Here is a 110,325-nt window from a genome sequence, read left to right as displayed (position 1 = left end):
GGGTCGCCCTGTGAGCTCCGTGCGACTCGTGGACCTGCGCGAGACCCCCCTCGACGTCACCGAGGTCGTCGCCGCCCTGGACGACGAGTCCTCGGGCGGACTGACCCTCTTCGTCGGTCGCGTGCGCGACCACGACGGCGGCAAGGGGGTCGACGGCCTGGACTACTCGGCCCACCCCAGCGCGCTGGAGAAGATGCGCGAGGTGTGCGAGCGGGTCGCGGCCGAGCACGCGGTCACCGGGGTGGCCGCGGTGCACCGGGTCGGGTCGCTGAGCATCGGCGACGTGGCGGTCGTCGTGGCCACCACCGCCGCGCACCGGGGGGTCGCCTTCGACGCCTCGCGCGCGCTGATCGACACCCTCAAGGCCGAGGTGCCGATCTGGAAGCACCAGCGGTTCGCCGACGGGTCCGACGAGTGGGTCGGCACGCCGTAGCCGGCCGTGGCCCCGCGCGTCGCGGGGGTTTTGCCCACGCGCGGACCTACGCTCGTCCTCGTGCAGGTCCTGCTCTGGTTGGTGCCGTCGGTCGTCGTGACGGTGCTCGCCATGCTGTGGGTGGCCTGGCTCGGCCGCGAGGGCCGGGGCGAGGTGGACCGTGAGGTCGCCGTACGCCGGCTCGCCAGCGCCCTGGAGCCCGACGCCCGCACCGCGCGGCGGCGTCGGCCCGCACCGGGCTACGCGGCCCCGCCGCCGGCCGCGGACCGGTCGACGGGGATCGCCGTGCGACCCTCCCGCCGGGTGTCCTGAGCACTCTTCAGCCCAGGCTCAGGGTTGGTTGGGAGTTGTTCAGGGTTGATCTGACAGGCTTGGCGCCATGACGCAGCGCACCGTGGCCGGCATCCTGGCCGTGCCGCTGCTCATCGGGCTGTGGGTCACCGCCGCGCTGGTGCCGCTCCCGTACGTCACCTACGAGCCGGGCCTGACCGTCAACGTGCTGGGCGACAACGACGCCGGCAAGCCGATCATCGAGATCGAGGGCAAGAAGTCCTACCCCGACGACGGCCAGCTGCGGATGACCACCGTCTACGTCTCCCAGCCCCGGCCCGAGGGCAAGAACAACCTCTTCGAGCTGATGCAGGACTGGGTCAGCGACGAGGACGCCGTCTACCCGTATGACGCGGTCTACCAGCAGGACGAGACCGTGGAGCAGAACAAGCAGGAGGGCGCCGCGCAGATGACCTCCTCGCAGGACGCCGCGACGGCGGTGGCGCTCGAGGAGCTCGGCTACGACGTGACCGACGTCGTCGTCGCCGACGTCAGCAAGGACGCACCGGCCGACGGCAACCTCGAGGTCGGCGACGTGATCCTCCGGGTGGACGGCGCACCGGTCTCGTCGTCGCAGGACGTCGTCGACGCGGTCACGGCCGCTCCGGAGGGCCAGCCGGTGACCTTCGTCGTGCGCCGCGACGACGAGCGCACGACGGTCGCGGTCACGCCCGACACGGTCGACGGCAAGCCCCAGGTCGGCATCCAGGTCGGCGGCCAGGTCACGACGGACCTGCCGGTCGACGTCTCGATCAACATCGGCGACGGCATCGGCGGCCCGAGCGCGGGGCTGATGTTCTCCCTCGGCATCTACGACACGCTCACGCCCGGCTCGCTGACCGACGGGAAGACGATCGCGGGCACCGGGACCATGGACGCCACCGGCGCGGTCGGACCGATCGGCGGCATCCAGCAGAAGATCGTCGGTGCCCGCGACGCCGGCGCCGAGCTGTTCCTGGTCCCGCCGGACAACTGCCAGGACGCGCTCGGGGCGCCGAACGGCGACATGCGGCTGGTCCGCGCCGACACCATGCACGACGCCCGGCTGGCGATCGAGGCGTGGGTGAAGGACCCCGACGCCGATCTTCCGAGCTGTGAGGGGGCGGGCACGTGACCGACTTCGACGCCGACCTCGACGTCGACCCCGCGCTCGCGGCGGCCGTCCTCGAGATCGAGAACCACGCCGCCGGCGAGGGCTGGGACCAGCCGGCCCGGCTCTACGCCCTGGTCGCGACGGCGACCCTGGTCGAGCGGGAGCCGGCACTGGCCGCCCTGATGGGGCTGGACGAGGCGTCCGCGGAGGGCTCGCTGACCCCGGTCGAGCAGGACCAGCTGGCGCCGGACCAGCCGCTCGAGGTCGCGCTGGAGTCGATCGTCTGGCCGCCCGGCGTCGCCGGGTGCGCGGCCGTCGTCGAGCGGCTGGTGCTGCCGCCGGACGCCGACTCCCAGATCCCCGAGGACCCACGCTCGGCCGAGGAGTTCGCGCGCGACCACCCGGACCGCCAGGAGGTCCGGATCGTGGCGGGTGCGACCCGCGCCGGCGCGACGTACTGTGCGCTGCGACTGCGCGCCCACGACGACGACCAGTCCGTGGTCGGCGGCGCCGATCTCGTGCCCGGGCTGCTCCACCTGCTCGGTGCCACGCTGGAAGACGAGAACGAGGAGTGAACCCCGCATGAGCGAGCTGTTCGACGAGGAGGCGCAGCCCGCCGGGCCGCCGCCGCGCTCCGGCTCCCGCCGCTCCCGAGCGCTGATCGTCACCGCCGTGGTCCTCGTGCTCCTGTTCCTCGGGCTGAGCACGTTCGCCGGTCTCTACACCGACCGGCTCTGGTACCAGGCCGGCGGCTACTCCGAGGTCTTCAGCACCCTGTTCTGGACCAAAACCCTGCTGTTCCTCGTCTTCGGCGCCCTGATGGCGCTGGTGGTCGGGCTGAACATCTACCTCGCCTACCGGTTCCGCCCGTTCTTCCGGCCGGGGTCGCCCGAGCAGAACGGCCTGGACCGCTACCGCGACGCGGTCACCCCGATCCGCACCTGGCTGCTGGTGGGGGTCTCGGTCGTCCTCGGTGCGTTCGCCGGCAGCTCGGCGATCGGGGAGTGGCGTAACTACCTGATGTGGCGCAACGGCGTCCCCTTCGGCCAGGAGGACACCTGGTTCCACAAGGACATCGGGTTCTACGTCTTCGACCTGCCGTGGCTGCACTACCTGGTCGACTTCACGATGGCGGCGCTGGTGATCGCGATCATCGCGGCCGCCGTCACCCACTACCTGTACGGCGGGATCCGGCTGCAGACGCCGCGTGACCGGTTCTCCGGCGCGGCCCAGGCGCAGCTCTCGCTGCTGCTGGGGCTGTTCGTCCTGGCCAAGGCCGCCGACTACTGGCTGGACCGCTTCGACCTGGTGAACAAGAGCGGGTCGCTGATCACCGGCATGAGCTACACCGGCGACCACGCCGTGCTGCCCGCGAAGAACATCCTGCTCGGCATCTCGGTCATCTGCGCGATCCTCTTCTTCGTCAACGTCTGGCGCCGCACCTGGCTGCTGCCCTCGGTCGGCCTCGCGCTGCTCGCGGTGTCCGCGATCCTGCTGGGCCTGATCTGGCCCGGCATCGTCCAGCAGTTCCAGGTCAAGCCGTCGGAGGCCGACAAGGAGCAGCGCTACATCACGGCCAACATCGAGGCCACGCGCGCGGCGTACGACATCGGGGACGTCGACACGACGAAGGTCGTCGACGGCACCATCACCGACGCCGACCTCCGCACCCTCGACGGCGCGACCGCCTCCGTCCCGCTCGTCGACCCGAAGCTGGTCAGCCCGACCTTCGAGCAGGTCCAGCAGGGGCGTGCCTACTACTCCGTGGCGGACGTCCTCGACGTCGACCACTACGACATCGAGGGCATCGACCGCGCCCTGGTGCTCGGCGTGCGCGAGCTCGACCAGTCCGGCATCCCCGACGGGGACCGCAACTGGTCCAACCTGCACACCGTCTACACCCACGGGTCGGGGATCATCGCGGCCTACGGCAACCAGCGCTCGACCGGCGACCAGGTGCCCGCGAGCACCTCGGACGACAAGACGCAGTGGGCGCAGGGCCGTGGCGCGGGCCAGGACGCCCTCGCGACGGCCACCGGTGGCTTCGAGCCGCGGGTGTACTTCGGCGAGAAGAGCCCCGACTACTCCATCGTCGGCACCCAGTCGGGCGCGAAGCCGGTCGAGCTGAGCCTCCCGACGACCGACGCCTCTGGCGAGTCCGACTCCGACAACGACACGACGACGACGTACGACGGCACCGGTGGCGTCGCCATCGGCAGCACGTTCCGGCAGCTGATGTACGCGGTGAAGTTCGGTGAGCCGAACTTCCTGCTCTCCGGGCGCGTGAACGACAGCAGCCAGATCCTGTACAACCGCGACCCGCACACGCGCGTCGAGAAGTTCGCCCCGTGGCTGACGGTCGACGGGGACGCCTACCCGGTGGTGGCCGACGGCCGGATCCTCTGGGTCCTCGACGGCTACACGACCACGGACCGCTACCCGGGCTCGGAGCGCGAGTCCTTCGACACCATGACCAACGACTCGCTGCAGACCAGCGACGCGCTGCGCACGGTGCCGACCGACGAGATCAACTACATGCGCAACGCCGTCAAGGCCACCGTGGACGCCTACGACGGGACCGTCCGCCTGTACGAGTGGGACGAGGACGACCCGATCCTGCAGACCTGGGAGAAGGTCTTCCCGGGCACCGTGCTGCCCAAGTCGGACATCCCGGAGGCGGTGACCGACCACCTGCGCTATCCCGAGGACCTGTTCAAGGTGCAGCGCTACCAGTACGCGCGGTACCACGTGCAGCCGAGCGACTTCTACCAGGGCAACAACCGCTGGGAGGTCCCGGTCGACCCGAACTCCGGCGGCAGCCTGCAGCCGCCGTACCGCCTGTTCGTCGACCAGCCGGTCGGCGCCGATGCCGCCCTCCAGCAGCAGGCGTTCTCGCTCACCTCGACGTTCGTGCCGTACAAGAAGAGCAACCTGGCGGCGTTCATGACGGTGACGTCGGACGCGAACTCCCCGGACTACGGCAAGATCCAGGTCCTCGAGCTCGACGACCAGAGCACGAAGGGTCCCGGGCAGGTCGCCAACGACTTCAACTCCGACGCCGACGTGGCCGACCAGCTGGCGACGTTCAACCGCAGCGGTGGGCAGGTGATCTACGGCAACCTGCTCACGCTGCCGGTCAAGGACGGCTTCATGTACGTCGAGCCGGTGTACGCCGTGCGCGCGGCGTCGTCGGTCAGCTATCCGAGCCTGGCCTACGTGCTGGTGTCCTACAACGGAGAGGTCGGCATCGGGACCTCCCTGCCGGCGGCGCTCGCCGACGCCCTCGACCAGTCGCTGCCGACGACCAACGGCGGGGACAACGGTGGGGACAACGGCGGCGACAACGGCGGGGACGGCAAGCCGACCGGGTCGCTCGTCAACCAGATCCGCACCCTGCTCGACCAGGCCCAGGCGAAGTTCGACCGAGCCGACCAGGCCCAGGCCGAGGGGGACAGCGTCACCTGGGCGCGTCTGATGGAGCAGGGCAAGGCGCTGGTGAAGCAGGCCTTCGACCTCGCCAGCCAGCTCCCCGAGGAGCAGAAGGGCGGCGGGTCCGGGTCGGCCTCGGAGTCACCGTCCGCCTCGCCGTCGGACTCGGCGTCGGGCTCCCCGAGCGCGTCGCCGTCGGACGGGTCGAGCAGCTCGCCCTCGGGGTGACCGGCCCCACGTCGGTCCGATTTGGGATGCCCGCCACGATCCACTAACGTGGGGTTCACCGACGCGGGGTGGAGCAGCTCGGTAGCTCGCTGGGCTCATAACCCAGAGGTCGCAGGTTCAAATCCTGCCCCCGCTACCAAGTGGAAGCGGCCCTCGCCAGAGATGGTGAGGGCCGCTTCTTTCTGTGCACCCGGGTGCGAGCGCCACTGGCGCGTCGGTGCGGAGCCGGGGACGTCATACGAGATGGCGGCCGGGACGACCGGAACGCATGACCTTCCGCGGGACGTCATCCGTTCCGGGCGTCGGAACCGCCAGCACGTATGACGTCCCGCGTCGACCCGGTCCAGCGATGCGGTCGGTCCGAGCGTGGGTCGCACGGGATCCGCCGCACCGGCACCGGTGCTGCCGTGGCACGGCGGGTCCGCGCCGGCCGCCGACGATGACGACGTGCTCCCGGCCCGGAGGCGGTTCCGGGAGTCGCGCAACGGGCTCCGTCCAGCCGTCGTCCCGTGCGCGTGGTGGGCGGTCACCAGAGCGCGGAGGCGGCGTGCTGCGCGGGCCACGCCCGGCTCAGCAGCAGCCGGATCCCGCCGTGGCGGGTACCGGGACGGCGGGTGCGCCGGCGGTCGCGGCGTCGACGGTCCCGTCGGCCGGGCGAGTGCAGCATCCGGCGGACCCGGCGGCTTCGCCGCTGTCGAGCTGCGCGAGGTCGGAGGACGTCCTGCCCTCGAGCTCGGGCTGGGCGTCCGCGAGGACGACGTAGTTCTCCCAGCGCTGTCCGTCGGGCCCGGTGACCCAGTGCTTGTCCTGACGGGCGTAGCAACACACGACGTCCCCCTCGACATCGAGGGTGAGGCCCGCGGCCTCGAGTCGGTCGGCCTCGGCCTGCACCTCCTCCATCGACGACCGCTCGACCCCGACGTGGTTCAGGGTGCCGGTCGCGTCCGGGTTCTCGAACAGCACCAGCTTCACCGGCGGGTTCTCGACGGCGAAGTTCGCGTAGCCGGGCCGGCGCTTGGTCGGCGCGGTGTCGAACAGGGTGGAGTAGAAGTCGACGGCGGCGTCGATGTCGTCGACGTTGAGGGCGAGCTGGATGCGGGACATGGATCCTCCTCTAATGCATCGATGGATGTCGATTGATTCGGTGACACGAACAGTAGCGAAGCATTGATGAAAGTCAATGGATTTGTCACCATGGCTGAGCTGTCGTCGCACGAGGAGGCGTCGTGGGGGTCAAGGAACTGCCGCTGGTCCAGGTCACGGGCGTCGAGTGCTGCGCGCCGTTGGCGCTCGAACCGTTGGCGGAGGCGGATGCCGAGGTGCTCTCCGAGAGGTTCGCGGCGCTCGGCGATCCCGTGCGGCTGCGGCTGGTCTCCCTGCTCGCGAACGCCGGGGCGGTCTGCGTCTGCGACCTGACCGAGCCGGTCGGTCGCTCCCAGGGGACGGTGAGCCACCACCTGAAGGTGCTCTCGAAGGCCGGGTTGGTGACGTCCGAGAAGCGTGGACGCAACATCTGGTACTCGATCGTCCCGTCGGCACTCGAGTCGCTGCGCGCCGCCCTCGTGACGCGGTGACTGCGGTCGCTCGCACCCCTCAGGACGGTCGGCTGTGGGAGCGCGCCAGCCGGACGCCGGTCGCCACCAGCCACACCAGCCAGGCGACGTAGCCGGGCATGCCCACGAACAGGAGTGCCGAGCCGTCCGCGATCGCGAGGTTCGCCGTCCCGGCGGCGACGAGCACGCTTCCTCCGGCGATGCCGAGCAGGCGCTGCCACGGCGGCGTCAGCCCGCTCGCGTGCGTCGCCAGCGCAGCGCCGACCAGGGTGGTGCCGAGCGCCGGCAGTGCTAGCGCGAAGGCTGCGGCATGCATCTGCCAGAGGAGCTCGAACACCGGGCTCGGCTCGCTGAGCTCGCTGGCGGACAGCACGACGCCGTTCCAGAGCACGGCGTAGAGCGCGAAGACCGCCGACAGGGTCGCGCCCGCGGCGATCGCGAGGCGCGACCAGTCGGCTCCCGCACTCCCGCGACGCTCGACGAGCCCGTGGAGGCCGGTCAGGAACCCGAGCAGCAGCGGCACGTTCAGCGCCTCCGAGCCGACCGCGATCGCGACCGCGTCCCGGTTCTCCGCGTGGAAGGCCAGCACCTCCTCGATCGGGTCCCCGTAGCCGGGCGCTCCGACCCAGACGAGGATCGCGTTCTGGACCACCAACGACGCCGCCAGCGCGATCGCCGTCGCACCCACGACTCGTTCGCGGAGCGCTCGGTCCGGGGTGGGCTCGGTCGGTGTCGCCGCGCTCTCGGGCAGGTGCTGGGACTTCGGCGCCTCGGCGCCGTTCTGCGGTGATCTCAACGGTCTTGCTCCTTGGTCGTGGTCGAGAGGTCGGGACGGGCGAGTCGGTGCGAGTTCGTCGGGTGGCGGTCCGGCACGGTCACCAGCCGCCCTCGAGGAACCCGAGGAGTCCCGGCTCGGGGTCCGCGGCGGTCGCCACGTTCGCAGCGCAGATGACACCGAACGCGATGGAGAGCAGCACGCACAGGGCCGCGACCGACCGCACCGTTCGCGTGCCACGTCTGTCGCGCCCCGCGCCGGTCATCCGCCTCCACAGCACGACAGCCACCACCAGGAAGCAGAGGGCCGTGGGCGCGGCCACCACCGCGTGGACCACGTGGAACCGGGCGTAGTCGTCGACCATCGCGTCCAGGGGTGGTCGAGGTGGTGCACCCGTGGACGTGGGTCGGTCCAGCTCCTGCCGTGCCTGCGCGAGCGTTGCGGAGAGAGCTCCGTTCGGGTTGCCCTCGCCGAGCAGCGGCAGGAGGGCGCCGAACGGAGCGGCGGCGCCCTGGATGCTGGCCGTCAGGTTCCAGACCGCGATCAGCGCGCATCCCCAGACGACGGCGCCAGCGGCAGCGACGGCCCGTCTCGTGACCGGGGCAGAGACGTCACCCCGGGAGGACGCTCGGCAGAGGACGAGGCCGAGGACGACGAGGGTGACGAGCAGGGCCGCGGTGATGACCGTCTCGATCACGCTGTAGCGCGTCCAGTAGTCGACCACGCGCGCCAGGTCCGGCGGGTACTCGCTCGTCCCCGACCGCCAGTAGGCGACGAACGCGTGCTGGAGGTCCTCGACGAGCACTCGCCGGTCGGCCAGGTCGCTGTCGCCTCGGGCGGCAAGCCGGGCGGGTGCCAGGACGAGCGCTCCCAGGAGAGCTGCGCTCAGGGCGGTGAGCCCCGCGACAGCGCGTCCCGGGAAGTCGGAGCGCACGGACGGCGACCTGGTGCCTGGCATCATCACTCCTCGCTCCCACGGCATCCGGGCGGGGCGGTGGAGGTGACGTCGCCGACGGTGGAGCCGGCGTGACTTCGGGTGAACGACTCAGCGGTGAGCACGGGCTCAACCCTCGCCGCACCGCGGCGTGCGCGCCTCGGTCCGACGGCCGGTCCTGGATCAGCCGAAAGGACGAGGCCGGGACCGTGCCTCCGGACGATCCCGGAACCTGCCGGCCGGGTCCGCCTCGGTCACGGGCAGCCGTCCCGCGGCACCGGGCGGACCGACCCGGGCTGATCGAGCCGCGGTCACACCCGCTTCGTGTCGTAGGCCCACATCGCGATCTCGACGCGGTTGCGGGCACCGAGCTTGGTCAGCAACGAGGCGACGTGGGTCTTCACGGTGCTCAGGCCGATGAAGAGCTCGGCGGCGATCTCGGCATTCGTCCGGCCGCGCGCCACGAGCGCCAGCACCTGCTCCTCGCGGTCGGTGAGCGGGTCGACGGGCTGGACGGGGACCGGCGGCGCCTGGTCGGCGAACGTCGTCAGCAGCCGACGCGTGACGTTGGGGGCGATCAGGGCGTCGCCGTCGGCCGCGGCGTGGATGGCCTGCACGAGGAGGTCCGGCCCGGCGTCCTTGAGCAGGAAGCCGCGGGCGCCGGCGCGCAGGGCGCCGAGGACGTACTCGTCGAGGTCGAAGGTGGTGATGACGACGACCGCCATCGGGTCGGCCACGCCCGGTCCGGCCAGGCGCCGCGTCACCTCGACCCCGTCGAGCCCGGGCATCCGGATGTCGACGAGGAGGACGTCGGGCCGCAGCCGGGTCGCCACGTCGAGCGCCGCGAGCCCGTCCGACGCCTCGCCCACGACCTGGAGGTCGGGTTGCGCGTCGAGGATCATCACCAGCCCGGTCCGGACCAGGTCCTGGTCGTCGGCCACGACCACGCGGATGCTCATGCGGACGGCCCCACCGGCAGCACGGCCTCGACCACCCAGCCGCCGCCGGGGCGCGGGCCCGCGGAGAACGATCCACCGAGGAGCTGGGCGCGCTCGGCCATGCCCTGCAGGCCGAACCCGGCATCGGGAACGGACCCCGCTGTGCTCCGTCCGTCGTCGACGACCCGCAGCCGCACGCCGTCGGCCTCCCGGCACACCTCGATCGCGACCCGAGTCACGCCCGGCGCATGCCGTACGGCGTTGGTCAGGGCCTCCTGGGCGAGCCGGTAGACCGCGGCGTCCACCGAAGGCGCCAGTCCGGCGACCGGACCGGTCAGCGTCACCTCGACGGTCGGCGTCGCGTCGGTCCGCGCCAGCGCGGGCAGGTCCGCGACTCCCAGCTGCGGGGCGTAGGCGGCCGACTCGTCCTCCCGCAGGACGCGGACCATCGCGCGCATCTCGGCCAGGGTGAGCGATGCCTCCGACTCGATCGCAGCGAGCACCTCGGCCGCCTTCTCGGGCCGGGCCCCGGCGACCACGCCACCGGCCTGCGCCTGGACCGCGATCGCCGAGACGTGGTGGGCCACGGTGTCGTGCAGCTCGCGCGCGATCGCCACCCGCTCCTGGTTGCGGATCTCGAGCTGCTCCCGGCGCCAGACGTCCGCCCGGTAGCGGAAGACCGCGCCGAGGGCGACGAAGAGCAGCAGGAAGACGGTGCCGCCGAAGACATCGGCCCAGCCGGTGGACGAGACGTACATCCCGATCGCGACGACGACCGCGACGAACGCCATCCCCAGGACGACCTCCCGTCCCGAGCCCCACCGCACCAGGGAGTACAGCAGGATGACGACGGCCATCATCGAGTAGAGGCCGAGCTCCCCGGTGTCCGCGGCCAGCTGGAGGACCGAGAGGAGCCCGGCGGCCCCGAACCCGATGAGGGCGGCGACCAGGGGGCGGCTGCGCCGCCAGAGCAGGGCCGGCACCATGGCGACCGTGAGCAGCGTGACGAGCGGTCGCCAGGTCACGTCCGGCCGGGCGACGGCCTCGACGAGCGCAGCGACCTCGAACCCGGCGACGAGCAGCCAGTCCAGGCGCCCGACGGGTGGGGCGTCGACAGGCCGCGGCTCGCGCCAGAGGGAGCGCCGGTCGGTGACCACGGACCCAGCCTAGGGATCCGGACGCCTCGGCGGACCCGCCTGGAGAACGAGCCCCGGCTCGGCCGGAAGGATGACCGACACCGGCCTCCACGCCGATCCGTCCGACCCCCTCCTCGCGCGACGGTGGAGACAGCCGGGCACGGAGCCCGCAGCAGTCCGAGCCGAGGAGGCTGCCATGTCACACATCCTGTACCGCTGGGGTCGCTGGGCGGCCGGTCACGCGTGGACGACCGTGGGGATCTGGGTGGTCCTCGCCGTCACCGTGGCGGGCCTGGCGAGCACGGCCGGGCACGCCCTCGACAACACCATGGAGGCGCCCGGCACCGACTCCGCGGCGGCCGCCGAGCTGCTCTCGCGCGCCGACACGGGGACGGGCGGGCTCACGGCGTACGTCGTGGCGACCCCGCGCAGCGAGGGCGAGACCTTCCTCGGCTCCCCCCAGGCGCGGCGTGACCTCGCCGCGGTGGAGCAGCAGCTGCGCGGCCTGGAGGACCAGCTCGGCGCGACCGATCCGGCCGGCGCGCTGGAGCGGGACCCGCAGGCCGCGGTGGCCGCGCAGATGGTGTCGCCCGACGGCCGGGTCGCCATCGTCCGGCTGCAGTACCCGGTGATCGAGAAGACCGACAAGTCCGCGCTCGCCGCGCTCACCGAGGCCCTTGCCCGGGCGCAGGCGGGCTCCGACCTGCGCCTCGAGGCTGGCGGCGACCTCTACTACACCTTCGCCGAGGCGCCGATGAGCCTCTACGAGGCCGCCGGCATCCTCGCCGCCCTCGTGATCCTGCTCCTCGCGTTCGGCTCGCTGGTCGCGGCCGGCCTGCCGGTCGTCATCGGGCTCTTCGGCCTGCTCGTGGGCACGAGCGCGCTCTCCCTGGTGGCCTACTGGGTCGACATCCCCGTCTGGGCGCCGGTCATGGCCTCGATGGTCGGGCTGGGCGCCGGCATCGACTACGCGCTGTTCCTGGTGACCCGCCACCGGGAGTTCCTCGCCCGCGGGCTCTCGGTCCCCGAGTCCGTCGGCCGCTCGCTCGCGACCTCGGGCCAGGCCATCCTCTTCGCCGGCGGCACCGTCGTCGTCGCCATCCTCGGCCTGACCTTCGCCGGGCTCCCGTTCGTGGCCGCCGGTGGCGTGGGCATGTCCCTGGTCGTGCTCGTGATGGTCCTCGCCGCCCTGACCCTGCTGCCCGCGCTGCTAGGCCTGGCCGGTCAGCGGATCACGCGGAGGCGGGCCCGTCGTACGTCGGGCGCCACGCAGCGCTGGACCCGGTGGGGCGCCCACGTCACCCGGCACCCCGTCGTCTACCTCGTCACCGGCACCGCGCTGCTGCTCGCGCTGGCCGCGCCCGTGATGGCGCTGCGCCTGGGCATGCCCGACGAGGGCAACTACCCCCAGGAGCGCACCGAGCGGCGCGCGTACGACCTGATCGCCGACGGGTTCGGGCCCGGTGCCATCAGCCCCCTCGTCATCGCCGTCGACCCCGCCGGTGACCGCAGCGCACCCCAGCGGGTCGCCGCCGCGGTGGCCGAGGACCCGGGCATCGCCACGGCCTCGGTGGTCAGCAGCGAGCCCGACCTGGGCATCGTCACCGCGCAGGCCACCTCCACCCCGCAGGACGAGCAGACGCAGGAGACCCTGCAGCGGCTGCGCTCCGACGTCCTGCCCGCCGCCCTGGACGGCAGCCCGGCCACGGCGCACGTGGGCGGCTACACCGCCACGATGACCGACATGAGCAGCCGGGTGCAGGACCGGCTCCCGGTCTTCCTGGTCGCCGTCGTGCTGCTGTCGTTCCTGCTCCTGGTCGTCGTGTTCCGCTCGATCGCGGTGCCGGCCAAGGCCGCAGTGCTGAACCTTCTCAGCGTCGGCGCGGCGTACGGCGTCCTGGTGATGGTCTTCCAGTGGGGCTGGGCCAAGGACCTGATCGGTCTGCACGCGACCGTGCCGATCATCTCCTTCATCCCGCTGTTCATGTTCGCCATCCTGTTCGGCCTGTCCATGGACTACGAGGTCTTCCTGCTGTCGCGGATCCGCGAGGAGTACCTGCGCACCGGTGACAACGACCACGCCATCGTCCACGGCGTCGGCGTCACGGCCCGCACCATCTCCGCGGGCGCCGCCATCATGGTCGCCGTCTTCGCCGGGTTCGTCGCCGGCAACGACCCGGTCGTCAAGATGCTCGGGCTGGGGCTGGCCACCGCCATCGTCGTCGACGCGACCGTCGTGCGGCTGGTGCTCGTCCCGGCCACCATGAAGCTGCTCGGCCGCCTCAACTGGTGGCTCCCCGCCTGGCTCGATCGGCTGCTGCCGCAGATGGACGGCCACCGGGAATACGGCGTGGACCACCCGACCTGGCAGCCGCAGCCGGGCCTCGAGCCGGTGCTCGAGCCGGCCCAGGACGGCTGACGCCGGCTGGTGTCCCGCAGGGCGGCTCGGCTCAGCCGGCCGTCCTGCGCGCGGGCACCGTGTCGGACTGGATGTGCTCGCCCCACCGGACGCCCTGCTCGTAGGCCAGCGGGTAGATGGTCCGGGCCCGGTCGGCGTCGAAGAGGGCCAGGGGCCGGACGCCGACGATCCGCGCCATCTCCCGGTTCGGGCGGACCATGTGGATGTCCGCCTCCGGGTGGCGCTGCTGCCAGCGGTCGAGCTCCCGGTCCAGCAGGGCGCCGGCGATCCGACCCATCGGACCCATCACCCGGCCCGCGAGCGGTGCCACCACGATGACCCGGTCGGCGTCCTCGGCGGCGTCGACCGACGTCGCCGACCACATCCCGCCGTCGACGTAGAGGCGCCCATCGATGCGGTGCGGCGGCAGCAGCCCGGGAACGGCGGAGGAGGCGGCCACCAGGTCCGCCAACGGGTAGGCGCCGCCGTCGAGGATGTGCCGGCGCCGGCCGCGGACGGTCACGGCCGAGACCGACACCAGGGGGTGGCTCGACTCGCCGAAGACCATGCGGGCGATGTCGGCGAGCACGCCGCTGCGGACCGCGGGCACCGAGGGCACCGGCAGCTCCGCGAGGTCGTCGTACGACATCCCGAGCGCCAGCGCCGAGGCAGTCCAGGACCCGGCCGAGGTGCCGAGCGCGGGCGCTCCAGCCACCGGGATGCCCGAGCTGGCCAGGCCGGCCGCGACCCCGGTGGTGTAGGCGATCCCGACGACGCCGCCGCCGCCGTAGACCATCGCCAGGGGGTGCCGGTTCTCGAGCAGGGCGGGGTGGCCGTCGACGTCGACGTTGCCGGCCCGCGAGTGACCTCGCGACTGAGCCTGTGCCATCACACCCTCCTCGGGTTGCCGTCACCGCCAGCGTGCAGTGACACGGGACGCCGGGTTCAGGGCCGTAGTCCCCGGCGGGAGGTCGCCATTGGTCCCGGGCCGTCTGGTCCGACGAGGCCCTCCGAGGGCGGTCCGCCGGTCCCGGTCACCCGAAGGGGGTGGCGCTTCGGCGGCCGGCCGGTGCTTGGATCGTGAACGTCGCTCCCGCCCGACGAGAGGCACCTGCATGTCGGAACCCCAGGCCGCCGGGCCCGCGTCACCGGCCGCGATCGACCACGTGGCGGTCCTCCGCTCCCGGGCCTACCTCTCGGCGCTCGTGCTGGCCGCGCTGCTGGGCGTCCCGATCTCGATCGCGGCGTACGGGTTCCTCGCCCTCACCTCCGAGCTGCAGGAGGCGATCTTCGAGGACCTGCCCGGGAGCATCTTCACGGGGACGACGCCGGCCTGGTGGCCGGTGCCCTGGCTGGTGCTGTGCGGGGTCCTGGTCGCGTCCGTCATCCGCTACCTGCCCGGGACCGGGGGGCACTCCCCGGCACTCGGGTTCGCGCTCGGCGGCGGACCGCCGGTCGACCGGGACCTGCCGGGGATCGTGCTCGCCGCCCTGGCCACCCTCAGCCTGGGCGCGGTGCTCGGTCCGGAGGGTCCGCTGATCGCGATCGGCGGTGGTCTGGCGGCGTTGACCGTGCGCCTGGTCCGGAAGGACGCACCGCCGATGGCGTTGACGATCATGGCCTCGGCCGGCGCCTTCGCCGCGGTGAGCACGCTGCTGGGCTCGCCGCTGCTCGGCGCGTTCCTCATCATGGAGGCGGCCGGGATCGGGGGCATCACGCTCAGCCTGGTCGCGCTGCCGGGCCTGCTGTCCTCCGGGATCGGGGCCCTGGTCTTCATCGGCCTCAACAGCTGGACCGGCCTCGGCACCTTCTCCCTGGCGCTCACGTCGGTGCCGCCCGCCACCAACCCGACCGTCACGACGATGCTGTGGGCGCTGGTGCTCGGTGCGGCGGCGGCGCCGATCGGCTGGGGGATCCGCTGGCTGGCGCTCGGGCTGCGGCCGGTGGTGCACCGGAGCCGGATCCCGGTCACTGCCGGGCTGGGGCTGCTCGTCGGGCTGGTCGCGATGACCTACCAGCTGATCTCCGACCGCAGCTTCACCCAGGTCCTGTTCTCCGGCGAGGCGGCGCTCCCGGAGCTGGTCGCGCACGCCGCCGACTACTCCGTGGCGACCCTGCTCCTGCTCGCGGTCTGCAAGGGCCTGGCCTACTCGCTCTCGCTGAGCGCCTTCCGCGGCGGCCCGGTCTTCCCAGCCATCCTGATCGGCGGCGCGCTCGGCATCGCGGCGTCCGGACTCCCGGGCCTCGATCTCGCCTCCGCGATCGCGGTCGGGATCGGTGCCATGTGCACGACCATGCTGCGGCTGCCGCTGACGTCGACCCTGCTGGCCGTCGTCCTCCTCGGGGCCGACGGCGTCGCCGTCACCCCGCCGGTGATCGCGGCCGTGGTCGTGGCGTTCGTGGTGAGCAACGTCCTCCCGGGCCCCCGCGACCCGGAGACGGCCTCGGGCGCTCCGGCCCCGGCGTGACCATCGGGCCGGCCCGCCGGTCAGGTTGATGGCAGATCGGAACCCGCAGGGTGGTCCGCATGACGACTGCGACACCGAGCCGTGCCCGGGTGATGCTCAACAAGGTCCCCGAGGTGACCATCTACTTCTGGGTCATCAAGATCCTCTGCACGACCGTGGGGGAGAGCTTCGCCGACTACGTCAACGAGACCCTGGGCTTCGGCCTGCGGAACACCACGCTGCTCTTCGGTGCCGGGCTGGCCATCGCCCTGGCGGGGCAGTTCTGGCTGCGACGCTACGTGCCGAGCGCCTACTGGCTCAGCGTCGTCCTGATCAGCGTGGTCGGCACCCTGCTCACCGACAACCTCACCGACGCCCGGGGCGTGCCGCTGTGGATCAGCACCACGGTCTTCGCGGTGCTGCTCGCGGTCGTCTTCTCGCTCTGGTACGCCCGGGAGCGCACGCTCTCGATCCACACGATCGTCACCACGCAGCGTGAGGCCTGGTACTGGCTGACGGTCCTGGTGACGTTCGCGCTCGGCACCGCCGCCGGCGACTGGACGCTGGAGCTGACCGGTTGGCCCCCGGGGAGGTCGGTGCTGCTGCCGGCCGCCCTCCTCCTGGCCGTGGTCGTCGCCTGGAGGCTCGGGATGGGTCCGGTGCTGTCCTTCTGGCTGGCCTACATCCTGACCCGGCCGCTCGGGGCGAACATCGGGGACTACCTGGCCTCCTCGCGCGACGAGGGCGGCCTCGGTCTGGGCACCCTCGGCACCAGCGTGCTGTTCCTGGGCACGATCCTGGCCGTGGTCGTCTACCTCACCGTCACCGACGCCGACCGAACCGAGCGGGTCCGGGTCGCGGACGCCGAGCACGACCGCGACGCGATCGGATCGGAGGAGTCCCGGTGAGCACCACGTCCGGCACCGGCGTCCACCGCGTCCTCGTGGTGACCGACGCCGCCGAGCCCAGCGCCACCCTGACCGACGCGATCCGCCGCCGCGCCGAGACCCACGACGCCCAATTCCGGCTGGTCGTGCTGAACCCGGCGGAGGCAGAGGTGCACCTCCTGCACCCGGACCGCCGCGACAAGGCACTGCGGGCAGAGGAGGTCCTGCGGGCGGCCCTGCCGGCCCTCGAGGACGCTGCCGGCGCGCCGGTGATCGGGTCGGTCTCGGTCCGCCACGACCCCATGGACGCGATCGAGGAGACGCTGTTCAGCGAGCCGGTCGACGAGATCATGGTCGACGTGCCCACGCACCGCCTGTCGTCGCTCCTCCACCAGGATCTCGAGCACCGGCTCGCCCACTTCGACGTCCCCGTGGTCGCCGTCCGTCACGAGCACGCCTGACCCCGCGGGCCGGGTGCGTCCACGCAGCGCCGCGTGCTCCGCGGTCGTCTCAACAGAATCTTCACCCTTCGGTGACAGGGCCTCACGAGGCGCCTGCGCATGCTGTTCCCGTCGCCGCTGAGGGCGGCCGGGAACAGGGGAGAGAGCGATGATGGGCTGGTACGACGGCCACTCCGGCTTCGGGCCGGGGATGTGGCTGTTCATGGTGGTGTTCTGGATCGCGCTGATCGCGCTGATCATCTTCCTCGTCCTCAAGCTGCTGCCGGGCGGCAGCGGCACCCCGGCCGCGCCGCCGGCCGCAGGCCGGCAGGAGTCGCCGGAGGAGATCCTCGACCGGATGTTCGCCCTGGGGGAGATCGACGAGCAGACCTACCGCTCGCGGCGATCGGCGCTGGCCGAGATGAGGCGGCCGTCATGACCAGGACTCGTGCGCCGTACGTGGTCGCCCTGGTGGCGGCGGTCCTCGCCCTCGTCGCCTCGGTCGGGATCGCGGCGGCGGTCGGGGTGTCCGACCACCACCCGGAGCCGACCGGCTGGGCCGTGCACCCGCGGGGGGACGACGACGCCATGATGGGTGGGCGGTCGATGATGGGGGACCGCTGGGACGACGACAGCGGCTCGACCGACGCGACGACACCTGACCAGGCGCGCGCCGACGCGCAGGCCTGGGTCGACGACCACCTGGCCGGCGCCCAGCTGGAGGACGGGGTGCCGATGCCGATGGGTTACCGGTTCCTGGTGGTCCGGGACGGCACACTGGTGGGCGTGGTCATGGTCGACGAGGACACCGGCTCCGTCTGGGGTCACCTGAGCGACGCGGCCGAGCACCGGTGACCGGCCCCGGGCCGGACGAGCCCCGGGGCGCCGCGACCGCCGGCGCCGTGCTGGCCCTCGTCGTCGACGACGAGCCGGCGATCCGCCGGGTGGTCGCGGCGTACCTGACGCAGGAGGGGTTCGCCGTCCTCGAGGCCGCCGACGGGACGGGGGCCCTCGACCTGGCGCGCACGCGTCGGCCCGACGTGGTCGTGCTCGACCTGATGCTGCCCGACCTGGACGGGATCGAGGTCTGCCGTCGGCTGCGGACCTTCACCGACGCGTACGTCGTGATGCTGACCGCTCGCGCCGAGGAGGTCGACACCCTGATCGGCCTGTCGGTGGGCGCCGACGACTACCTCACCAAGCCGTTCAGCCCTCGGGTCCTGGTCGCCCGGATCCGCACGCTGCTGCGGCGACCCCGGGTCGCGGGCGACCCGGCCGACGCCCCCGTGCGGGTCTTCGGCGACCTGCGGATCGACGTCGAGGGTCGCGAGGTGACCCTGGGAGGGGAGCGGGTGGACCTCACCCGCACCGAGTTCGACATCCTCGACACGCTCTCCGCCCGGCCCCGGCACGTGCACACCCGGCGCCAGCTCGTCGAGTCGGTCTGGGGACCCGGGTACGTCGGGGACGAGCGGCTCGCCGACGTCCACGTGTCGCACCTGCGCGCCAAGCTCGCCGAGGACGCCCGGTCGCCGCGCTACGTGGTGACCGTCCGCGGGGTCGGCTTCAAGATGGGGGAGGGCTGACCGTGCTCGGCCGGGCCTGGCGCCGGGCCGGCCTCGGCGCGCGGCTCTTCGTCGCGATCGGCCTGGTGATCCTCGCGGGTGCCGCCACGGCGCTGCTGGTGGCGGTGCTCGTGGCGCCGCCGGTGTTCCGGCACCACCTGGAGTCGGTCGGCGTGACCGCGGACTCGCCGGTGGCATCGCACATCGACCGCGGCTTCACGATTGCGCTGCTCACGGCCGTCGCCGCGGCGGTCGTCGCCGCGTCGGCGGTCGCGGCCCTCGTGGCCGTGGTCGTCGCCCGGCGGATCAGCCGGCCGGTCGGGACGGCGGCGGCCGCGGCAGGGCGGCTCGCCGACGGCGACTACAGCACGCGGGTGCAGCCGCGGGCGATGGGCCCGGAGCTCGACGAGCTGGCCCGGTCGGTCAACGCGCTCGCCGTCCGGCTGGAGTCCGCCGAGCGGCGCCGGCTCGACCTGATGACCGACCTCGCCCACGAGCTCCGCACGCCGCTCGCCACGCTCGAGGCCACCGTGGAGGCGCTCGTGGACGGCGTGCTGCCCCTCGACCGCACGACCCTGCAGACCCTCATCGACCAGACCGGCCGCCTCACCCGGCTGACCCACGACCTGCCCGCGGTCTCGCGCAGCGACGAGCACGCGTTCCGCCTCGACCGCCGCGACGCCGACCTCGGCGCCCTGGTCGCCACCGTGGTGGCGACGCACCGTGCCCGGTACGACGCCGCCGGTGTCACGCTCACCTCGGACGCGCCCGACCCGCTGGCCACCTGGGTCGACCCCGACCGGGTCCTCGAGGTCCTGGACCAGCTGCTCGACAACGCGTTGCGGCACACCGACGCCGGCGGTGCGGTCACCGTCTCGCTGCGACGCGACGGCGACCGCGCACTCGTCCGGGTCGCCGACTCCGGGGAGGGGTTCGACCCGGACGCCGCCGAGGCGGTCTTCGAGCGCTTCCAGCGGGGACCGGGGTCGGAGGGGACCGGGGTCGGGCTGACCATCGCGCGCTCCCTCGCCGAGGCCCACGGCGGCACGCTGACCGCCGCCAGCCCCGGCCCCGGGCGGGGCGCGGTCCTCACCCTCGTGCTGCCCGTCTCCCACCCGTCCGGCTCCCGCTGACCCTGGCGTCCGCCTCGGGACCCGGGCGTCCTAGAGTGCGAGGGCAGGGTGGGGACGGGGAGGTGAGGGCATGGACATGACGCCCGGCCTCCCGCCGCTCACCTGGGACGCCTTCTTCCACACCTGGCAGCTGAACCTCGGGTGGCTGCTGTTCTGCGTGGCCGCCGGCACCGGCTACCTCGTCGCCCTCGGGCGCGCCCGTCGGCGGGGCGGGATGCCCGTGCACCCGGTCCGGGTGGTGTCGTTCCTGCTGGGGCTGCTCCTGCTCGCCTGGTGCCTGAGCTCGGCGATCGACGGCTACGCGATGGCGCTGTTCTGGGTGCACATGGTCGAGCACCTGAGCCTGATCACCGTCGTGCCGGCGCTGCTCGTGCTCGGCTCGCCACTGACCGTGCTGCGCGCGGCCGGCGGCGAGCGCTGGCAGCCCGGGTTCGACCGGGTCGTGCAGCACGGCCCGGTCGCCCTGCTCACGCACCCGCTGGTCGGCCTGCTCGTGTACTCGTCGGTGATCTTCTACACCCACCTGACGCCGTTCATGGACCGGATGATGGTGCACCCCTGGCTGATGCCGGCCGAGCAGGTCGCGTACGTCGTCTCCGGCTGGATGCTGCTGGTCGGCACCATCGGGGACGAGCCGATCCGCTGGCACACGCCGTACCTGTTCCGGATCGTCATCCTGGTCGCGGCGATGATCCCGGACACGCTCGTCGGGCTCGCCCTGATGCAGGCGACCACCGTGCCGTTCCCCGAGTACATGATGATGCGGCCGTCGTGGGCCGCCGCACCGATGGACGACCTCGACACCGCGGGCTCGCTGATGTGGGTGGGCGGTGACGGGCTGATGATGGTGCTGGCCGTCGGCGTGGTCGTCGCGCTGCTCAGCGGGCACGGCCGCGACCAGTTCCTGGGCACCTGGCTGGAGTCCGTGCGCACCCAGAACTTCGACGAGCAGGTCGGTCGCAGCGGGGGCGATGCCGGGGCGCGGTCGACCGGCCGGACGATCGACGACGACGACGCGGCCCTGGACGCCTACAACGCGATGCTCCGCCGCCTGGACCGGTCGGACCCGGGTCCGGACCAGGGCCCGGACCAGGAACGCTGAGCGCCGGCACGCTCCGGGCGCTACCGTGAGCGCGATGTCCGTCACCGCCTCGCCCGTCGACCTCGAGAACGTCCACGGCGCGCACAACTACCACCCGCTCCCGGTCATGGTGTCCCACGGAGAGGGCGCCTGGGTGTGGGACGACGAGGGCACCCGGTACCTCGACTTCCTGGCGGCCTACTCCGCGCTCAACTTCGGGCACCGCCATCCCGAGCTGGTGCGGGCGGCGCACGAGCAGCTGGACCGGCTGACGCTCACCAGCCGCGCGTTCCACCACGACCTGCTCGGCCCGTTCTGCGCCGAGCTCGCCGCCCTCACCGGCAAGGGCATGGTGCTCCCGATGAACTCCGGCGCCGAGGCCGTCGAGACCGCGCTCAAGGTGGCCCGCCGGTGGGGCTACGAGGTCAAGGGCGTGCTCGACGAGCAGGCCACGGTGGTCGTCATGGGGGGCAACTTCCACGGCCGGACGATCAGCATCATCAGCTTCTCCGGCGACCCCGTCGCCCGGACGCACTACGGGCCGTACACCCCCGGCTTCCGCGCCGTGGAGTACGGCGACGCGGTTGCCCTGGAGGCCGCGATCGACGAGACCACGGTCGCCGTCCTGGTCGAGCCCGTGCAGGGCGAGGCGGGCGTGGTCCTGCCGCCCGACGGCTACCTGGCCGACGTGCGCCGGATCTGCACCCAGCGCCGGGTCCTCATGGTCGCCGACGAGGTGCAGTCCGGCCTCGGGCGGACGGGCGCGACGTTCGCCTGCGACCTCGAGGGCGTCGTCCCGGACGTCTACGTCCTCGGGAAGGCCCTGGGCGGTGGCATCCTGCCGCTGTCGGCGGTCGCCGCCGACGACGACGTGCTCGGGGTCCTCGACCCCGGGAGCCACGGGAGCACCTTCGGCGGCAACCCGCTCGCTGTGGCGGTGGGCCGCGCCGTGATCCGCCTGCTGGAGACCGGCGACCCGCAGCGGCGGGCGCGCGAGCTCGAGGCGCCGCTGCGCGAGGGGCTGGCGCCGCTGGTCGGGCACGGCGCGGTGGGGCTGCGCGTGCGCGGCCTCTGGGCCGGCCTCGACCTCGACCCGGCGCTCGGCACCGGGCGGGACCTGTGCGAGGAGCTGCTCGGGCGCGGCGTGCTCGTCAAGGACACCCACGGGTCGACCATCCGGATCTCGCCGCCGCTCACGATCGACCGCGCGGACCTGGAGTGGGGGCTCGCCCAGGTCCGCGACGCCGTCGCGAGCCTCGCGGCCGCTGCGGGGTCCTGACGCCGGGGCTCAGCCCCAGCCGGCCACCTCGCGAGCCGCCCGCAGCCCGGACAGGTAGGCGCCGTGCGCGGTCGCGGGGAAGCGTCGGTGCGTGGCCTCGCCGGCGAACGCCAGCCGCCGGCCGACGGGTGCCGCCAGCGCGTCGTGGTCGGCGGGTGACGAGCCGGGCGGCAGGTGGGAGTGGGACCCGTAGGACCAGCGGTCCCGACCCCAGCGGGTGACGATCACCCCTGTCGGGTCCGGAACCGACCGGCCGAAGACGGTGCGCAGCACCGACATCGCGTCGGCGACCACCTCGCGGTCGCTGAGCCGCTCGAGGTGCGTGGCGAAGTCGGTCGCCGAGAACCCGAGCAGCACCGGTTCCCCGACGACGCGCCGCACGTCGTACCACTCCGGCCACCGGCCGGTCCGGGCGCCGATGTGGCCGAACAGCTGGTACCGCTCGCCCCAGAAGGCGCGAGGGAAGCGTAGGTAGCACTTGTCGAGCAGGCCCATGCCCATCCGGTCGACGGCTCGCTGCTTGCGGGCCGGGAGCGCGGGGGTGAAGCGGACGTCGCCCTTCTGGAGGACACCGAGCGGGAGCGTCACGACCGCGGCGTCCGCGTCGTACGTCGAACGGGTGGTCCGGACCCGCACGCCCTGCGCGGACTGGCGGATCTCCCGCACGACCTCGCGCAGGCGGATGTCGAGCCCGGCCGCGAGCAGGTCGACGATCTGCACGTAGCCGCCGCGGAGCAGCAGGTCCGGCCGGGGAACGCGGAGTCGGCGTCGAACCACCACAGCGACAGATCGGCGGGGCTGCCGGCCCACTCGTGCTCGATCTCGGTGTTGACCGCGAAGCGCAGGTCGTGCGCGCGGGCCGCGCCCCAGCCCTGCTGCGCCAGGAACCGGTCGACGAACCGGGACAGCGGCTCGTCGGAGGGGCGACGGCGCTGGGCGTGGGCGATCGCCCGGTAGAGGCGGGCGAGGTCGTCGTACACCCGCGTCTCGCGGCGGCGGGTGATCGGCCGACCGTCGGCGCCGACGATGAGCTCGTCGTCGTAGTCGGTGGCCACGGTCGCGAAGCCGTGCTGCCGGGCGATCGGGGTGAACGGGTTGCCGCGCGAGCCGTGGATCCAGCTCGCCCCGAGGTCGAGCGGGACGCCGAGCGCGGTGGAGGTGTGGGTGCGCCCGCCGGTGCGGCCGCGGGCCTCGAGCACGGTCACCTGGTGGCCGGCCTGATGCAGCCAGGAGGCCGCGGCCAGCCCGGCCATGCCGGCCCCCACCACGACGACCCGGCGGGCGCGCGCGGCGGATGCCGTGCCGGCGCCGGCCGCGACCACGGCGGCGGCCGGGCCGGCCCGCAGCAGGGCGCGTCGGGACGTCACGGGACTCACGCCGTCCAGCATCGCGGGGTCGGCGGCGACCGGCCAGAGGGCCCGGCGGTCCCGGGACCTTTGGCCGCCCGACACCGGACCTCCCGCCCTCGGACCTGGACGAGAACACGTTCTAGCCTCGGCGCAGGCCCACCCGCCCGCCTGCTCCGAGGAGGGTGCGTCCGCCGCCGTCCCGGCCCGCGGACAGACCTCCGGCTGACCGAGCGCGGCACGGTCTCGAGCAAGGAGCGCCTGATGAGCACCACGCAGCAGCCACCGGCACCGAGGCGGAGCTCGCGCCTGATCGACCCCGGGACGCCGCCGACCCGGTTCGCCCGCGGTTGGCACTGCCTCGGCATGGCTGACACGTTCCGCGACGGAAAGCCGCACACGGTCGAGGCGTTCGGGACCAAGCTCGTGGCCTGGGCCGACCGGGAGGGCCGGCTCCAGGTCATCGACGGCTACTGCCGCCACCTCGGCGGCGACCTCGGCCAGGGAAGCATCAAGGGCGACGAGGTCGCCTGCCCGTTCCACGACTGGCGGTGGGGCGGGGACGGCCGCTGCCAGCAGATCCCCTACGCCAAGCGGATCCCGCTGCGTGCACAGACCCGCACCTGGCACGCGATGGAGCGCAACCACCAGCTCTTCGTGTGGCACGACACCGAGCTCAACCCGCCGATCGAGGAGCAGATGATCCCCGAGCTCCCCGAGATGGACGACGGGGAATGGAGCGCGATGACGTGGGAGGTCATCGACATCCCCGGCTCCCACTGTCGCGAGATCATCGACAACGTCGTCGACATGGCGCACTTCTTCTACATCCACGGCGGGGACCTACTTCCGCAACGTCTTCGAGGGCCACGTCGCCGCGCAGTACATGAACTCGCAGAGCCGGCCGGACATGACGCGGACGGCCGCCCCGTCCGAGCAGAGCGTGCTGCGCTCCGAGGCGGCGTACTACGGGCCGTCGTACATGATCAACCCGCTGACCACGAGCTATCGCGGCCTCGACATCGAGGTCATCCTGGTCAACTGCCACTACCCGGTGACCCGGAACGACTTCCGGCTGCAGTTCGGGCTGATGGTCAAGAAGATCGAGGGGCTCGACGACGCGACCTCCTTCGCCGTCGCGCAGAAGTTCACGACGATGTTCGCCGAGGGGTTCATGCAGGACGTCTGGATCTGGCGCAACAAGACGCCGATCCAGAACCCGCTGCTGTGCGAGGAGGACGGGCCCGTCTACCAGCTGCGGCGCTGGTACGAGCAGTTCTACGTCGACGTCGCGGACATCACCCCGGAGATGACCGACCGCTTCGAGTACGAGGTCGACACGTCGTACTCCCGGGTGAACTGGGAGCGCGAGGTCGCGGAGAACCTGGCGCGCCGGGCCACCGAGGAGCAGGAGGGTTCCGCCACCCCGGCCTGACCGGGCCCCGCCCCGTCCGTGGTCGCTCGCCGTGGGCAGGATGGGTCGCGTGGAGGCACGGACGACGACCATCGGGGGCGCGGACGCAGCTCTCGACCAGAGACTGAGCGACGAGCTCGACGAGCACAACGCCGCGGCCACGCCGGACGTCGCCCCGGCCCAGGAGCTGACCGTCCGGATCGAGGAGGGCGGCGACCTCGTCGCCGGCGCCTCCGGCTGGACCTGGGGATCGGCGGCCGGAATCGCGATGACATGGGTGCGCGAGGACCGGCGCGGCACCGGGGTCGGCTCGGCGCTCCTCACCGCCTTCGAGGACGAGGCCCGTCAGCGGGGCTGCACCCACGTCTTCGTCACGTCGTTCACCTTCCAGGCACCCGCCTTCTACGAGCGTCTGGGCTACCAGGAGATCTTCCGGTGGGCGTCGGTCCCGACGCCCGGGCGGGACGACGTGCACCTGCGCAAGGAGCTGTGACGCTGCGCCGCGGCGCAGCACCGGATGGCGACCGGCGGGCACGCGATGAGCGTCGACGCGTTCATCAGGTGTGGCCGCGCCGGGTGAGTCGTCTCCACCACGGAGGTGCGACCCCGTCCGGCGGCCGGAGGCTGCGCTCCCATTCCGACCGCGTCAGGAGCCTGCCTGCCGCGCGCTGCTCCGCGACGCACGCCGTGTGCGCGTGCCGACGTCGGTCGCGATCACCCTCCGGCGACAACAACGTGTTGGGGTTCATCGCGAACAGCCGCTGCCGGCACAAGGGACAGGTGTAGGTCTTCGGCTGCGTGCCCTGCGCCGGGCGGATGTCCCACCAGCTCACCTCGTCAGCCATGGCAGGAGCCTAGGCTCGCTCGGCGCCACGGCGGTCGATCAGCGTGGGACCCCGGGCGTCATGCGACGTGGCGGCCAGGACGACCGGGGTGCATGACGTCCCGCGGGGCGTCATGCACGTCGGTCGCTCGAACAGCCGGAACGCATGACGTCCTGGCTCGAGGCTGTCCGGCGCGGAAACCCGGTGGGCGCCGCGGCCTCCGTCGACGACCATGGGCCCGGTGAGCCCGCACCCCGAGTCGACCGACGTGGTCCCGGACCCTCAGGTCGTCACCCGCCTGCTCCGCCAGCAGGCCCCGCACCTCGCCGGCCTCCCCGTCCGGGTGAGCCCGGCATCCGGCAGCAGCAACTGGGTCTTCCGGCTCGGCGACGCCCTGGCCGTGCGGCTGCCCCGGACCGACGGGTATGTGACCGACCTGCTCAAGGAGATCCGTTGGCTGCCCCACGTCGCACCGCACGTCGCGACTCCCGTCCCCGAGGTGATCGCCACCGGTGAGGCAGGCGAGGCGTTCCCTCGCCCCTGGGCGGTCGTGTCCTGGCTGCCCGGCGAACCGCCGCCCCCGGTTCTCGACGAGGCGCAGCAGGCACGGTTCGCGACGTCCCTGGGCGCCTTCGTGCAGAGCCTCCATGCCGTCGACACCGCCGGGGCCCCTGGTGGTGCCGAGCACTGGGGGTACCGGTGCGGCGAGCCGGTCACCGACCAGATCGACGCGTGGGCGGACGAGGCGGCGACCGACCTGGCCGACCTCTTCGACCCGGCCCGCGTCCGCGAGGCCTGGCGGCGCGTGCGCAGCGTCCCCCCGGCCACGCACCCACCCTGCTGGGTGCACACCGACCTGTCCGCGGAGAACGTCCTCGCCCACCCGGACGGACGGCTGGCCGGGGTCATCGACTTCGGTGGTCTGGGAGTCGGCGACCGGTCCGTCGACCTGCTCTACGCCTGGAGCCTCCTCGACGCCCGGGCCCGCGACCTGCTGCGCGACGCCTCCGGGGCCGACGAGGGGACCTGGGCCCGGGCCCGGGCGTGGGCGTTCGTCGGGCCGGGACTGCTGACCGTCGCGGACTACCGCCACTCGATGCCCGCCAGGACCCGGCGCCTCACCGCCATGGTCGAGGCCGTCGCAGCCGAGGTCGGCGTCCGGCTGCGCTGACCCGCACCGAGTCCGTCGGCTGCCCCGCGCCTGGTAGAGCTCCGTTCCCTGGTCGGCCGACCGTGCGCGATCCTGGCAGCTCGACGACGGGGAGGTGGCGGACGTGGGACGACGGCTCCGGCGTGTGCTGACGGTCGTCGTCCTGGCCGTCGTGCTCTGCCTCGTCGTGGCGACGTCGTACGTCGCCCTCGTGGCCTGGCGCAGCCACCGGGTCGTGACGCTCCCGGCGCCGGGCGGCCGGTTCGCCGTCGGTCGGGTCGAGGACACCGGGACGGACGAGGTGCGCGACCGGGAGCTCGCGGTGTGGACGTGGTACCCCGCGGTCGCCGGCACCGGGACGCCCGCGACCTATGCGCCCGGCGCGTGGTCCGGCCTCGGCATCGGCCTGCCGGTCGGGGAGACCGCGATGGACCGGGTCCGCGACCCGGCGCTCGAGGCGGCGACACCCGCGCCGGGGCGCTTCCCGGTGGTCGTGCTCTCACCCGGCCTGGGCTTCGCAGCGCCGCAGTACGCCGCCCTCGCGGAGGACCTCGCCAGCCGGGGGTACGTCGTCGTCGGTGTCACGCCGACGGGCAGCGCCAACCTCACGGTGATCGGCGGCGACGCGGTCGGGCCGACCGACGACGGCAACCCGTCGGACTTCGCCGGTGGGCACACCGAGCACGACGAGGCGGTCGCCGCCCGCCTGCTGCCGACCTGGGTCGCGGACGCCCGATTCGCGTCCGCGACGGCCGGCCGGCTCGACCGGTCCCGCATCCTGGGCGGCCACGTGGACCCCGCGGACGTGTCCTACGTCGGCCACTCCTTCGGCGGGACGGCCTCGCTCGAGGCGTGCCACGAGGACCCGCGGTGCGCCGCGGCGGTCGATCTCGACGGGACGATCTACGGCGAGGTCGGCAGCACCGGTCTCGCCGTGCCGTCCCTGCTGGTCGGCCACGACGGCTCCTGCGTCACCGGCGAGTGCACGCCCGACGGCGCTGCCGACCGTGCCGACGTGGAGGCGGCCCGTCGGTACCGTTCGGCGAGTGCCGGGCAGGTACGGTCCGCCACGGTCGACGGCATCGGCCACCTGGCGTTCAGCGACGACGGCGTCCTCTACTGGGCCTGGCCCCTGCGCGCGTACCTCGGTCTCGGCGACCGGGCGGGGCCGGAGCCGCTGCGGGAGACGGCCGACCTGGTGACCGAGGTCCTGCCGGTGCGAGGCGCGTCAGCTGCCGCCTGAGTCGCTGTCGCCCTCGATGACGACGACGCGGTACTGCTCGTCCAGGCGCACGTCGACGGTGGTCCCGTCGGGCTTCGTCACCTCGACCTCGTACGTCGCGCCGTCCTCGCCGTCGGTCTCCACGCTGTTGGCGGTCCCACCGCCGGTGGCCTCGAGCGCGGCCCTGGTCGCGGCGTCGGCCTGCTCCTGGGTGTACCGGTGGCTGGCCGGCCCGTCGTCGCCGTTCGTCGCGACGGCGACCCCGCCGGCGGCGACGGCGAGTGCGACTCCTGCTCCTGCCGCGATCGCTGCTGCTCGTGCGCGCATCGTCTTCCTCTCCTCTGCCGGTCTGCGGTCCGATCCGTACCCGGTCCAGCCTGCGACGCGCGCGCTGAAGCCAGCCTGAAGCCGGGAGGGCCGGCAGCGGAGTCAGCGGAGGTTCAGCGCGCGTTCAGCGTCGGGCTGCGATCGTGGTGGGGTGCGGATCCTGGTGGTCGAGGACGACAAGCAGCTCGCGGCCGCGCTGCGCCGGGGGCTCGACGCGGAGGGCTACGCGGTCGACGTCGCGCTGACCGGCACGGACGGCGAGTGGTTCGCCACCGAGAACACGTACGACGCGATGGTGGTCGACGTGATGCTGCCCGGTCTCGACGGCGACGTGCTGTGCGCCCGTCGCCGCGAGAGCGGGGACTGGACCCCCATCCTCATGCTCACCGCCCGCAGCGGGCCGGAGCAGGAGGCACGCGCGCTGGACGCCGGCGCCGACGACTTCCTGGCCAAGCCGTTCTCGTTCATGGTGCTGACCGCCCGGCTGCGCGCGCTGCTGCGTCGCGGAGGGCGCGAGCGTCCGGCGGTCCTCGAGGTCGGGGACCTGCGCCTCGACCCGGCGACCCACCGGGTGTGGCGGGGCGACATGGCCGTCGACCTGACGCCCCGCCAGTTCTCGCTCCTCGAGCTCCTGATGCGGCACCCCGACGAGGTGCTCTCGAAGGCCACGATCCTCAAGCACGTCTGGGACTTCGCCTTCGACGGCCACCCGAACATCGTCGAGGTCTACGTGCGCCAGCTCCGGCAGCGCGTCGACGAGCCGTTCGGGCGCGCGTCGCTCCAGACGGTCCGGTTGGTCGGGTACCGGGTCGTCGACGACCGGCCGGACAGCGACCGGCCGGACAGCGACCGGCCGGACAGCGACCGGCCGGACAGCGACCGGCCGGACAGCGACCGGCCGGACAGCGAGCGGGTGGGCGGCGACCGAGCGGGCGAGGACCCGTGAGGACCCGGCTCAGCCTGCGCGTCCGGGCGACGCTGCTCGGCACCCTCGTCTTCGGGCTGCTGCTGACGCTCGGTTCGGTCCTCCTCGTCACGACGCTCGAGGACCAGCTGACCCACGCCTCCGACCGGCTGTCCCGGTCGCGGGTCGACGACCTGCTGGCGCTCGCGCAGGCCGGCGAGCTGCCGGGCGTGCTGCGGAACGTCGACGACAACGGCGTCGCCCAGGTCGTCACCGCCGACGGGGACGTCGTGGCCGCCTCGCCGAACATCGTCGGCGAGCCGCCCGTCGCCGACCTCGACGCCGGGCCACGCGCAGCGACCGGCACCTTCGAGGCGCCCGACGACGGCGAGACCGAGACCTACCGCTTCTGGTTCGCGTCCGGCCCGAGCCCGGACGGACCCGTGACGGTCTACGTCGGCGACAGCCTGGAGTCGGTGTCGGAGGCGTCGGCCGCGCTGCGGCACGCACTGTGGATCGGCGTGCCCGCGGTCGTCGTGCTGCTCGGCGTCGTCATCTGGCTGCTCCTGGGACGCACGCTCGGGCGCCTCGACCGGATCCGTGCCGAGGTCGACGACATCACGGAGGACAACCTGCACGCCCGGGTCGCCGGCGACGGCGTCGAGGACGAGGTGGGCCGTCTCGCCGCGACGATGAACGCGATGCTGGACCGGCTCGACGCTGCGGCGCAGCGCCAGCGGGAGCTCGTCGCCGACGTCTCCCACGACCTGCAGAGCCCACTGGCCGGCCAGCGGATCGCCCTCGAGCTCGCGCTGGCGCGGCCGGAGGCCGTCGACGTCGAACGGCTCCGGCGCGAGGTGCTCGGCGCGAACGACGAGATGGAGCGCCTCGTCGGCGACCTCCTGGTCCTCGCGGCGCTGGATGCGCGGACCACCTCCGAGCCCGCGCTCCTCGACCTCGACACCCTGGTGATCGAGGAGGCGGCGCGCGCCCGCACCGGCGCGGCCGTCGTCGTCGACACCGCCGGCGTGTCCGCCGCACCTGCGTGCGCCAACCCCGACGACGTACGGCGGATCGTGCGCAACCTGCTGGACAACGCGGTCGCCCACGCGCGGACCCGGGTGTCCCTCACGGTGGAGCTCGCCGAGGCACGAGGTGGGGACCGGTCCTGGGCGCAGCTGCTGGTCGCCGACGACGGACCCGGGGTGCCGATCGAGCACCGGGACCGGATCTTCGACCGGTTCTACCGTGCGGAGTCGGCCCGCTCCCGCGACGGCGGCAGCGGACTGGGGCTGGCGATCGCCCGGGGCCTGGCCGAGCGCAACCGCGGGCGGCTCGACCTGGTCGCCGCGGACGACGGCGCCACCCTGCGCCTGCGGCTGCCGGTGGCTGCGGCCGTGGGGCCCGGGGAGATCGGGTCCTTGGTCCCTACGTGACGCGACGTCTCCGCCCCTAGCCTCGCGAGACCGGGCGTGTCCGGTCCGACAGAGAGCGAGCGTCCCGTGCAGCTGCGTGACAACCCGATGGTGGCGATGGCCGACGAGGCCGAGCGGCCGACCCGGTGGTGGCTCGCCTGGCTGGTGGCCCTCCTGTTCGTCCTGGTCGGGCTCGTGCTCGGTGACTGGATCGGCGCGCTCGTCCTCGGGCACCCGGCCAAGGACCAGCCGAGGGCGCAGTTCCTCGAGCTCTTCATGTTCGGCACGATCGCGCTGCTCCTCTACCTGTGGATCCGGGTCAAGGAGCGTCGTGGGTTCTCGACCTTCGGGTTCCGCGGCTCGAAGCCGGTCGGCCGGCTCCTGCTCGGGCTGCTCCTCGGTGCAGCCCTGATGACGGTGGGCGTGCTCGTCCCGGTCGCCCTCGGGGACCTGGCGACCGGGCGCTCGGAGCACCACCTGAGCGGGACGGGCGCCCTCCTCATGCTCGTCCCGCTGCTCGTGGTGTTCGTGCTGCAGAGCTCGACCGAGGAGATGGTCTTCCGCGGCTACATGCTGCCGATGGGGCTGCGCCAGCTCCCGGGCTGGGTGGCGGTGCTCGGCACGTCGGTGATCTTCGCGGCCATCCACCCGGGTGCCAAGGTGGTCGGCACGCTCAACATCCTGCTGTACGCCGTCTTCGCCTGCCTCGTCGTCCTGCAGCAGGGCTCGCTGTGGCTGATCTGCGGCTTCCACGCCGGCTGGAACTTCTTCCAGGGCAACGTCTACGGCGTGCCGGTCAGCGGGAACCCGGAGCCGACCTCGCTCTTCACGTTCGGTCCGACCTCCGGGTCGCGCGACCTGCTCTCCGGTGGCGACTTCGGCATCGAGGCCAGCCTCGTCGGCACCGTCCTGCTCGTGCTCGCCGTCGCCGTCGCATGGGTCGCGCTGCGGCGCACCCGCGGGGGTGCGGCGGCGCCGGCCGAGGCTGCACCAGCGGACGCCGGCGCGGGGACCTAGTCGGCTGCACCGCACCCGACGGAGGCGAGCAGCGCTCCCAACGGCGGCGGTACCCGCCCGGGCTCGAGTGCCTCGACCAGGAGGCCGGCGTACCGCGCCTTCCGGCCCGACCGCGAGCCGAGGAAGCGTCGCAGGAGCGCCACGCGCGTCCACCCGCGCTGGGCGGGCATGCCGGCGAGCAGGCGCAGCGAGCGGGTCTCGCCGGCAGCCTCGATGACCCGCTCGACCCCGTCGGTGCCGTGGGCGCGGATCAGCTCGTCCTCCAGGTCGGCGTGGCACGCGAAGAACCCCAGGCCCGGCAGCGCGTCGGGGTCCAGCGCCTGGGGGAGCCCGGCGGCCGCGAGCCCACGGCAGACGCGGGCGACGTCCGGGGCGTCGTACAGCCCGGCGAGCCGCAGACCCAGCCCGCGGGGCCCGAGGTGCGAGGCGAACGCGCGGATGTTGGTGATCCCGCCCATCGGCACCACCTCGACGTCTGCGGCGACGAGGTCGAGCCCCTGGCGCCGGGCCAGCGCCTGGAGTGCCGTCCGGTCGCTGTCGCCCTCGACGAGCACGACCGTCCGCCGCGTCCCGTCCGGTGGTGGTCTCACCCCTCCATTGGTCGCTCGTCGCCGACGGTCGTCAACCGACTTCCCCGGGTCCGAGCGCTACAGCCAGCCGTTGCGCCGGGCGAGCAGCGCCGCCTCGGTCTTGTTGCGGGTGCCGGTCTTGCCGATCGCGTCGGAGAGGTAGTTGCGGACCGTGCTCGCCGAGAGGTGCAGCCGGGAGGCGATGTCGGCCACGGTGGACCCGTCCTCGGCCGCGGCCAGCACGTCGCGCTCGCGCAGGGTGAGCGGGCTGACGACGGCGCGCAGGGCCTGCCCGGCCAGCTGCGGGTCGACGACGGTCCCGCCGGCCACGACCTGCCGGATGGCGTCGGCGAGGCCCTCGATCGGGCCGTCCTTGACGAGGAACCCGACGGCGCCGGCGGCCATCGCGCGCTGGAGGTAGCCCGGTCGCCCGAAGGTCGTCACCATCACGACCCGGCACCCGGGCAGCTGCTGGGCGAGGTCGGCCGCCGCGTCGAGGCCGGAGCGCCCGGGCAGCTCGATGTCGAGCAGCGCGACGTCGGGCGAGCTGGCGAGCGCCGCCGGGACGATCTCGGTGCCGCTGCCGACCTGGGCGACGACCTCGAGGTCGTCCTCGAGGTCGAGGAGCACGGCCAGCGCACCGCGCATCATCACCTGGTCCTCGGCCAGCAGCACCCGGATCGTCACGCCGGGACCTCCGGCAGCACGGCCGTCAGACGGAACCCCTCGGACGACGGCTCCACCTGCAGCTCGCCGCCCGCGGCGGTGACGCGGTCGCGCAGCCCGTCGAGCCCGCCGAACCGGGTCGACGGCGCCCGCGGTGCGCCGACCCCGTCGTCGGCCACCACGAGCGCCAGCCGCCCCTCGCGCTCGTCGAGCTCGATGCGGCACGCCGAGGCGCCGGAGTGCCGGAGGACGTTGGTCGCCGCCTCGCGCACCACCCAGGCCAGCACCTCGCCGGCCGGTCCGTCCGCGGCCCGCTCCACGGCGCCGTCCGCGGTCACCGTGGTCGCGATCCCGGCCGCGGCCAGGGAGCGGCGCGCGTTGTCCAGCTCGTCGTCGAGGGTCGGCGCGCGCATCGCGTCGACGGCCCGGCGTACGTCGTCCAGGGCCTGCCGCCCGATCTGCTCGATGTCGGCGGCGTGGCCGGCCACCGCCTCCGGGTCCTGCCCGGCCAGCCGGCGCACCGCCTGCGCCTTGACGACGATCACCGACAGCGTGTGGCCGAGCAGGTCGTGCAGGTCGCGCGAGAACCGCTCCCGCTCCTCCGCGACCGCGACCCGGGCGAGCTCGGCCCGGGTCCGGCGCAGCTCCGCGACGGTGTCGATGAGGGCGATGAACGCCGCGCTCGCGCAGCCGGCCAGCAGGACCACGAACCCCTCGGACCAGACCCGGCTCCAGCGGAACGGGTCGACGACCGCCGCAGCACCCATCGACATCAGGGTGACGACCGGGACGGCGGCGACGAGGGACCGCCCGCGCAACACCGCCGGCAGCGTGTTGGCGAGCAGGATCCAGGTCGGCAGCCACTGGCTGCTCCCGTGCATCGACCCGGCGACGGTCGCGGCCACCAGCGTCGACAGGGCGACGTACGGCGCCGCGGCCCGCCACGGCGGTCCGCCGGTGACGGCCGCGACGACCGTCGTGCAGGCGATCACCAGGATGATGACGACCTGGAACACGACCTCGCCGGGGCTCCCGTGCAGGTCCAGGACCGGCCCGAGCAGCAGCAGCGGCATCCAGACCAGGGCCGACGCGTTGCGCCGCCACGCGCACCCGAGACGATCCCGCACGGCGTTCACGCTAGCGCTCGCCGGCGCAGCCCGATCACGACGACCCCGGCGACGACCGCGTGCATCGTCGCGAGCACCAGCCCGGCCGTGGCGGAGACCGCCGACAACGGCCCGAGCATCGACAACGCCAGCACGCCGAGCGCGACCACCGTCCACCACCGGCGCCGTTGGCGGCGCCGGCTCATGACGCGCAGCAGTGCCCCGGCGGTCAGGGTGACGACGACCGCCGTGACGACGACCGACACCACCCCGACCGACCGCGTGCCGGCGCCCTCCTGCACCTCGATCGCGACCCCCGCGGCCCGGCCTGCGACCCACACCAGGGCGGCCGATCCGGCAGCGACCGCCGCCACGGGCAGGTCGTCCCGCCAGGTCCTCCGCGGGCCGTCCACCAGCTCCACCCGGTCCGTCAGGTCCGTCATGCCTCTCCTCCGCTTCCCGTCTCGCCCGAGACGACGTGGACGACGCTAGGAGTGGTGAGCGCCGCCGGGCAGGGCCGGATGTGGACGGTGGACCACGACAAATGTCGGTGCCCCGTCCGCCGCGAGCCGAGGACGTCCACGCGGGCCTCCGGACGGATCCGCTGCCCGGGGGACGGCGGTCCTGAGCTGGTCGACCGGCGTCCTGACCCGCTGGCTCCGCCGCTCCCGCGGTGGGCGCACCAGGCGCGAAGGTGACGCAGGAGGGGTGACCTTCGGCACTGGCCCGGTGGCACGGCGTTGACGAGCGTGAGGGAGGAGCCGCCCGCACGGGTGCCGCTGAGAGTGAGAGAAGAGTGATCGCGTGACCGCAGAGACGACGCTGGAAGCCATGGGACCGGTCGACTACCTGGTCCTGGAGTTCCCCGCCGGAGCGCAGAACTTCCACGGTGAGGTGGCGGCCGAGCTGGCCCGCCTGTCCGAGGCGGGGACCATCCGGGTCCTCGACCTCCTGATCCTGATCAAGGACGCCGACGGGTCGGTCGACGCCATGGAGATCGACGACCTCGAGCAGCTGGACGAGATCCGCGCGCTCGAGACGGAGATCGCCGAGATCCTGGCCGCCGAGGACGTCGAGCTGCTGGCCGAGGCCATGCTGCCCGGCAGCGTCGCCGGCGTCGTGGTGTTCGAGAACACCTGGGCCGGCCCGTTCGGTGCGGCCGCGCGGCGTGCGGGGGCACAGCTGATCGCCAGTGGCCGGATCCCGATCCAGGCCATCGCCGCATCCGTCGAGGCCGAGCTGGCCGCAGAAGAAGAAGGGAACTGACATGCCTCTCCGTCCCGCACGTGCCGCCCGCCGCGGCGTCGTCGGCGCCCCGGTCGCCCGCACCGCCGCCACGGTCGGCACCGCAGCCGTGGTCGTCCACGGCGTGAACCGTCGCAGCGACCGGCGTGAGGACCGCCGCGACGACCGTCGCGACCGCCGCTGACCGACACCCGCCGTCCGCGCCCCGTCCCAGGAGCGGGTCTTTCGGCCCTCTCCGTCGTGCCTTGCTTGGCCCTAGCGTGCAGCCAGGCACGACGGAGAGAGGGCTGATGTGGGATGAGTGACTTCCCCTACGCCGGGCGGTTCCCGGTCAACCGCCGGCTGCCCGAGCGCGGCCGGCCACGGGAGGAGGTTCTCGCCGAGCTGCGCACGATGGCGGCCGAGGAGGACGCGACCTGGGAGACCGGCAAGTGCTCGGGGACGATGTACTCGGGGGACCACGACCACTACCGGTACCTCAACGAGGTGTTCGGGCTGTTCGCCCACGTCAACGTGCTCCAGCGCGACATGTGCCCCAGCGCGACGAAGTTCGAGGGCGAGGTCATCGCGATGGCCCTCGACCTCATGCACGCGGACGCCGTCGAGGGGACGACACCGGCGGGTCTGGTCACCAGCGGGGGGACCGACAGCATCCTGCACGCGATGCTCTCCTACCGCGAGCACGCCGCCCAGCACCGGGGCATCGACGGCTCGAGCGGCCGTCCCAACATCGTGAAGCCGGAGACCGCGCACCCGGCCTTCGACAAGGCCGCGCACCTGCTCGGGCTCGAGCTGCGCGTCGTCCCGGTCACCGAGGACACGACCGTCGACCCGGCGGCGGTCGCGGAGCGGATCGACGAGCGCACCATCGGCATCATCGGCTCGGCCTGCAACTACGGCTACGGCACCATCGACCCGATCGCCGACCTCGGGCGGCTGGCGCTCGAGCGCGACGTGCCGCTGCACGTCGACGGCTGCCTTGGCGGGTTCATCCTGCCGTTCGGCGAGCAGCTCGGGTACGACGTGCCGCCGTTCGACTTCCGCGTGCCCGGTGTCACGACGATCTCGGCGGACACCCACAAGTACGGCTACTCGTTCAAGGGCACCTCCACGCTGCTGTTCCGCGACAAGGCCTACCGCAACGCGCAGTACTTCCAGCTGGTCGGCTGGAGCGGCGGCAAGTACATGTCGCCCAGCATCGCCGGGTCCCGCTCCGGTGGCCTGCTCGCGGCCACGTGGGCGTCGATGGTCGAGTACGGACGCGAGGGCTACCTCGAGCACGCGCGGGCGATCTTCTCGACGGCGGAGCGGATGAAGGCCGCCGTGCGGTCGCACCCCGAGCTGCGGATCCTCGGCTCGCCGACGTTCTGCTTCAGCTTCACCTCCGACGAGTTCGACATCTACCACGTCGCCGACCTCATGCGGGAGCGTGGCTGGCGGTTCAACGGCCAGCAGTACCCGAACGCGATCCACATGGCCGTGACCGGCCCGCAGACCCGGCCGGGGGTCGTCGAGCAGTTCGAGGCAGACCTCGCCGAGGCCGTCCCGTACGCCGTCGCGAAGGCCGCCGCCGGCGAGGATGCCTTCAGCGGGGCGATCTACGGGGGCGTCGTCGGCGGGCTGACCGACGAGGTCGCGGACTTCGTGGGCGCGATCATGACCGACATGCTGGACACCCAGCAGTCCCTCCCGCCGGAGGAGGGGTGACCGAGCCGGCCGACCGGCTGGTGCTCGCGGTCGACCTGGGCACCGGGGGCCCCAAGGTCGGCCTGGTCACGACGCGCGGCGACGTCCTCTGGTGGCGGCACCGACGGGTCACGACCCACCTCGGCCCCGACGGCGCGGCCACCCAGGATGCCGAGGAGTGGTGGCGGCTGGTCGTCGAGGGCACCCGCGCCGGCCTCTTCGAGTCCGGTCTCGACGGGGACCGGGTGGTCGCCGTCGCCGTCACCGGCCAGTGGGCGAGCACGGTCCCCGTCGACGAGCACGGCGTCCCCGTCGGCGACTGCCTGATGTGGATGGACTCCCGCGGCCGCGAGCACTCCCGCGCGGTCGTCGCCGGCCCGGTGTCGGGCTACGACCCGCGGGCCCTGACGAGCTGGGTGCGGCGCACGGGCGGGATCCCGTCGACCAACGGTGACGACCCCGTCGGCCACCTGCTGTTCCTCGAGCGCGACCTGCCCGAGGTCGCGGCCCGCGCGCGGTGGTACCTCGAGCCCGTCGACCACCTCACGATGCGGTTCACGGGGCTGCCCGCCGCGTCCCACATGTCGATGACCGCGGCCTGGCTGACCGACAACCGGCACCTCGACGTGCTCGAGTACGACCCGGTGCTCGTCCGGCGCTCCGGCGTACCGGTCGAGAAGCTGCCGCCGCTGGTCCCGACCGGATCGGTCGTCGGGCGGGTGCAACCGGCGGTCGCCGAGCTGCTCGGCATCTCCGCGGACGCGGTCGTGGTCACCGGCCTGCCCGACCTGCACGGCGCGACGATGGGCTCCGGGTTCGTCGGCGCCTACGAGGCGCACGTCTCGATCGGGACGACCGGCTGGATCGGCTGCCCGCTGCCGGAGAAGAAGACCGACGTCGTGCGCCAGCTCGCGGCGGTCCCGGGCCTCGGGGCGTGGTCCGAGGTGCCCTACCTGCTCGGCAACAACCAGGAGACCGCCGGTCGGTGCCTGGAGTGGTTCCGGGACACGGTCGCGGGCGGGGTGACCGGCACAGCGACGTACGACGAGGTGGTCGCCGCCGCGGCGACCTCACCGCCGGGCGCGCGCGGGGTGGTGTTCACGCCCTGGCTGGCGGGGGAGCGGAGCCCCGTGGACGACCGGTCGGCGCGGGCCGGGTTCCACCACGTCTCGCTGACGACCTCGACCGCGGACCTCGCGCGCGCCGTGCTGGAGGGCGTCGCGTTCAACGCCCGCTGGCTGCTCGAGGCCGCCGAGCACTTCACCGGCCGTCGTCTGGATCCGCTGCGGATGGTCGGCGGCGGGGCGCAGTCCGACCTGTGGTGCCGGATCGTCGCGGACGTCTGCGACCGGACCGTCGAGCAGGTCGCCGAGCCGTTGCTGTGCGGGCTGCGCGGGGTCGCGCTGGCGGCCGGGCTCACCCTCGGCGACATCGAGCGGCACGAGCTCCGCGGCCTGGTCCCCGTGGCCGGGGTCTTCGTCCCCGACCCGGCCACCCGGGACGTCTACGACCGGCAGTTCGCGGAGTTCCCGCGGCTCTACAGGTCGCAGCGCCGGATGTCGCGTCGGCTCGGCGGTCAGGCGGTCGGGGGCGCGTAGGTCCCGCGCCCCGTCGGCAGCGGCAGGTCGAGCGTGGTGCGGATGCCCGGGGGAGCGGCGCGGACGTCCGGGATCGAGTTCACGATCCGGCCGCACGCCGCGACGATCGCCGCGTGGTTGTGGTCGCCGTGCTCGCTGCTGGGCACGATGTCGACGACGTAGCTGGGCTCGCCGGTGATCTCGACGCGGTAGGCGCCGCCGCCGGAGGTCGGGCGCGCCCAGTCGGGCCGGAGGTCGTCGCGGGTGCGGGTGACGTGCTCGACCACGATGGCCGGGTGTCCGGCCACCATCCCCGAGATCGAGAACTTCAGGGCCGCGATCGTGCCCTGCTCGATCCGCCCGGCCGCGATGTCGTAGGACTCCGGCGCCGGCTCGGCCTCCCAGTGCTCGAGCACCTCGTCGACCTCGATGCCGAGGCCGGCGGCGATCATCCGGATCGCCGTCCCCCACGCGAAGCCGAGGACGCCGGGCAGGAAGAGCAACGGCGTCTCGCCGAGCGGCTTGCCGAACCCCATCAGGTCGAACATCACCTCGGCCCCGTCGTACGTCGCGTAGTCGGCGAGCTCGTAGCAGCGGACCTGCTCGACGCGCTGGCAGGTGCTGGCCAGGGCCAGTGGGACCAGGTCGCTGGCGAACCCGGGGTCGACGCCGGTCAGGTAGACGGTTGCGCCGCCGGCGCGGGCGGACGCCTCCACCTTCTCGATGACGGCGTCCGGCAGCGTCCCCCAGGGGTACTGCAGGGTGCCCGGCGCGGAGCCGACGACGTCGATCCCGGCCTCGAGCAGCCGGCGGACGTCCTTCGTGGCCTCGACGGGGCGGGTGTCGCCCATCGCGCAGTAGACGGCGCACTCGGGCCGTGCCGCGATCAGCTCCTCGAGGCTGCCGACCGCGGTGATCCCGGTGGTGACGTCCAGGCCGGCGAGCTCGCCGGCGTCGCGGCCGACCTTGTCGGCGCTGGAGGTGCTGACGGCGACCAGGTCGAACCGCGGGTCGGTGATCAGCTGGCGCAGGGTGAGCCGGCCGGCGTTGCCGGTCGCGACCTGGGCGACGCGAACGGACACGGCCACCTCGTTTCTAGAACCTGTTCTAGTCGATGCTATCGTGCCGCGCATGGGTCGTGTCGAGGGCAAGGTCGCGCTCATCAGCGGCGGGGCGCGCAACATCGGCGGCGCGACGGCCCGGATGCTGGTGGCCGAGGGTGCCCGGGTCGTCATCGGCGACCTGCTCGACGACGAGGGGGAGGCGCTCGCGGCCGAGCTCCGCGAGACGGCCGGCGGTGACGCCGCCCGTTACGTCCACCTCGACGTCACCTCCGAGGACGACTGGACGGCCGCCGTCGCGCTGACGGTCGGCGAGCACGGACGGCTCGACGTCCTCTTCAACAACGCGGGGATCTTCAACGGCGGCCAGCTCCAGCGCTACCGGCGCGAGCAGTGGCAGGAGATGCTCGACGTCAACCTGACCGGCGCCTTCCTCGGGATGAAGGCCGCCGCCGACGCGATGATCGCCTCCGGGGGTGGCTCGATCGTCAACACCTCCTCGATCGAGGGGCTGCGCGGGACGCCGTGGGCACACGGGTACGTCGCCTCGAAGTGGGGCCTGCGCGGCCTGACCAAGTCGGCCGCCATGGAGCTCGCCCCGCACGGCGTCCGGGTCAACTCGGTGCACCCCGGTCGCATCTCGACCCCGGCGACCGACGCGATGCCGGAGGACCTGATCCCGATCCCGCTGGGACGCCCCGGACAGCCCGACGAGGTCGCCGCCGCGGTGCTGTTCCTCGCCAGCGACGAGTCGTCGTTCATCACCGGCACCGAGCTCGTCGTCGACGGCGGCACGGTCATGCACATCCCGACCAGGCTCTAGCCGCAGCCCCCTCGCCGCTGCCTGCTCGCCACAGCCCCTAGCCGCAGCGCGACCGACGCGGGACCATCGCCTCTAGGAGCGGGCCGGTGCCGCGAGCACAGTCGGCTCCGGGGGTGGGACGTCCTGCCCCCGGACGGGAGGCAGGACATGTGTCGTTGGCTGGCCTACTCGGGTGCTCCGGTGCGCCTGGAGGATCTGCTGTTCAAGCCGAAGAACTCGCTGGTCATGCAGAGCATGCACTCGAAGATGGGTGCGACCACGGTGAACGGCGACGGCTTCGGCGTCGGCTGGTACGCCGACGAGGGCCGGCCGGGTGTCTACCGCAGCACGGAGCCGGCGTGGAACGACAGCAACCTGCGTGAGCTCTCCGGCGTCACGCAGTCCCGCCGGGTGTTCGCGCACATCCGGGCGACCACGGGCACGGCCGTCCAGCAGACCAACTGCCACCCGTTCCGCCACGAGGACCGGCTCTGGATGCACAACGGGGTGCTCACCGACTTCCACCAGGTCAAGCGTGACCTGGCCCTCGCGGTCGACCCCGACCTGTTCGCCGACATCGAGGGCTCGACCGACTCCGAGATGTTCTTCTTCCTGGCACTGACCTTCGGCCTGCGTGACGACCCGCCGGCGGCCGTCGCCCGCGCGGTCGGGTTCATCGAGGAGACCGGCCGGCGGCACGGGATTGCCGAACCGATCCAGATGACCGTGGCGACCACGGACGGCGCGACCACCTGGGCGTTCCGCTACTCCAGCGCCCACCAGTCGCGGTCGCTGTTCCACAGCACCGACGTCTCGACGCTCCGCGCGCAGTACCCGGACAACCCGACGCTGCACGACCTGTCGGACGACGCCCGGCTGGTGGTCTCCGAGCCGCTGGGCGACCTGCAGGGCGCCTGGCGCGAGGTGCCGGAGTCGTCGTACGTCGTCGTGCACGGCGCGGGGGAGGACCTGCACCCGTTCGCGCCGGTGGCGCCGTAGGGCTGACCGTCAGGGTGGTGTCAGCTCCTCGTCACGCTGGGCCTCTTGCTCGCCGACGACGCCGTCCTCGACGGCCACGCCGTCGAAGTAGATGAAGCCCATGAGCAGTGCCAGGAACGGGCTGACGAGCGCGACCGCGACCCCGGGGATGAGGTTGACGACGAGGAACGGCATCTGGAACGCCAGGAGCAGGAGCGACCCGATCAGCCCGCCCGCGACCAGGGCGACGATCGAGCCGAAGGTCATCAGGAAGGTGACCTTGACCCACTGGTGCCGGACCAGCCGGATGCTCCGCCACAGGGCGCGCGGTCCCCAGGTCCGCTCGAGCAGGACGACCGGGATCATGGCGGTGCTGAAGATCACCAGCGCGAGGGCCAGCGGGACCAACCACACCGTCAGCACGAGCAGGAGCACCCCGACGGAGAGCACGACGAGCGTCCCGACCAGGGGCAGCGACCGTCGGAGCGCCAGGGCGTACGAACGACCCAGCGCCGCCCGGCCGTTCGCGTCGAGGTCGGCAAGGGTCTGGACGCTGGCGGCGTGGGAGATCAGCGTGACCACGGCGGCGAGCAGGGTCCCGGCGGTGACCAGGACTGCGCCCCATCCGTGCGGCTGCGGAGAGGTCTCGGCCAGCATCGGGGTGTTCGTGACGAGCTGCCGGGCGACCCCCTCGAGGACGTCGAGGGCGGCGACGACGGCGCTGATGCCGAGGAACAGGAGCGGCGCCCGCCGGTAGGCGAGCCAGACGCTCACCAGCGTCTCGCCGAACGTGCGGTGCTGGCGCGCGGGGAAGGCGCGGGCAGTCGACCAGGACGCGCGCCGGACCAGCCACACGACCGCGATCACGACGGCGGTCAGGACGGCCAGCACCGGCAGCGGGTTGGCGGTGTACTCGCGCAGCGTCACCGAGCCACGTCCGACAAGACCGCAGAAGAAGGTGGTGGTCTTGACGCCGACCACGCTGCCGCCCGGGACGGCGTAGCTGCGGTCGTTCACCTCCGCGGACCAGTCGAACGGCTTCGTCCAGGCGCCCTTCGCCTCGGGCCCGGTCGGGCCGTTGTAGAAGGAACGAGCCTCGGCCTGGCCCCAGCCGCCCTTGTAGAGCGTCCACGGGAACTCGCGGGCCGCGGCTGCGGGGTCGCTCGGGACGGACACCACCTGGGGACCCACGCCGGGGTCGGGGTCCAGCGTGGTGTCGCACCCCAGACCCTGGCTGCCCGAGCGCAGGAGGAAGAGCGCCGACTCGTAGTGGTTCGAGTGCGACCCGGCGGAGACGAAGACGGTCGGGTGGGTGCTGTCGACCAGCTGGAGCTTGGAGTCTCCCCAGATCGCCTGCTCCCGGCCTTCGTGGGCGCTGTACACGGTGCGGGTCGGGGTGGTGGTCAGGGCCTCCGCCGCGGTGTCGGCGTCGAACTCGACCTGGATCATCTCCCAGTCGCTCTCGTGCTTGTTGTTGAAGTCGTTGAACGGGTAGTAGAACCAGTACTGCAGCGCGAGCTTGCCGGGCACGTCGGGCTGGGTGACGACGTGGGAGTAGACCGTCGCCGGGGAGTCGGCCCAGACCCGGTCGAACCAGGTCTCGTAGCTGCACCCCGGCTTGAGGGGGTCGCCGGGGAAGTCGAGGGCGTATCCGTCGAGCGGGTGGGCGAGGTCCTCCGCGGACGGTGCGACCTCGATCAGGTCGTGGGTCGACCAGGGGCCGCGCAGGGCCACGCTCGGGTTGTCGAAGAGCGGGTCGACGTTGCTCGGCCGGAACGGTTCTCCGGGCCCGCAGTCGGTCGCCTGGTGCACCAGCCTGACCACCGGCGCGTACTTCTCGGCCAGCTGCTGCTCGGCGTCCGCGGTCGGCGCTGCGGCCGCCGCAGCGCCACCGGTGGTCGGAACGAGGACGAGGACGGCGAGAGCGACGAGGCCGGCCGCCACGCGCGCTGGGGCGGACCGGCGGTACCGGTGCTGGTCCCTCCGGCGTGACCGCGCTGCTGGTGCTGACACCGTCATGGTCGGGCGCTCCGCTGGTCCGTCGGATGGGTGCGCTCCCCACCCTCCGAGGCGCGGCCACTGGTCTGCAGGGCGCAAGGTCCCGTGCCGTCCGGGCCGAAGGTCATCCACCTCGGCGGAGCCCGGCTCGACCAACGGTGGATCGAGCGCGCGCGTCCGGGCGCGCCCGGTCGCTTGCTCACCGACGAGGTGGGAGGCCACGTGCTGGGTGCCAGAAGGCCCTGGGTCCGAGGACCAAGGTCCCTCCCTTCTCCCGGGGCGGCGCCCTACAACGGTAGGAAGCCGGACCCGTCGGCCCTGTTCTCGAGCGAGGAGCACCCATGAAGGTCCAGCCGCGGCCATCGGTCGGCGTCCTCGTCTTCGTCGCCTACCTCGCCGTCTTCTACGGGGTCTGGATCGCGACCGGCATCGAGTACAAGAACGTCGGCGACTCCGCCAGCACCCTGCTCAAGTGGTACGTCGCACCGCTCGCGGCCGGGACGGTGATGCTGGTCATCGCGGCCACGGCGCTCGGCTGGTGGCGCGCGGCCCTCGTCGAGGTCCGCAAGGCGCCGCGGTGGACGCTCATCACGCCGGCGCTGATGCTCCTGCTCGGGCTCGTCTCGCTGACGCAGAAGGACTACTCCGACACGACGAGCCGGATGTGGCTCTACCTGCTGGTCGGCAGCATCGGCGTCGGGTTCTGCGAGGAGCTCGCGACCCGCGGACTGCTCCTGGTCGGCCTGCGCGGCACGCTCAGCGAGCGCCAGGTGTGGCTCTGGAGCTCGCTGCTCTTCGGCCTGATGCACCTGCCGAACTGGGCCTTCGGAGGCGGACCCGGAGCGGTCGGCCAGGTCGGGCTGGCGTTCCTCTCGGGCACGACCTTCTACCTGCTCCGACGCGGGACCGGGATGCTGCTGTTCGCGATGGTGCTGCACGGGTTCTGGGACTGCGCGGCCTTCGTGGACAGCGGCGGTGCCATCGTGGCCTTCCTCAACATCCCGGTCGGCATCGCCTCCGTCGTCATCGCGCTCCGGCTGACCAAGCTCGACCGCGACGAGCCCACTCTGGCGCCGTACGCCGTCGCGCAGCAGCCCGTCGCGGCCTGAACGCTCACTCGTGCTCGCCGCTCTCCGCTCACGGCTGGTCCCCGAGCAGCAACGTCGTACTCTCGAGGAGCTGACGGACGACCTCGTCCTGCGGCAAGGGGACCGTCGGTCGAAGACCACGGCGTTCTGGACGATGCTCGTGCTGTCGTCGGTCATCGCCTCCGCAGGGATCCTCAACGACTCCACGGCGACGGTCATCGGCGCGATGATCATCGCCCCGCTCTCGACCCCGATCATGGGTCTCGCGCTGGCCGCGGTGAAGGGACGGCGCAACGGGTCGCTGTTCTACGTCGCGATCGGGGTGGTCCTGGTCGTCGGCGTCGGCGTGCTGTTCTCCCTGGTCCCAGCCACCGAGCCGCTCGCCGACAACAGCCAGATCACCTCCCGGGTCTCGCCCAACCTGGTGGACCTCGCGGCGGCCGTGGCGACCGGACTCGCGGGGGCGGTCGCCCTGGCACGCCGCGACGTCGCGGCCGTCCTTCCGGGCGTGGCGATCGCGATCTCCCTCGTGCCGCCCCTGGCGGTCGTCGGGGTCTGCCTGGGGGAGGGCGAGGTCGAGTGGGCGCTCGGTGCGTTCCTCCTGTTCTTCTCCAACTTCGTCGCGCTCGAGCTCGCAGGGGTGTTCGTGTTCGCCGTCCTGGGCTACGAGCTCACGCCGGTCGGCGGGCTCACCCCGGATCCCCGACGCTCGCGCATGAAGCTCGGGGCGCTCCTGCTCCTCGTGCTCGTGCCCCTCGGGCTCAACACCGCGGCGGCGTGGTTCATCGCCTCGTGGACGTCGACCGTCGACGACGTGGCCACCCAGTGGCTCGCCGACGATCCGGCCGCCCGCGTGACCGGGGTCGACCACACCGGTGTCACCGTCGTGATCCATGTCGAAGCGCCGGACGGGCTGCCGCCGTCGAGCCAGCTGCTCGACCAGCTGCACGGGCAGGTGCCGAGCGGGCTGGGGGTCCAGATCGACCTCACCCACGGCGAGACCATCGACGTCGGGACGGTGGAGTAGGCGTGGTTCGGGCCCGCCGGCGCCGCCGGGCCGTCATGCTGGGTGCCGCCTACCCCGCTGCACCTCGCGACCAGGAGCCCTGATGCCTCGCCCCGTCGGGACGGACCCCGAGCAGTCGGGCGGCTACCTGCCCGGGCTGGACGGCCTGCGTGCGCTGGCCGTGGTGGCGGTGCTGGGCTACCACCTCGGGGTGCCGTTGATGAGCGGCGGCCTCCTCGGCGTCGGGATGTTCTTCACGCTGAGCGGTTTCCTCATCACCCGGATCCTCGTCTCCAGCCACGACCGCACCGGGACGTTCCAGCTCCGGCGGTTCTGGGTGCACCGCGCCCGGCGGCTGCTGCCCGCGGTCGTGCTGGTGCTGGTCACCGTGCTCGCCGGGACGGCGCTGGTCGACCGAGCCGCGCTCGGCCGGCGCTGGGGCGAGTCCTGGGGCGCGCTCGCCTACGTGGCCAACTGGCACACCATCGCGCGCGGAGACACCTACTTCGACCGGTTCGCCGGCCCCGGGCCGCTGGACCACCTGTGGTCGCTCTCGGTCGAGGAGCAGTTCTACCTCGTGTGGCCGCTGCTGCTGATCGCGATGTTCCGGCTCCGGCTCACGAGGGCCCACATCATCGCGACCACAGCCGCCGCTGCGGTCGTGTCGTTCGCGCTGCTGTCCATCCTCGCTGTGCCGGGGTTCGACCACACCCGGGCCTACGAGGGCACCGACACCCGGGCCGGCGGGATCCTGGTCGGGGCCGTGCTCGCCCTGTGCTGGCCACAGGTGGTCGCGGCGGTGACCGGCAGCGCCACGGTCCGGAACGCCGTCCAGGCCGCCGGCGTCCTCGGCATCGTCGTGGCCGGGTGGCTGGTCGCCACCACCGACGACTACTCGCTGGGGCTCTACGACGGGGGCATCCTCGCCCTCTCGGTGGCCACCGCCGCGACGGTGGCAGCGGTCGCTGCACCCGACGGCGTACTGAACCGGGTGCTCGGCGTCGAGCCGCTGCGCTGGATCGGCGAGCGCTCCTACGGCATCTACCTGTGGCAGCTGCCGCTCGTCGTGGCGGTCGGCACGACCGCCGTCGCCGGCAGCTGGCTGGTGACCTCGGTCGTCCTCGTGGCCGCCACGCTGGTGCTCGCCGAGCTCTCGTGGCGGCTCGTCGAGGACCCGATCCGACGGCACGGCTTCGCCGGGGCGCTCCGGCAGGTCCGTCGGGTCACCGTGCCCCCGGTCCGCGGCACCGTCCGGGTCCTCCACGTCCCGGTGGTTCCGGCGGGAGCCGCCTGCCTCGTCGTGCTCGGCGTCCTGACGCTGGCAGCCGGTCCCCTGGACACCCCCGGGAGCGAGCAGTCGGCTCTGATGGGGTCCGCGATGCCGCCGGTCCCGCCGGACGTCGGCACCGTGACCACCCCGGCCGGACGGGCCACGGCGCACGCGCGGGCCGGCTCGTCGTCACGCGGGCACCACCCGCGCCAGCAGCACCCACGTCGACAGGAACCGCGGCGGCCGCTGCAGACGTCCTGCCGCGCGGTCGCCCACATCGGCGAGTCCACCTCGATCGGGCTCGTCGACCCGGCGTACCTGCCCGACCCGGCGGCCCGCCTGCCCGCCCGCCTGCGCGCCCACGGCGTCCGCGAGGTCCGCACCGACATCCTCGGGGCCCGGTCGATCGTGGAGCGCTGGCACGACCAGCCGAACGCCCAGGAGGGCGTCCAGGCGTTGCGGGACGAGGGGTTCGAGGGCTGCTGGACGGTGGCGATGGGGACCAACGACTCCGCCAACCAGGTCGTCGGCGGGGTATACCCCTACGGCGAGCGGATCGACCTGCTCATGGAGGCCATCGGGCCCGAGCCGGTCCTCTGGCTGACCGTGAAGAGCCGCCTCGGCAGCGGTCCGTACGACGACGAGAACATGCGCGCCTTCGACGACGCCCTGCTCGCCGCCTGCGAGCGGTACCCCAACCTGCGCGTCTACGACTGGCGTGCCGAGGTCCACGACGACTGGTTCGTCTCCGACCGCATCCACTTCACCAGTGCCGGCTACGCGGCCCGCGCCACGCGGATCGGGAACGCGCTCGCCCGAGCGTTCCCGGCCGACGGCGCCCCGTCGCCCGACTGCGTCGTGGGGTCCGGCCTGGGATGAGCGCGACGACTGGTCCGGACCAGCCAATCCGGGGGCCCGCCGGCGCCGAACCTGCGCGCGAGAGGGAAGGACGGGTGAGGGAGCAGGACAACGTGCGTGAGACAGCGCCGAGCGTCGTCGTCGTGAGCCGCGTCCCGGTCGTGAAGGCCGGCCTGGAGTCGTTCCTGGCGCCGGACGTGGGGGTCCGGCTCGTGGACGGGGTGGACGTCGTCGACCCCACCACCCCGCGGGACGTGACGATCTACGACCTCTCCGGGCTGGTCCACGACGAGCAGGAGCTGCGGATGCTCGTGGGGTCGAGCGCCGTGGTCGCGCTCCGGCCCGTTGGTCGCGACGACCTGGCGGAGCGGGCGGCGGAGCTCGGGGTCGCCGCGGTCGTGCCCCTGGAGGCGAGCAGGTCGGAGCTGCTCGAGCTCATCGGGCGGCTCGTCGCGGAGCCCGGCACGCAGCCGGAGGGCGGCCGACGCACCCACGGGCTGTCGCGCCGGGAGGAGGAGATCGTGCGGCTGATCGCCGCCGGGCGGACCAACGGCGAGATCGCCGACCAGCTCTACCTCAGCGTCAACAGCGTGAAGACCTACATCCGCACGGCCTACCGGAAGATGGGGGTGAGCCGGCGCTCGCACGCCGTCGTGTGGGCGGTCGAGCACGGCCTGACCCGGCGCTGACGCCTCAGGTCAGCGAGAGCCCGACGACCGCTGCCGGCAGCACGACCAGGGCGACGTTGCTCACCAGGTCGAAGGTGATGTGGTGCCGCCAGCCGATGGACGCGGCGACGACGCCGGCCACCACCGACAGGGCGAAGGCCGGCTGGCTGCCGACCAGGCTGCTCCCCGCGGCCCACCCGACGAGCGTCCCGATCACCAGCACGACCACCCACATGATCGTGCGGTCCTCGGCCGGCCCGGTCCCGTGCTCCGTCATGACGTGACCAGTACCCCGATCCCCGGCTCCCGACACGGTGACTGGACCACCGGCTCCGACCGCGGCCGGCCCCTGGGTCAGAGCCGCCGACCCGGCAGTCGATGAGCTGGCGGCGGGTGAGCAACCGTCTGGCAACGACCATCGGTTGCTGGCTCACCGGACGGTCCTCCGGCGGCCGCGATCCGCACGACCAGGGACAGACCCGGTCAGAGGAAGCGACGCAGCTTGGCCACCGACTCCGACGGGATCGTGGCGGCGATGCCCTCCCCGATCGCCCGGAGCCGCCAGCCGTCGCCGTCGCGCTTGAGGCTGGCCATCACCAGGCCGGTCTCCGCCACGCCGTAGGTCAGCGTGAAGCGCGCGAGCTCGACGTCCTGCGCCTCGTCGACGAGCCGGCAGTAGGCGTGCCCGACCCATTCCAGCGAGTGCCCTTGGTAGCTGCTGACCATGAACACGATCTGGTCGACCGGGCCGTGCACCTTGCCGAGGTCGACCGTGATCGCCTCGTCGTCGCCCTCGCCCTTGCCGGTGAGGTTGTCGCCGAGGTGCACGACGGAGCCGTCCCGGGTCTGGAGGTTGTTGTAGAAGGCGAGGTCGAAGAGCTGGTCGCCGGTGAACTGCACCGCGGTCGCGTCCAGGTCGACGTCGGGTCGGCCGGTGCCGGCGAACCCGGCGTTGCGGATGTTGTCCCAGCCCAGTCCCATCCGCACCCGGTTGACGGGGGAGCCGTCCTCGGTCGTCAGCAGCAGGTCCTCGCCCTTGCTCAGCTCGATCACTCGACGAACCTATCCCGGCGCCGACCCGCCCGTCCGGCGTACGGCCGCGCGCGGATGCGGGGAGCCGCAGCCGGAAACGGTAACCTCACGTGCGTGCTGGCAGTGACGGCAGCGGGTGTGGCATGAGCGCGGACGAGCAGGTCCGCCCCCTCCCCGAGCGGACCGGGAGAACCGGTCGGACGAGCGAGCGACGGGACACGTCGCCCGCCGACGGCACGCGCCGTGACGCCGTCCGGCTGACGATCGTCCTGTGGTCGATGGCCGCGGTCTTCGGCGCGGTCACCCTGGCGCGCTCGGAGCTCGTCGACATCCCGCTGCGGGACCCCTCCGGCCGGATGTTCAGCGGCCGGCTCACCAGCGCCTTCACGCTGCTCCTCGTCCTCGTCCTCGTCGACGCGATCGTGCGGGCGCTCCGGCGACAGCCCTCGGTGGCCGGGCTCGTGCGTGGTCTGCTCCCCGCGCTCCGGGAGCGCTGGACGCTCCGACGCTCGTTCCTCGTGGTGTCCGGACTCGTCGGCTACCACGTGATCTACGTCTGCTATCGCAACCTGAAGAGCTGGGACGCGTTCAACACCCCACGCGACGAGCAGCTGAGCGACTTCGACCGCATCCTCTTCCTGGGGCACAGCCCGGCGGGCGTGCTGCACTCCCTCCTGGGCACCGACCAGGCCGCGGTGGTGCTGGCGTTCTTCTACGAGTCCTTCGTGTACGTCGTGGTCGCTGCGGTCGTCGGGTCGCTCGCGCTGCTCCCGCGCATCAAGGACGGCTACGTCATGCTCCTCGCCGGTGCCTGGGTGTGGATCCTGGGCGTCGGCTCCTACTACCTCATCCCCAGCCTCGGCCCGTTCGCCTCGGCGCCGGCGGAGTTCGCGAAGCTGCGTCCGACCGGGGTCTCCGCGTCCCAGGCGGACTACCTCGTCGACCGTGCCCACCTGCTCGCGGACCCGTCCGCCCCCGACGCGTTCGCCAGCATCTCGGCGTTCGCGAGCCTCCACACGGCGTTCACCTGCGCGATCCTGCTGGTCGCCCTGCACCTGCGCCTGCGCCTGGTCGCGGCGGTCCTCGCGTGCTACCTCGTGACGGTGCTGCTGGCGACGGTCTACTTCGGCATGCACTTCGTGGTCGACGACATCGCGGGCGTCGCGATCGCCGTCGTGGCGGTCCTGCTCGCGCGGCTGACCGTCCACTGGCCGCGGGTCGACCGGGACGACGGCAGATGACGCTGGTCCAGCGGCCGCCGCTGACGATGACCGGGCGCTCCCGCACGGTCTCGCCGGTGCTGCTGGCGGTGCTCGTCGCCGCGGTGCTCCACCTGCTCTGGTGGCAGTTCCTCGCCACCTCCGGCGGCGACATCGCCGCCCAGGACGCCTGGGCCGAGTTCGCCCGGAGCCACCCCGACAGCGCCTACAACCTCGCCTGGTACGGCGGCATGCACCCGGTCTCGTACAGCGTGGTGTCGCCGTACATCATGGCCCAGCTCGGGGTGCGCGCCACGATGATCCTGGCCGGCACCATCTCGGCGGGGCTGCTGGCCTGGCTGGTCGTCGGCCGGCGGGAGGAGCGCGGCCGGTGGCTGCCCGCCCTCTACGGCGCGGTCGCCCTCGCCGGCAACGCGCTCTCCGGGCGGGTGACCTTCGCCCTCGGCACCCTCTTCGCGCTCGCCGCGCTCTGCGTCGTCTTTGCCTGGCCGCGCCCGACCCGCTCGACCACCGAGCGGTGGCTCCGCGGCCTGCTGGCGGTCGTCACCAGCGCGCTCGCGACCGCCGCCAGCCCGGTCGCCGGCGCCTTCCTCGGCCTGGTCGCGGCCACCCTCTGGCTGCGCAAGCGGCGCCCCGCGGCGTACGCGCTCGGCGTGCCCCCGGTGCTCGTCGTCGCGGCCTCGGCGCTGCTGTTCCCGTTCTCGGGTCGCCAGCCGATGGCGTGGTACTCCGCCATCTTGCCGATCGCCATGGGCGTCGCGGTCGTCATCCTCACCCCGCAGCGCTGGCGCACCGTCCAGGCGGGGGGCGCGCTCTACATCGTCGCGGTCCTCGCCGCCTGGCTCGTGCCGTCCCCGGTCGGCACGAACGTCTCCCGGCTGGGACTGCTCTTCGGCGGTGTCGTGCTGGTCGCCGCGATCACCCTGGGTGCCTGGCGCACCTCGCTGGTCGGCCGGCGCTACGGCGTCCGGGCCGCCCAGGTCGTCTTGGCCATGGCCCTGATCACGTCGACGATCTGGCAGGTCGCCTACGCCGTGCGCGACGTGGTGAGCTCGGCGCCTCCGGAGTCGTTCAGCTCCGACATCGGTCCGCTGCTCTACCAGCTCCGCGCCCGCCAGGCCGACCACGCCCGGGTCGAGGTGGTGCCGACCAAGAGCCACCGTGAGGCCGCCGCCATCGCGCCGCACGTGCCGCTGGCCCGAGGCTGGAACCGGCAGGCCGACGCCGAGCGCAACCCGGTGTTCTACCGCGACCGCGACCTGGACGCTCACTCCTACCGCCGCTGGCTGCACCGCTGGGCGGTCGGCTACGTCGTCCTCGCCACGACCGCCAAGCCCGACCCGGCCGCCGCTGCCGAGGCCGAGCTCGTGGCGGGCGGGCTGCCCTACCTGGACCAGGTGTGGGCGGACGACGAGTGGACGCTCTACCAGGTGCGGCGGGCCACGCCGCTCGTGTCGCCGCCCGCGACGGTGGTCGCCTACGACGCCGCCGAGCTCACCATCTCGACGCCGCGTGCGGGTCGGATCGTCGTCCGGATCGCCGACTCGCCCTGGCTGAGCCTGGTGGACGCGAACGGCGACCCGATCCCGAACGCGACCGACACCAACACCTGGTACGCCCTGGGCGGGGCCACCGACCCTGCCTGCCTCAGCGGCCTGGACGCCGACCTCACCGACGAGGGGGCCGGCGGGCCACGCGACGACTGGCTCGTGCTGCACGCGCCGGCCCCGGGGACCTACCGGATCGCCGCGCCGTACAAGCTCCCGCGCGGGACCTCGTGCCCGACCAGGGAAGATTGAGCGTTCAACGACTGTTGGCCCGGACATGAAGAAGATCGGGTTCCTCTCGTTCGGGCACTGGTCGCCGTCCCCGCACTCCGCGACGCGGTCTGCCGGCGACGCCCTGCTCCAGTCGATCGACCTCGCCGTCGCGGCCGAGGAGTTCGGCGCCGACGGCGCCTACTTCCGCGTCCACCACTTCGCGCGCCAGCTCGCCTCGCCCTTCCCGCTGCTGGCCGCCGTCGGTGCGCGCACCGAGCGGATCGAGATCGGCACGGGCGTGATCGACATGCGGTACGAGAACCCGCTCTACATGGCCGAGGACGCCGGCGCCGCGGACCTGATCGCGGGCGGGCGGCTCCAGCTCGGCATCAGCCGGGGATCACCGGAGCAGGTGATCGACGGCTACCGCTACTTCGGCTACACGCCGGCGGAGGGGACCGACCACGCGGACATGGCGCGCGAGCACGCCCGGGTCTTCCTCGAGGTGATCGGTGGGACCGGCTTCGCCCAGCCGAACCCGCGGCCGATGTTCCCCAACCCGCCGGGGCTGCTGCCGATCGAGCCGCACTCGCCGGGCCTGCGCGACCGGATCTGGTGGGGAGCGGGCACCCGCGCGACGGCCGAGTGGACCGCTCGGCAGGGGATGAACCTGATGAGCTCGACGCTGCTCACCGAGGACACCGGGGTCCCCTTCCACCAGCTCCAGGCCGAGCAGATCCAGCGGTTCCGCGACGCGTGGACCGAGGCGGGGCACGACCGCACGCCGCGGGTCTCGGTGAGCCGCAGCATCTTCCCGGTCGTCAGCGACATGGACCGCGCCTACTTCGGCCAGGAGGCAGGCAGCCAGGACCAGGTCGGCCACATCGACGGGGGCGTCGCCCGGTTCGGCAAGACCTACGCCGGGGAGCCCGACCGCCTGGTCGAGGAGCTGGCGGCGGACGAGGCGGTCGCGGCGGCCGACACATTGCTGCTGACGGTCCCCAACCAGCTGGGCGTGGACTACAACGCGCACGTCCTCGAGAGCGTGCTGACCCACCTGGCGCCGGCCCTCGGGTGGCGCTGACCCGAACCGGCGGCCCGGGTTGTCCCGTATACCCCTGGGGGGTATGCTGACGGCATGACCGACCAGCTCACCTCGTCCTTCACCGTCACCGGCATGACCTGCGCGCACTGCGTCGCCTCGGTCACCGAGGAGGTCCAGGAGATCCCCGGCGTCACCGCCGTGGACGTCGACCTCGCGACCGGCGCCCTCACCGTCACCAGCGCCGGACCCGTGGACGCCGACGCCGTGCGCGCCGCTGTCGACGAGGCCGGCTACCAGCTGGCATGAACGCCGGCGTCAAGGTCGCGGGCTTCGTCGCGGGGCTCGGGGTCGTCCTCGGGCTCTCGTGGGCGGCGGGTGCTGCTGTCGGGCCGGTGCTCGACGAGCCGGCGCCGGCGGCCCACGAGATGTCCGGCGAGGCGTCCGGTGAGATGGCCGAGGAGGCGTCGCACGGTGAGCCGGGAGCGCACGGGGACGCCGACCTGCTCCCGGGCGGCCTGGCCGTCGCCGAGGACGGCTACCGCCTGGACCTCGCGGACGACGCCCTGCCGGCCGGGTCCCAGCGGCTCGCCTTCACGATCGTCGGACCCGACGGGCAGCCGGTGACGGCGTACGACGTCGAGCACGAGAAGCAGCTGCACCTGATCGTGGTCCGCCGCGACTTCCGCGGCTTCCAGCACGTCCACCCGGTCCTCGACCCGGCCACGGGGGTGTGGACGACCGACGTGCGCCTGGCGCCCGGGGCCTGGCGGGTGCTCGCCGACTTCGTGCCGACGGGCGGCCCGGACCTCACCCTCGGCAGCGACCTGCAGGTGCCGGGTGCCGTCACCGTCCCGGCCACGGCGCCGGTCTCGCGCACGGACACCGTCGACGGCTACACCGTCACCGTGGCCGGCGACCTCGTCGCCGGCGAGCACTCGATGCTCACGATGACCATCGCCCGCGACGGGCGACCGGTCACGGACCTGCAGCCCTACCTCGGCGCCGCCGGCCACCTGGTCGCGCTGCGCGAGGGCGACCTCGCCTACCTCCACGTGCACCCCGGCGACGGCCTCGAGTTCGCCGCCGAGGTGCCGAGCCCCGGCCGCTACCACCTCTACCTCGACTTCCGGCACGACGACGTCGTGCGCACGGCCGACTTCGTCCTGGAGGCGTCGTGACCAGCGAGACCGAGCTGCTGCTGACCGGGATGACGTGCGCCTCGTGCGCCAACCGGATCGAGCGCAAGCTGAACAAGGTCGAGGGCGTCACCGCGACCGTCAACTACGCGACCGAGAAGGCCAAGGTCGTCTTCGACGACGCGGTGAGCACCGACGACCTGATCGCCGCGGTGGCGGCGGCGGGCTACGGCGCCCGGCTGCCCCAGGCGCAGCCGGACCGGCCCGAGGGCGACGAGGACCCCGAGGTCCGGTCGCTGCGCCAGCGGCTGCTCGTCTCCGCCGTGCTGTCCGTGCCGGTGGTCCTCCTGGCGATGGTCCCGGCCTGGCAGTTCACCTACTGGCAGTGGGCGTCGCTGACCCTCGCCGCGCCGGTCGTGGTCTGGGGCGCGTACCCCTTGCACAAGGCGGCCTGGACGAACCTGCGGCACGCCACGTCGACGATGGACACGCTGATCTCGATGGGCGTCCTCGCGGCGTTCGGGTGGTCGCTCTACGCCTTGTTCCTCGGCGACGCGGGGGAGCCCGGCATGCGGCACCCGTTCGAGCTGACCATCGAGCGGACCAGTGGCACGGACAACATCTACCTGGAGGCGGCCGCCGGCGTCACGACGTTCATCCTGGCCGGCCGGTTCTTCGAGGCGCGCTCGAAGCGCCGGGCCGGTGCCGCCCTGCGGGCGCTGATGGACCTCGGGGCCCGCGACGTCGCCGTGCTCCGGGACGGGGTCGAGCTCCGGGTCCCCGTGGACCAGCTCGCCGTCGGCGACCGGTTCGTCGTCCGGCCTGGGGAGAAGGTCGCCACCGACGGGGTGGTCGAGGAGGGCTCGTCCGCCGTCGACGCCTCGATGCTCACCGGCGAGTCCGTGCCGGTCGAGGTCGGTCCCGGCGACCTGGTCACCGGCGCCACCGTGAACGCCGGCGGTCGTCTGGTCGTCCGGGCCACCCGGGTCGGCTCGGACACCCAGCTCGCCCAGATGGCCCGGCTCGTCGAGGAGGCGCAGAACGGCAAGGCGTCCGCGCAGCGGCTGGCCGACCGGATCTCCGGCGTCTTCGTCCCGATCGTGATCGCGCTGGCGGTCGGCACCCTCGGCTTCTGGCTCGGCACCGGCGCCGGCGCAACCGCGGCGTTCACCGCGGCCGTCGCCGTGCTGATCATCGCCTGCCCGTGCGCCCTCGGCCTGGCCACGCCGACCGCGCTGATGGTCGGCACCGGCCGGGGGGCCCAGATGGGCATCTTGATCCGTGGTCCCGAGGTGCTCGAGCAGACCCGGACGGTGGACACGATCGTGCTGGACAAGACCGGCACCGTGACGACCGGTCGGATGTCGCTGACCGACGTGGTCGCCGCCGCGGGGGAGGACCGCGACGAGGTGCTCCGTCTCGCCGGGGCGCTCGAGGACGCCTCGGAGCACCCGATCGCCCGGGCGGTCGCGGACGCTGCCCGCGAGGCGGGACCGCTGCCCGCCGTCGAGGGCTTCGCGAACGTCGTGGGCCTCGGGGTGCAGGGCGTCGTCGACGGGCACGCCGTGTTGGTCGGGCGGCCGCAGCTGCTCGCCGAGTGGTCGCAGCACCTGTCGCCCGACCTCGAGCAGGCGCTGGCCGACGCCCGGTCGACCGGCGGCACGGCGGTCGCGGTCGGCTGGGACGGACGGGCGCGCGGCGTCCTGGTGGTGGCGGACCGGGTCAAGGAGACCTCGGCGGAGGCGATCGCGACGCTGCGCGGCCTCGGGCTGCGGCCGGTCCTGCTGACCGGCGACCACGAGACCGTTGCCCGGGCCGTGGCCGCCGAGGTCGGGATCGCACCCGACGACGTCGTCGCCGACGTCCTCCCGGCCGACAAGGTCGAGGTCGTCAAGCAGCTCCAGGCCGAGGGCCGGGTCGTCGCGATGGTCGGCGACGGCGTCAACGACGCCGCCGCGCTGGCCCAGGCCGACCTGGGCCTGGCGATGGGCACCGGCACCGACGTGGCGATCCAGGCCAGCGACCTGACGCTCGTGCGCGGCGACCTGAGGGTGGCAGCGGACGCGATCCGGCTCTCCCGGCGGACCCTGCGCACCATCCAGGGCAACCTGGTCTGGGCGTTCGGCTACAACGTCGCCGCCCTGCCGCTGGCGGCCGCCGGGCTGCTCAACCCGATGATCGCCGGTGCCGCGATGGCCTTCTCCTCGGTCTTCGTGGTCGGCAACAGCCTGCGGCTGCGCCGGTTCCGCTGACCGGTCGCCGGCCGGGTCGCCCGCCCCGGGTCGCCCCGTCGGTCACGTGCTGGTGCGGCAGCGCCCGGTGACAGTCCTGCGACAGCGTCCGGTGACAGTAGGGTCGGCACCGTGGACGACGAGGCCCGGATGCGCGCACTGGGCAGCGAGGTGATGCGGCTGGCCCGGCGGCGGGCGACGTCGTACCCGGGCTCGGTGCTCGAGGACTCGGCGTTCCGGATCCTGCTGCTGCTCGTGGAGGAGGGGCCCAAGTCGCTGCGCGAGCTCGCCGAGGAGCTGCAGATCGAGCAGTCCACGATCAGCCGGCAGGTCGCGGCGGCGCTCGGTCACGGGTTGGTCGAGCGGTACGGCGGCGCGCCGCGCCTGGTGCGGCCGACCGACGCGGGCCGGGAGGCCTACCTCCACGACGGGCGGCTGCGGGGCGAGGTGTGGAGCCGGGCGGTCGCCGAGCTCGGCACCGAGCGTGGCGAGGCGCTGATCGCGGCGCTGCACGACTTCAACGACGCGCTGGACCGGGCTCACGCGGCGGTGCGCGCCTCCCGCTGAACGGGGGCGGGCGCGACGACCGCGCGCCGGGGGATGGTGGCGGCGATCGCGACGCCGAGGAAGGCCGCGACCGCGCCGGCGACGAAGCACAGCTGGAAGGCGCCCAGGGTGGGCACCTCGACGCCCGGGCCGAACGCCGTGGTGCGGCTGGTCAGGATGGTGCCCATCACCGCCGCGGCCAGGGTCGTGCCGACCGAGCGCATCAGCGCGTTGAGGCCGACGGCCGACGCCGCCTCACGGGTCGGCACCTCGTCCAGGATCAGGGTCGGCATCGCGGCGTACCCGATGCCGACGCCGGCGCAGGCCACGCAGGAGGCGACCAGCAGCTGCCAGGGTGCGGCCATCAGGAAGAACGCCACGAGGTAGCCGGTGCCGAGGACCGCGGCGCCGATCATCAGGGTGACCTTCGGGCCGATGGTGCGGATCAGCCGGCTGGAGACCGGGGCGAACAGCATCATCATCAGCCCGCCCGGTGCCATCCAGAGGCCGGCCTGGAGCAGCGTCTGGTCGAGCCCGTAGCCGGTCTCCGCCGGCATCTCGAGCAGCTGCGGGACGACGACGGACTGCGCCATCATCCCGAAGCCGATCGCGACCGCCGCGATGTTGGTCATCAGCACGGGCAGCTGCGCGGTGGTGCGCAGGTCGACCAGCGGCTCGTCCTGACGCAGCTCGAAGGCGCCCCAGACGACCAGTACGACCGCACCGGCGAGGATGGCGCCCAGGGTCCAGGCGTCGCCCCAGCCCCAGGTCGTGGCCTTCGAGATCCCGACGAGCAGGGAGACCAGGCCGACGCCGAGCCCGAGGACGCCGACCACGTCGAAGCGACCCGGCTGGGCGTCGTGCACGTGGGGCACCGCGAACCAGGTGAGCGCGGTGACGACCGCGGCCAACCCGGTGGCGACCCAGAACAGCGCGTGCCAGCTGCCGGCCTCGACGATCGCGGCGGACAGCGGCAGGCCGATGGCACCGCCGACGCCGAGCGTGGCGCTCATCGCGGCCACCGCCGTGGCGGTCAGCCGCGGCGGGGTGATCTCGCGCATCAGTGAGATGCCGACCGGGATGAAGCCCATCGCCATGCCCTGCATCGCCCGCCCCGCCAGCAGCGGCACCAGCGAGTCGGAGAGCGCACACACGAGCGACCCCGCGACGAGGATCGCCGAGGTGCCGACCAGCACGCGCTGCTTGCCGAACAGGTCCGCCAGGCGCCCGGCGACCGGCATCGAGACCGCGGCCGCCAGCAGGGTCACGGTGACGACCCAGGCGGTGTCGGCCGCCGAGGTGTCGAGCAGCCCGGGCAGCTTCGCCTGGATCGGGATGACGAGCGTCTGGGTGAGCGCCGCGGTCAGGCCACCGAAGCAGAGCACGGCGACGGCGAAGCGCGGGTGGCCGGCGGTCGGGGTGGAGAAGGACACGCATGCATCCTACATATGATTGCTCACGGCAACTATTCCGGTCGGTCCGTGGACCTGCCGCGTCAGCCGACCGCTGACGGCCCGCCGGCGGCGACCGCGCCGAGGATCTCGGCGAGCTCGTCGGGACGGGACCACATCGGCCAGTGCGAGGTGGGCAGGTCGACGTACGTCACGTCGGTCAGCTCGGTGAGCCCGGCGAGCCAGGGTGCACCCTCGGCCGCGGCCTTGCGGTACTCCGCCGCCGGGAACGCGGTCGCGACCACCAGCGACGGGACGGCCAGCCGGGCGTCGTTGGCGAGCTCGGGCGCCTCGCGCACCGGGCCGGCCGGCTCGGGCACCGCGCGCGCCCGGAACTCGGCGAGCTGCGCCTCCGAGATGCCGTCGAGGTTCTCGCCGAGCTCCTCCCACGTCGGCGCCAGCGGGAGCTCGGGGCCGGAGAGCCCCGGGTCGATGGCACCCCGTCCGGGGGCGGTGTCGACGTAGACGAGGGCCGCGATCCGGTCGGGCACCCGGTCGCTGGCGAGGTAGCCGGGCTGGCTGGCACCGCTGTGCACGGCGAGCACCACCGGCCGGTCGTGGCTCTCGATCGCGGCCACGATCGCGTCGGCCTGGTCGGCCAGCGACACGGAGCCGCGATCGGGGTGGTCGGGTTCGAGACCCGGCAGCGTGAGCGCGGTGACGGTGTGGCCGGAGGCGCGGAGCCGGTCGGCGACGCCGTCCCACGCCCAGGCGCCGAGCCACCAGCCGGGGACGAGGACGAGCGGGGCAGGAGAGTCGGTCATGGGACCCACCGTAGGGATTCCCGCCGACGGTCGGCCGGCTGCTAGCATGGCGCCGTACCGAGGTCCCGGCGCGAACGCCTGCGGCCGGCCCCGGTGGGAGCACACTCCGAGGGCGACCGTCTGACCGGTCGTGGCCAACACTCTCTTGCCGTGGCTCCCGAGTCGCTCGCGGTGGCCGCCCGGTCCGCGGGTGTCGTAGCACCGCAGCTCCACAGACCCGGGCACTCCGGAGGAGGGGTCCTTGGCTCGACAGGGCCAGCGCCAGTCGGCGAACCGTCGTACGCCCAACCGCAACCAGCGTCGGGGCCGTGCCCTCGACAACGAGGGCATCATCCCCGTGCTCGCCCGCGCCGTGCGCGAGGTCGAGACGGCGGTCCAGCGGGGCAGCGTCAACGGGTCGACCCGCACCAAGTTCCAGGTCGTCGCCCTGCTCGTGCGCGAGGAGCGCGCGAGCCTGAAGGCCGACACCGAGGCGACCGAGGCGCACCGTGCCGACCAGCTCAAGCGGCTCGACGGCATCGCGACCATCCTCGCCAAGACCGCGGCCCGCAACACGTCGCTGCTGGTGCTGCTGACCGAGGACGCCGAGATCTCCCAGGACGCGCACGACCTGCGCCGCCGGATGCTCGCCCAGGCCGGCATCGAGGTCTCGGAGGAGGAGGTCGTCGAGCCGGACCCGGCCGACGCGCCGGCCGCCACCAGCCGCCGGGTCGTCCCGCAGTCGGTCATCTCCCGGCAGCTCGCGAACCCCTTCCTGGTCCCCGACTTCACCCTCGCGCAGCAGGGCAGCGGCCGGGCCCGCCGGCTGGCGGGCTGGGAGCTGCTCGGTCCGCTGTTCCGCTCCTTCGAGTACGCCAGCAACGGCGTGTCCTGCATGCCGCTGCCCGAGCCGGAGGAGGTGCGCCTCCCCGACGGCCGCGAGCTGATGCGGCACCAGGCGCAGCTGGTCGCCGGCGCGGCCGACGGCCACCGCACGTTCCTGCTCGCCGACGAGCCCGGCCTCGGCAAGACCGCGCAGGCGCTGCTCGCAGCGCAGGCCGCCGACGCCTACCCGCTCCTGGTCGTGGTCCCCAACGTCGTCAAGATGAACTGGGCCCGCGAGGTCGGGCTGTGGACGCCCGAGAAGTCGGTGACCGTCATCCACGGCGACGGCGAGGACGTCGACGGCTACGCCGACATCTTCGTGGTCAACTACGAGATCCTCGACCGGCACGTCGGCTGGCTCGGCAACCACGGCATGCGCGGCATGGTGGTCGACGAGGCGCACTTCATCAAGAACAAGTCGTCACAGCGCTCGCAGCACGTCCTGCACCTCTCCGACCGGATCCGCAGCCGCTACGGCCGGCCGCTCCTGATGGCGCTGACCGGCACGCCGCTCATCAACGACATCGAGGACTTCCAGGCGATCTGGGAGTTCCTGGGATGGATCGACGAGAAGAAGCCGCTCGGCGGGCTCATGGACGCCCTCGAGGACACCGGGCTCACCCCGGCCGACCCGGGCTTCTACCCCAACGCCCGGCGCGCCGTGGTCGACATGGGCATCGTGCGGCGGCGCAAGATCGACGTCGCCGCCGACATCCCCGCCCGCCGGATCGCGGACCTCCCGGTCGAGCTCGACGACGAGGCCGGTCGCTCCATCCGCGAGGCCGAGCGCGAGCTGGCCCGGCGCCTGGTCGAGCGCTACGAGATGGCGCTGGCCACCCGCAAGGAGGGCCGCACGGTCGAGGGCATCGACCACGAGCTCGTGCGCCGCGTGGCGACGTGGGAGCGCGAGGACATGGACACCCGGTCCGGCGAGAACGTCTTCAGCATGATGCGGCGGATCGGCAAGGCGAAGGCCGGGCTGGCCGCCGACTACGCCGCCCAGCTGGCGCGCAGCGTCGGCAAGGTCGTCTTCTTCGCCAAGCACATCGAGGTCATGGACGCCGCGGAGGAGACCTTCGCCTCCCGCGGCCTGAGGTACTCCTCGATCCGCGGCGACCAGACCACGACGGTCCGCCAGCGCAACATCGACGCGTTCGTCGAGGACCCCGACGTCGCGGTCATCGTCTGCTCGCTCACCGCGGCCGGCGTCGGCGTCAACCTCCAGGTGGCCTCCAACGTCGTCCTCGCCGAGCTGTCCTGGACCGACGCCGAGCAGACCCAGGCGATCGACCGGGTCCACCGGATCGGGCAGGGCGAGCCGGTGACGGCCTGGCGGATCATCGCCTCGCAGACCATCGACACCCGGGTCGCCGAGCTCATCGACAGCAAGGCCGGCCTGGCCGCCGTCGCGCTGGACGGCTCCGACGAGGAGGTCGGCTCCTCGGTCGACGTCCAGCTCGAGGCGCTCGTCGCGCTGCTGACCCGGGCGCTCGAGGAGCGGCTCGCCGCCGACTGACGGGCACACTGGGTGAACCGCCCGGGCACCCTGCCCGTGACAGGGGTGGAGGTGTGATGGCGGAGAGCCCGGTGGTCACGATGACGCAGCTGCACGACGAGCACGCCGCTGCGCTCTGGGGCTACTGCCTGAGCCTGACCGGGCACGACCACGCCCGCGCGGAGGACGTCGTGCAGGAGACGATGCTCCGCGCCTGGCGCAAGCTCCCGACCCTGGACCGCACCGCCGGGTCGGTCCGGGCCTGGCTGTTCACCGTGGCGCGCAACATCGTGATCGACGAGTGGCGCACCAAGCGCGCCCGCAGCGAGCTCGCCGTCGCCGACGTGCCGGACCGGCCGACCGGCATCGAGGCCACCGACCAGCTGCTGCAGGCCTGGGTCGTGGCCGACGCGATCAGCCGGCTCTCGGACGACCACCGTGCCGTCCTCCTCGAGTGCTACTACCGAGGGCAGTCCGTCGCCGAGGCGGCGCGTCGCCTCGGCATCCCGGAAGGAACCGTGAAGTCCCGCACCCACTACGCCCTGCGCGCGCTCCGGCTCGCGCTCGAGGAGATGGGGGTCGTCGGATGAGCGGCTGCCCGCACTCCCACCTCGACGGCTCCTACGTCCTCGGCGCGCTCGCGCCCGAGGAGCGGCTCGCCTTCGAGCGGCACCTGGCCGGGTGCGCGTCCTGCTCGGCGTCGGTCCGCGACCTCGCCGGCCTCCCCGGGCTGCTGGCCCAGGTCTCGCCGGACGTCGTCGAGTCGGCGGTCGAGCCGGAGCCCGTGCCGCCGACGCTGCTGCCCCACCTGGTCCGCGAGGTACGCCGGCAGCAGCTGCGCCGGCGGTGGACGGTCGGCCTCGCCGCCGCTGCGGTGGTCGTCCTGCTGGGCGCCGGCACCGCCACCGTCGTCGCCGTGACGGGGGACGACCCCGGGGCGTCCCAGGCCGGCCTCTCGGCGACGCCCTCGCTGGCGCCGCCCCAGGAGATGGCGCAGGTCGACCAGACCGCCGTGCTCGGTGACCTCGCGCTGACCTCGGTCGCGTGGGGCACCAGGCTCGACCTCACCTGCACCTACGACGAGCCGGCGACGTCGTACCAGGACGAGCCGCACACCTACGCGCTCGTCGTCCACACGCGCGACGGCGGGTCGGAGCAGGTCGCGACCTGGTCCGCGCTGCCGGGCCGGACGATGCACCTGACCGGCGCCACGGCGCTGACGACGGCCGAGATCGCGTCGGTCGAGGTGCGCACCGAGACCGGCCGGCCGGTGCTCGAGCTCACGAGCTGAAGGCGCTCAGGAACCGGTCCCGGATCGCGCTCATCGGCCAGACCGGGGCGTCCGGCGAGGGGCGCAGCCCTGGCTCCCACTGCCGGCCGGCGAACCGCTGGACCACGGTGGGGTCGGTCGCGATGACCGAGACCGGGACGTCGTGCCCGGGGTCGGCCCCGGTGACGTACGAGTGCGGCTGGTGGTCGCCGAGGACGAGCAGCACCAGGTCCCGGTCCGGCTGCGTCTCCAGCCAGGAGACCAGCGTGCCCATCGTGTACTCCACCGACTGGCCGTAGAGGGTGCGCACGTCGGAGGAGTCCGGCTGGGTGCCGGTCGTCGCGAAGACCGACCCGTCGCCGACCTGGTCCCAGGGCACCGGGTCGGGTGACGGTGCCCACGGGTGGTGGCTGGAGACCAGGTCGATCTCCGCCATCACCGGGGCTCGGTCGGCCGGGTCGAGCTCGAGGCGCTGGAACGCGCTCAACGTGTACTGGTCCGGCACGAGGGCGTACCCGAACTGCGGTCCGGCGTAGCCGACGTCGCGGGAGTCGTAGATCCGGTCGAACCCGTAGAAGTCCTCGCCCTCCGGCCAGTCCCGGGTGTCGGCCGGGACGTCGAAGACCGTGCGCCAGCCGGCCTGGGAGAAGGCCGAGGTGAGCGTCAGCCGGTCGGCGCCGAGCAGCTGGTCGTAGCGACGCTGGCTGTCGACCCAGAGCCCCGACTGCGTGGTCGAGTGCGCCAGCCAGCTCGCCGCGCCGAAGGTCGGCGAGGTCAGGAAGCCGCTGCGGACGGCGTACCCGGCCCGGTGCAGGCGTCGGCTGCCGTCGTCGAGGACCCGGTCGACCCCGGGCGAGAACGACGAGTCCTGCACGGCCACGCGCCCGTAGCTCTCGACGAAGACGATCAGCACGTCGGTGCCGTGCAGGCGCTGGAGCAGCCGGTCGCGGGGCACGCCGGCCCACGGGTCGGCGGCGATCTGCCGGGCGAACTCCCGGCGGTCGGCGAGGTCCGCCCGCACCTGGGTGACCTCGTCGACCGCGAGGACGGCCGCGTTGGTCGAGCCGACCTGCACGAGGCCGGCCAGCGCGAGCACGCCGGCCAGCAGTGCCGCGCCCCGGCGGTGCCGCCCGGCGGTCCCGGTGACGCGGACGGTCGCGAGCGGGACGACGACCAGGACGGCGAGGACCACGACGACCGCCGCGACGGCGGTCGCGCGGGCCGCGGTCACCCCGATCGAGTCGCCGAGGACGCCCACGCCCGGGCCCAGGTAGACCCAGTCGGCGACCGGGTCGAACGGGCGGTCCATCACGGTCCGGAAGCCGACGTCGAACGCCTGGAGCACGACCAGGGCGCCGAGGAGCGCGCCGAGCGCGACGGCCGCCACCCGGCGTACCCGGCGCCAGGGCAGCAGGGCGAGCAGCAGCAGGAGGACCGCCTCGACCGGGAGTCGGAGCAGGTCGCCGGGGCGCTCGGGCAGCACCAGGGCCACCCAGACGACGCCGATCGCGGCGATCGTCCAGCCGCCGCCGACGGGGTACGGCAGGTCGACGGTCCGGGTCCGCCACAGCCACCACACGTCGCGGCCGAAGGACTCCGCCAGCAGCACCAGCGCGAGGAGCAGCAGCACCTCGCCGGCGGCGTGGGGGAGGAGCCCGGACAGCGCGACCGCGAGCACGACGCCCTGGACGGCGGCGACCACCTTGCGCCAGTAGCGCGGCGGCACCGGGCGGCGCAGCCACGGCAGCACCCGCTCGGCCAGCCAGAGGAGGTAGCGGGCCGCGCCGATCGCCAGCACCCACCAGCCGTACGACGGGGCTGCGTAGACGCTCAGCACCGCGATGAGGAACGCGTCGGTCTCCATGTCGAAGCGCGCCCCGGCCGCGGAGACCGTGCCGGTGCGACGGGCCACCTGGCCGTCGACCCAGTCCAGGGACAGGGCCACCACGACGAGCGCGACCCCTGGTCCGGTCGGACCGACCACCGCGACGACGACCGCGAGGGCGGCGCGGACCCCGGTGACGACGTTCGCCGGGTGGTGAACCTGGAGCACGGTGCCTCCGTCAGTGGAGTGTGACCAGTCGTACGGCGCCGGCATCGCCCGGGTTCACGGCAGCGGCCTTCTGGGTGCGCGAGCCCGGGGCCGGGGAGATCCGCGACGAGGTGCTGCCCGGGCCGGGGCCCGGCGAGGTGCTGGTGCGGACCCTGCACACCGGGGTGAGCCGCGGCACCGAGACGCTCGTCTTCCGGGGTGGGGTCCCCGAGGACCAGCGGGACCGGATGCGGGCGCCGTTCCAGGACGGCGACCTCCCCGGCCCGGTCAAGTACGGCTACCTCAACGTCGGCGTCGTCGAACGCGGGCCCGAGGCGCTGGTGGGGCGGACGGTCTTCTGCCTGCACCCACACCAGACGGCGTACGTCGTGCCCGTCGACGCCGTGGTCGCCGTGCCCGACGGGGTGCCGGCGCGGCGCGCGGTGCTCGCCGGGACCGTCGAGACCGCCGTGAACGCGCTGTGGGACCTCGGGCCGCTCGTCGGCGACCGGGTGACGGTCGTCGGCGCCGGCATGGTCGGCTGCTGCGTGGCCCGGCTCCTGGCGCGGATCCCCGGGACGGAGGTGACCCTCGTCGACGTCGACCCCGCCCGGGCGGCGGTCGCGGAGCAGCTGGGCGTCGCGTTCGAGTCCCCCGAGGACGCGACCGCCCAGCGGGACGCCGTCGTGCACACCAGCGCGACGGCGTCCGGTCTCCAGCTCGCGCTGGACCTGCTGGCGCCGGAGGGCACGGTGCTCGACCTGAGCTGGTACGGCGACCGGCGCGTCGACCTCGCGCTCGGCGGCGCCTTCCACTCCGGGCGGCTGACGCTGCGGTCCAGCCAGGTCGGGGCGGTCGCCCCCGCCCGCAGGTCCAGCCGCACCCACGCCGACCGGCTCGCGCTGGCGCTGCGGCTGCTGCGCGACCCCGCGTTCGACGTCCTGCTGACCGGCCAGTCGCCGTTCGCCGACCTGCCCGACGTGATGGCCCGCCTCGAGGCCGGCGCGCTGCCCGCGCTGTGCCACACGATCGCCTACCCGGGGACGGAGGTGGCCGGGTGTACACCGTGACCGTCCGCGACCACATGATGATCGCCCACAGCTTCCGCGGCGACGTGTTCGGCCCGGCGCAGCGGCTGCACGGCGCGACGTACGTCGTCGACGCGTCGTTCTCGGGGCCCGAGCTCGGGCCGGACGGGATCCTGCTCGACATCGGGGCCGCGACCGAGCTGCTGCACGAGGTGCTCGGAGAGCTGACCTACCGCAACCTCGACGACGACCCGGCGTTCTCGGGGACGAACACCTCGACCGAGGTGCTCGCCCGGACCGTGGCCGACCGGCTGGCCGTGCGCGCCACCGGGCTCGGGCCGGTGGAGCGCCTGGTCGTCACCCTGCACGAGTCCCACGTGGCGTGGGCCAGCTACGAGCGGGCCCTCTAGTGCGCCCGGCGGTCCACCTGGTGCGGCCGGCGGGCGTCGACGACCCGGCCCGCCCCTCGGGCGGCAACCGCTACGACCGGCAGGTCGCCGCCGGCCTCGGCGCCGTGGAGCACGCCTCGACCGCCACGGTGCCCGACGGTGCGCTGGCGCTGGTCGACGGGCTCTGCGCGACGCCGGGCCTGGTCGCGGAGGCGCGCCGGCTCCGGGTCGTCGTCCTCGTCCACATGCCGCGACCGGAGCCGTGGGAGGGCGAGGTGCTGCGGGCCGCGGCCGGTGTCGTCACCACCAGCCGCTGGACCCGCGACCTGCTGCTCGCCCGCGACGGCCTCGACCCCGACCGGGTCCACGTCGCCGAGCCCGGTGCCGACCCGGCCCCGCTCGCGCCCGGGTCCGCGGGCGGCGGCGCCCTGCTGACGGTCGGGGCGGTCACCGCCCTCAAGGGGTACGACGTGCTGGCGGCCGCCCTCGCCCGCCTCGACGACCTCGCGTGGACCTGCCACGGCGTGGGGTCGACGGCGATCGAGCCGGAGCTGGCCGGCCGGCTCGGGCCCCAGGTCCGGCTGACCGGTCCGATGACGCCCGCCGAACTGGGCACGACGTACGCGGAGGCGGACCTGCTGGTGCTCGCCTCGCGGGCGGAGGCCTACGGCATGGTCGTCACCGAGGCGCTGGCCCACGGACTCCCGGTCGTCGCGACCGACGTCGGTGGGGTCCGCGAGTCCCTCGGCGGCGGCGGGGTGCTGGTGCCGGCCGAGGACCCGGCCGCGCTCGCGGCCGAGCTGCGGCGCTGGCTGACCTCGGAGCAGCGGCGCGCCGAGCTGCGCGCGGCGGCCCGGGCCCGGCGCGCCGGGCTCGCCGGCTGGGACCGGACCGTGCGGCTGGTGGCCGACGCCCTGGAGGTGCTGTCGTGAGGTCGTCGGTGGTGACGGGGTGGGCGCCGGGGTGGGTGCCGGCGTGGGTGCGGCGCTGGTGGCGGGTGCTCGCCGGGGTCGCCGTGCTCGCCGTCGTCGTCCGGGAGGTCGGGACCGGTCCGTTCGTGGACGCGGTCGGCTCGACCGGGCCGGGACCGGTGGCCGCCGCCGTCGCGGTCACGGCGGTGACGACGCTCTGCTGCGCCTGGCGCTGGCGGGTGCTCGCGCGGCAGCTCGGTTCCGACGTGGGGCTGCGCGAGGCCGTGGCGGCGTACTACCGCTCCCAGTTCCTCAACGCCACGCTGCCCGGCGGCGTCCTCGGCGACGCGCACCGGGCGGTGCGGCACGGGGTGCGCGGCGTGGTCGCCGACCGCGGCTCCGGCCAGCTGGTGCAGGTCGCGGCTGCCGGCGCGGTGCTGCTGGTCGGTCCCGCGCCCTGGGCCGCGGCGCTGCTGGGCGTCGTCGTGCTGGTCGCCCTGGTGCGCTGGCCGCACGTGGTCGCGACGTCGCTGGTCTCCTCGGCCGGCCACGTCCTGGTGTTCCTGGTCGCGGCGCGGGCGGCCGGGACGGCGGCCTCGCTGTCCCAGCTGGTGCCGCTGGCGATGCTGGTGATGCTGGCGGCCGCGATCCCGCTCAACGTCGCGGGATGGGGGCCGCGCGAGGGCGTGGCCGCGTGGGCGTTCGCGGCGGCCGGACTGGGGGCCGCCCAGGGCGCCACGGTCGCGGTCCTCTACGGGGTGCTCGCCCTGGTGGCGACCCTGCCCGGGGCGGTCCTGCTCGCCCGGGGTGTGCTGACGAAGGGAGTGGTGGCGCGTGGGTGAGCGTCCGTACACGTTGCTGAGCTGCGGGATGTCGATCGACGGCTACCTCGACAGCGCCGGCGCGGACCGGCTGATCCTGTCCAACGAGGCCGACTTCGACCGGGTCGACGAGGTGCGCGCGGGGTGCGACGCGATCCTCGTGGGCGCGACGACGGTCCGCAACGACGACCCACGGCTGCTGGTGCGGCGAGCCGACCGGCGGATGGAGCGGGTGGCGCGTGGGCTGAAGCCGAGCCCGGTCAAGGTCACGGTGACCTGCGGCGCGGAGCTCGACCCGCACGGCCGGTTCTTCACCACCGGTGACGCCGAGAAGCTCGTCTACTGCCCGTCGTCCTCCGGACGCACGGCGCGGTCGCGGCTCGGGTCGGTCGCGACGGTCGTCGACGACGCGCCCCGGGTCTCGATGCGGGGCCTGTCCGCCGACCTGGCCGAGCGCGGGGTGCGCCGGCTGATGGTCGAGGGCGGCGGCACCATCCACACGCAGTTCCTCGCCGAGGACGTCGCCGACGAGCTCCAGCTCGTGGTCGCGCCGTTCTTCGTGGGTGACTCACGGGCGCGGCGGTTCGTCGACGACGGGCCGTTCCCGTTCCGCCCCGACCGCCCGGCCCGGCTCGTGGACGTGCGCCGGATCGGCGAGGTCGTGCTGCTGCGCTACGCGCTCTCCGACCGGTTCGAGGAGTCGGCGTGACCGCCTCGATCCGCACCTCCCTGGAGCTCCCGCTCCGGCTGCACGGCTGGGCCGGTGTCGCCGAGGTCGTCACCTTCGCCGGCCTCACCGACGGCGCGGAGCACCTCGCGATCCGGCTCGGCGAGCCCGGCGCCGTACCCCTGGTGCGGCTGCACAGCGAGTGCCTGACCGGTGACGTGCTCGGCAGCGAGCGCTGCGACTGCGGGCCCCAGCTGCACGAGGCGGTGCAGCGCATCGACGCCGACGGGGGCTACCTCCTCTACCTGCGCCAGGAGGGGCGCGGGATCGGCCTCTACGCCAAGCTCGACGCCTACGCCCTGCAGGACGAGGGGCTGGACACCTACGAGGCCAACCTGGCGCTCGGGTACGCCGCCGACGGCCGCGACTACACGGTCGCCGCCGAGATGCTCGAGGCGCTCGGCGTCCCGGCCGTCCGGCTGCTCACCAACAACCCGGACAAGGCCGAGCAGCTCGCGGCCCACGGCATCGACGTCGAGCCGGTCCCCACGGCCTTGCACCTGTCGTCGGCCAACGCCCGCTACCTGGCCGCCAAGGCCGACCGCGGGCACCGGCTCGGCCTCGGGCTGCTCAGCGACGCGGGCTGATCTCGGGCCCCGGCCGCCCCGGGACGTCATCCGAGCTGGTCGCCGGGGCAGCCACCTCGTATGACGTCCGACCGAGCCGCCCCGGGACGTCATGCGAGCTGGTCGCCGGGGCAGCCACGTCGTATGACGTCCCACCGACACGCTCCGGGACGTCATGCGAGCTGGTCGCCGGGGGAGCCGCCTCGTATGACGTCCCACCGACCCACGGACCCACCGACCGAGCCGCCCCGGGACGTCATGCGGGCTGGTCGCCGGGGCAGCCACTTCGTATGACGTCCCGCCGACCCGCCGCCGGCCCGGCCCGGCAGGATGGGCGCATGTCCGACTACGGCCACGAGCTCCAGTTCGGCACCTTCATCACTCCGGACGCGGGCCGGGCCGACCGTGCGGTCGAGCTGGCGCTGCTCACCGAGGCGTCCGGGCTCGAGCTGGCGACCTTCCAGGACCACCCCTACCAGGCGCGGTTCCTCGACGCCTGGGCACTGATCGCGACCGTCCTGGCCCGCACCACGACCCTGCGGGTCACGACCAACGTCTCCAACCTGCCGCTGCGCCCGCCGTTCGTCCTGGCCAAGACCGTGGCCAGCCTGGACGTGCTCAGCCGCGGGCGGGTGGAGCTGGGCCTCGGCGCCGGTGGCTTCTGGGACGCGATCGAGGCCGCGGGCGGCCCCCGTCGTACGCCGGGCGAGGCGCTGCGCGCGCTCGAGGAGGGGATCGCGGTGATCCGCGGCGCCTGGGACACCGCGCAGCGGTCGGTCCGGGTCGACGGCGACCACTACGCGGTCCGCGGGGTCCACCCCGGTCCGGCGCCCGCGCACCCCGTCGAGATCTGGATCGGCGCGGTCGGGCCGCGGATGCTCGAGCTCACGGGCCGGGTCGGCGACGGCTGGCTGCCCAGCCAGTCCTACGTGCCGCCGGAGACGCTGGCCGAGCGCAACGCCCGCATCGACGAGGCCGCGGTCGCCGCCGGTCGCGACCCGGTCGCGGTGCGGCGCCTCTACAACGTCACGCCGTCCGACGACCCGGGCTGGCCGGAGTGGCTGGCCGAGCAGGCGCTCACCCACGGGACCAGCGTGTTCCTCGTGGTCGGCGACGACCCCGCGCTGGTGCAGTGGTACGGCGCCGAGGTGGCGCCCGCGGTGCGCGACCTGGTCGCGGCCGAGCGTGCCGGGTCGCGGCCCGCGGTTGCCGCGCCGGACCGGCCGGAGCCGGTGCTCGCAGGCGCCGGGAAGCACCTCGTCGACGTCCACGACCACCTGCGCAGCGAGCTGGCGCAGCTGCACGACCTGATCGGGCAGGTCGAGGCGGGCACCCTCGACCCCGGGGCCGCCCGCGGCGCGGTGAACCGGATGACGATGCGCCAGAACGTGTGGGCGCTCGGTGCCTACTGCCAGTCCTACTGCCGCCTGGTCACCACGCACCACACGCTCGAGGACACCGCCGTCTTCCCGCACCTGCGCGCCCGCGAGCCCGGGCTCGGTCCGGTCATCGACCGGCTCGAGCAGGAGCACCACCGGATCGCGGGCGCGCTCGACGACGTCGACCGCGCCCTGGTCGCCGTCGTCACCGAGCCCGACGGCCTCGGTCGGCTCCGGACCGCCGTCGACGAGCTGACCGGCACCCTCACGTCACACCTGACCTACGAGGAGGAGCAGCTGGTCGGGCCGCTCGACCGGCACGGCTTCTACTGACGGTCGGCAGCGCCCTCGCTCGCCCACAGCCGGAACAGCAGGTAGGCCGACAGCGCGTCGAGCAGGTGCCACGCGGCATGCCCCTGGAGCAGCGAGTGCGGGTCGCACCAGCGGGTCTTCGTGGCGTTCCAGATCGCGAACGCCACCAGGATCGAGCAGAGCGCGCCCGCACCCCAGCGCAGGTCGGTGTGGGGGCGACCCGGGCGCCGCCAGAGCCGGACCTCGGTCACCACCGCGACGAGCAGCAGGGTCGCGAACGCCACGTTGCCGGCGTACGTCACGACCGGCACGTGGCCGTCGTACAGGCCGACCAGCTCGCACGCCGCGACGAAGAGGCTGAAGAGCTGCCAGAAGAACAGCTGCCCGCGGTCGAACCACCGCATCAGTGCGTAGGCGGCCGCGAACGACGCCACGAGGTACATGCTCAGCAGGTCCAGCTGGCCCCCGGCCGCGGACTGGGTGGCGTGCATCGCCGCGCTGGCCGGGCCGAGCAGCACGACCACGCAGGCGTACGGCGTCGCCAGCCCGCGCAGCGTCCGGGCGACCTCGGCGCGGCCGGCGTGCCAGGCGATCACCAACCCGGCGATGACGAAGCCGGCGTTGGAGAACGTGTTGGCCGGCTGCTTGACCCAGCCGTCGCGAGCGGCCTCGCAGAAGTTCGCACCCCGACCGACGTCGGGGCCGAGCCAGCCGGCGCCGACCGCCAGCACGAGCGCGCCGGTCGAGACGACGGCGACGACGATCGCGATCGTGAGCGGACGCAGCGACCGGGTCGGCACGATCACCCACCCTAGGGTGTCCGCATGGACCTGTCGGTCGATCTCGACACCCGGGGCGACCGGGTCGGTGCGATCTACCGGGCGCTGCTCGAGGCCATCCGCTCCGGGCGGGTCGCCGTCGGGGACCGGCTGCCGCCGAGTCGGGTGCTGGCCCGCGACCTCGGGGTCGCCCGCAACACGGTCGCGACCGCGTACGAGCGGCTGGTCGCCGAGGGGCTGCTGGAGGCGCGCGTCGGCGACGGGACCTACGTCGGCGACCTGGCCGCCCCCGCACCGGCCCCGCGGCACCCCGGCGCGCTCGACCCGCGTCCGGGGTGGACCTTCCGGCCGGTGCCGGTGAGCGGCGAGGGCCCCTCGCCGCCGTACGACTTCCGGGCCGGCATCCCGGACGCCGAGCTGTTCCCGTTCGACACCTGGCGCCGGCTGGTCGCCGCCGAGCTGCGGCGCGGCGCGCACCACCCCGGTCGCTACGCGAGCCCCGCGGGCCACCCCGACCTGCGGGCGGCGATCGCGCGGCACGTGGCGCTCTCGCGCGGCGTCGCGGCCGATCCCGACGACGTCGTCGTCACCCACGGCACCCAGCAGGCGCTGGACCTGGTGGCGCGGGTCCTCGTCGAGCCGGGCGACGTGGTCGCGGTCGAGGACCCGGGCTACCCGTTCGCGCGCGAGCTCCTGGCGTCGTACGGCGCGCGCGTGGTCCCCGTGCCGGTCGACGCCGACGGCCTCGTGGTCGACGAGCTCCCGCCGCGGGTGCGGCTGGTGTTCACGACGCCGTCGCACCAGTTCCCGCTCGGCCCGCCGCTGTCGCTGGCGCGGCGCCAGGCGCTGCTGGAGCACGCCAACCGGCACCGCGTCGCGATCGTGGAGGACGACTACGACAGCGAGTTCCGCTACACCGAGCGCCCCCTGGAGACGCTGCAGGCGCTCGACCGCCACGGCCGGGTCGTCTACCTCGGCACGTTCTCGAAGTCGCTGGTCCCGGCGCTGCGCGCGGGCTACCTGGTCGCTCCGCGTTCCCTGCGCGACGCGCTCGTCGGTGCTCGGCAGCTCGCCGACGGGTTCGGGTCTCCCCACGAGCAGGCGGCCCTGGCCCGCTTCGTCGCCGACGGGCAGCTGGCTCGCCACGTGCGCCGCGCGCGGGCGGTGTACGGCGAGCGTCGCGAGCTGTTGCTGCGCGAGCTCGCGCGGCTGCTCCCCGGGCTCGAGGTCGCGCCGTCGGTGGCCGGGCTGCACGTCAGCGCCACGTTCCGCGAGCCGACCGACGACGCCGCGGTGGTGGCCGCTGCGCTGGAGGAGGGCGTCGCGGTCGAGGCGCTCTCGGCCTACGCGGTCGCGGCGCCCGTGACCGGGCTGGTCCTCGGCTACGGCGCGGTGGAGACGGAGTCGATCACACCGGGTCTGGAGCGGCTGGCGCGGCTGCTCGCGAGCGGGAGAGCCAGATGACGGCTGCGGCCGCGACGACCACCTGCGGCAGCAGGTGGCGCGCGCTCACCCCGAGCAGCGCGAGCGAGGAGACGAACGCGACGACCGCGCCCCGGTGCACCCAGGTGCCGCGGGGGAGCAGCCGCATCGCGGCGGCCGTGCCGACGACGTACACGATCGCGAAGGCGCCGGTGACGAGCAGCATGGTCCGCTCGATCGCGACGCCCGTGATCGCGACCCCGAGCAGGGTGGCCAGCGACCCGGCGGTCACGACCGTGAGCGACCGCCGCGGCACCTGGCCGGCGCTCCCGCCGTGCGCGAACCAGGCCGGCAGCGATCCGTCGCGTCCCAGCGCCGCTCCGAGCCGGGCGCTGCCGGCGAAGTAGGCGTTCATCGCGCCCAGGGACAGCAGCACGGCCACGACCGTCGTCACGCCACGCGCCGGCTCGCCGAACCCCAGCACCAGCAGGTCGGAGAGCGGCGCCTTGCTGGCGCCGCTGCCGAGCACCGCGACGGTGGCGAAGGCGACGCCGAGGTAGAGCACGCCCATCACGACCAGCGCGACCAGCGTGGCGCGGCCGATGTCGCGCGCCGGCTCGCGGTACTCCGAGCTCAGCGAGGTGACGACCTCCCAGCCGGCGAACGCCCAGATCAGCAGCGCGGCCGCGGAGCCGATCGCGGCCCAACCGTGCGGTGCGAACGGCGTCAGGTTCGTCGTGCTCGCGTGGGGGAGCGCGACCAGGGTGGCGACGAGCAGCAGCACCGCGAGGACCCCGGCGATCGCGAGCTGGACCCGCCCGGAGACCCGGATCCCGAACCAGTTCATGACCGCGACGGCCGCGATGAGCAGCCCGGCGGTCACCAGCTGTGTCTGGCGGCCGCCGCCGAGGCTGTCGGCGACGTACGCCCCGGCGAAGCCGGCCGCGGCCGGCGCGCCGAGGGGGATCGCGAAGTAGAAGCACCAGCCGATGACGGTCGCGACCCGGCCGCCGAACGCTCGGCGGGCGTAGGTCGACACGCCCCCGCCGTCGGGGTGCCGGGCGCCCAGCGCCGCGAACGTCGTCGCGAGCGGCACCGAGAGGAGGACGAGCGCGAGCCACGCGACCAGCGAGGCGGGGCCGGCCTCGTGGGCGGCCAGCGCCGGCAGCGAGATGACGCCGGTGCCCAGCACCGCCCCGAGGGTCAGCGCCGCGCCCTGCGCCACGCCCAGCCCGGGTCGGGCGACGGGGTCGTCCACGGGCAGCGGATCGGGGGTCAGCGAGCGCGTCACGCGACCAACGTAGGGGTCTCAGCGGTCCGTTCGCAGCGCCAATCCAGAGCTTGTCGCCTGGGCCAATCGGTGCGGCCCGGCCGGTCAGCCCCGGGGCGGGACGGCGGTGACGGTCAGGTCGAAGGTCCGGCCGTCGTCGCGGGCCCGGCCCTGGCAGGACCAGGTGGTGCGGTGCCAGCACGCGAACCGGGTCGACGCGTTGACCAGCACCACCTTGGCCCACGACACCTGCCGGGCACCGAACCCGACCAGCACGCTGCCGCGGCCCTCGGCGTCCAGGGGCACCGCGGTGCGGGTGAGGCCCGAGGCGGTCCGGCTGACGACGGCGGCCGCCGGCGCGGTCCGGCCCGCCGGGCCGTCGACCGCCACCCGGAGCCGCCACCGCCGGTCGCGGAGGGTCCCGGCCGGCTGCACCAGGACGTTGCGGGAGGCGAGGTGGTCGATGGTGACGCTCCGGTGCGCCGAGCGGGTGTTCCGGCTGAGGGTCCAGCCGGCGCTGACCGGCGCGGTCGGCCAGCCGCCGCCCTCGGGGTAGGAGCTCGAGGTCGTCGTGTTCGCGGCGGCGAAGGCCCGGTAGACGCCGGTGAAGCCGCCGTGGCGGGCGAGCACGCCCTGCACCGCGTTGGTGGAGTACTGGTGGCCGGCCCCGCGGTAGGCGCCGGCCCGGGTCCAGATCGCCTTGACCACGCCGGGACCGAAATGCGAGCTGAGGTACTCGAAGAACGCCCAGTTCCCGTACTGGGCGAAGCCCTGCTGGTCGAAGCGGTCGAGCGACCGGCCGGGCGTGCCGACCTGGCCGTAGGGGAGGTACTGCCGGTTGTCGTCGACGTCGTCGGCGACCCGCTCCTCCATCCAGGTCGCCGTCGACTCCAGCAGCCACGGGTCCTCGGCGAAGTCGTAGCCGAACTGCACGGCGTGGAAGAACTCGTGCGCCGCGGTGACCCGGAGGCTCTGCCGGGGCGGAGCGCCGAACTGGGACCGCGCGAAGTCGTCGTCGAGCACGCAGTAGCCGGAGGCGAGCCACTTGTAGCCGGTCACCCGCCGCTCGGGGGTGCAGTAGCCGTAGATCCCCCGGGAGCCGAGCTCCTTGAGATAGACGTCGAGGTCGGCGTTGCCGCCCCGGCGTCCGTCGCTGCGCGGCTCGCGGTAGCCGAGCTCGCCGACCTCGTGGCGCCAGACCGCGTTCATGGTCCGGAGCGTGCGGTTCACCCAGGCCCGGCCGGGAGGTGCGTCGGCGGTGCGGTCGACCCAGTGCACGCAGACGTGGCCCTCGCAGGTGCGGTGCGCCGGCACGGTGTAGCCGTCGTCCAGGGGGTCGGACGCCCCGTCCGTCGGGCGGGCGAGCAGCCCGTGCGCCGTACGCCGGTCGGCGGCGTCGAGGCGCGGCAGGGCGAGGAACAGGTCGCGCATCGCCAGGGTCGCCTCGGGCCGCGCCCCGGCGGACCGCCGGGCGGTCGTGGGATCGTCGGCGAGCAGCGAGCGGACCGTCGCCAGCGCCTGCTGGGCGCCGGTCGGCGTCCTCGGCACCGTCGTGGCACCCACCGGCGACGACGCGGGGCCGACGGTGCCGACGGCCAGGGCGGCGACGACGGCGAGGGCCGTCGCCACGAGCGGTCGGCGCATCTCTCTCCTCGAGAACAGCAGTCAGGACGCCGTCCACCGTACGTGCTCGGGGGTCGCCGGCGGCCCCGGCGCGCCTGGCCCCATGGGGGAGGATGGCGCGCAATGAACCACCCCACGCCGTTCCCGGCCTCCCCCGCTACGCTCCTCCGCCCGACAACGCCGAGGGGACCCCGATGAGCACCATCGCGATGATCACCCCCAACCCCGCCGCCGACGCCGTACGCCGGCAGGGGCTGCGCCGGATGCGCACGCTCGCCGTGTCGCTGCTGCTGTTCGCGGCCGTCGTCTACGCCCTGACCCTCGACCAGGACGGGTTCCTCGGCTTCGTCAACGCCGGCGCCGAGGCGTCCATGGTCGGTGCGATCGCGGACTGGTTCGCCGTGACCGCGCTGTTCAAGCACCCCCTGGGCCTGCCGATCCCGCACACCGCGCTGATCCCGAAGCGCAAGGACGAGCTCGGGCGCGGGCTCGAGGAGTTCGTCGGGGAGAACTTCCTGCAGGAGGGGATCATCCGGGACCGGGTCGCGGCCGCGACGATCTCGTTGCGCGTCGGCCAGTGGCTCTCGGTGCCCGAGCACGCCCAGCGGGCCGTGGACGAGGTCGCCGACGTCGCCGTCATCGTGCTCGACCGGGTGCGCGACGAGCACATCGAGGGGCTGATCCGCGACGCGCTCGTGCCCCGGTTCCGCGAGGAGCCGCTGGCGCCGCTCCTCGGGTCGCTGCTCGAGGAGACCATCCGCGACGACCTGCACCACGGGCTGCTCGACCTCGGCCTCGAGGAGCTGTACCGGTGGCTGGTCGAGAACCCCGACACCGTCGCCGAGGTGCTGGGGGAGCGGGCGCCGTGGTGGGCGCCGACCCGGCTCAACGACGCGGTGACCGCCCGGGTGCACCGCGAGCTGGTCCGGTGGGTCGCGGACGTCCGCGACGACCCGCGGCACCACGTCCGTGAGGCGCTCGACTCGATGCTCGCCCAGCTCGCCGACGACCTCCAGCACGACCCGGAGGCGCAGGAGCGCACCGAGCGGCTCAAGGAGCGGCTGCTCGACCACCCGCAGGTGCTGACCTCCTCGGTCTCCCTGTGGAACGCGCTGCGCCGCTCGCTCCAGGCGTCGCTGCGCGACCCCGAGGGGGCGGTCCGGGCCCGGCTGCTGGCCGAGACCTCGTCGTTCGCCGCCCGGCTGCTCTCGGACGAGACGCTGCGCGAGCGCCTCGACGGGCTGGCCGCCGACGCCGCCGTCTTCGGCATCGAGCGCTACGGCGCCGAGGTCACCACCGTCATCACGCACACCATCGAGCGCTGGGACGGCAAGGAGGCGGCCCGCCGCATCGAGCTGCACGTCGGCCGCGACCTCCAGTTCATCCGCATCAACGGCACCATCGTCGGCGGTCTGGTCGGCGTGCTGATCCACAGCGCGAGCGTGCTGGCCGGCTGAGACCCGCCTGCGGCGGACTGCCGGCAGCGGGCTTCCGGTGGCGGCTGTCTTCCGGCTCGTGGTTGGGTTCGCCGGTGGTCGAGCTCGTCGAGACCCCGGAGGGCAAGGCAGGGCGGTGACTGCCGGCATCCCGCCGGTGGTCTCGGGTTGCGACCGACAAGCAGCAACGACGGGTACGGCGGGCGTCTGGTTGCGGCTGACTTCCCGGCTCACGGTTGCTGGCACCGGTGGTCTCTCCCGCGAGCGCCAGCGAGCGTCGTCGCCGGTGGTCGAGCAGCGAGCGCCAGCGAGCGTCGTCGAGACCCCGGGAGGTGGGCAGGGCGGTGCTGTCGGCATCGCGCCGTGGTCTCGGGTTGCGACCGACAAGCAGCAACGACGGGTACGGCGGGCTCGGAGTTGCGGTCGCCCCCCGACTCACGGTTGCTGGCACCGGTGGTCGAGCAGCGAGCGCCAGCGAGCGTCGTCGAGACCCCGGAAGGCAAGGCAGGGCGGTGGCCCAATCTGTCCCGAATTCTTTACCAAAGAAGTTCCCGGATCCCTGTGGATACAAGGGATTCTCGCCTCTGACTGTCGGTGGCGAGTGCTTGAGTAGACCCATGACCAGCACCGGCACCGAGACCAGCACCGCGACCGCCGTCGCAGTTGCGGCGCCGGATGCGGAGTCGGTGCTGACGGCGGCCGCGGCGACCCGGGAGGCGATCGCCGACCTCGAGGTCCAGCAGCTGATCCAGGCCACCGACTGGGTCACTCTGCACCCCGGCGAGGAGGTGGACACCGGCATCGAGTTCGGGATGCGGGACCTGCAGATCGCCGGCGACGGCGCCCCGACCATCGATGAGGCGGCGGTCGCGGAGTTCGCGCTCGCGGTCGGCCGGACCACGGACTCGGGGCGGCACCTGCTCGGCGACGCGGTCGAGCTGCGGCACCGGTTGCCGCGGCTCTGGGCTCGCGTGGTCAGCGGGGAGGTCGCGGTGTGGAAGGCCCGGAAGGTCGCCCAGGCCACCACCAGCCTCCCGCCCGACGCGGCAGCCGCGGTGGACCAGCGGCTGGCGTGGTGTGCGCACCGGTGCTCGTTCGCCGAGATCGAGCGGCAGGTCGAGAAGGCCCGCGCCGAGCACGACCCCGACGCCGCGGAGGAACGCCGGGTCGCGGCGCTGGAGAAGCGCCGGTTCGACATCGACCTCGACCACGCCACCCCCGAGGGCCTGGTGCACGTCGAGGGTGAGCTCGACCTAGCGGACGCGGTCGCCCTGGAGGAGCAGATCAAGGCCGCGGCCGCGACGCTGGACCTCGACCTGCCGTTGGACGTGCGCAGGTCGATGGCCGCGGGCCTCCTTGGCACGACGGACGGTGAAGGCTCCCGTGAGGTCGTGGTCTACGCCCACGTCCGTCCCGGCCAGTCCACCGTCGACGTCGACAACACCCGCTCCTCGGTCACCCCTGAGCACCTGAAGGACTGGTGCCAGCAGGCCGGCACCAAGGTCACGGTCCGGCCGGTGATCGACCTCAACGCCGAGCTGACCACCGAGACCTACCGGCCGACCGAGGTGATGAAGGAACAGATCGGTCTGCGCGACCGGCAGTGCTGCTTCCCCGGCTGCACCCGACCCGCCCGCACCGGCCGCGCCCGCACGACGGATGCCGAGCACCAGGTCCCCTGGCCCGAGGGCCCCACCGCCTCGTCGAACCTCGCCCCCGCCTGTCGGACCCACCACCGCCTCAAGACCCACGCCGGCTGGGACTACCAGCGGGTGACCGGGGTCGGGTTCGTGTGGACGAGCCCCATGGGCCGCACCTACCTCAGCCGCTTCGTCACCGAGCCGCCGCTCGAGCCGGCCGCGCGACATACCCGCTGACCTCGACCCCGTCGACCACGGCCGACGGGGCCACACTCATGCCCGGACCTGGCTGGGCGGCTTTCCTGGGCGGTGACCACCGCCCGGCGACCCCGACGGCGCGCACGTCGGACCTCGACCGCACCCGCCTGCCGCGACCCACGCCGACGGCGACGGCCTGTTCGTCTCGCGGATGGGGGAGACTGGGACCGTGCCTGAGCCGTTCGACGTCCGGATCCGCGACGAGTCCATCCGCCTGGGGCAGTTCCTCAAGCTCGCCAACCTCGTCGAGAGCGGCTCGGAGGCCAAGCCGCTGATCGCGGCCGGGATGGTGCGGGTGAACGACGAGGTAGAGACGCGGCGCGGTCGCCAGCTCGTCAAGGGCGACGTGGTGTCGCTGGCCGGGCAGGCCGCCCGGGTCGCCGACGAGGGCGCCGACGACGGCCTGCCCTGGTGAGGGCGGGTCCTAGCTGACGCCGAGCAGGTCCACCACGAAGATCAGCGTCTCGCCGGGCTTGATGACGCCCCCGGCGCCGCGGTCGCCGTAGCCGAGGTGCGGCGGGATGACGAGCTGGCGGCGGCCGCCGACCTTCATCCCCTGGACGCCCTGGTCCCAGCCGGAGATGACCTGGCCGACGCCGAGGCGGAACTGCAGCGGCTGGCCGCGGTTGTAGGAGGCGTCGAACTCCTCGCCGGTCGAGTGGGCGACACCCACGTAGTGCACCGACACGGTCGAGCCGGCGGTGGCCTCGGCGCCCTCGCCCTCGGTGATCTCGGTGACGACGAGGTCGGCGGGCGGGTCGAAGTCGGGGAAGTCGATCTCGGGCTTGTCCATGCCACCACCCTAGGACGGGTCCGGGTCGCGGGGTTCTGCGCCCCGGACGGCGACCTGGCTGCCATGATGCGCCCGTGACGACACGGTCGCCGACCCCCGGGCGTCCCGCCACGAGCTCCGTCGACCTCGGCCTGGTCGGCGGCTTCGTCGTGCTGGGCGTCTTCGTCGCGCTCAGCGCGACCACCGACGTGCAGCTGATCGCGGTGTTCGCGACGAGCGCGATCTTCGCCAGCCTGCTGACCACGGCGCGCCGGACGGTGTACGTCGGGGTCGCGTCGATCGGCTGCGGCGTCCTGGCCGGCATCTGGCACGAGACGACGGGCACCGTCGACTACTTCGTCCGGGTCCTGCTCAACGTGCTGCTGGTCGTGCTGGCCGTGCAGGGAGCGGCTCTCCGCGAGAGCCGCGAGAGCCGCCTGGAGCGGATGACCGTGATCGCGGAGACCGCGCAGCGCGCCGTCCTGCGGTCCATCCCGACGGCGATCGGCTCGGTCGGGCTGGCCGCCCGTTACGTCTCCGCCGCCGCGGAGGCCCTCGTCGGTGGTGACCTCTACGAGGTCGCCGCCACGCCGTATGGCGTCCGCGTGATCGTCGGCGACGTCCGGGGGAAGGGCCTCGAGGCCGTGCAGACCGCCGCCGCCGTCCTCGGCGCGTTCCGGGTGACCGCCTTCACCGAGCCCGACCTGGGCGCGCTGTCCCGGACCATCGACGCGACGCTCGCGCGGTTCATGGACGACGAGGAGTTCGTCACCGCGATCGTCGGCGAGTTCCACGGCCACCGGGTCACCCTCGCCAACTGCGGCCACCACCCGCCGCTCCTCGTTGCCGGCTCCGAGGTGGCGACGGTCGACACCGGCGAGCCGACCCTGCCGCTGGGCCTGGGGTCGGACCCGGTGGTCACCGAGCACTCCTGGCCCGAAGGCGCGCGGATGCTGTTCTTCACCGACGGCCTGGTCGAGGCGCGGGACCGCTCCGGCACGTTCTTCCCGCTCGACGACCACGCCGCCGAGATCGCGGAGGGCTCCGTCGAGGAGGCGCTCGACCGGCTCGTGGCGGAGCTGGTCGCCCACGTGGGCCATCGGATGCGCGACGACCTCGCGCTGGTGCTCGCGGAGAGCGAGAGCCACTGACCCGCGAGGGCCGGGCGGGCTCAGCCCTGGTGCACGTAGCTGTCGAGCTGGTCGCGCTCGAACTCCAGCTGGTCGATGCGGTGCTTGACGACGTCGCCGATGCTGATGATCCCGACCAGGTTGCCGTCCCGGACCACCGGCACGTGCCGGATCCGGCGGTCGGTCATCATCTTCATCAGCGCGTCGACGGGGACGTCCTCGTCGCACGTCTCGACCTCGCCGGTCATGATCGCGCCCACCGTGTTGTTGATGACGGTGCCGTCGTGGTGCAGGTGCCGGACGACGTCCCGCTCGCTCACGATGCCCTCGACCGCCTGGCCGTCCGAGCTCACGATCAGCGCGCCGACGTTGTGCTCGGCGAGCCGGGCGATGAGCTCGCGCACGGTGGAGTCCGGTCCGATCGTGACGACCTCACGACTCGCCTTCGCCTGGAGAACCTCACCGATCCGCATGCCTCGAACGGTAGTGGTGCCTGCGGAGGACGTACACCCCCTGATTCGGGTGGGTGTGTCACTCCCGCCGGTGGTCGCGGAGGTCGGAGACGGTGCCCGGCCCGGTCCGCGGCAGGTCGGGGTCGTCGGTGCCGTCGGGCATCGAGCCGAGGAACGACAAGGCGGCCTCGTGCAGGTGCCCGTTGGTCGCGAGCGCGTTGCCGCCGAAGGGTCCGGCGGTGCCGTCGAGGGAGGTGAAGCGGCCGCCGGCCTCACGCACGATCACATCGAGCGCGGCCATGTCGTAGACCGCGAGCTCGGGCTCGGCGGCGATGTCGACGGCACCCTCGGCGAGCAGCATGTAGGACCAGAAGTCGCCGTACGCGCGGGTCCGCCAGCACCGGCGCATCAGCGACATCATGTCGTCGAGCCGGCCGCGCTCGTCCCACCCGGAGAGCGAGGCGTAGGACAGCGAGGCGTCCTCGAGCCTCCGGACGTCGGAGACCTGGCACCGGGTCGCCTTGAGCAGCGACCGGCCGGTCCAGGCGCCGTTGCCGGTCGACGCCCACCAGCGGCGCTGGAGCAGGGGCGCCGACACGACACCGAGGACCACCTCGTCGTCGACCACCAGCGAGATGAGGGTCGCCCACACCGGGACGCCGCGGACGAAGTTCTTGGTGCCGTCGATCGGGTCGACGATCCAGCGGCGCTGGCTGTGTCCGGTCGAGCCCTGCTCCTCGCCGGTGATGGCGTCGCGGGAGCGCACCCGGGAGAGCGTGCGCCGGATGCCCTCCTCGACCGCGTGGTCGGCGTCGCTCACCGGCGTCAGGTCGGGCTTGCTCATGACGTGCAGGTCGAGCGCGCGGAACCGGTCCTCGGTGATCGAGTCCGCGTCGTCCGCGAGCACGTGCGCCAGGCGCAGGTCGTCGGTGTAGTCCGTGGTGGTCGGCACGTCGCCACCCTAGTGACTGAACCCGCCGGCGTGGACGCCCGTACTGGGGACATGGAGATCAACGGCCTCCCGCTCCATCCCCTCGTCGTCCACGCGGCCGTCGTCTTCGGCCCGCTGGCGGCCCTCGGGGCGATCACGTACGCCGTGGTGCCGCGCTGGCGGGACCGCCTGCGGTGGCCGATGCTCGTCCTCGTCCTGGTCGCGACCGGCGCGATCTGGACGGCCTACTTCACCGGCGTGAGCTTCCGCGCGAGCAAGGACTTCTTCAGCCAGCCGCCGCTGGCCGCCAAGATCGACCGGCACGCCCACTTCGCCGGCATCCTGCGGTGGGTGACGACCGGCCTCGCGGTCGTCGCGGTCCTCGCCGCGTGGTTGCACGCGCGGGAGGGGGCGGTGCGGTGGGTGCTGAGCGCCGGCCTCGTGGTGATGGGGGTGGCGACCCTGGTGTACGTCGCGCTCACCGGTGACGCCGGCGCGCAGTCCGTTTGGGGGAGCTAGTACAAGGGCTCGCTGCGGGCGGCGAGCAGTCGCCGGAACGACTCGACCCGGTCGGGGTCGGCCTGACCGGTGCGCACCGCCTCGTCGAGCCCGCACTCCGGCTCGTCCTCGCCGTGGGTGCAGCCCCGCGGGCAGTCCTCGGTCATCTCGTCGAGGTCGGGGAACGCCTCGATCAGCTGCTCGGGCTGCACGTGCGCGAGCCCGAAGGACCGGATCCCGGGGGTGTCGACGATCCAGGCCCGCTCCTCGCCCGGGTCGTGCGGCAGCTCGAGGAGGTACGCCGACGTGGAGGTGTGCCGCCCCCGCCCGGTCACGGCGTTGACGTGGCCGACGTCGCGGTCGGCGTCGGGCACCAGGGCGTTGACCAGCGTCGACTTCCCGACGCCGCTGGAGCCGAGCAGCACGCTGGTCCGTCCGCGCAGCCGCCCCCGCAGCTCGGTGAGGTCGCCGCCCTTGTGCGTCACCAGCCACGGCACCCCGAGCGACCGGTAGGTCGACAGCAGCGTGTCGGGGTCGGCCAGGTCGGACTTGGTCAGGCACAGCAGCGGCTGCAGCCCGGCGTCGTACGCCGCCACCAGCGCCCGGTCGATGAGTCGCGGCTGCGGCTCGGGGTCGGCGAGCGCGGTGACCACGACCAGCTGGTCGGCGTTGGCGACGATCACCCGCTCGACCGCGTCGGCGTCGTCCTCGGCGGAGCGGCGCAGCACGGTGGTGCGCGGGCTGACCTCGACGATCCGGGCGAGCGAGCCGTCGCGGCCGCTGGTGTCGCCCACGACCCGCACCCGGTCGCCCACGACCACGCCCTTGCGGCCCAGCGGCCGGGCCTTCATCGCCATCACGGTGCGGTCGTCGAGGAGGAGCGTGAACCGGCCCCGGTCGACGGTCACGACCACGGCGTCCTCGGCGTCGTCGTAGACCGGGCGCTCCTTGGTGCGGGGGCGCGTACGCCGACGGGGACGGTCGTAGTGCTCGACGTCCTGGTCGGAGTAGCGCCCGGTCATCGTCGGGTCATCCTCGGGTCATCCCGCGATCAGCCCCGCCCAGAGCTCCGCGAAGTCCGGGAACGTCTTGCCGGTGGTCGCCACGTCCTCGACGAGGACGTCCTCGACCGCCGCCCCGATGATCACGCCGGCGTGCGCCATCCGGTGGTCGGCGTAGGTGTGGAACACCCCGCCGTGCAGGGGAGCGGGCTCGATGCTGAGCCCGTCGGCGTGCTCGGTCACGGTCGAGCCGAGGCCGGTGAGCTCGGTGGCGAGCGCCGCCAGCCGGTCGGTCTCGTGGCCGCGGATGTGGCCGATGCCGCGCAGGTGCGACGGCGCCTCGGCCAGCGCGCACAGCGCCGCGACGGCGGGGGTGAGCTCGCCGACGTCGTGCAGGTCGACGTCGATGCCGAGGAGGGTGCCACTGCCGGTCACCCGCAGGCCCTCGTCGACGAAGGCCACGTCGCAGCCCATGGCGGTGAGGATCTCGCGGAGGGCGTCACCGGCCTGGGTGGTCGAGCGCGGCCAGTCGCGCACGGTGACGCTGCCGCCCGAGACGGCGGCGAGGGCGAGGAACGGGGCCGCGTTGGAGAGGTCCGGCTCGATCAGGTGGTCGACGGCCCGGACCGGGCCGGGCAGCACCCGCCAGCGGTTCGCGTCGCCGTCGTCGACCTCGACGCCGTGCTCGCGCAGCATCGCCACGGTCATCTCGACGTGGGGGAGGGACGGGACCGGCCCAGAATTCGAGCTGCGCCCGTCGTGGCGGACGTCGACGCCCTCGTCGTAGCGCGCCCCGGCCAGGAGCAGCGCGGAGATGAACTGCGAGGAGGCGGAGGCGTCCACGACGACCGTGCCGCCGCGCACCGACCCGGTGCCCCGGACGGCGAAGGGGAGCGCGTCGCCCTCGACCGTGACGCCGAGCGTGCGCAGCGCCCCGAGGACCTCACCCACCGGCCGGAGCCGCATGTGCGGGTCGCCGTCGAAGGTCACGGTGCCCGTCGACAGCCCGGCGACCGGCGGGACGAAGCGCATCACGGTGCCGGCCAGGCCGCAGTCGACGCCCGCGTCGCCGGTGAACGGCCCGGGCGTCACCGCCCAGTCCTCGCCGTCGGTGTCGACGGTGGAGCCGAGCGAGGTCAGCGCCGCGGCCATCAAGGAGGTGTCGCGGGAGCGGAGCGCCCGCCGGACGACCGAGGGACCGTCCGCGATCGCAGCCAGCAGCAGGGCGCGGTTGGTCAGCGACTTGCTGCCGGGCAGCGACACGACCGCGTCGACGGGGTGTCGCGCGCGGGGGGCTGGCCAGGGCTCGGTCACGAGCCGCAGCCTAGCGAGCGCGGGGCCAGGCTCAGCCCGTCACCTTCGCCTTGAGCAGCTTGGCCTCGCGGCGGGCGTCCTTGGCCGCGTGCCGGGTCCGCCACGCGACGCCGGGCCGGCCCTCGGTGTCGCCGCTGGCGATGATCAGCCCACCGATCAGCGCGACGTTCTTGAAGAAGTGCAGCCGCTGCTGGGTGCGCTGCGTCGCGTCGTCGTACTCCCAGAACCGGTGGCCGGCCGCGGTCGTCGGCACCAGCGAGGCGGCGAGCACGGCCGCGGAGAGCCGGGGGAACCGACCGGTCGCGAGCGCGAGGCCGGCGCCGACCTGGACGCCGGCGTTGATCTTCACCAGGGTCTCGGGGTCCTCGGGCAGCGGGATGCCGGCCTTCCGGGCGAGCGGGACCAGTCGCGACGTCACCGGGTCGGCCTTGTCCGCCGGGCCACTGGTGTTCCTCAGGGCGGTGGCCGCCCCGACGACGAAGATCGACGCGAGCATCGGACGGGCGATCAGTCTGCTGACGGTCATGCCCCCTGTTTACCCCGGCCCCGGGGACCCCAGTCCTCCGAGAGGCCCCCCGGTCGACCCCCCGACCGGGACCGGCACGTTCACCTGCACGGGCGGCAGCTCGACGCCCAGGGCGCCGGCCGACGCGCCGACGCCGACCCCGTCGGGCCCGGCCGACACGTCGACGTCGACGTGCACCACCGGTTGCGCGGGGGTCGAGGGCGCGGTCGTCGGGGGCGTGGTCGTGGGAGGTGTGGTCGTGGGCGGCGTCGTCGACGGTGGCGTCGAGGGCCCGGTGGCGGGCGGGGACGGCGCTGTCGACGGCGCGGCCGCACCCGGCGCGGAGGCAGGTACGCCGTCGGCGCGGCTGGCCGCGGCGCTCGCCGAGGGCGGCAGCCTGGTCCCGGCGGGGCGGGTCGGCGCGTCGCCCGGCGCGGTGCCGGGCGAGGCCGGTGCGCCGCTGGGCGCCGGGGGTGGCGGGGCCTCGGAGGCGGTCGGCACGTCCGGACCGTGCGGCTGCAGGCCGACGACGAGGGCGGCGGCGACCACGGCCGCGGCCGCCGCCCCGGAGACCGCTGCGGTGGAGGCGTTCGCGACCACCACGTCCTTGGCCCGGCCGAGCAGCACGAGGAGCCCGCCGGCGGCCGCGGTGCCGCCACCGGCGCTGCCGAGGTAGGCCGCGGCGGCGGTGCCGAGCAGGAGCGGGGCGAGGACGGCGCCGAGGCGGGAGTTGACCTCGCTCAGCTCGAGGTAGATGGCCGCGCACGGCCGGCACCCCTCGAGGTGCTGCTCGACCCGGGCGGAGTCGCGCCGGGAGAGGCCGCCGCGCACGTAGGCGCCGAGGTTCGCCCGGGTCCGCGCGCACGCGTCCTCGTCGACGTCCTGGGCGTGCAGGGAGAGGTAGGCCTGCCGCAGCCCCTCCCGGGCCCGGTAGGCGAGGGCCGAGACCGAGTTCGCGGTCATCCCGAGCAGGACCGCCACCTCGGCCGGCTTCTGCCGCTCGACCTCGGTGTGCCAGAGCACCAGCTGCCAGCGCTCGGGGAGCGACGCGAAGGCCCGGGCGGCGGTGTCGCTCTCGAAGCCCTCGACGGCGGTGTCGCGGAACGGCACGCCCGGGTCGAACGGCGTGAGGTCGTCGGTCGTGTGCAGCCGCGCGGTCAGCCGGATCCGGTCGACGTGGAGGCGCCGGACGGCCGTGAGCAGGTAGGCGCGGAACGCCAGGTCCGGGCCGCCCCCGCGCTGGAGCACGTGGAGCACCTTCGCGAACGCCTCGGAGACCAGGTCGTCGACGTCGCCGGCGGACACCAGCTGGCGGCCCAGCCGGCGGGCCGCGTCGACGTGCCGCGCGAAGAGCTCGCCGTACGCGTCGGTGTCCCCGGAGCGCACCGCCGAGATCAGCTCGGCGTCGCTCGGGGGCTCGTCGACGGTCGCGAGGTGCCTGCTCACGACCGTCCAACGCGCGAGCGGCGAAAAGATCACGGCTTTCTCACCGGTTTCGCGTCATGACCCGGCGACCGGGCCGTTCCACCCTCGCCAGACCAACCGAGGGAGCCGCCGTGGGAAGGTTCACGACGCATCGTCGCCGTGTGACCACGGACGGCCCCGAGGCGAGGGGGGAGCTGCCGACGAGGCTGCGAGCGGCTCTGCCGCCGCACTTCGAGGCGGTCGGGGAGGCCCTCGCCTCGGGGTCGGGCACGGCGCCGGCCTGCGAGGTCGCCGGGGCCGCGCTCGCCCGCGAGGGGGTCACCCTCGTCGAGGCCCTCGACGCGCTGGCCACCACCGCGCGCCTGGTCCGGGACGCCGACCCGGAGCACGAGGCGACCCGCGCCCTCGCCGTGGCCTGGAGCGACGTGATGCTCGGCTACGTCAACGGGCTCTCCTGCGACGACCCCCTGACGGGGCTCGCCAGCCGCGCCCACCTGCGCAGCCGGATCTCCGAGGTCTACCGCGCCGAGCAGCAGTCCGGTACGCCGGCGGCCGACTCCCACGCCCTCGTCGTGGTCTCCGCCGTGACCCCCGCGGAGCCGGCCGCGGGCCGCGACGACGTGCTGACCCGCGCGATGCACGTCGCCCAGCTCGGCGACACCGCGCGCACCGTGTTCGCCGGGCCCGAGACGATCGGCCACGTGGGCGCCGGCCGGCTCGTGGTGCTCGCCGGCCGCGACGACCGGATCGGGCGTCGCGTCGGACTGCTGCGCCGGATGCTCGAGGGCGGCCCGGCCACGTCCGCCCGCGTCTGGATCGAGGGGCTGCCGCCGTCCGACGAGGCCGCCGGGCGGCTGCTGGACGAGCTGACCAGGGTCTGAGCGTCCAGGGCGGGGTCTCGACGCGCCCGTGCGCCCACGCGGGCTCGGCCGCCGGCTGGCTCGACCACCCGCCCCACGCCGTGCACGCCTCCGTCGTGCCCGGCTAGGGTCGTGACATGTGCGGCCGCTACGCGTCGAGCAGGCGCCCCGAGGACCTGGTCGAGGAGTTCGACATCGCCGAGGTCCGGGTCCCCGAACCGCTCGAGCCGGACTACAACGTGGCTCCCACCAAGCAGGTCTACGCCGTCGTCGAGCGGCCGCCGTCGCGCGAGGCCGAGGAACAGGCGGTCCCGCCCGAGCGCCAGCTGCGGGTGGTCACCTGGGGGCTGGTGCCCTCCTGGGCCAAGGACCGCTCGATCGGCAACCGGATGATCAACGCCCGGATGGAGACCGTCGCCGAGAAGCCGGCGTACAAGCGGGCCTTCGCCAAGCGCCGGTGCCTGCTCCCCGCCGACGGCTACTTCGAGTGGTACCCCACGAAGGAGCTCACGAAGTCCGGGAAGCCCCGCAAGCAGCCGTTCTTCATCCGCCCCCGTGACCACGGGGTGCTCGCGATGGCCGGCCTCTACGAGATCTGGCGGGACCCGACGAGGACCGACGACGACCCCGACCGGTTCCTGTGGACCTGCACGGTGATCACCACCGAGGCGGAGGACTCGGTCGGCCACATCCACGACCGGATGCCGCTGATGGTCGAGCGCGACCGCTGGGGGGCGTGGCTGGACCCGGGCCGGCCGCAGGACCACCTGCTCGACCTGCTGGTGCCGGCCGCGCCGGGCGCGCTGGAGGCCTACCCGGTGTCGACGCTGGTGAGCAACGTCCGCAACAACGGGGCCGAGCTGCTCGAGCCGCTCCCGCTCGAGGAGGTCCCGCAGTGAGTGCGACCGAGCGACGCATCGCCACCCCCCACGGCGAGGCCCGGCTCGTCACCGACCGGTCCCGCCGGCCGTTCGCGACGCTCCTGGTCAGCCACGGGGCCGGCGTCGGCATCGACACCCCCGACCTCGAGGCGCTCGCCCGCGACCTGCCGCGCAACGGCGTGAACGTCGTTCGGCTCGAGCAGCCGTGGCGGGTCGCGGGCCGCAAGGTCGCCACGCCCCCGCCGACGCTCGACGCCGGGCTCGTCGCCGCCGCCAACCAGCTGCGCGTCCGGACCCCGCTCGTGGTCGGCGGCCGCTCCGCCGGCGCCCGGTCGGCCGCCCGGTGCGCCCGCACGCTCGCCGCCTCCGGCTGCCTGGCGCTCGCGTTCCCGCTGCACCCACCGGGCAAGCCGGAGAAGTCGCGGCTCGCCGAGATCGAGGGTGCCGGCGTACCCGTGCTCGTGGTGCAGGGCGAGCGCGACACGATGGGTCGTCCCGAGGAGTTCCCCGACGACCTCGACCTCGCCGTCGTCCCGGGCGCGGACCACTCCTTCCGGGTCCCGCGGTCCGGGCCGGTGTCGCAGGAGGAGGCGCTGGGCATCATCGTCGAGTCGACCCTGGAGTGGATGATCCGCGAGGTGGTTGGGAATGAGCGCTCGGCCTGAGGCGTTCCCTCGACATGCTGGCCGTGCTGGAGCGCCCCACCACGGGGCTAGTCTGGGAGACGATGACCGATCCCACTGAGACGACGCCCGACGTCGTCGACCTCGCCACCGAGACGGAGGCCGAGCGCTCGGCGCGCTTCGAGCGCGACGCGCTGCCCTTCCTCGACCAGCTCTACTCCGCCGCGATGCGGATGACGCGCAACCCCGCCGACGCCGAGGACCTCGTGCAGGAGACGTTCGCCAAGGCGTACTCCTCCTTCCACCAGTTCCGCCCGGGCACGAACCTGAAGGCGTGGCTGTACCGCATCCTGACGAACACCTTCATCAACTCCTACCGCAAGAAGCAGCGCCAGCCGCAGCAGTCGATGTCCGAGGACGTCGAGGACTGGCAGCTCCACCGCGCCGAGTCCCACTCCTCGGCCGGGCTCCGCTCGGCCGAGATGGAGGCGCTGGAGCACCTGCCCGACTCCCAGGTCAAGGACGCCCTCCAACGGCTGCCCGAGGAGTTCCGGCTCGCGGTGTACCTCGCCGACGTCGAGGGATTCGCCTACAAGGAGATCGCCGAGATCATGGAGACCCCGATCGGCACCGTGATGTCCCGCCTGCACCGGGGCCGGCGCCAGCTGCGCGACATGCTCTCGGACTACGTGCGCGACAACGACCTGCTCACCGTCGGCCGGGACGGGGGCGCGTCGTGACGCACCAGCACGAGCCCAGCGCCCACGAGCCCACCCTCGGTCCCGGCGAGCCCAGCGCCGCCGACTGCGCCGACTACCTCGAGCGGATCGTCTACTTCCTCGACAACGAGCTCGACGAGGCCGACTGCAGCGCGGTCCGCCTGCACCTCGACTCCTGCAACCCCTGCCTCGAGAAGTACGACCTGCAGCGGACCGTCAAGGCGGTCGTCGCCCGGTCCTGCCACGAGGCGGCCCCCGACGAGCTGCGCCAGCGGGTGATGCTCCAGATCCAGCGGGTCTCGATCGAGATCCGCGAGGGCTGACCGGCCGCAGAGCCCCCTCACGCGACGAACCCCCGGACCGATCGGTCCGGGGGTTCGGTGCTTGGTGCGGCGCTCAGGCGTTGGGGCGCTTGCCGTGGTTCGCGCCCTTCTTCTTGCGAGCGCGGCGCTTGCGGCCGGTCTTGCCCATGGTGTTCCTCCTGATCGGACGTGGTCGGCCCGTTCAGGGGCCAACGGTCAGTCTCTCAAACTCCACCCGGTGACGCGAATCGGCTCCCCGCGACCCGCCGCGCGTCACAGGCGCGAGAGGAACCGCTCGGCGTCGACCACCACGCGGGTGACCTCGCCGGTGGCGACCACCTTGCCCGGGCCGCCGGCACCGGCGTGGCGGGCGGCGACGGTGAACCGGTGCAGCCGGCCGTCGACGTACGTCGAGGAGGCGGTGACCTCGACCTCCTGGCCGACCGGGCTCGCGGCGACGTGCTCGAGCTCCACGCGGGTGCCGACGCTGGTCTGCCCGGGACCGAGCGCCGGCTCGATCGCCGCGCACGTGGCCGCCTCGCACCAGGCGAGCAGCCGGGGGGTGCCGAGCACCGGCAGGCTGCCGGAACCGACCGCGACGGCGGTGTCGGTGTCGGTCACGGTGAACGTGAGCGTCGCGTCCATCACAGCTCCTTCACGAAGGCGACCAGGTCGACGCCGGGGACCGGCGACCAGTCCCGCTCGGGGGCACGGCGGAAGCCCTGCCGCTCGTAGATCCGGTGCGCCGCCGACATCTGCGCGAGGCTGGAGAGGGCGACGCCGTGCAGCCCGAGGTCGCGGAACCGATCGAGCACCACGCGGGTGAGGGCGTCGCCCACGCCCTGCCGGCGGGCGGTCGGTGCGACGGCGAGCATCCGGAACTCGCCCTCGTCGTCCGCGCCGATCTCGCGCCACGGCGAGCCGGGCAGGGCGACCGTGACCGTGCCGACGACCTCGCCGTCCCGCTCGGCCACCCACAGCTCGGCCTCCCGGTCGCGGCGGGCGGCGTCGCGGAGCAGGGCGACGTAGTGGTCGTCGGGGCCTGTGGTGAACTCGGCGTACGCCGCCACGGTCACCTCGCCGACCGCGTCGAGGTCGGCGGGCCGGGCCCGCCGGACGACGAGGCCCGGGGCCGGGTCAGACACCGAAGCTGGTCCGCGGGTACGTCGCGTCGACGTCGGTGATGACGTTGACCAGGTACGGGACGCCCGAGGCGAAGGCCCGGTCCAGGGCCGGCCCGACCTGGCGGGGGTCGGTCACGGTCTCGCCGGCGCCGCCGAGGGCGCGCACGACCTCGTCGTACGCCGTGCGCGGGGCCAGGTCGGCGATGACGTCGTAGCCGTAGAGCATCTGCATCGGGCCCTTCTCCAGCCCCCACGCGGAGTTGTTGCCCATCACCATCACGACGGGCAGCCCGTGCCGGACCAGGGTGTCGACGTCCATCAGCGAGAAGCCGGCGGCGCCGTCGCCGAGGAGCAGCACGACCTGGGCGGACGGGCGGGCCAGGCGAGCGGCGATCGCGGCGCCCAGGCCGGCGCCCAGGCAGCCGTAGGGGCCGGGGTCGAGCCAGCCGCCGGGTCGCTTCGGCTCGACGAACTTGCCCGCGAAGCTGACGAAGTCGCCACCGTCGCCGATGACGACGGCGTCGTCGGCCAGCCGCGGGACCAGCTCGCCGTAGATCCGGGCCGGGTGGATCGGGTCGGCCTCGGCGCCGAGGAGCGCCGCGTCGCGCTCGGTCGCGGCCGCGACGGCCGCCTGGAGGTCGCCGACCCACGTCGACCGGTCGGGGCGGGGGGCCCGCTCGAGCTCGGCGAGCAGGCCGTCGAAGACCGAGGTGAGGTCCCCGGAGACCGAGCCGGCCAGCGCGGCGTGCCCGGAGAGCTGGCCGGGGGAGTCCGCGACGTGCACCACCCGGGCAGGGGTGGCGCCGTCGCGGCCGCCGAACTCGCCGTAGTTGAGGCGGAAGTCCAGGGGGGTGCCGACCACGACCACCAGGTCGGCGTTCCCGAGCGCGTGGCTCCGCGCCTTCGTCACCAGCAGCGGGTGACCGCCCGGCACGACGCCGCGGCCCATGCCGTTGGTGATCGCCGGGACACCGCTCGTCTCGACGAAGCGGAGTGCGGCCTCCTCGGCGTGGTCGGCCCAGACGTCGGTGCCCAGGATCAGCACCGGGCGGTCCGCGCCGGCCAGGAGGGTGGCGACCTGGGCCAGCGCGTCGGTGTCGGGGTCGGCGCCGCGCGGGACGGTGACGTCCGGCAGGGCGCCGGAGGCGCTCGCGAAGAGCTCGTCCATGGGGACGTCGACGAACACCGGGCCCCGGTGCGAGGAGCCGGCGGTCACGAACGCCTCGTGCATGCCGTCGACCAGGTCACCGGCGGTCGGGATGGTGCGGGCCAGCTTCGAGACCGGGGCGAAGATCGGCGGCTGGTCCAGCTCCTGGAGGGCGCCGGTGCCCCAGCGGCCCTGCGGGGCGCGGCCGCCGACGACGACCAGCGGGGAGCCGGCGAACTGGGCCTGGGCCACGGCGCTGAGCCCGTTGGTGACCCCGGGGCCGGCGGTCAGCACCGCGAGGCCGGGGGTGCGGGTCAGCTTGCCGGTGGCCTCGGCCGCGAACGCCGCCGTCTGCTCGTGCCGCACGTCGAGGAGCCGCAGCGGCGGCTCCGCCTTGACCGCGCCGTCGTAGAGGGGGAAGACGTGGGCGCCGGAGAGGGTGAACATCGTCTCGACGCCGTGCGCCTGGGCGACGGCGACGGCGAGCTCGCCCGCGTGGCCGGTCAGATCGGAGGACATGCCAGGCAGGTTACTCACCCGTAGCGTTCAGGAAGGCGGAGTTCGTCGCCTTGAGCGCCTCGACCACGACGAGCAGCAGGTCGGAGCGGACCTGCGGCGGCCGGGTGCCCATCGCGAGCTGGAGGTAGAGCGCGCGGAGGAACGCCTCGGCGTTGCCGCTCGCCAGGTAGGGGTCCCGGCCGTCGTAGGAGGCACGGGTGCCGGCCGCGGCGGCCAGCCGGCGGACCCAGGGCTCGAGGACCCGCAGCGGGACGACGTTGCGGCGGAGCACGTTGATGGTGGCGAAGGCGAGCCGGTCGGGCTCCCCGTTGGTGAACAGCCGGTCGGTGCGCAGCAGGACCCGGTCGGCGATCACGTCGAGGATCACCGTGAGCTCGGGCTGGGCGAGGTGGGGGGAGCCGGCCAGGATGGCCAGGGCGTCGGCCCCGTGGGCGACGGCGTGCGCCCAGCCCTTGCCCGGGACGAACCCGCGCAGGTCGCGCTCGCGCATCAGCCAGCCGGCGATCCGGTCGCCCCACTCGAGGATCTTGCCGCCGGGCAGCAGCGGGCGGTGGTTGTCGCGCGCGATGCACTCGCCGAGCACGAGCGCGGAGAAGCTGCGGCGGAACACGGTGTCGGTGCCGGTCTCCCCGAGCCCGACACCGAGCCCGACGGCCATCCCGTCGCCGAGGCCGGCCAGCAGGTCGTCGTACACGCCGCGGTCGATCCAGGTCGTCAGGGTGGGGTAGGCGGTGCCGTCGCGCAGGGCCGGATCGGGGTCGCCGAGCATCCGCGTCAGCTCGGCGGTCAGGTCGTCGAGCGGGCGGTCCCGGGGGACCGCGAGTCCGGTGGCGTGCACCTGCTTCCAGTACGACCCGGGCATGAGGGCCATCCTCGCAGAGGTGGTCCAGACCGTCTCGGGGGGTCCACCCGGTCGGGTGGGGCGTGGCGAGACCTATCTTGGGGGGCGTGCCGTCCCTCACCGACCTGGTGCGCAGCCACACCGACCTCGACGAGGAGGACGTCGCGTGGCTCCAGCTGCTCCAGGCGGACTGGCAGATCATCGCGGACCTCTCCTTCGCCGACCTGGTCCTGTGGCTGCCCGACCGGGAGGGCCGGGGCTTCTGGGCGGGCGGCCAGATGCGCCCGACGACCGGACCGACGGCGTACGTCGACGACGTGGTCGGCACGTTCGTGCCGGTCGGCCGGCGGCCGCTGATCGACGCGGCCTACCACCAGGGCCGCCTGGTGCGCGAGGGCGACCCGGAGTGGCGCGACGACGTGCCGGTGCGGGTCGAGACGATCCCGGTGCGCCGGGCCGGGCGGGTGATCGCGGTCGTCGCGCGCAACACCAACCTGCTGGGCGTCCGCACGCCGAGCCGGCTCGAGCTGTCCTACCTGCAGACGGCCGCCGACCTGACCCAGATGATCGCGCACGGCTACTTCCCGGCCGGCGGCCAGCGCAGCGACCACGCCGACTCCCCGCGGGTGGGTGACGGGTTCCTGCGGGTGGACGCGGCCGGGACCGTCGTCTACGCGAGCCCGAACGCGCTGTCGGTGTTCCGGCGGCTCGGGCTCTCCGGCGACCTCGCCGGGCTCCCGCTCGCCGAGACCACCCGGGAGCTGGTCCCGCCGCGGCGCCGGCCCGACGAGGAGACGCTCAGTGCGGTGCTCGGCGGCCGGGCGCACCGCGACACCGAGATCGGGGCGGGCGACGTCTCGTTGATCGTCCGGTCGATCCCGCTGCGGCCGCGCGGCGACCACATCGGCGCCCTGGTGCTGGTCCGCGACGTCACCGACCTGCGCCGGCGCGACCGCGAGCTGGTGACCAAGGACGCCACCATCCGCGAGATCCACCACCGGGTGAAGAACAACCTCCAGACGGTCGCCGCACTGCTCCGGCTCCAGGCGCGCCGGATGGACTCGGAGTCGGCCCGGCTGGCGCTGGAGGAGGCGGTCCGGCGGGTCGGGTCGATCGCGCTGGTGCACGAGACCCTCAGCCAGGCGGTCGAGGAGCGGGTGGACTTCGACGAGATCGTCGACCCCCTCGGACGGATGGTGACCGACGTCAGCGCCGTCGGGAGCCGGGTGCGGGTCCGCCGGGTCGGGAGCTTCGGCGTGCTCGCCTCGGAGTCGGCCACGGCGCTCGCGATGGTGCTCACCGAGGTGCTGCAGAACGCCGTGGAGCACGGGTACGACCCCGCGGTGCTCGACAGCCCGGGCGAGATCGTCCTCACCGCCCGGCGGCTGGTCGGCCGGCTGCACGTGACCGTCGACGACGACGGCCGCGGGCTGCCCGAGGGCTTCGACCTCGACGGCTCGACGAACCTCGGGCTCTCGATCGTCCGGACCCTCGTGGAGTCGGAGCTCGGGGGTCAGCTGGCGCTCGGGCCGCGGCCCGGTGGGACCGGCACGCGGGCCGAGATCGACCTGCCGGTGGAGTGAGCCCGTACGCCCCGACGGACGCTCGGTCCCGACACGCCGGTCGCGACCTCGTCCCTCGGTCGCGCGGCTTGCTCGACCACCCTCAGCGGATCCGCCGTCGCGTCTCCGCTCAGGCGGTGCGGACGCGGGAACGCGCGCTGCGGCGCTTCAGCGCCCGCCGCTCGTCCTCGCTCAGCCCGCCCCAGACGCCGTGGTCCTGTCCCGCCTCGAGAGCCCACGCGAGACACTGCTCGCGCACCTCGCAGCGTCGGCACACCTGCTTGGCCTCCTCGATCTGGAGGATGGCCGGACCGGTGTTGCCGATCGGGAAGAACAGCTCCGGGTCCTCGTCGAGGCAGGCGGAGCGGTGGCGCCAATCCATGGCTGGGGGATCCTCTTTCCTAGAAAGCATGAGCGTGCAGGTCGGGTCGATCAGACCTGCTGGTGCGGCCCGGTGCCAGCGACGGCACGGCGAAGTGAACTCATTCACGAGCGCACCTCCCAAGACTGGCAACCTTTGGACCGTTAAACAACCCCTTCCGGGGGGTTTGCTGCGTCACAGCGGTCACACCCCGCCCGGACGGCCTCCCCGGGCTCTTCTAGGCTCGTCGTGTGACAGCACGCCGGACGGCCACCCCCGCCCCGCTCGTCGTCGCCGCCTCGCTGGTGGCGGTCGAGGGTCTGCTGCTGGTCGGGTACGCCGTCCTGGAGCTGGCCAGCATCTCCTCGGACCGGGTCGCGGTCGCGCTGACGACCGCCCTGTTCTTCGCCGTCTACGGCGGCCTGCTCCTCGCCGCCGCCTGGGCCGTCACCCGCGGCCGCTCGTGGGCGCGCAGCCCGATCGTGCTGGCCCAGCTGATCCAGCTCGGCGTGGCCTGGGGCTTCCGGGGCGGCGGGACCACGGTCGTCGCGATCGCCCTGGCGGTGGTCGCCGTGCTGGTCCTCGTGGGCCTGCTCGCCCCCTCCAGCATCGCGGCGCTCGAGCAGCCCGACCTGTCGGACGGCGGCCTGCAGGAGGACGGCCGGCAGGAGCGCTAGCGGGACTCCTCCTCCAACGAGGTGCGCAGCTGCTCGAGGGTGCGGTTGAGCAGTCGCGAGACGTGCATCTGGGAGACGCCGATCTCCTCGGCGATCTGCGACTGGGTCATGTTCTTGAAGAACCGCAGCAGCAGGATCTTCTTCTCCCGTGGCTCCAGCCGGTCCAGGAGCGGCTTGATCGACTCGCGGATCTCGACGTGCTCGAGCCCCTCGTCGTCGATGCCGATGGCGTCGAGCATGGTGGCCGCGCCGTCGTCGTTGTCGTCGCTGGCGTCCAGCGACAGCGTGGAGTAGGCGTTGCTCGACTCGATGCCCTCGATGATCTCCTCGACCGTGACCCCGATGGCCTCGGCCAGCTCGCGGGGCGTCGGCGAGCGGCCCAGGCTCTGGGTGAGCTCGGCGGTCGCCGAGCCGATCTGCATCCGCAGCTCCTGGAGGCGGCGGGGCACCCGGATCGCCCAGCCCTTGTCGCGGAAGTAGCGCTTGATCTCGCCGATGATCGTCGGCGTCGCGTAGGTCGAGAACTCGACGCCACGGTCGGAGTCGAAGCGGTCGATGGACTTGATCAGCCCGATCGTCCCGACCTGTACGAGGTCCTCGAGCGGCTCGCCCCGGTTGCGGAAGCGGCGGGCGCAGTGCTCGACCAGGGGCAGGTGCAGGTGGACGAGCGCGTCGCGGGCGCCGTCGCGCTCCGCAGCCGGGGCACCCTCGTCGTGGAGCACGAGGAACAGGTCGGCGCTGCGCCGGCGGGTGAGCTCGACGCCGGTCAGCACCTCGGCGTCGGGATCCTCCCAGCCCGTGTCGGCGGCCATCTCAGCCCCCGATCTCGGGGTGACCCGACTCCATGGTCAGGGTGATGACGAAGGCGCCGGCATCGGTGTCGGCGGAGGCGTGGCTGGCCAGCGTGGTCAGCACCTGCCAGGCGAAGCTGTCGAAGTCCGGAGCCACCTCGTGGTCGACGTCCACCGACACCGTGACGGTCAGCGCGGCGGGTGACATGTAGAAGCGGCAGGTCAGGTCCGAGCCGGGAGCGGCCTGCGGGAGCACCATCGCGCTCGCCTCGCCGACCGCGATCCGCAGGTCCTCGATGTCGTCGATCGGGAAGTCCAGCCGGGCGGCGAGCCCGGCGGTCGTCGTCCGGAGCACCGACGCGAACGCGCCGTCGGCCGGCAGCCGCAGCTCGACGTCGGCGCGGGTGTCGCGCAGTCCGGTGGTGGTGTCGCTGCCTGCGCCGATCGATGCCATGGTGCCGTCCTGGGAACTGGTCGCTGTGCAGGGGTGTGGTCGGGCGCGGCCCGGCTACGGAACAGTAGCGGGGACCGGCCCCCGAGTGACGTACCCGATGGCCGGTCCCCGTTAACTGCTCTGGACCTGTGCGGCCCGCCGAGGGTGCTGGCACGAGCTGAGCGTCGGGAGCGTCGAGCCTCCGCGAGCTCAGGCTCTCCTTCGACGTCGGCGGGTGGTTGCGGTCGACGGACGCGACCTCGCTCTGCTCGGTCGCGCTGTCGACTCGCAGCCCAACGCTTCGCTCAGGCCTTCTTCGTCTCCCAGAAGATCTCGGCGATCTCGTCGATCTTCGCGAGCAGCTCGTCGGCCTTGGCCGCGTCGAGCTCGCCCTTGGTGCCGGACGCGCCGGCCAGCTTGGTGGCCTCGTTCACCAGCGTGTGCAGCTGGGGGTACTTCTCGAAGTGCGGCGGCTTGAAGTAGTCGGTCCACAGCACCCACAGGTGGTGCTTGACCAGCTCGGATCGCTGCTCCTTGATGAGGATCGCTCGGGTGCGGAAGTCCGGGTCGTCGTTGTCGGCGACCTTGGCGATGATCGCCTTGATCGACTCGGCCTCGATCCGGGCCTGGGCGGGGTCGTAGACACCGCAGGGAAGGTCGCAGTGAGCGGAAACCTCGAGGGTGGGTGCGAACAGTCGCGCGAACATGCGGGTCCTCTCGTCATCGGTCTCGGTCTGCCACGGAGGGCGTCGGCTGCGACACTACTCCGCGTGCGACGCCCCGCAGGAGGTACCCGATCCACGCCTCGGGACACCTGGCGCTGGGGGCTCGCGCAGGTGCGCGGTCGCTCGATGGCGCCGACGCTCGCGGACGGGGACCGGCTGCTCGTGTCCTACCGCCGCCGGGTCCGGCCCGGCGACGTCGTCGTCGCCCGGTTCGCCGACGGGACGGTGGCGGTGAAGCGCGCCGCCGAGCGCCGCACGACACGGAGCGGCGCCCCGGGCTGGTGGCTGCTCAGCGACAACCCGACCGACGGCGTCGACTCGCGGCACCGGGGGCCGGTGCCCGCCGAGGAGGTGATCGCGGTCACCGTGGCCCGGATCTGGCCGCGACCGCGTCGGCTCTGAGACACCGGTGTGCGAGACTTCACGCAGGGAGAACCCCGAGGTCCGACGGTTCCGCGCACCACCCCTCGCGCGTCGAGCCGGGCCTCACACCACCCACCCGTCCCGATCGAAAGCCAGCCATGTCTGCTCCCCACCCCCACGCCGGGGACCCCGTCTTCGACCTCCACGTCGGCGGCAAGATGGCGGTCACCTCCACCGTCTCGCTGGCCGGGCGCGACGACCTGTCGCTCGCCTACACGCCGGGAGTGGCCCGCGTGTGCGAGGCGATCGCGGCGGACCCCGCGCTGACGCAGGTCTACACCTGGGTCCCGAACACGGTCGCCGTCGTGACCGACGGGACCGCGGTGCTCGGGCTGGGTGACATCGGCCCGGCGGCCGCGATGCCGGTGATGGAGGGCAAGGCCGTCTTGTTCAAGCAGTTCGGCGGCGTCGACGCCGTGCCGATCTGCCTGGACACCACCGACGTCGAGGAGATCATCGAGACCGTTGCCCGGCTGGCGCCGAGCTTCGGGGGCATCAACCTCGAGGACATCTCGGCGCCGCGGTGCTTCGAGATCGAGGACCGGCTCAAGGAGCGCCTCGACATCCCGGTCTTCCACGACGACCAGCACGGCACCGCCGTGGTCGCGCTGGCCGCACTCCAGAACGCGCTGCGTCTCACCGGCCGCAATCCCGAGTCCACCCGCGTGGTCATCTCCGGGGCCGGGGCCGCCGGCGTCGCGGTCGCGAAGATCCTCCTGGAGGCGGGCATCAAGGACCTCGCGGTCACCGACCGCAAGGGCGTGCTCACCTCCGAGCGCGGTGACCTGACGCCGGTCAAGCGCGCGCTCGCCGAGCTGACGGCCGACCTCAGCGGCCGCTCCGGGACGCTCGAGCACGTCCTCGACGGCGCCGACGTCTACATCGGGGTCTCGGGCGGGACCGTGCCCGAGGAGTGGGTCGCGACGATGGCCCCCGACGCGATCATCTTCGGCCTCGCCAACCCGACGCCCGAGGTGCACCCCGACGTCGCGCACCGGTACGCGCGGGTGGTCGCGACCGGCCGGTCCGACTTCCCCAACCAGATCAACAACGTCCTGGCCTTCCCCGGGATCTTCCGCGGCGCGTTCGACGTGCACGCGACGGCGATCACCGAGGGCATGAAGGTCGCGGCCGCCCGGGCGATCGCCGACCTGGTGGGTGACGACCTCGCCGAGGACCTGATCATCCCCTCGCCGTTCGACCCGCGGGTGGGTCCGGCGGTCTCGGCCGCTGTGGCCGACGCCGCACGCCGGGACGGTGTGGCCCGCCGGTAGCCGCCGGGTACGTTCGGGCACATGTTCGCCGTCTACGCCGACCGGTTCTCGAAGACCGACCCGCTCTCCGCGCTCCAGGTGGGGGAGCGGCCCGACCCGGAGGTCCCCGACGGGTGGACCACGGTCACCGTCAAGGCGGCCTCGCTCAACCACCACGACCTCTTCTCGCTGCGCGGCGTCGGGCTGCGCGAGGAGGCGCTGCCGATGATCCTCGGCTGCGACGCCGCCGGCCTCGACGAGGATGGCAACGAGGTCGTCGTGCACGCGGTGATCAGCGATCCCGGGTGGAGCGGTGACGAGACCTTCGACCCGAAGCGGTCGCTGCTCTCCGAGCGCTACCAGGGCACCTTCGCCGACCGGGTGGCCGTGCCGCGCGCCAACGTCGTGCCCAAGCCGGTGTCGCTGTCCTTCGAGGAGGCCGCCTGCCTGCCGACGGCCTGGCTGACGGCGTACCGGATGCTCTTCACGCGCGGCGACCTCAAGGCCGGTGAGACCGTGCTGGTGCAGGGCGCCGGAGGCGGGGTCGCAACCGCGGTCATCATCCTCGCCCGGGCCGCGGGGCTGCGGGTGCTGGCGACCAGCCGCGACGAGGCCAAGCGGGCGCGGGCGCTCGAGATCGGCGCGCACGAGGTCTTCGAGTCCGGCGCCCGGTTGACGGTCAAGGTCGACGCGGTCATGGAGACCGTCGGCAAGGCGACCTGGTCGCACTCGATCCGCTCGCTGCGCCCCGGTGGCCGCATCGTCACCTCCGGCACCACCTCGGGGCCCGACCTCGACGACGCCGAGCTCACCCGGATCTTCTTCCTCCAGCTCAGCGTCGTCGGCTCGACCATGGGCACCCGCGGCGAGCTCGCCGCGCTGGTCTCCCTCCTCGACGCCTCCGGCGCCCGGCCGCTCATCGACCGGGTGCTCCCGATGACCGAGGCGCGCGACGGCTTCGCCGCGATGCTGGAGGGCGAGCAGTTCGGCAAGATCGTCTTCACGCGATGAGCGACGCGGCGAAGACCCATCTCGTCACCGGTGCCGGGTCGGGGATCGGCGCCGTCCTGGCGCGCCGGCTGCTCGACCGCGGTGACGCCGTCGTGCTGGTCGCGCGGTCGGAGGAGCGGGCGGCCGACCTGCGGGCGTCGTACGACGGCGCGCAGGTGCTCGTCGCGGACCTGTCGTGGCCGGAGTCGGTGGAGTCCCTGGCGCTCCCCGACCGCCTGGACTCGGTCGTGCACGCGGCCGGTGTCGTCGAGCTGGGCCGGGTCGCGGAGCTGTCGGTCGACGACTGGGCCTCGCAGCTGCGGGTCAACCTGGTCGCCCCGGCGACGCTGACCCGGGTCGCGCTGCCGGCCCTGCGCGCGGCGCGGGGGACGGTCGTCCTCGTCAACTCCGGCGCCGGGCTGTTCGCGCACCCGGGCTGGTCGGCCTACGCCGCCTCCAAGCACGGCCTGCGCGCCCTCGCCGACGCGCTGCGGGCCGAGGAGCCCGAGCTGCGCGTCTGCTCGGTCTACCCCGGCCGGACGGCCACCGCGATGCAGGAGAAGGTGCACCAGCAGGAGGGCAAGGAGTACGACGCCGCCGACTGGATCCGCCCCGAGACCGTCGCCGACACGATCCTGCACGTGCTCGACCTCCCGCCGGACGCGACGATCAGCGACCTGACGGTCCGGCCCGGCGGGTAGTCACAGGGTCGTGATCAGCCCGCCGTCGATCACGAAGTCGCTGCCCGTGATGTTCCCGGCGCGGTCGCTGACGAGGAAGAGCACCAGGTCGGCGATCTCCCCCGGGTGGGTGAACCGGCCGCTGGGGGCCGCCGCCGCCTGCTGGCGCACCACCTCGTCCGGGTCGGTGCCGCTCGCACCACCCACGGTCGCGGCGACGCCGCCCCGGCCGAGCCAGAGGTCGGTCTGCACCGGCCCGGGGCTGATCGTGTTGACCCGGATGTCCGGCCCGAGCTCCTTCGAGAGCGACTTGCACAGGTTGGTCAGGGCGCCCTTCGCGGCGCTGTAGTCGAGGACGCCGGGGTCGGGCAGGAAGGCGTTGACGGAGCTGATCGTGACGATCGTCGCGCCGGGCCGTCCGGCCATGTGCGGGATCGCCGCCCGCATCGTGCGCACCGCCGCCAGGAAGTTGATTGTCAGTGCCCACTCCCAGTCGGCGTCCGTGATCGCGACGAACCCCTCCAGCCGCGGGCGGACGGCGCCCACGTTGTTGACCAGGATGTCGATCCCGCCGAGCGCGCCGGAGGTCGCTGCCACCAGCCGGCCCGGACCCTCGGTCGTCGTGAGGTCGACCGAGACCGGCCGTACGTCAGCACTCCCGCTCAGCTCGTCGAGCTCCGGGCTGCCGCGCAGCGCGCCGGCCACGACCGAGGCGCCCTCGGCCGCCAGAGCGCGGGTGATGGCGAGACCGATGCCTTTGCTCGCGCCGGTGACGAGCGCGGTGCGACCCGAGAGTCCGAGGTCCACGGTCACAAGCCCTGGTCGGAGAGCCAGGCCAGGCACCTGTCCGCGACGTCGCGCCAGCCGTGGTCGATGGTGAGGGAGTGCGCCCGGTCCTCGAACTCGATGAGGTCGGTGACGGCCTCGCTGTGGCGGTACTGCTTGAGCGTGGCCTTGGTGACCGCCTCCGGAACGGTGTTGTCCTGGCCGCCCATGATCAGCAGCAGCGGCCCGCGCCCGGAGTTGTCGGTGGCGACCTTGGCCGGCGAGTGCGGGTTGAAGTTGGCGGCGGCCGCCTCGAAGAGCGGCCGGCCCGGAGCCGGGATCGCCCACTGCTCGAAGAGGCGGTCGGACTCCTCGGCCGCGATGGCGTTGCCGAAGGCGAAGCGGAACTGCTCGGCGGTCAGCGAGACCGCGCGGTGCTTGTTGGCGGGGTTCTTGAAGACCGGCAGCGTCGCCTTCAGGGCCGACAGCGGCAGGGGCAGCACCCCCTTGATCTGCGCGGCATCGATGCCGATCGCCGCGGCGGCGAGATCCTCGCCGAGCAGGCGCTGGGCGATCATGCCGCCGAAGGAGTGCCCGACCAGGATCGGCTTGGTCTCGAGCCCCGAGATCACCTCGGCGAAGTGCGCCACCACGTCGTCGATCCCGTGGTCGGCGATCGCGTCGGGGTTGGCGCGGGCCGCCTCGACAGTGTCCGGGTCCCCGGGCCATCCGGGCGCGGAGGCGTCGTACCCCGCGCTCGTGAAGCGGTCGACCCAGGGGTCCCACGAGCTGGCGTGCAGCCAGAGACCGTGGATGAACAGGACGGGTGCGTGCTCGGTCATGGGGACTCCTCCGGCTCGATGTGGGTATACCGATCGGTCTACCCACCTGAGGGCTACCGTAGGGCGCGGGCCGGGGCCCTGGCAATGGCCCGGTCGATCTCCAGGTCGAGGAGCAAGGGCGAGATGACTGAGAAGGCACCCCGACGACCGTCGGCGGCGAAGGAGCGGATCCTGCAGACGGCCGAGCGGCTGTTCTACGACGAGGGCATCCATGCCGTCGGCATCCAGCGGATCATCGCCGAGGCCGCGGTCACGCGGGTCACGCTCTACCGGCACTTCGCATCCAAGGACGACCTGGTCGCGGCGTACCTGGCGCGGAAGGCCGGTTTCGACCACGCTCAGGTCGACGGCATCGTCGACGCGCATCCCAACGACCCTCGCGCGGCGCTCGCCGAGCTCGGCACGGCACTCGCGCGCGACGACTTCGGCGCCGTGCGGCGGGGCTGCCCGTTCATCAACGCCTCGGCCGAGTTCGTCGGGACCCATCCCGCCCGCGTGGCCGCCCGGGAGATCCGGGAGTGGGTCACCGGCCGCATCGAGGAGCTGCTGCGTCGTCTCGACCACCGCGACCCTCGCGGGACGGCGCAGCAGCTGATGATGGTGCGCACCGGAGCCGTGGTCTCGGGGACCCTCGATGCCAACGAGCACCTCACGGACGACTACCTGCGCTGCTGGGCGAAGCTGATCGACGACGGGCTACCCCCAGCCGTGATCCCCGGCTAGGGCTTCGAGCGCCAGTTCAGCGCGCCGACCAGCACCATCCGCAGCTGGGTGCGCGCCTGCTCGACGAGCTGCTTCTCGACGTCGGGCCGGTCCGCGGCGCCGAGGATCGCCTCCGCGGTCGCGACCATCGCGGTGACCATCAGGTTCGACAACACCCGCAGGTCCTCGGTCGACCACAGGTCGGTGCCCGGGAGGCGGGCCAGGTCGGTGGCGAGGTCGCGCTCGATCAGCCCGATCTGCTGGTTGACGGCCTCGCGGACGCCGGGCGGGCCGGCCGCCCGCTCCCGGGCGATGAAGAGGAAGTGGGCGCGCTGGTGGTGGACGTGGTCGACCAGCACGGTGACCGAGCGGTCGACGATCTCGGCGAGCGTCGGGTCGCCGCGCCGGATGTCGCGGATCATCGTCCGCAGGGACGCGAACGACTCGTCCACCAGCGCCAGCCCCAGGGCGTCGATGGAGTCGAAGTGCCGGTAGAACGCGGTGGGCACGATGCCGACCTGCTTGGCCACCTGCCGCAGCGAGATCGCCGCGAGGGTCGACTCGTCGGAGAGGTCGAGGGCAGCGTCGAGGATCGCGCGGCGGGTGCGCTCCTTGCGCTGCACCCGGCTCAACGGCGTCCCGTCCGGCTCGGCCATGACGTTCAGGCTAGACGGCCGGACCCACCCCGACGGCGCAGGCCCCGCGTCCCGGGGCGGCGTGGCGGGCGTCACCGCGGGTCCCCCTTGACCGTACTTCCGGTATGCCCACACACTTTCAGTGTACGTATGTACACCGAAACTCACTCGGAAGGACCGACCATGCACCGCATCCTCCGGTCCCGGGCGCTGGCGGCGCTCACCTCGCCGCACGGCGTCGACCGCTACCTCGAGCTCGTCAACCCGATGTGGGCCGCGACCGAGGTCCGCGCCCGCGTCGTGTCCGTGCACCGCGAGGTCGACCTCCCTGGTCACCCGCCGGTCGCGACGCTCACCCTCCAGCCGACCTCGACCTGGCGCGGCCACCGGGCCGGCCAGCACGTCCAGGTCGGGGTCGAGATCGACGGTGCGCGCCGGACGACGCGGGTCTTCTCGGTGTCGAGCCCCGAGTCCGGCCAGGGCGACCGGTTCACGATCACCCTGCGCGCCAACCCCGACGCCCCGGGGCGGCAGAGCGTGTCCCGGTTCCTCGTGGAGCGCGCCCGGCCGGGGACGATGGTCCACCTCTCGCAGGCCGAGGGCGACTTCGTGCTCCCGGACCACGTCCCCGAGCACGTGCTGATGATCAGCGGCGGGTCCGGCATCACCCCGGTGATGTCGATGCTGCGCACCCTGCAGCGCCGCACCCACCGCGGCCGGATCACGTTCCTGCACTACGCGCAGAGCCCGGCGCACCAGATCTTCGCCGCCGAGCTCGACGAGGTCCGCCGCGCGGGCCACGGCACCGACGTGCACCTGCTCCACCCCGAGCTCGGCGACCCCAACCTGTCGCCGGCGTACCTCGAGCGACTCGTGCCCGGCTACCGCGACGTGCCCACGTGGGCGTGCGGCCCGGCGCCGATGATCGAGGCCGTCCGGGCGGCGTACGACGGCTCGGACGCGCTCCGCGTCGAGTACTTCCGCCCGCCCCGCGCGGGCACGGGCACCGCCGGCGGCGAGGTCACCTTCGCCCGGGTGGGAGAGTCCGCCGTCAACACCGGGGCGACCCTGCTCGAGCAGGCCGAGGCGCTGGGGCTGCGTCCGGAGAGCGGGTGCCGGATGGGCATCTGCCTCACCTGCACCACCCGCAAGACCGAGGGCACCGTCCGCAACGTCGTGACCGGTGCCGAGTCCTCGCAGCCCGGCGAGGACGTCCAGATCTGTGTCAACGCTCCGGTCGGCGACTGCGTCGTGGAGCTCTAGGAGGACACCATGACCACCACACCCCAGCACCAGCTCACCGAGGACCAGCTCACCGCGTTCGGCGAGGAGCTCGACGCCCTGCGCCGGCGCGTCATCGACGACCTCGGCGAGGCGGACGCGACCTACATCCGCAACGTCGTCAAGGCCCAGCGGGCCCTCGAGGTCGCCGGCCGCGCGCTGTTCTACCTCCCGCCGGCGTGGCCGCTGGCCGTCGCCTCGCTGTCGGTCTCGAAGATCCTCGACAACATGGAGATCGGTCACAACGTCATGCACGGCCAGTACGACTGGATGGGTGACCCCGCACTGAGCTCGCGCATGTACGAGTGGGACAACGTGTGCCCCTCGGAGCAGTGGAAGTACAGCCACAACTACATCCACCACACCTACACCAACATCCTCGGGAAGGACCGGGACATCGGCTACGGGATCCTCCGGATGGACGAGGACCAGCCGTGGCACCCGTACTACCTCGGCAACCCGCTCTACGCGTTCCTGCTCATGGTCTTCTTCGAGTGGGGCGTCGCGATGCACGACCTCGAGGTCGAGAACATCGTCGCGGGCCGCCGGAAGATGTCGGAGAACAAGGCCCTGCACGCGGGGATCATGCGCAAGGTCAGGCGGCAGGCGCTCAAGGACTACCTGCTGTTCCCTGCGCTCACCGGGCCGCTGTTCCCGATGACGCTCGCCGGCAACGCGGCCGCCAACCTGGTCCGCAACGTCTGGGCGTTCAACATCATCTTCTGCGGCCACTTCCCGGCCGGCGTCGCGACCTTCAGCCAGGAGGAGTGCGAGGACGAGACCCGCGGCCAGTGGTACCTGCGCCAGCTGCTGGGGTCGGCGAACATCATCGGCGGCAAGCTCTTCCACCTGATGACCGGCAACCTGTCGCACCAGGTCGAGCACCACCTCTTCCCCGACCTGCCGGCCCGGCGCTACCCGGAGATCGCCGCGGAGGTGCGGGAGATCTGCGAGCGGTACGGCCTCGCGTACAACACCGGCCCGCTGCACCGGCAGCTGGGCAGCGTCGCGGCCAAGATCGTGCGGCTGGCCCTGCCCACCCGGCGTCCGCGGGCTGAGGCGCCGGTTGTGGCTGCGCGGGCCGCGGCCTGAGGATTGCCCCATGAGGACGACAGCATGAAGGACCACCTGAGCCGCGCCGAGATCCGCAAGGACGCCGTGCAGGACACCGTCGAGGCGGCTGCCGGGGTGGTCGGGCAGGTGACGACGATCATCACCGGCGCGGTCCGCGACGTCGCGTCCGCGCTCGGCGGCTTCGCCACCGACGTGTTCGAGATCCGGGACTCGGCCCGCAAGGCGGCCGCTGAGCACGCCCCGCTGCCGGGGGCCGAGCCGACCGACTAGGCCGCTAGATGCCGCCGCCGATGTTCGGGTTGTCGTAGGGCTCGACGACGCCTTGGTCGCGGCGCCGGGACTGGCGCACCTCGCCGTCGACGATGCCGCGCTTGCGCGGCCAGAACGCGAACACGGCGAGCGCCACGACGACGACGCCGACGATGATCCAGACGACCACTGCTGCCTCCGAGGTGGTGGGTGGGCCAGGTCGGGCTCCGGTCAGAAGACCGGGCCGTTGAACTGGGGGCCCGAGCGGTTGCTCTCGTTCTGGCCCCGGGCGGCGGCGCTGCCCTTGCCCTCGCGGACCGCCGCGTCCTGCACGCCACGACGTCGCGGCCAGAAGGCGAACACGGCGAGCGCCACGACGACGACGCCGACGATGATCCAGACGATCACGAGCACCTCCCGGGACTGCGGTCCCTCGACGCTACTACGGCGCCCTGGTCCGACCCGGCCCGCTGCAGGATCCTGCAACCGTTCCGCGATGACTTCGGTTGCTGGCTCACCGCCGGACGGACACCTGACGCTGCCGCGACCGCTGTCGACGAGCTCTCGCTGAGGGCCGATCGGTGGTCAGGACCAGTCCCGAGCTCGGTGGACGGGCGGCTCGTTTCTCGGGCGGACCCTCCTGGTCAGCGGTACCTTGCGGCCACCCCCGGACCCAGGAGCAGGCAATGCACGTCCGCCGTCCCCTCGTCGCAGCCGCAGCGCTGAGCATCGCCCTCGTCACGGTCGCGTGCGACAGCCAGGGCGACGAACCAGGTACCGCCCCGACGTCGTCGGTCACATCCACGAGCCCGACCGTCGGAACCTCCGCCACGGCGACCTCGGACAGCTCGACCTGCGACTACGTGTACGAGTGGCTGACGACGTTCCGGTTCCCGCTCCAGCCCGACCCGCACGCGGCCTACTCCTACGTCCTGCCGCTGGTCACCGACCAGGCGATCGGGTTCGAGGTCACCGGCGACCTGCCCTACGCGGCCTGGACGGAGTGGATGGTCTACACCGGCCTGGGCGACGCCGCGAAGCCCTTCGCGTCCATCGAGGGCAACGCGATCACCCCCGAGCAGGGCAGCGTCAACACCTTCACCCCCGGGACCAAGGTGCTGGCGCCCGACCGGGCGTTCCGGCTCCTGGTCGTGCCGAAGGGCACCGACACCTCCCGTCTCCCGGGCGACCTCGCGGACGTCCCGGCCGACAACATCATGCCCAGCCCCGCCGACGGCAACGGCAAGACCTTCGTCATCGCCAACCGCGTGTACAACGCCTTCCCCGGCTACAACCTGGGCGGGGCCGCTGGACCGACCGACACGGCCTTCCCCGTGGTCCGCGCCGTCGACCTGACCACCGGCGAGGGCGTCGACTGCTCCCGGCTGACGGTCGCGCCACCCGGCGTCGCCGCGCCGCCCAGCGAGATGCCGACCCCGCAGGCCAAGCCCGGCCGCGTGCTCACCCTCGCCGACGGATCCCGCTTCGGTCCGGGACCGGGGAGCATCGGGTCGAAGGGGACCGGTATGGAGTACGCCCCGCCGTACGACCCCGACCTCATTGAGTTCACCCGACCGCCGCTCCTGCCGGGCGCAGACGTCTCCTCCGTCCCGCCGCCCGACAACTGCGCCGGCTACCTCGGCGCAGCCATCAGTCCCGACCGCATCGGCCTGATCCGCATCCCCAAGGTCCCGCACTGGTTCGACACGAGGAACCTCGGACCAGACAGCAAGTACGTCCAGGAGCAGGCGACCTACGTCTCGCTGACGCAGTACGGCGCCTCGGTCTCGACCTACGCCCCCGGCCGGCCGGCCACGGCCAGCATCGCCAACGACGAGTTCCAGGTCGACGCCGACGGCGGCTCGACCATCGTCATCTGGCCCCGCTCGCTCTCGGCCCAGCAGCGTCAGCAGGTCTTCGATCTGGCCCGCCAGAAGGGCTGGGTGCTCATGCAGGGCGGCGAGGCGGGGCCGGAGGCAACGGCGAACCTGTTCCTGCGCATGAAGGGGACCTCCCCGTCGTACCAGGGCGGCTTCACGCCCACGCCCGACCGTGCCGGTGTCCCGTGCTACTTCGACGACCACCAGAAGGACACGACCTGGTCCACCGTCACCGGCCAGAAGTACGTCGCGACCGCCGCGAGCATCGGCGGCGC

At 73.5% G+C, this 110,325-nt stretch carries 116 protein-coding genes, 1 tRNA gene and 2 pseudogenes; 74 read left to right on the top strand and 45 right to left on the bottom strand.

Annotation, left to right across the window (positions count from 1 at the left end):
- Nucleotides 1-10: 10 nt before the first annotated feature.
- The 6 genes from ACILQ5_RS00595 to ACILQ5_RS00570 all read left to right on the top strand — a co-directional run bounded on the left by ACILQ5_RS00595 (nt 11) and on the right by ACILQ5_RS00570 (nt 5,652).
- The gene (locus tag ACILQ5_RS00595) at nt 11-433 is read left to right on the top strand and encodes a molybdenum cofactor biosynthesis protein MoaE (protein ID WP_395656018.1); all 423 of its coding nucleotides are present in this window, start codon (nt 11-13) and stop codon (nt 431-433) included.
- A 60-nt stretch (nt 434-493) separates the two neighbouring features.
- A complete protein-coding gene (locus tag ACILQ5_RS00590; RefSeq protein WP_395656017.1) occupies nt 494-745 on the top strand; it encodes a hypothetical protein in 252 nt (83 codons plus the stop codon).
- A gap of 67 nt (nt 746-812) precedes the next feature.
- A complete protein-coding gene (locus tag ACILQ5_RS00585; protein ID WP_395656016.1) occupies nt 813-1,877 on the top strand; it encodes a PDZ domain-containing protein in 1,065 nt (354 codons plus the stop codon).
- Nucleotides 1,874-2,431, top strand: coding sequence for a PPA1309 family protein (locus tag ACILQ5_RS00580; RefSeq protein ID WP_395656015.1), 558 nt, complete (start codon nt 1,874-1,876; stop codon nt 2,429-2,431). Before ACILQ5_RS00585 ends, ACILQ5_RS00580 begins: the two co-directional genes overlap by 4 nt.
- Nucleotides 2,432-2,438: 7 nt before the next feature.
- Entirely contained in the window at nt 2,439-5,513 is a 3,075-nt protein-coding gene (locus tag ACILQ5_RS00575) for a UPF0182 family protein (protein ID WP_395656014.1), read from the top strand.
- Nucleotides 5,514-5,575: 62 nt separating this feature from the next.
- Nucleotides 5,576-5,652: transfer RNA gene (locus ACILQ5_RS00570), tRNA-Met, on the top strand.
- Between the two features lie 431 nt (nt 5,653-6,083).
- Here the strand turns inward: ACILQ5_RS00570 and ACILQ5_RS00565 are convergent.
- Nucleotides 6,084-6,617, bottom strand: a complete 534-nt coding sequence (locus ACILQ5_RS00565; RefSeq protein WP_395656013.1) for an ArsI/CadI family heavy metal resistance metalloenzyme — start codon at nt 6,615-6,617, stop codon at nt 6,084-6,086.
- A 122-nt stretch (nt 6,618-6,739) separates the two neighbouring features.
- Between ACILQ5_RS00565 and ACILQ5_RS00560 the strand changes: the two genes are divergently transcribed.
- Entirely contained in the window at nt 6,740-7,087 is a 348-nt protein-coding gene (locus ACILQ5_RS00560) for an ArsR/SmtB family transcription factor (RefSeq protein ID WP_395656012.1), read from the top strand.
- 19 nt (nt 7,088-7,106) lie between these two features.
- Here the strand turns inward: ACILQ5_RS00560 and ACILQ5_RS00555 are convergent, their stop codons facing one another.
- The 4 genes from ACILQ5_RS00555 to ACILQ5_RS00540 form a co-directional block, all read right to left on the bottom strand.
- Complete coding sequence (locus tag ACILQ5_RS00555; protein WP_395656011.1) at nt 7,107-7,862, bottom strand: hypothetical protein; 756 nt, start codon at nt 7,860-7,862, stop codon at nt 7,107-7,109.
- A gap of 79 nt (nt 7,863-7,941) precedes the next feature.
- On the bottom strand, nt 7,942-8,799 hold the full coding sequence (locus ACILQ5_RS00550) for a hypothetical protein (RefSeq protein WP_395656010.1): 858 nt from the start codon (nt 8,797-8,799) through the stop codon (nt 7,942-7,944).
- Between the two features lie 287 nt (nt 8,800-9,086).
- On the bottom strand, nt 9,087-9,734 hold the full coding sequence (locus ACILQ5_RS00545) for a response regulator (protein WP_395656009.1): 648 nt from the start codon (nt 9,732-9,734) through the stop codon (nt 9,087-9,089).
- Complete coding sequence (locus tag ACILQ5_RS00540; protein WP_395656008.1) at nt 9,731-10,870, bottom strand: sensor histidine kinase; 1,140 nt, start codon at nt 10,868-10,870, stop codon at nt 9,731-9,733. Before ACILQ5_RS00540 ends, ACILQ5_RS00545 begins: the two co-directional genes overlap by 4 nt.
- Nucleotides 10,871-11,045: 175 nt before the next feature.
- On the opposite strand from ACILQ5_RS00540, the gene ACILQ5_RS00535 reads away from it, so the two are divergent.
- Complete coding sequence (locus tag ACILQ5_RS00535) at nt 11,046-13,268, top strand: MMPL family transporter (RefSeq protein WP_395656007.1); 2,223 nt, start codon at nt 11,046-11,048, stop codon at nt 13,266-13,268.
- Nucleotides 13,269-13,299: 31 nt separating this feature from the next.
- On the opposite strand, the gene ACILQ5_RS00530 is transcribed toward ACILQ5_RS00535, so the two are convergent.
- Nucleotides 13,300-14,136, bottom strand: a complete 837-nt coding sequence (locus tag ACILQ5_RS00530) for a patatin-like phospholipase family protein (protein ID WP_395656006.1) — start codon at nt 14,134-14,136, stop codon at nt 13,300-13,302.
- A 226-nt stretch (nt 14,137-14,362) separates the two neighbouring features.
- On the opposite strand from ACILQ5_RS00530, the gene ACILQ5_RS00525 reads away from it, so the two are divergent.
- The 9 genes from ACILQ5_RS00525 (at nt 14,363) to rocD (ending at nt 22,079) form a co-directional block, all read left to right on the top strand.
- The gene (locus tag ACILQ5_RS00525) at nt 14,363-15,715 is read left to right on the top strand and encodes a chloride channel protein (RefSeq protein WP_395656005.1); all 1,353 of its coding nucleotides are present in this window, start codon (nt 14,363-14,365) and stop codon (nt 15,713-15,715) included.
- 59 nt (nt 15,716-15,774) lie between these two features.
- Nucleotides 15,775-16,602 (top strand): hypothetical protein, encoded by an 828-nt coding sequence (locus ACILQ5_RS00520; RefSeq protein WP_395656004.1) that lies wholly within the window; start codon nt 15,775-15,777, stop codon nt 16,600-16,602.
- A complete protein-coding gene (locus ACILQ5_RS00515; RefSeq protein WP_395656003.1) occupies nt 16,599-17,042 on the top strand; it encodes a hypothetical protein in 444 nt (147 codons plus the stop codon). Before ACILQ5_RS00520 ends, ACILQ5_RS00515 begins: the two co-directional genes overlap by 4 nt.
- A gap of 151 nt (nt 17,043-17,193) precedes the next feature.
- Nucleotides 17,194-17,460 carry an SHOCT domain-containing protein gene (locus ACILQ5_RS00510; protein WP_395656002.1) on the top strand — a complete coding sequence of 89 codons (267 nt, stop codon included), beginning with the start codon at nt 17,194-17,196 and terminating at the stop codon, nt 17,458-17,460.
- A complete protein-coding gene (locus tag ACILQ5_RS00505; RefSeq protein ID WP_395656001.1) occupies nt 17,457-17,876 on the top strand; it encodes a hypothetical protein in 420 nt (139 codons plus the stop codon). The genes ACILQ5_RS00510 and ACILQ5_RS00505 overlap by 4 nt, the downstream gene beginning before the upstream one ends.
- The gene (locus tag ACILQ5_RS00500; protein ID WP_395656000.1) at nt 17,873-18,607 is read left to right on the top strand and encodes a response regulator; all 735 of its coding nucleotides are present in this window, start codon (nt 17,873-17,875) and stop codon (nt 18,605-18,607) included. Before ACILQ5_RS00505 ends, ACILQ5_RS00500 begins: the two co-directional genes overlap by 4 nt.
- 2 nt (nt 18,608-18,609) lie before the next feature.
- Nucleotides 18,610-19,719, top strand: a complete 1,110-nt coding sequence (locus tag ACILQ5_RS00495) for a sensor histidine kinase (protein ID WP_395655999.1) — start codon at nt 18,610-18,612, stop codon at nt 19,717-19,719.
- Nucleotides 19,720-19,789: 70 nt separating this feature from the next.
- The gene (locus tag ACILQ5_RS00490; RefSeq protein ID WP_395655998.1) at nt 19,790-20,821 is read left to right on the top strand and encodes a cytochrome c oxidase assembly protein; all 1,032 of its coding nucleotides are present in this window, start codon (nt 19,790-19,792) and stop codon (nt 20,819-20,821) included.
- A gap of 34 nt (nt 20,822-20,855) precedes the next feature.
- Entirely contained in the window at nt 20,856-22,079 is a 1,224-nt protein-coding gene (gene rocD / locus ACILQ5_RS00485) for an ornithine--oxo-acid transaminase (protein ID WP_395655997.1), read from the top strand.
- 9 nt (nt 22,080-22,088) lie between these two features.
- Here rocD and ACILQ5_RS00480 read toward each other — a convergent pair whose 3' ends face one another.
- A complete protein-coding gene (locus ACILQ5_RS00480) occupies nt 22,089-22,799 on the bottom strand; it encodes a flavin monoamine oxidase family protein (RefSeq protein WP_395655996.1) in 711 nt (236 codons plus the stop codon).
- Between the two features lie 251 nt (nt 22,800-23,050).
- Nucleotides 23,051-23,467 (bottom strand): annotated as a pseudogene (locus tag ACILQ5_RS00475) (FAD-dependent oxidoreductase); the annotation flags it as partial.
- 222 nt (nt 23,468-23,689) lie between these two features.
- Between ACILQ5_RS00475 and ACILQ5_RS00470 the strand changes: the two are divergent.
- The 3 genes and pseudogenes from ACILQ5_RS00470 to ACILQ5_RS00460 form a co-directional block, all read left to right on the top strand.
- Nucleotides 23,690-24,205, top strand: a pseudogene (locus ACILQ5_RS00470) (Rieske 2Fe-2S domain-containing protein); the annotation flags it as partial.
- A 106-nt stretch (nt 24,206-24,311) separates the two neighbouring features.
- Nucleotides 24,312-24,860 carry a hypothetical protein gene (locus ACILQ5_RS00465; protein ID WP_395655995.1) on the top strand — a complete coding sequence of 183 codons (549 nt, stop codon included), beginning with the start codon at nt 24,312-24,314 and terminating at the stop codon, nt 24,858-24,860.
- A gap of 49 nt (nt 24,861-24,909) precedes the next feature.
- Nucleotides 24,910-25,332 (top strand): GNAT family N-acetyltransferase, encoded by a 423-nt coding sequence (locus ACILQ5_RS00460; protein WP_395655994.1) that lies wholly within the window; start codon nt 24,910-24,912, stop codon nt 25,330-25,332.
- Nucleotides 25,333-25,396: 64 nt separating this feature from the next.
- Here the strand turns inward: ACILQ5_RS00460 and ACILQ5_RS00455 are convergent, their stop codons facing one another.
- Nucleotides 25,397-25,684, bottom strand: coding sequence for a hypothetical protein (locus ACILQ5_RS00455; RefSeq protein WP_395655993.1), 288 nt, complete (start codon nt 25,682-25,684; stop codon nt 25,397-25,399).
- Nucleotides 25,685-25,904: 220 nt separating this feature from the next.
- Between ACILQ5_RS00455 and ACILQ5_RS00450 the strand changes: the two genes are divergently transcribed.
- Together ACILQ5_RS00450 and ACILQ5_RS00445 are read left to right on the top strand one after the other, a co-directional pair.
- Nucleotides 25,905-26,834 carry an aminoglycoside phosphotransferase family protein gene (locus tag ACILQ5_RS00450; RefSeq protein ID WP_395655992.1) on the top strand — a complete coding sequence of 310 codons (930 nt, stop codon included), beginning with the start codon at nt 25,905-25,907 and terminating at the stop codon, nt 26,832-26,834.
- A gap of 103 nt (nt 26,835-26,937) precedes the next feature.
- Nucleotides 26,938-28,056, top strand: a complete 1,119-nt coding sequence (locus ACILQ5_RS00445; RefSeq protein ID WP_395655991.1) for an alpha/beta hydrolase family protein — start codon at nt 26,938-26,940, stop codon at nt 28,054-28,056.
- On the opposite strand, the gene ACILQ5_RS00440 is transcribed toward ACILQ5_RS00445, so the two are convergent.
- Complete coding sequence (locus ACILQ5_RS00440) at nt 28,042-28,362, bottom strand: PepSY domain-containing protein (RefSeq protein WP_395655990.1); 321 nt, start codon at nt 28,360-28,362, stop codon at nt 28,042-28,044. The genes ACILQ5_RS00445 and ACILQ5_RS00440 overlap by 15 nt on opposite strands.
- A 151-nt stretch (nt 28,363-28,513) precedes the next feature.
- Here ACILQ5_RS00440 and ACILQ5_RS00435 point away from each other — a divergent pair, with 151 nt between their 5' ends.
- From ACILQ5_RS00435 to ACILQ5_RS00425, 3 genes are read left to right on the top strand one after another with little or no spacing between them, the layout of a single operon-like run.
- Nucleotides 28,514-29,308 carry a response regulator transcription factor gene (locus tag ACILQ5_RS00435; protein WP_395655989.1) on the top strand — a complete coding sequence of 265 codons (795 nt, stop codon included), beginning with the start codon at nt 28,514-28,516 and terminating at the stop codon, nt 29,306-29,308.
- A complete protein-coding gene (locus ACILQ5_RS00430; RefSeq protein ID WP_395655988.1) occupies nt 29,305-30,702 on the top strand; it encodes a sensor histidine kinase in 1,398 nt (465 codons plus the stop codon). The genes ACILQ5_RS00435 and ACILQ5_RS00430 overlap by 4 nt, the downstream gene beginning before the upstream one ends.
- A 36-nt stretch (nt 30,703-30,738) precedes the next feature.
- Entirely contained in the window at nt 30,739-31,698 is a 960-nt protein-coding gene (locus tag ACILQ5_RS00425; RefSeq protein WP_395655987.1) for a lysostaphin resistance A-like protein, read from the top strand.
- Here ACILQ5_RS00425 and ACILQ5_RS00420 read toward each other — a convergent pair.
- Genes ACILQ5_RS00420 through ACILQ5_RS00405 form a run of 4 tightly spaced genes read right to left on the bottom strand, consistent with a single transcriptional unit; the run spans nt 31,695 to nt 34,482 of the window.
- The gene (locus tag ACILQ5_RS00420) at nt 31,695-32,288 is read right to left on the bottom strand and encodes a TOPRIM nucleotidyl transferase/hydrolase domain-containing protein (protein WP_395655986.1); all 594 of its coding nucleotides are present in this window, start codon (nt 32,286-32,288) and stop codon (nt 31,695-31,697) included. The genes ACILQ5_RS00425 and ACILQ5_RS00420 overlap by 4 nt on opposite strands.
- A 57-nt stretch (nt 32,289-32,345) precedes the next feature.
- Nucleotides 32,346-32,954 carry a response regulator gene (locus ACILQ5_RS00415; RefSeq protein ID WP_395655985.1) on the bottom strand — a complete coding sequence of 203 codons (609 nt, stop codon included), beginning with the start codon at nt 32,952-32,954 and terminating at the stop codon, nt 32,346-32,348.
- Nucleotides 32,951-34,060, bottom strand: a complete 1,110-nt coding sequence (locus tag ACILQ5_RS00410; protein WP_395655984.1) for a sensor histidine kinase — start codon at nt 34,058-34,060, stop codon at nt 32,951-32,953. Before ACILQ5_RS00410 ends, ACILQ5_RS00415 begins: the two co-directional genes overlap by 4 nt.
- A 5-nt stretch (nt 34,061-34,065) precedes the next feature.
- On the bottom strand, nt 34,066-34,482 hold the full coding sequence (locus ACILQ5_RS00405) for a DUF6069 family protein (RefSeq protein WP_395655983.1): 417 nt from the start codon (nt 34,480-34,482) through the stop codon (nt 34,066-34,068).
- Nucleotides 34,483-34,843: 361 nt separating this feature from the next.
- On the opposite strand from ACILQ5_RS00405, the gene ACILQ5_RS00400 reads away from it, so the two are divergent.
- The 4 genes from ACILQ5_RS00400 to ACILQ5_RS00385 all read left to right on the top strand — a co-directional run bounded on the left by ACILQ5_RS00400 (nt 34,844) and on the right by ACILQ5_RS00385 (nt 38,568).
- The gene (locus tag ACILQ5_RS00400; RefSeq protein WP_395655982.1) at nt 34,844-35,305 is read left to right on the top strand and encodes a DUF6325 family protein; all 462 of its coding nucleotides are present in this window, start codon (nt 34,844-34,846) and stop codon (nt 35,303-35,305) included.
- Between the two features lies 1 nt (nt 35,306).
- Nucleotides 35,307-35,468 carry a hypothetical protein gene (locus tag ACILQ5_RS00395; protein ID WP_395655981.1) on the top strand — a complete coding sequence of 54 codons (162 nt, stop codon included), beginning with the start codon at nt 35,307-35,309 and terminating at the stop codon, nt 35,466-35,468.
- Between the two features lie 113 nt (nt 35,469-35,581).
- Nucleotides 35,582-36,991 (top strand): pyridoxal phosphate-dependent decarboxylase family protein, encoded by a 1,410-nt coding sequence (locus tag ACILQ5_RS00390; RefSeq protein WP_395655980.1) that lies wholly within the window; start codon nt 35,582-35,584, stop codon nt 36,989-36,991.
- Nucleotides 36,988-38,568 carry an FGGY-family carbohydrate kinase gene (locus ACILQ5_RS00385; RefSeq protein WP_395655979.1) on the top strand — a complete coding sequence of 527 codons (1,581 nt, stop codon included), beginning with the start codon at nt 36,988-36,990 and terminating at the stop codon, nt 38,566-38,568. Before ACILQ5_RS00390 ends, ACILQ5_RS00385 begins: the two co-directional genes overlap by 4 nt.
- On the opposite strand, the gene ACILQ5_RS00380 is transcribed toward ACILQ5_RS00385, so the two are convergent.
- The gene (locus ACILQ5_RS00380) at nt 38,547-39,629 is read right to left on the bottom strand and encodes a diacylglycerol kinase (RefSeq protein ID WP_395655978.1); all 1,083 of its coding nucleotides are present in this window, start codon (nt 39,627-39,629) and stop codon (nt 38,547-38,549) included. The genes ACILQ5_RS00385 and ACILQ5_RS00380 overlap by 22 nt on opposite strands.
- Nucleotides 39,630-39,678: 49 nt before the next feature.
- On the opposite strand from ACILQ5_RS00380, the gene ACILQ5_RS00375 reads away from it, so the two are divergent.
- Both ACILQ5_RS00375 and ACILQ5_RS00370 read left to right on the top strand, forming a co-directional pair.
- Nucleotides 39,679-40,431, top strand: coding sequence for a glucose 1-dehydrogenase (locus tag ACILQ5_RS00375; RefSeq protein ID WP_395655977.1), 753 nt, complete (start codon nt 39,679-39,681; stop codon nt 40,429-40,431).
- 180 nt (nt 40,432-40,611) lie between these two features.
- Nucleotides 40,612-41,409 (top strand): class II glutamine amidotransferase, encoded by a 798-nt coding sequence (locus ACILQ5_RS00370; RefSeq protein ID WP_395655976.1) that lies wholly within the window; start codon nt 40,612-40,614, stop codon nt 41,407-41,409.
- 9 nt (nt 41,410-41,418) lie between these two features.
- On the opposite strand, the gene ACILQ5_RS00365 is transcribed toward ACILQ5_RS00370, so the two are convergent.
- Complete coding sequence (locus tag ACILQ5_RS00365; protein WP_395655975.1) at nt 41,419-43,332, bottom strand: hypothetical protein; 1,914 nt, start codon at nt 43,330-43,332, stop codon at nt 41,419-41,421.
- Nucleotides 43,333-43,727: 395 nt separating this feature from the next.
- Between ACILQ5_RS00365 and ACILQ5_RS00360 the strand changes: the two genes are divergently transcribed.
- From ACILQ5_RS00360 to ACILQ5_RS00345, 4 genes are all read left to right on the top strand, one after another.
- Entirely contained in the window at nt 43,728-44,495 is a 768-nt protein-coding gene (locus ACILQ5_RS00360) for a lysostaphin resistance A-like protein (RefSeq protein WP_395655974.1), read from the top strand.
- A 10-nt stretch (nt 44,496-44,505) separates the two neighbouring features.
- Nucleotides 44,506-45,501, top strand: a complete 996-nt coding sequence (locus tag ACILQ5_RS00355; protein ID WP_395655973.1) for a TIGR00341 family protein — start codon at nt 44,506-44,508, stop codon at nt 45,499-45,501.
- 82 nt (nt 45,502-45,583) lie between these two features.
- The gene (locus ACILQ5_RS00350) at nt 45,584-47,629 is read left to right on the top strand and encodes an acyltransferase family protein (protein ID WP_395655972.1); all 2,046 of its coding nucleotides are present in this window, start codon (nt 45,584-45,586) and stop codon (nt 47,627-47,629) included.
- A gap of 74 nt (nt 47,630-47,703) precedes the next feature.
- On the top strand, nt 47,704-48,297 hold the full coding sequence (locus tag ACILQ5_RS00345; RefSeq protein WP_395655971.1) for a response regulator transcription factor: 594 nt from the start codon (nt 47,704-47,706) through the stop codon (nt 48,295-48,297).
- A gap of 4 nt (nt 48,298-48,301) precedes the next feature.
- On the opposite strand, the gene ACILQ5_RS00340 is transcribed toward ACILQ5_RS00345, so the two are convergent.
- Complete coding sequence (locus tag ACILQ5_RS00340; protein ID WP_395655970.1) at nt 48,302-48,553, bottom strand: hypothetical protein; 252 nt, start codon at nt 48,551-48,553, stop codon at nt 48,302-48,304.
- 206 nt (nt 48,554-48,759) lie between these two features.
- On the bottom strand, nt 48,760-49,329 hold the full coding sequence (locus tag ACILQ5_RS00335; RefSeq protein ID WP_395655969.1) for a TerD family protein: 570 nt from the start codon (nt 49,327-49,329) through the stop codon (nt 48,760-48,762).
- A gap of 122 nt (nt 49,330-49,451) precedes the next feature.
- Here ACILQ5_RS00335 and ACILQ5_RS00330 point away from each other — a divergent pair, with 122 nt between their 5' ends.
- The 7 genes from ACILQ5_RS00330 (at nt 49,452) to ACILQ5_RS00300 (ending at nt 57,267) form a co-directional block, all read left to right on the top strand.
- Nucleotides 49,452-50,549, top strand: a complete 1,098-nt coding sequence (locus tag ACILQ5_RS00330; protein WP_395655968.1) for a phosphatase PAP2 family protein — start codon at nt 49,452-49,454, stop codon at nt 50,547-50,549.
- Nucleotides 50,546-52,327, top strand: coding sequence for an MFS transporter (locus ACILQ5_RS00325; protein WP_395655967.1), 1,782 nt, complete (start codon nt 50,546-50,548; stop codon nt 52,325-52,327). The genes ACILQ5_RS00330 and ACILQ5_RS00325 overlap by 4 nt, the downstream gene beginning before the upstream one ends.
- A gap of 25 nt (nt 52,328-52,352) precedes the next feature.
- A complete protein-coding gene (locus tag ACILQ5_RS00320; RefSeq protein ID WP_395655966.1) occupies nt 52,353-53,372 on the top strand; it encodes an LLM class flavin-dependent oxidoreductase in 1,020 nt (339 codons plus the stop codon).
- A gap of 54 nt (nt 53,373-53,426) precedes the next feature.
- Nucleotides 53,427-53,639 carry a heavy-metal-associated domain-containing protein gene (locus ACILQ5_RS00315; protein ID WP_395655965.1) on the top strand — a complete coding sequence of 71 codons (213 nt, stop codon included), beginning with the start codon at nt 53,427-53,429 and terminating at the stop codon, nt 53,637-53,639.
- On the top strand, nt 53,636-54,511 hold the full coding sequence (locus ACILQ5_RS00310) for a hypothetical protein (RefSeq protein WP_395655964.1): 876 nt from the start codon (nt 53,636-53,638) through the stop codon (nt 54,509-54,511). Before ACILQ5_RS00315 ends, ACILQ5_RS00310 begins: the two co-directional genes overlap by 4 nt.
- A gap of 29 nt (nt 54,512-54,540) precedes the next feature.
- Complete coding sequence (locus ACILQ5_RS00305) at nt 54,541-56,721, top strand: heavy metal translocating P-type ATPase (RefSeq protein ID WP_395656309.1); 2,181 nt, start codon at nt 54,541-54,543, stop codon at nt 56,719-56,721.
- Between the two features lie 111 nt (nt 56,722-56,832).
- On the top strand, nt 56,833-57,267 hold the full coding sequence (locus tag ACILQ5_RS00300; RefSeq protein ID WP_395655963.1) for a MarR family winged helix-turn-helix transcriptional regulator: 435 nt from the start codon (nt 56,833-56,835) through the stop codon (nt 57,265-57,267).
- On the opposite strand, the gene ACILQ5_RS00295 is transcribed toward ACILQ5_RS00300, so the two are convergent.
- Both ACILQ5_RS00295 and ACILQ5_RS00290 read right to left on the bottom strand, forming a co-directional pair.
- Complete coding sequence (locus ACILQ5_RS00295) at nt 57,240-58,679, bottom strand: MFS transporter (RefSeq protein ID WP_395655962.1); 1,440 nt, start codon at nt 58,677-58,679, stop codon at nt 57,240-57,242. The two genes, ACILQ5_RS00300 and ACILQ5_RS00295, sit on opposite strands and share 28 nt — an antisense overlap.
- Before the next feature lie 62 nt (nt 58,680-58,741).
- Entirely contained in the window at nt 58,742-59,461 is a 720-nt protein-coding gene (locus ACILQ5_RS00290; RefSeq protein ID WP_395655961.1) for an alpha/beta fold hydrolase, read from the bottom strand.
- A 241-nt stretch (nt 59,462-59,702) separates the two neighbouring features.
- On the opposite strand from ACILQ5_RS00290, the gene ACILQ5_RS00285 reads away from it, so the two are divergent.
- Genes ACILQ5_RS00285 through ACILQ5_RS00275 form a run of 3 tightly spaced genes read left to right on the top strand, consistent with a single transcriptional unit; the run spans nt 59,703 to nt 63,111 of the window.
- Nucleotides 59,703-61,841, top strand: coding sequence for a DEAD/DEAH box helicase (locus tag ACILQ5_RS00285; protein ID WP_395655960.1), 2,139 nt, complete (start codon nt 59,703-59,705; stop codon nt 61,839-61,841).
- A 56-nt stretch (nt 61,842-61,897) separates the two neighbouring features.
- Complete coding sequence (locus ACILQ5_RS00280; protein WP_395655959.1) at nt 61,898-62,410, top strand: sigma-70 family RNA polymerase sigma factor; 513 nt, start codon at nt 61,898-61,900, stop codon at nt 62,408-62,410.
- Nucleotides 62,407-63,111: an anti-sigma factor family protein gene (locus ACILQ5_RS00275; protein WP_395655958.1), complete on the top strand. Its 705-nt coding sequence runs from the start codon at nt 62,407-62,409 to the stop codon at nt 63,109-63,111. Before ACILQ5_RS00280 ends, ACILQ5_RS00275 begins: the two co-directional genes overlap by 4 nt.
- On the opposite strand, the gene ACILQ5_RS00270 is transcribed toward ACILQ5_RS00275, so the two are convergent.
- On the bottom strand, nt 63,101-65,143 hold the full coding sequence (locus ACILQ5_RS00270) for a CDP-alcohol phosphatidyltransferase family protein (protein WP_395655957.1): 2,043 nt from the start codon (nt 65,141-65,143) through the stop codon (nt 63,101-63,103). The two genes, ACILQ5_RS00275 and ACILQ5_RS00270, sit on opposite strands and share 11 nt — an antisense overlap.
- A 74-nt stretch (nt 65,144-65,217) precedes the next feature.
- On the opposite strand from ACILQ5_RS00270, the gene ACILQ5_RS00265 reads away from it, so the two are divergent.
- The 7 genes from ACILQ5_RS00265 (at nt 65,218) to ACILQ5_RS00235 (ending at nt 71,276) form a co-directional block, all read left to right on the top strand.
- Entirely contained in the window at nt 65,218-66,192 is a 975-nt protein-coding gene (locus ACILQ5_RS00265; RefSeq protein ID WP_395655956.1) for a zinc-binding alcohol dehydrogenase, read from the top strand.
- Nucleotides 66,180-66,560, top strand: coding sequence for a 6-pyruvoyl trahydropterin synthase family protein (locus ACILQ5_RS00260; protein WP_395655955.1), 381 nt, complete (start codon nt 66,180-66,182; stop codon nt 66,558-66,560). Before ACILQ5_RS00265 ends, ACILQ5_RS00260 begins: the two co-directional genes overlap by 13 nt.
- The gene (locus ACILQ5_RS00255; RefSeq protein WP_395655954.1) at nt 66,560-67,471 is read left to right on the top strand and encodes a glycosyltransferase family 4 protein; all 912 of its coding nucleotides are present in this window, start codon (nt 66,560-66,562) and stop codon (nt 67,469-67,471) included. Before ACILQ5_RS00260 ends, ACILQ5_RS00255 begins: the two co-directional genes overlap by 1 nt.
- Complete coding sequence (locus ACILQ5_RS00250; protein ID WP_395655953.1) at nt 67,468-68,292, top strand: lysylphosphatidylglycerol synthase domain-containing protein; 825 nt, start codon at nt 67,468-67,470, stop codon at nt 68,290-68,292. The genes ACILQ5_RS00255 and ACILQ5_RS00250 overlap by 4 nt, the downstream gene beginning before the upstream one ends.
- Complete coding sequence (locus ACILQ5_RS00245; protein ID WP_395655952.1) at nt 68,285-68,980, top strand: RibD family protein; 696 nt, start codon at nt 68,285-68,287, stop codon at nt 68,978-68,980. Before ACILQ5_RS00250 ends, ACILQ5_RS00245 begins: the two co-directional genes overlap by 8 nt.
- Nucleotides 68,977-69,585 (top strand): GTP cyclohydrolase II, encoded by a 609-nt coding sequence (ribA, locus tag ACILQ5_RS00240; protein WP_395655951.1) that lies wholly within the window; start codon nt 68,977-68,979, stop codon nt 69,583-69,585. Before ACILQ5_RS00245 ends, ribA begins: the two co-directional genes overlap by 4 nt.
- 317 nt (nt 69,586-69,902) lie before the next feature.
- On the top strand, nt 69,903-71,276 hold the full coding sequence (locus ACILQ5_RS00235; protein WP_395655950.1) for an LLM class flavin-dependent oxidoreductase: 1,374 nt from the start codon (nt 69,903-69,905) through the stop codon (nt 71,274-71,276).
- Here ACILQ5_RS00235 and ACILQ5_RS00230 read toward each other — a convergent pair.
- Nucleotides 71,270-72,061: a ceramidase domain-containing protein gene (locus ACILQ5_RS00230; RefSeq protein WP_395655949.1), complete on the bottom strand. Its 792-nt coding sequence runs from the start codon at nt 72,059-72,061 to the stop codon at nt 71,270-71,272. The two genes, ACILQ5_RS00235 and ACILQ5_RS00230, sit on opposite strands and share 7 nt — an antisense overlap.
- Before the next feature lie 18 nt (nt 72,062-72,079).
- On the opposite strand from ACILQ5_RS00230, the gene ACILQ5_RS00225 reads away from it, so the two are divergent.
- A complete protein-coding gene (locus tag ACILQ5_RS00225) occupies nt 72,080-73,498 on the top strand; it encodes a PLP-dependent aminotransferase family protein (RefSeq protein WP_395655948.1) in 1,419 nt (472 codons plus the stop codon).
- Here ACILQ5_RS00225 and ACILQ5_RS00220 read toward each other — a convergent pair.
- Nucleotides 73,443-74,747: an APC family permease gene (locus ACILQ5_RS00220; RefSeq protein ID WP_395655947.1), complete on the bottom strand. Its 1,305-nt coding sequence runs from the start codon at nt 74,745-74,747 to the stop codon at nt 73,443-73,445. The genes ACILQ5_RS00225 and ACILQ5_RS00220 overlap by 56 nt on opposite strands.
- Before the next feature lie 84 nt (nt 74,748-74,831).
- Nucleotides 74,832-76,370, bottom strand: a complete 1,539-nt coding sequence (locus tag ACILQ5_RS00215) for an MXAN_6640 family putative metalloprotease (RefSeq protein WP_395655946.1) — start codon at nt 76,368-76,370, stop codon at nt 74,832-74,834.
- A gap of 173 nt (nt 76,371-76,543) precedes the next feature.
- On the opposite strand from ACILQ5_RS00215, the gene ACILQ5_RS00210 reads away from it, so the two are divergent.
- The 3 genes from ACILQ5_RS00210 to ACILQ5_RS00200 all read left to right on the top strand — a co-directional run bounded on the left by ACILQ5_RS00210 (nt 76,544) and on the right by ACILQ5_RS00200 (nt 80,098).
- Nucleotides 76,544-77,806: a DUF445 domain-containing protein gene (locus tag ACILQ5_RS00210; RefSeq protein WP_395655945.1), complete on the top strand. Its 1,263-nt coding sequence runs from the start codon at nt 76,544-76,546 to the stop codon at nt 77,804-77,806.
- A gap of 596 nt (nt 77,807-78,402) precedes the next feature.
- A complete protein-coding gene (locus ACILQ5_RS00205) occupies nt 78,403-79,662 on the top strand; it encodes a DUF222 domain-containing protein (protein WP_395655944.1) in 1,260 nt (419 codons plus the stop codon).
- Between the two features lie 190 nt (nt 79,663-79,852).
- Nucleotides 79,853-80,098 (top strand): RNA-binding S4 domain-containing protein, encoded by a 246-nt coding sequence (locus tag ACILQ5_RS00200; protein WP_395655943.1) that lies wholly within the window; start codon nt 79,853-79,855, stop codon nt 80,096-80,098.
- A gap of 9 nt (nt 80,099-80,107) precedes the next feature.
- Here the strand turns inward: ACILQ5_RS00200 and ACILQ5_RS00195 are convergent, their stop codons facing one another.
- On the bottom strand, nt 80,108-80,476 hold the full coding sequence (locus ACILQ5_RS00195) for an FKBP-type peptidyl-prolyl cis-trans isomerase (RefSeq protein ID WP_395655942.1): 369 nt from the start codon (nt 80,474-80,476) through the stop codon (nt 80,108-80,110).
- A 74-nt stretch (nt 80,477-80,550) separates the two neighbouring features.
- Here ACILQ5_RS00195 and ACILQ5_RS00190 point away from each other — a divergent pair, with 74 nt between their 5' ends.
- Nucleotides 80,551-81,606: a PP2C family protein-serine/threonine phosphatase gene (locus ACILQ5_RS00190; protein ID WP_395655941.1), complete on the top strand. Its 1,056-nt coding sequence runs from the start codon at nt 80,551-80,553 to the stop codon at nt 81,604-81,606.
- Nucleotides 81,607-81,626: 20 nt separating this feature from the next.
- On the opposite strand, the gene ACILQ5_RS00185 is transcribed toward ACILQ5_RS00190, so the two are convergent.
- Nucleotides 81,627-82,058 carry a CBS domain-containing protein gene (locus ACILQ5_RS00185; RefSeq protein WP_395655940.1) on the bottom strand — a complete coding sequence of 144 codons (432 nt, stop codon included), beginning with the start codon at nt 82,056-82,058 and terminating at the stop codon, nt 81,627-81,629.
- 58 nt (nt 82,059-82,116) lie between these two features.
- A complete protein-coding gene (locus ACILQ5_RS00180; protein ID WP_395655939.1) occupies nt 82,117-82,989 on the bottom strand; it encodes an inositol monophosphatase family protein in 873 nt (290 codons plus the stop codon).
- A 51-nt stretch (nt 82,990-83,040) separates the two neighbouring features.
- Here ACILQ5_RS00180 and ACILQ5_RS00175 point away from each other — a divergent pair, with 51 nt between their 5' ends.
- Nucleotides 83,041-83,487, top strand: coding sequence for a DUF2231 domain-containing protein (locus ACILQ5_RS00175; protein WP_395655938.1), 447 nt, complete (start codon nt 83,041-83,043; stop codon nt 83,485-83,487).
- Here the strand turns inward: ACILQ5_RS00175 and rsgA are convergent.
- The 4 genes from rsgA to ACILQ5_RS00155 are packed head-to-tail and all read right to left on the bottom strand — an operon-like array spanning nt 83,484 to nt 87,732.
- Complete coding sequence (gene rsgA / locus ACILQ5_RS00170; protein WP_395655937.1) at nt 83,484-84,488, bottom strand: ribosome small subunit-dependent GTPase A; 1,005 nt, start codon at nt 84,486-84,488, stop codon at nt 83,484-83,486. The two genes, ACILQ5_RS00175 and rsgA, sit on opposite strands and share 4 nt — an antisense overlap.
- 18 nt (nt 84,489-84,506) lie before the next feature.
- On the bottom strand, nt 84,507-85,781 hold the full coding sequence (gene aroA / locus ACILQ5_RS00165; RefSeq protein ID WP_395655936.1) for a 3-phosphoshikimate 1-carboxyvinyltransferase: 1,275 nt from the start codon (nt 85,779-85,781) through the stop codon (nt 84,507-84,509).
- Between the two features lie 31 nt (nt 85,782-85,812).
- Nucleotides 85,813-86,307 (bottom strand): DoxX family protein, encoded by a 495-nt coding sequence (locus ACILQ5_RS00160; RefSeq protein WP_395655935.1) that lies wholly within the window; start codon nt 86,305-86,307, stop codon nt 85,813-85,815.
- A gap of 9 nt (nt 86,308-86,316) precedes the next feature.
- Nucleotides 86,317-87,732: a sigma-70 family RNA polymerase sigma factor gene (locus ACILQ5_RS00155; protein WP_395655934.1), complete on the bottom strand. Its 1,416-nt coding sequence runs from the start codon at nt 87,730-87,732 to the stop codon at nt 86,317-86,319.
- 140 nt (nt 87,733-87,872) lie between these two features.
- Between ACILQ5_RS00155 and ACILQ5_RS00150 the strand changes: the two genes are divergently transcribed.
- The 5 genes from ACILQ5_RS00150 to rsrA all read left to right on the top strand — a co-directional run bounded on the left by ACILQ5_RS00150 (nt 87,873) and on the right by rsrA (nt 91,117).
- Nucleotides 87,873-88,592, top strand: coding sequence for a hypothetical protein (locus tag ACILQ5_RS00150; protein ID WP_395655933.1), 720 nt, complete (start codon nt 87,873-87,875; stop codon nt 88,590-88,592).
- Nucleotides 88,593-88,708: 116 nt separating this feature from the next.
- Complete coding sequence (locus tag ACILQ5_RS00145) at nt 88,709-89,470, top strand: SOS response-associated peptidase (RefSeq protein WP_395655932.1); 762 nt, start codon at nt 88,709-88,711, stop codon at nt 89,468-89,470.
- Nucleotides 89,467-90,117 carry an alpha/beta family hydrolase gene (locus ACILQ5_RS00140; RefSeq protein ID WP_395655931.1) on the top strand — a complete coding sequence of 217 codons (651 nt, stop codon included), beginning with the start codon at nt 89,467-89,469 and terminating at the stop codon, nt 90,115-90,117. Before ACILQ5_RS00145 ends, ACILQ5_RS00140 begins: the two co-directional genes overlap by 4 nt.
- Before the next feature lie 14 nt (nt 90,118-90,131).
- A complete protein-coding gene (locus tag ACILQ5_RS00135; protein ID WP_395655930.1) occupies nt 90,132-90,815 on the top strand; it encodes a sigma-70 family RNA polymerase sigma factor in 684 nt (227 codons plus the stop codon).
- Complete coding sequence (gene rsrA / locus ACILQ5_RS00130; protein WP_395655929.1) at nt 90,812-91,117, top strand: mycothiol system anti-sigma-R factor; 306 nt, start codon at nt 90,812-90,814, stop codon at nt 91,115-91,117. The genes ACILQ5_RS00135 and rsrA overlap by 4 nt, the downstream gene beginning before the upstream one ends.
- A 73-nt stretch (nt 91,118-91,190) precedes the next feature.
- On the opposite strand, the gene ACILQ5_RS00125 is transcribed toward rsrA, so the two are convergent.
- The 5 genes from ACILQ5_RS00125 to ACILQ5_RS00105 all read right to left on the bottom strand — a co-directional run bounded on the left by ACILQ5_RS00125 (nt 91,191) and on the right by ACILQ5_RS00105 (nt 94,748).
- The gene (locus tag ACILQ5_RS00125) at nt 91,191-91,265 is read right to left on the bottom strand and encodes a 50S ribosomal protein bL37 (RefSeq protein ID WP_369759046.1); all 75 of its coding nucleotides are present in this window, start codon (nt 91,263-91,265) and stop codon (nt 91,191-91,193) included.
- Nucleotides 91,266-91,369: 104 nt separating this feature from the next.
- Entirely contained in the window at nt 91,370-91,741 is a 372-nt protein-coding gene (locus ACILQ5_RS00120) for a thioesterase family protein (RefSeq protein ID WP_395655928.1), read from the bottom strand.
- Nucleotides 91,741-92,241, bottom strand: a complete 501-nt coding sequence (locus tag ACILQ5_RS00115; RefSeq protein WP_395655927.1) for a GNAT family N-acetyltransferase — start codon at nt 92,239-92,241, stop codon at nt 91,741-91,743. Before ACILQ5_RS00115 ends, ACILQ5_RS00120 begins: the two co-directional genes overlap by 1 nt.
- Nucleotides 92,234-93,886, bottom strand: coding sequence for an acetolactate synthase (locus ACILQ5_RS00110; RefSeq protein WP_395655926.1), 1,653 nt, complete (start codon nt 93,884-93,886; stop codon nt 92,234-92,236). The genes ACILQ5_RS00115 and ACILQ5_RS00110 overlap by 8 nt, the downstream gene beginning before the upstream one ends.
- A 10-nt stretch (nt 93,887-93,896) precedes the next feature.
- The gene (locus tag ACILQ5_RS00105; RefSeq protein ID WP_395655925.1) at nt 93,897-94,748 is read right to left on the bottom strand and encodes a DUF2785 domain-containing protein; all 852 of its coding nucleotides are present in this window, start codon (nt 94,746-94,748) and stop codon (nt 93,897-93,899) included.
- An 86-nt stretch (nt 94,749-94,834) separates the two neighbouring features.
- On the opposite strand from ACILQ5_RS00105, the gene ACILQ5_RS00100 reads away from it, so the two are divergent.
- Nucleotides 94,835-96,310 carry a histidine kinase N-terminal domain-containing protein gene (locus tag ACILQ5_RS00100; RefSeq protein ID WP_395655924.1) on the top strand — a complete coding sequence of 492 codons (1,476 nt, stop codon included), beginning with the start codon at nt 94,835-94,837 and terminating at the stop codon, nt 96,308-96,310.
- Nucleotides 96,311-96,419: 109 nt separating this feature from the next.
- Here ACILQ5_RS00100 and ACILQ5_RS00095 read toward each other — a convergent pair whose 3' ends face one another.
- Nucleotides 96,420-96,671 carry a WhiB family transcriptional regulator gene (locus ACILQ5_RS00095; RefSeq protein WP_028636990.1) on the bottom strand — a complete coding sequence of 84 codons (252 nt, stop codon included), beginning with the start codon at nt 96,669-96,671 and terminating at the stop codon, nt 96,420-96,422.
- 230 nt (nt 96,672-96,901) lie between these two features.
- On the opposite strand from ACILQ5_RS00095, the gene ACILQ5_RS00090 reads away from it, so the two are divergent.
- Nucleotides 96,902-97,327 (top strand): hypothetical protein, encoded by a 426-nt coding sequence (locus tag ACILQ5_RS00090; protein ID WP_395655923.1) that lies wholly within the window; start codon nt 96,902-96,904, stop codon nt 97,325-97,327.
- On the opposite strand, the gene ACILQ5_RS00085 is transcribed toward ACILQ5_RS00090, so the two are convergent.
- The 3 genes from ACILQ5_RS00085 to sodN form a co-directional block, all read right to left on the bottom strand.
- Complete coding sequence (locus ACILQ5_RS00085) at nt 97,324-98,139, bottom strand: RNA polymerase sigma factor SigF (RefSeq protein WP_395655922.1); 816 nt, start codon at nt 98,137-98,139, stop codon at nt 97,324-97,326. The two genes, ACILQ5_RS00090 and ACILQ5_RS00085, sit on opposite strands and share 4 nt — an antisense overlap.
- 1 nt (nt 98,140) lies before the next feature.
- The gene (locus ACILQ5_RS00080; RefSeq protein ID WP_395655921.1) at nt 98,141-98,572 is read right to left on the bottom strand and encodes an anti-sigma factor; all 432 of its coding nucleotides are present in this window, start codon (nt 98,570-98,572) and stop codon (nt 98,141-98,143) included.
- Nucleotides 98,573-98,856: 284 nt separating this feature from the next.
- On the bottom strand, nt 98,857-99,258 hold the full coding sequence (gene sodN, locus ACILQ5_RS00075; protein WP_296607533.1) for a superoxide dismutase, Ni: 402 nt from the start codon (nt 99,256-99,258) through the stop codon (nt 98,857-98,859).
- 63 nt (nt 99,259-99,321) lie between these two features.
- On the opposite strand from sodN, the gene ACILQ5_RS00070 reads away from it, so the two are divergent.
- The 4 genes from ACILQ5_RS00070 (at nt 99,322) to ACILQ5_RS00055 (ending at nt 102,643) form a co-directional block, all read left to right on the top strand.
- Nucleotides 99,322-99,678 (top strand): S24/S26 family peptidase, encoded by a 357-nt coding sequence (locus ACILQ5_RS00070; protein WP_395655920.1) that lies wholly within the window; start codon nt 99,322-99,324, stop codon nt 99,676-99,678.
- A gap of 119 nt (nt 99,679-99,797) precedes the next feature.
- Nucleotides 99,798-100,973, top strand: a complete 1,176-nt coding sequence (locus tag ACILQ5_RS00065) for an NADP-dependent malic enzyme (RefSeq protein ID WP_395655919.1) — start codon at nt 99,798-99,800, stop codon at nt 100,971-100,973.
- A gap of 21 nt (nt 100,974-100,994) precedes the next feature.
- The gene (locus ACILQ5_RS00060; RefSeq protein ID WP_395655918.1) at nt 100,995-101,963 is read left to right on the top strand and encodes a zinc-binding dehydrogenase; all 969 of its coding nucleotides are present in this window, start codon (nt 100,995-100,997) and stop codon (nt 101,961-101,963) included.
- Complete coding sequence (locus tag ACILQ5_RS00055; protein ID WP_395655917.1) at nt 101,960-102,643, top strand: SDR family oxidoreductase; 684 nt, start codon at nt 101,960-101,962, stop codon at nt 102,641-102,643. The genes ACILQ5_RS00060 and ACILQ5_RS00055 overlap by 4 nt, the downstream gene beginning before the upstream one ends.
- Here ACILQ5_RS00055 and ACILQ5_RS00050 read toward each other — a convergent pair whose 3' ends face one another.
- Both ACILQ5_RS00050 and ACILQ5_RS00045 read right to left on the bottom strand, forming a co-directional pair.
- Nucleotides 102,644-103,429, bottom strand: coding sequence for an SDR family NAD(P)-dependent oxidoreductase (locus ACILQ5_RS00050; protein ID WP_395655916.1), 786 nt, complete (start codon nt 103,427-103,429; stop codon nt 102,644-102,646).
- A gap of 2 nt (nt 103,430-103,431) precedes the next feature.
- Nucleotides 103,432-104,229, bottom strand: a complete 798-nt coding sequence (locus ACILQ5_RS00045; RefSeq protein ID WP_395655915.1) for an alpha/beta hydrolase — start codon at nt 104,227-104,229, stop codon at nt 103,432-103,434.
- A gap of 123 nt (nt 104,230-104,352) precedes the next feature.
- Between ACILQ5_RS00045 and ACILQ5_RS00040 the strand changes: the two genes are divergently transcribed.
- The gene (locus ACILQ5_RS00040) at nt 104,353-104,952 is read left to right on the top strand and encodes a TetR/AcrR family transcriptional regulator (protein WP_395655914.1); all 600 of its coding nucleotides are present in this window, start codon (nt 104,353-104,355) and stop codon (nt 104,950-104,952) included.
- Here the strand turns inward: ACILQ5_RS00040 and ACILQ5_RS00035 are convergent.
- Nucleotides 104,949-105,587, bottom strand: coding sequence for a TetR family transcriptional regulator (locus tag ACILQ5_RS00035; RefSeq protein ID WP_395655913.1), 639 nt, complete (start codon nt 105,585-105,587; stop codon nt 104,949-104,951). The genes ACILQ5_RS00040 and ACILQ5_RS00035 overlap by 4 nt on opposite strands.
- A 162-nt stretch (nt 105,588-105,749) precedes the next feature.
- Here ACILQ5_RS00035 and ACILQ5_RS00030 point away from each other — a divergent pair, with 162 nt between their 5' ends.
- From ACILQ5_RS00030 to ACILQ5_RS00020, 3 genes are read left to right on the top strand one after another with little or no spacing between them, the layout of a single operon-like run.
- On the top strand, nt 105,750-106,829 hold the full coding sequence (locus ACILQ5_RS00030) for a ferredoxin reductase (protein WP_395655912.1): 1,080 nt from the start codon (nt 105,750-105,752) through the stop codon (nt 106,827-106,829).
- A 9-nt stretch (nt 106,830-106,838) separates the two neighbouring features.
- Complete coding sequence (locus ACILQ5_RS00025) at nt 106,839-107,939, top strand: fatty acid desaturase family protein (protein ID WP_395655911.1); 1,101 nt, start codon at nt 106,839-106,841, stop codon at nt 107,937-107,939.
- 24 nt (nt 107,940-107,963) lie between these two features.
- Nucleotides 107,964-108,191, top strand: a complete 228-nt coding sequence (locus ACILQ5_RS00020; RefSeq protein WP_395655910.1) for a hypothetical protein — start codon at nt 107,964-107,966, stop codon at nt 108,189-108,191.
- A gap of 4 nt (nt 108,192-108,195) precedes the next feature.
- Here the strand turns inward: ACILQ5_RS00020 and ACILQ5_RS00015 are convergent, their stop codons facing one another.
- A complete protein-coding gene (locus tag ACILQ5_RS00015; protein WP_395655909.1) occupies nt 108,196-108,360 on the bottom strand; it encodes a hypothetical protein in 165 nt (54 codons plus the stop codon).
- Between the two features lie 41 nt (nt 108,361-108,401).
- Complete coding sequence (locus ACILQ5_RS00010) at nt 108,402-108,578, bottom strand: hypothetical protein (RefSeq protein ID WP_395655908.1); 177 nt, start codon at nt 108,576-108,578, stop codon at nt 108,402-108,404.
- A gap of 278 nt (nt 108,579-108,856) precedes the next feature.
- On the opposite strand from ACILQ5_RS00010, the gene ACILQ5_RS00005 reads away from it, so the two are divergent.
- On the top strand, nt 108,857-110,325 hold a 1,469-nt coding region (locus ACILQ5_RS00005; protein WP_395655907.1), incomplete at its 3' end, for a hypothetical protein.

Origin of the sequence: Nocardioides sp. (assembly GCF_044226305.1) — a bacterium.
GTDB lineage: Bacteria > Actinomycetota > Actinomycetes > Propionibacteriales > Nocardioidaceae > Nocardioides.
This window is presented reverse-complemented; position numbering and strand designations above follow the sequence as displayed.

Bases quoted from the DNA above. Each gene is read 5' to 3' on its own strand.
- ACILQ5_RS00105 (WP_395655925.1), bottom strand. From the start codon at position 94,748: ATGCCCGGGTCGTACTGGAAGCAGGTGCACGCCACCGGACTCGCGGTC.
- ACILQ5_RS00020 (WP_395655910.1), top strand. From the start codon at position 107,964: ATGAAGGACCACCTGAGCCGCGCCGAGATCCGCAAGGACGCCGTGCAG.
- ACILQ5_RS00280 (WP_395655959.1), top strand. From the start codon at position 61,898: ATGGCGGAGAGCCCGGTGGTCACGATGACGCAGCTGCACGACGAGCAC.
- ACILQ5_RS00145 (WP_395655932.1), top strand. From the start codon at position 88,709: ATGTGCGGCCGCTACGCGTCGAGCAGGCGCCCCGAGGACCTGGTCGAG.
- ACILQ5_RS00535 (WP_395656007.1), top strand. From the start codon at position 11,046: ATGTCACACATCCTGTACCGCTGGGGTCGCTGGGCGGCCGGTCACGCG.
- ACILQ5_RS00325 (WP_395655967.1), top strand. From the start codon at position 50,546: ATGACGCTGGTCCAGCGGCCGCCGCTGACGATGACCGGGCGCTCCCGC.
- ACILQ5_RS00305 (WP_395656309.1), top strand. From the start codon at position 54,541: ATGACGTGCGCCTCGTGCGCCAACCGGATCGAGCGCAAGCTGAACAAG.
- ACILQ5_RS00375 (WP_395655977.1), top strand. From the start codon at position 39,679: ATGGGTCGTGTCGAGGGCAAGGTCGCGCTCATCAGCGGCGGGGCGCGC.
- ACILQ5_RS00120 (WP_395655928.1), bottom strand. From the start codon at position 91,741: ATGGACGCGACGCTCACGTTCACCGTGACCGACACCGACACCGCCGTC.
- ACILQ5_RS00340 (WP_395655970.1), bottom strand. From the start codon at position 48,553: ATGACGGAGCACGGGACCGGGCCGGCCGAGGACCGCACGATCATGTGG.
- ACILQ5_RS00350 (WP_395655972.1), top strand. From the start codon at position 45,584: ATGCCTCGCCCCGTCGGGACGGACCCCGAGCAGTCGGGCGGCTACCTG.
- ACILQ5_RS00185 (WP_395655940.1), bottom strand. From the start codon at position 82,058: ATGCGGATCGGTGAGGTTCTCCAGGCGAAGGCGAGTCGTGAGGTCGTC.
- sodN (WP_296607533.1), bottom strand. From the start codon at position 99,258: ATGTTCGCGCGACTGTTCGCACCCACCCTCGAGGTTTCCGCTCACTGC.
- ACILQ5_RS00545 (WP_395656009.1), bottom strand. From the start codon at position 9,734: ATGAGCATCCGCGTGGTCGTGGCCGACGACCAGGACCTGGTCCGGACC.
- ACILQ5_RS00025 (WP_395655911.1), top strand. From the start codon at position 106,839: ATGACCACCACACCCCAGCACCAGCTCACCGAGGACCAGCTCACCGCG.
- ACILQ5_RS00550 (WP_395656010.1), bottom strand. From the start codon at position 8,799: ATGCCAGGCACCAGGTCGCCGTCCGTGCGCTCCGACTTCCCGGGACGC.
- ACILQ5_RS00530 (WP_395656006.1), bottom strand. From the start codon at position 14,136: ATGGCACAGGCTCAGTCGCGAGGTCACTCGCGGGCCGGCAACGTCGAC.
- ACILQ5_RS00440 (WP_395655990.1), bottom strand. From the start codon at position 28,362: ATGCGCGCACGAGCAGCAGCGATCGCGGCAGGAGCAGGAGTCGCACTC.
- ACILQ5_RS00520 (WP_395656004.1), top strand. From the start codon at position 15,775: ATGACGACTGCGACACCGAGCCGTGCCCGGGTGATGCTCAACAAGGTC.
- ACILQ5_RS00490 (WP_395655998.1), top strand. From the start codon at position 19,790: ATGGACATGACGCCCGGCCTCCCGCCGCTCACCTGGGACGCCTTCTTC.
- ACILQ5_RS00205 (WP_395655944.1), top strand. From the start codon at position 78,403: ATGACCAGCACCGGCACCGAGACCAGCACCGCGACCGCCGTCGCAGTT.
- ACILQ5_RS00320 (WP_395655966.1), top strand. From the start codon at position 52,353: ATGAAGAAGATCGGGTTCCTCTCGTTCGGGCACTGGTCGCCGTCCCCG.
- ACILQ5_RS00505 (WP_395656001.1), top strand. From the start codon at position 17,457: ATGACCAGGACTCGTGCGCCGTACGTGGTCGCCCTGGTGGCGGCGGTC.
- ACILQ5_RS00040 (WP_395655914.1), top strand. From the start codon at position 104,353: ATGACTGAGAAGGCACCCCGACGACCGTCGGCGGCGAAGGAGCGGATC.
- ACILQ5_RS00215 (WP_395655946.1), bottom strand. From the start codon at position 76,370: ATGCGCCGACCGCTCGTGGCGACGGCCCTCGCCGTCGTCGCCGCCCTG.
- ACILQ5_RS00465 (WP_395655995.1), top strand. From the start codon at position 24,312: ATGAACTCGCAGAGCCGGCCGGACATGACGCGGACGGCCGCCCCGTCC.
- ACILQ5_RS00575 (WP_395656014.1), top strand. From the start codon at position 2,439: ATGAGCGAGCTGTTCGACGAGGAGGCGCAGCCCGCCGGGCCGCCGCCG.
- ACILQ5_RS00030 (WP_395655912.1), top strand. From the start codon at position 105,750: ATGCACCGCATCCTCCGGTCCCGGGCGCTGGCGGCGCTCACCTCGCCG.
- ACILQ5_RS00315 (WP_395655965.1), top strand. From the start codon at position 53,427: ATGACCGACCAGCTCACCTCGTCCTTCACCGTCACCGGCATGACCTGC.
- ACILQ5_RS00210 (WP_395655945.1), top strand. From the start codon at position 76,544: ATGAGCACCATCGCGATGATCACCCCCAACCCCGCCGCCGACGCCGTA.
- ACILQ5_RS00390 (WP_395655980.1), top strand. From the start codon at position 35,582: ATGAGTGACTTCCCCTACGCCGGGCGGTTCCCGGTCAACCGCCGGCTG.
- ACILQ5_RS00360 (WP_395655974.1), top strand. From the start codon at position 43,728: ATGAAGGTCCAGCCGCGGCCATCGGTCGGCGTCCTCGTCTTCGTCGCC.
- ACILQ5_RS00135 (WP_395655930.1), top strand. From the start codon at position 90,132: ATGCTGGCCGTGCTGGAGCGCCCCACCACGGGGCTAGTCTGGGAGACG.
- ACILQ5_RS00065 (WP_395655919.1), top strand. From the start codon at position 99,798: ATGTCTGCTCCCCACCCCCACGCCGGGGACCCCGTCTTCGACCTCCAC.
- ACILQ5_RS00330 (WP_395655968.1), top strand. From the start codon at position 49,452: ATGAGCGCGGACGAGCAGGTCCGCCCCCTCCCCGAGCGGACCGGGAGA.
- rsgA (WP_395655937.1), bottom strand. From the start codon at position 84,488: ATGACCGGGCGCTACTCCGACCAGGACGTCGAGCACTACGACCGTCCC.
- ACILQ5_RS00035 (WP_395655913.1), bottom strand. From the start codon at position 105,587: ATGGCCGAGCCGGACGGGACGCCGTTGAGCCGGGTGCAGCGCAAGGAG.
- ACILQ5_RS00080 (WP_395655921.1), bottom strand. From the start codon at position 98,572: ATGGCATCGATCGGCGCAGGCAGCGACACCACCACCGGACTGCGCGAC.
- ACILQ5_RS00395 (WP_395655981.1), top strand. From the start codon at position 35,307: ATGCCTCTCCGTCCCGCACGTGCCGCCCGCCGCGGCGTCGTCGGCGCC.
- ACILQ5_RS00525 (WP_395656005.1), top strand. From the start codon at position 14,363: ATGTCGGAACCCCAGGCCGCCGGGCCCGCGTCACCGGCCGCGATCGAC.
- ACILQ5_RS00175 (WP_395655938.1), top strand. From the start codon at position 83,041: ATGGAGATCAACGGCCTCCCGCTCCATCCCCTCGTCGTCCACGCGGCC.
- ACILQ5_RS00045 (WP_395655915.1), bottom strand. From the start codon at position 104,229: ATGACCGAGCACGCACCCGTCCTGTTCATCCACGGTCTCTGGCTGCAC.
- ACILQ5_RS00275 (WP_395655958.1), top strand. From the start codon at position 62,407: ATGAGCGGCTGCCCGCACTCCCACCTCGACGGCTCCTACGTCCTCGGC.
- ACILQ5_RS00310 (WP_395655964.1), top strand. From the start codon at position 53,636: ATGAACGCCGGCGTCAAGGTCGCGGGCTTCGTCGCGGGGCTCGGGGTC.
- ACILQ5_RS00055 (WP_395655917.1), top strand. From the start codon at position 101,960: ATGAGCGACGCGGCGAAGACCCATCTCGTCACCGGTGCCGGGTCGGGG.
- ACILQ5_RS00095 (WP_028636990.1), bottom strand. From the start codon at position 96,671: ATGGATTGGCGCCACCGCTCCGCCTGCCTCGACGAGGACCCGGAGCTG.
- rocD (WP_395655997.1), top strand. From the start codon at position 20,856: ATGTCCGTCACCGCCTCGCCCGTCGACCTCGAGAACGTCCACGGCGCG.
- ACILQ5_RS00455 (WP_395655993.1), bottom strand. From the start codon at position 25,684: ATGGCTGACGAGGTGAGCTGGTGGGACATCCGCCCGGCGCAGGGCACG.
- ACILQ5_RS00565 (WP_395656013.1), bottom strand. From the start codon at position 6,617: ATGTCCCGCATCCAGCTCGCCCTCAACGTCGACGACATCGACGCCGCC.
- ACILQ5_RS00510 (WP_395656002.1), top strand. From the start codon at position 17,194: ATGGGCTGGTACGACGGCCACTCCGGCTTCGGGCCGGGGATGTGGCTG.
- ACILQ5_RS00585 (WP_395656016.1), top strand. From the start codon at position 813: ATGACGCAGCGCACCGTGGCCGGCATCCTGGCCGTGCCGCTGCTCATC.
- ACILQ5_RS00195 (WP_395655942.1), bottom strand. From the start codon at position 80,476: ATGGACAAGCCCGAGATCGACTTCCCCGACTTCGACCCGCCCGCCGAC.
- ACILQ5_RS00060 (WP_395655918.1), top strand. From the start codon at position 100,995: ATGTTCGCCGTCTACGCCGACCGGTTCTCGAAGACCGACCCGCTCTCC.
- ACILQ5_RS00225 (WP_395655948.1), top strand. From the start codon at position 72,080: ATGGACCTGTCGGTCGATCTCGACACCCGGGGCGACCGGGTCGGTGCG.
- ACILQ5_RS00085 (WP_395655922.1), bottom strand. From the start codon at position 98,139: ATGGCCGCCGACACGGGCTGGGAGGATCCCGACGCCGAGGTGCTGACC.
- ACILQ5_RS00160 (WP_395655935.1), bottom strand. From the start codon at position 86,307: ATGACCGTCAGCAGACTGATCGCCCGTCCGATGCTCGCGTCGATCTTC.
- ACILQ5_RS00405 (WP_395655983.1), bottom strand. From the start codon at position 34,482: ATGACGGACCTGACGGACCGGGTGGAGCTGGTGGACGGCCCGCGGAGG.
- ACILQ5_RS00235 (WP_395655950.1), top strand. From the start codon at position 69,903: ATGTCCGACTACGGCCACGAGCTCCAGTTCGGCACCTTCATCACTCCG.
- ACILQ5_RS00110 (WP_395655926.1), bottom strand. From the start codon at position 93,886: ATGTCCTCCGATCTGACCGGCCACGCGGGCGAGCTCGCCGTCGCCGTC.
- ACILQ5_RS00290 (WP_395655961.1), bottom strand. From the start codon at position 59,461: ATGACCGACTCTCCTGCCCCGCTCGTCCTCGTCCCCGGCTGGTGGCTC.